The organism is Pseudomonas sp., assembly GCF_030683065.1.
Taxonomy (GTDB): Bacteria; Pseudomonadota; Gammaproteobacteria; order Pseudomonadales; family Pseudomonadaceae; genus Aquipseudomonas.
Window position 1 is genome coordinate 1 of record NZ_JAUXMX010000047.1, and the last position, 115,343, is coordinate 115,343.

Annotated in this window: 98 protein-coding genes, 1 tRNA gene, 1 other RNA gene and 1 pseudogene (1 of these 101 running past the window's edge); 44 read left to right on the forward strand and 57 right to left on the reverse strand. The window is 59.3% G+C overall.

All coding sequences use genetic code 11. The features are described from left to right. On the forward strand, nt 1-314 hold a 314-nt coding region (locus Q8K09_RS15555), incomplete at its 5' end, for a hypothetical protein (protein WP_305255892.1). Nucleotides 315-453: 139 nt separating this feature from the next. Here the strand turns inward: Q8K09_RS15555 and pssA are convergent. The 4 genes from pssA to Q8K09_RS15575 all read right to left on the reverse strand — a co-directional run bounded on the left by pssA (nt 454) and on the right by Q8K09_RS15575 (nt 4,705). Continuing rightward, nucleotides 454-1,269: a CDP-diacylglycerol--serine O-phosphatidyltransferase gene (gene pssA, locus Q8K09_RS15560; RefSeq protein ID WP_305255893.1), complete on the reverse strand. Its 816-nt coding sequence runs from the start codon at nt 1,267-1,269 to the stop codon at nt 454-456. A 155-nt stretch (nt 1,270-1,424) separates the two neighbouring features. After that, on the reverse strand, nt 1,425-2,441 hold the full coding sequence (gene ilvC, locus Q8K09_RS15565) for a ketol-acid reductoisomerase (protein ID WP_305255894.1): 1,017 nt from the start codon (nt 2,439-2,441) through the stop codon (nt 1,425-1,427). 45 nt (nt 2,442-2,486) lie between these two features. Then, nucleotides 2,487-2,978 (reverse strand): acetolactate synthase small subunit, encoded by a 492-nt coding sequence (gene ilvN / locus Q8K09_RS15570; protein WP_305255895.1) that lies wholly within the window; start codon nt 2,976-2,978, stop codon nt 2,487-2,489. A 2-nt stretch (nt 2,979-2,980) separates the two neighbouring features. Further along, nucleotides 2,981-4,705, reverse strand: a complete 1,725-nt coding sequence (locus Q8K09_RS15575) for an acetolactate synthase 3 large subunit (protein WP_305255896.1) — start codon at nt 4,703-4,705, stop codon at nt 2,981-2,983. Nucleotides 4,706-5,292: 587 nt separating this feature from the next. Here Q8K09_RS15575 and Q8K09_RS15580 point away from each other — a divergent pair. Further along, nucleotides 5,293-5,727: a DUF4124 domain-containing protein gene (locus Q8K09_RS15580; protein WP_305255897.1), complete on the forward strand. Its 435-nt coding sequence runs from the start codon at nt 5,293-5,295 to the stop codon at nt 5,725-5,727. A gap of 39 nt (nt 5,728-5,766) precedes the next feature. Here Q8K09_RS15580 and Q8K09_RS15585 read toward each other — a convergent pair whose 3' ends face one another. From Q8K09_RS15585 to mrcB, 3 genes are read right to left on the reverse strand one after another with little or no spacing between them, the layout of a single operon-like run. Next, nucleotides 5,767-6,096 carry a YqcC family protein gene (locus Q8K09_RS15585; RefSeq protein ID WP_305255898.1) on the reverse strand — a complete coding sequence of 110 codons (330 nt, stop codon included), beginning with the start codon at nt 6,094-6,096 and terminating at the stop codon, nt 5,767-5,769. Beyond that, complete coding sequence (locus tag Q8K09_RS15590; RefSeq protein WP_305255899.1) at nt 6,096-6,809, reverse strand: tetratricopeptide repeat protein; 714 nt, start codon at nt 6,807-6,809, stop codon at nt 6,096-6,098. The genes Q8K09_RS15585 and Q8K09_RS15590 overlap by 1 nt, the downstream gene beginning before the upstream one ends. Nucleotides 6,810-6,824: 15 nt before the next feature. Further along, nucleotides 6,825-9,143: a penicillin-binding protein 1B gene (mrcB, locus tag Q8K09_RS15595; RefSeq protein WP_305255900.1), complete on the reverse strand. Its 2,319-nt coding sequence runs from the start codon at nt 9,141-9,143 to the stop codon at nt 6,825-6,827. Between the two features lie 116 nt (nt 9,144-9,259). Between mrcB and Q8K09_RS15600 the strand changes: the two genes are divergently transcribed. The 4 genes from Q8K09_RS15600 to Q8K09_RS15615 all read left to right on the forward strand — a co-directional run bounded on the left by Q8K09_RS15600 (nt 9,260) and on the right by Q8K09_RS15615 (nt 13,333). Then, nucleotides 9,260-10,822, forward strand: coding sequence for a bifunctional aminoglycoside phosphotransferase/ATP-binding protein (locus Q8K09_RS15600; RefSeq protein ID WP_305255901.1), 1,563 nt, complete (start codon nt 9,260-9,262; stop codon nt 10,820-10,822). 252 nt (nt 10,823-11,074) lie between these two features. Next, nucleotides 11,075-11,419, forward strand: coding sequence for a pentapeptide repeat-containing protein (locus tag Q8K09_RS15605; protein ID WP_305255902.1), 345 nt, complete (start codon nt 11,075-11,077; stop codon nt 11,417-11,419). A 737-nt stretch (nt 11,420-12,156) separates the two neighbouring features. Next, nucleotides 12,157-12,429, forward strand: coding sequence for a TfoX/Sxy family protein (locus Q8K09_RS15610; RefSeq protein WP_305255903.1), 273 nt, complete (start codon nt 12,157-12,159; stop codon nt 12,427-12,429). A 106-nt stretch (nt 12,430-12,535) separates the two neighbouring features. Continuing rightward, nucleotides 12,536-13,333 carry a Crp/Fnr family transcriptional regulator gene (locus Q8K09_RS15615; RefSeq protein ID WP_305255904.1) on the forward strand — a complete coding sequence of 266 codons (798 nt, stop codon included), beginning with the start codon at nt 12,536-12,538 and terminating at the stop codon, nt 13,331-13,333. A gap of 368 nt (nt 13,334-13,701) precedes the next feature. Here Q8K09_RS15615 and Q8K09_RS15620 read toward each other — a convergent pair whose 3' ends face one another. The 5 genes from Q8K09_RS15620 to Q8K09_RS15640 form a co-directional block, all read right to left on the reverse strand. Then, entirely contained in the window at nt 13,702-15,846 is a 2,145-nt protein-coding gene (locus Q8K09_RS15620) for an exonuclease domain-containing protein (protein WP_305255905.1), read from the reverse strand. Nucleotides 15,847-15,849: 3 nt separating this feature from the next. Further along, nucleotides 15,850-16,221 (reverse strand): response regulator transcription factor, encoded by a 372-nt coding sequence (locus Q8K09_RS15625; protein WP_305255906.1) that lies wholly within the window; start codon nt 16,219-16,221, stop codon nt 15,850-15,852. Continuing rightward, nucleotides 16,218-18,992, reverse strand: a complete 2,775-nt coding sequence (locus Q8K09_RS15630; protein ID WP_305255907.1) for a sensor histidine kinase — start codon at nt 18,990-18,992, stop codon at nt 16,218-16,220. The genes Q8K09_RS15625 and Q8K09_RS15630 overlap by 4 nt, the downstream gene beginning before the upstream one ends. A 13-nt stretch (nt 18,993-19,005) precedes the next feature. Continuing rightward, entirely contained in the window at nt 19,006-19,206 is a 201-nt protein-coding gene (locus tag Q8K09_RS15635) for a hypothetical protein (RefSeq protein ID WP_305255908.1), read from the reverse strand. Nucleotides 19,207-19,329: 123 nt separating this feature from the next. Next, entirely contained in the window at nt 19,330-20,211 is an 882-nt protein-coding gene (locus Q8K09_RS15640) for a ChaN family lipoprotein (protein WP_305255909.1), read from the reverse strand. Nucleotides 20,212-20,779: 568 nt separating this feature from the next. Between Q8K09_RS15640 and Q8K09_RS15645 the strand changes: the two genes are divergently transcribed. After that, on the forward strand, nt 20,780-20,938 hold the full coding sequence (locus Q8K09_RS15645) for a hypothetical protein (protein WP_305255910.1): 159 nt from the start codon (nt 20,780-20,782) through the stop codon (nt 20,936-20,938). Nucleotides 20,939-21,040: 102 nt separating this feature from the next. Beyond that, on the forward strand, nt 21,041-21,358 hold the full coding sequence (locus tag Q8K09_RS15650; RefSeq protein ID WP_305255911.1) for a Rieske 2Fe-2S domain-containing protein: 318 nt from the start codon (nt 21,041-21,043) through the stop codon (nt 21,356-21,358). Nucleotides 21,359-21,550: 192 nt separating this feature from the next. Here Q8K09_RS15650 and sfsA read toward each other — a convergent pair whose 3' ends face one another. Next, the gene (gene sfsA / locus Q8K09_RS15655) at nt 21,551-22,258 is read right to left on the reverse strand and encodes a DNA/RNA nuclease SfsA (RefSeq protein ID WP_305255912.1); all 708 of its coding nucleotides are present in this window, start codon (nt 22,256-22,258) and stop codon (nt 21,551-21,553) included. Further along, complete coding sequence (locus Q8K09_RS15660) at nt 22,248-23,429, reverse strand: pyridoxal phosphate-dependent aminotransferase (RefSeq protein ID WP_305255913.1); 1,182 nt, start codon at nt 23,427-23,429, stop codon at nt 22,248-22,250. The genes sfsA and Q8K09_RS15660 overlap by 11 nt, the downstream gene beginning before the upstream one ends. A 196-nt stretch (nt 23,430-23,625) precedes the next feature. On the opposite strand from Q8K09_RS15660, the gene dksA reads away from it, so the two are divergent. The 3 genes from dksA to Q8K09_RS15675 all read left to right on the forward strand — a co-directional run bounded on the left by dksA (nt 23,626) and on the right by Q8K09_RS15675 (nt 25,754). Beyond that, nucleotides 23,626-24,069 carry an RNA polymerase-binding protein DksA gene (dksA, locus tag Q8K09_RS15665; RefSeq protein WP_305255914.1) on the forward strand — a complete coding sequence of 148 codons (444 nt, stop codon included), beginning with the start codon at nt 23,626-23,628 and terminating at the stop codon, nt 24,067-24,069. 129 nt (nt 24,070-24,198) lie between these two features. Then, on the forward strand, nt 24,199-25,086 hold the full coding sequence (gene gluQRS / locus Q8K09_RS15670) for a tRNA glutamyl-Q(34) synthetase GluQRS (protein ID WP_305255915.1): 888 nt from the start codon (nt 24,199-24,201) through the stop codon (nt 25,084-25,086). Between the two features lie 137 nt (nt 25,087-25,223). Beyond that, entirely contained in the window at nt 25,224-25,754 is a 531-nt protein-coding gene (locus Q8K09_RS15675) for a hypothetical protein (protein ID WP_305255916.1), read from the forward strand. A gap of 27 nt (nt 25,755-25,781) precedes the next feature. Here the strand turns inward: Q8K09_RS15675 and Q8K09_RS15680 are convergent, their stop codons facing one another. The 10 genes from Q8K09_RS15680 to Q8K09_RS15725 all read right to left on the reverse strand — a co-directional run bounded on the left by Q8K09_RS15680 (nt 25,782) and on the right by Q8K09_RS15725 (nt 38,273). After that, on the reverse strand, nt 25,782-27,296 hold the full coding sequence (locus tag Q8K09_RS15680) for a GGDEF domain-containing protein (protein ID WP_305255917.1): 1,515 nt from the start codon (nt 27,294-27,296) through the stop codon (nt 25,782-25,784). Between the two features lie 12 nt (nt 27,297-27,308). Further along, a complete protein-coding gene (locus tag Q8K09_RS15685; RefSeq protein ID WP_305255918.1) occupies nt 27,309-28,064 on the reverse strand; it encodes a transporter substrate-binding domain-containing protein in 756 nt (251 codons plus the stop codon). 486 nt (nt 28,065-28,550) lie between these two features. Next, nucleotides 28,551-29,720, reverse strand: coding sequence for an iron-containing alcohol dehydrogenase (locus Q8K09_RS15690; protein ID WP_305255919.1), 1,170 nt, complete (start codon nt 29,718-29,720; stop codon nt 28,551-28,553). 8 nt (nt 29,721-29,728) lie between these two features. After that, nucleotides 29,729-31,117: an aldehyde dehydrogenase family protein gene (locus Q8K09_RS15695; protein WP_305255920.1), complete on the reverse strand. Its 1,389-nt coding sequence runs from the start codon at nt 31,115-31,117 to the stop codon at nt 29,729-29,731. A 51-nt stretch (nt 31,118-31,168) separates the two neighbouring features. Beyond that, nucleotides 31,169-32,542: a glutamine synthetase family protein gene (locus Q8K09_RS15700; protein WP_305255921.1), complete on the reverse strand. Its 1,374-nt coding sequence runs from the start codon at nt 32,540-32,542 to the stop codon at nt 31,169-31,171. Nucleotides 32,543-33,010: 468 nt separating this feature from the next. Continuing rightward, nucleotides 33,011-33,541 carry a cytochrome b gene (locus tag Q8K09_RS15705; protein ID WP_305255922.1) on the reverse strand — a complete coding sequence of 177 codons (531 nt, stop codon included), beginning with the start codon at nt 33,539-33,541 and terminating at the stop codon, nt 33,011-33,013. A gap of 333 nt (nt 33,542-33,874) precedes the next feature. Continuing rightward, entirely contained in the window at nt 33,875-34,927 is a 1,053-nt protein-coding gene (locus Q8K09_RS15710) for a twin-arginine translocation signal domain-containing protein (protein WP_305255923.1), read from the reverse strand. Between the two features lie 339 nt (nt 34,928-35,266). Beyond that, nucleotides 35,267-36,592 carry a TRAP transporter large permease subunit gene (locus Q8K09_RS15715; protein ID WP_305255924.1) on the reverse strand — a complete coding sequence of 442 codons (1,326 nt, stop codon included), beginning with the start codon at nt 36,590-36,592 and terminating at the stop codon, nt 35,267-35,269. Then, nucleotides 36,592-37,098 (reverse strand): TRAP transporter small permease subunit, encoded by a 507-nt coding sequence (locus Q8K09_RS15720; RefSeq protein WP_305255925.1) that lies wholly within the window; start codon nt 37,096-37,098, stop codon nt 36,592-36,594. Before Q8K09_RS15720 ends, Q8K09_RS15715 begins: the two co-directional genes overlap by 1 nt. 284 nt (nt 37,099-37,382) lie before the next feature. Further along, complete coding sequence (locus Q8K09_RS15725) at nt 37,383-38,273, reverse strand: triacylglycerol lipase (RefSeq protein ID WP_305255926.1); 891 nt, start codon at nt 38,271-38,273, stop codon at nt 37,383-37,385. A 299-nt stretch (nt 38,274-38,572) separates the two neighbouring features. Here Q8K09_RS15725 and ureE point away from each other — a divergent pair, with 299 nt between their 5' ends. The 5 genes from ureE (at nt 38,573) to Q8K09_RS15750 (ending at nt 42,748) form a co-directional block, all read left to right on the forward strand. Beyond that, nucleotides 38,573-39,073, forward strand: a complete 501-nt coding sequence (gene ureE / locus Q8K09_RS15730) for an urease accessory protein UreE (protein ID WP_305255927.1) — start codon at nt 38,573-38,575, stop codon at nt 39,071-39,073. Nucleotides 39,074-39,166: 93 nt separating this feature from the next. Continuing rightward, a complete protein-coding gene (locus Q8K09_RS15735; RefSeq protein ID WP_305255928.1) occupies nt 39,167-39,841 on the forward strand; it encodes an urease accessory protein UreF in 675 nt (224 codons plus the stop codon). A gap of 92 nt (nt 39,842-39,933) precedes the next feature. Next, nucleotides 39,934-40,548: an urease accessory protein UreG gene (gene ureG, locus Q8K09_RS15740; RefSeq protein WP_305255929.1), complete on the forward strand. Its 615-nt coding sequence runs from the start codon at nt 39,934-39,936 to the stop codon at nt 40,546-40,548. A gap of 57 nt (nt 40,549-40,605) precedes the next feature. Further along, nucleotides 40,606-41,178, forward strand: a complete 573-nt coding sequence (locus tag Q8K09_RS15745; protein WP_305255930.1) for a HupE/UreJ family protein — start codon at nt 40,606-40,608, stop codon at nt 41,176-41,178. 1,003 nt (nt 41,179-42,181) lie between these two features. After that, the gene (locus tag Q8K09_RS15750; protein WP_305255931.1) at nt 42,182-42,748 is read left to right on the forward strand and encodes a TIGR00730 family Rossman fold protein; all 567 of its coding nucleotides are present in this window, start codon (nt 42,182-42,184) and stop codon (nt 42,746-42,748) included. 26 nt (nt 42,749-42,774) lie between these two features. Here the strand turns inward: Q8K09_RS15750 and Q8K09_RS15755 are convergent, their stop codons facing one another. After that, the gene (locus Q8K09_RS15755; protein ID WP_305255932.1) at nt 42,775-43,047 is read right to left on the reverse strand and encodes a hypothetical protein; all 273 of its coding nucleotides are present in this window, start codon (nt 43,045-43,047) and stop codon (nt 42,775-42,777) included. Between the two features lie 246 nt (nt 43,048-43,293). Between Q8K09_RS15755 and Q8K09_RS15760 the strand changes: the two genes are divergently transcribed. The 19 genes from Q8K09_RS15760 (at nt 43,294) to Q8K09_RS15850 (ending at nt 66,368) form a co-directional block, all read left to right on the forward strand. Continuing rightward, entirely contained in the window at nt 43,294-43,470 is a 177-nt protein-coding gene (locus Q8K09_RS15760; protein ID WP_003244646.1) for a hypothetical protein, read from the forward strand. A gap of 123 nt (nt 43,471-43,593) precedes the next feature. Beyond that, on the forward strand, nt 43,594-46,548 hold the full coding sequence (locus tag Q8K09_RS15765) for a sensor histidine kinase (protein ID WP_305255933.1): 2,955 nt from the start codon (nt 43,594-43,596) through the stop codon (nt 46,546-46,548). A 34-nt stretch (nt 46,549-46,582) separates the two neighbouring features. Continuing rightward, nucleotides 46,583-48,004: a sigma-54 dependent transcriptional regulator gene (locus tag Q8K09_RS15770; protein WP_305255934.1), complete on the forward strand. Its 1,422-nt coding sequence runs from the start codon at nt 46,583-46,585 to the stop codon at nt 48,002-48,004. A gap of 822 nt (nt 48,005-48,826) precedes the next feature. Continuing rightward, entirely contained in the window at nt 48,827-50,236 is a 1,410-nt protein-coding gene (locus tag Q8K09_RS15775; protein ID WP_305255935.1) for a polynucleotide adenylyltransferase PcnB, read from the forward strand. Beyond that, nucleotides 50,236-50,727 carry a 2-amino-4-hydroxy-6-hydroxymethyldihydropteridine diphosphokinase gene (gene folK / locus Q8K09_RS15780; RefSeq protein ID WP_305255936.1) on the forward strand — a complete coding sequence of 164 codons (492 nt, stop codon included), beginning with the start codon at nt 50,236-50,238 and terminating at the stop codon, nt 50,725-50,727. Before Q8K09_RS15775 ends, folK begins: the two co-directional genes overlap by 1 nt. A gap of 348 nt (nt 50,728-51,075) precedes the next feature. Continuing rightward, the gene (gene panB / locus Q8K09_RS15785; RefSeq protein ID WP_305255937.1) at nt 51,076-51,876 is read left to right on the forward strand and encodes a 3-methyl-2-oxobutanoate hydroxymethyltransferase; all 801 of its coding nucleotides are present in this window, start codon (nt 51,076-51,078) and stop codon (nt 51,874-51,876) included. Then, nucleotides 51,873-52,733 carry a pantoate--beta-alanine ligase gene (gene panC / locus Q8K09_RS15790; protein ID WP_305255938.1) on the forward strand — a complete coding sequence of 287 codons (861 nt, stop codon included), beginning with the start codon at nt 51,873-51,875 and terminating at the stop codon, nt 52,731-52,733. The genes panB and panC overlap by 4 nt, the downstream gene beginning before the upstream one ends. 383 nt (nt 52,734-53,116) lie before the next feature. Beyond that, on the forward strand, nt 53,117-54,781 hold the full coding sequence (gene pgi, locus Q8K09_RS15795; protein ID WP_305255939.1) for a glucose-6-phosphate isomerase: 1,665 nt from the start codon (nt 53,117-53,119) through the stop codon (nt 54,779-54,781). A gap of 310 nt (nt 54,782-55,091) precedes the next feature. Then, nucleotides 55,092-56,273, forward strand: coding sequence for an acetyl-CoA C-acetyltransferase (locus Q8K09_RS15800; RefSeq protein WP_305255940.1), 1,182 nt, complete (start codon nt 55,092-55,094; stop codon nt 56,271-56,273). 201 nt (nt 56,274-56,474) lie between these two features. Next, entirely contained in the window at nt 56,475-57,491 is a 1,017-nt protein-coding gene (locus Q8K09_RS15805) for a class I SAM-dependent rRNA methyltransferase (RefSeq protein WP_305255941.1), read from the forward strand. 89 nt (nt 57,492-57,580) lie between these two features. Further along, a complete protein-coding gene (locus Q8K09_RS15810) occupies nt 57,581-60,475 on the forward strand; it encodes a DUF748 domain-containing protein (RefSeq protein WP_305255942.1) in 2,895 nt (964 codons plus the stop codon). Between the two features lie 10 nt (nt 60,476-60,485). Further along, nucleotides 60,486-60,782 carry a DUF2845 domain-containing protein gene (locus Q8K09_RS15815; protein WP_305255943.1) on the forward strand — a complete coding sequence of 99 codons (297 nt, stop codon included), beginning with the start codon at nt 60,486-60,488 and terminating at the stop codon, nt 60,780-60,782. Between the two features lie 57 nt (nt 60,783-60,839). After that, nucleotides 60,840-61,136, forward strand: a complete 297-nt coding sequence (locus tag Q8K09_RS15820) for a DUF2845 domain-containing protein (protein ID WP_305255944.1) — start codon at nt 60,840-60,842, stop codon at nt 61,134-61,136. Between the two features lie 455 nt (nt 61,137-61,591). Continuing rightward, nucleotides 61,592-62,101, forward strand: a complete 510-nt coding sequence (locus Q8K09_RS15825) for a hypothetical protein (RefSeq protein WP_305255945.1) — start codon at nt 61,592-61,594, stop codon at nt 62,099-62,101. 1 nt (nt 62,102) lies between these two features. Continuing rightward, nucleotides 62,103-62,678, forward strand: coding sequence for an adhesin (locus Q8K09_RS15830; protein WP_305255946.1), 576 nt, complete (start codon nt 62,103-62,105; stop codon nt 62,676-62,678). Between the two features lie 45 nt (nt 62,679-62,723). Further along, the gene (locus Q8K09_RS15835; protein WP_305255947.1) at nt 62,724-63,539 is read left to right on the forward strand and encodes a hypothetical protein; all 816 of its coding nucleotides are present in this window, start codon (nt 62,724-62,726) and stop codon (nt 63,537-63,539) included. 67 nt (nt 63,540-63,606) lie between these two features. Then, the gene (locus Q8K09_RS15840) at nt 63,607-64,302 is read left to right on the forward strand and encodes a C39 family peptidase (protein ID WP_305255948.1); all 696 of its coding nucleotides are present in this window, start codon (nt 63,607-63,609) and stop codon (nt 64,300-64,302) included. A gap of 38 nt (nt 64,303-64,340) precedes the next feature. Beyond that, on the forward strand, nt 64,341-65,069 hold the full coding sequence (locus tag Q8K09_RS15845; protein ID WP_305255949.1) for a hypothetical protein: 729 nt from the start codon (nt 64,341-64,343) through the stop codon (nt 65,067-65,069). A 60-nt stretch (nt 65,070-65,129) separates the two neighbouring features. After that, nucleotides 65,130-66,368 (forward strand): hypothetical protein, encoded by a 1,239-nt coding sequence (locus Q8K09_RS15850; protein ID WP_305255990.1) that lies wholly within the window; start codon nt 65,130-65,132, stop codon nt 66,366-66,368. A gap of 275 nt (nt 66,369-66,643) precedes the next feature. Here the strand turns inward: Q8K09_RS15850 and Q8K09_RS15855 are convergent. From Q8K09_RS15855 to rlmE, 15 genes and pseudogenes are all read right to left on the reverse strand, one after another. Beyond that, nucleotides 66,644-67,972 (reverse strand): annotated as a pseudogene (locus Q8K09_RS15855) (sigma 54-interacting transcriptional regulator); the annotation flags it as partial. Between the two features lie 473 nt (nt 67,973-68,445). Continuing rightward, entirely contained in the window at nt 68,446-70,551 is a 2,106-nt protein-coding gene (gene pnp / locus Q8K09_RS15860; RefSeq protein ID WP_305255951.1) for a polyribonucleotide nucleotidyltransferase, read from the reverse strand. 173 nt (nt 70,552-70,724) lie between these two features. Further along, nucleotides 70,725-70,994 carry a 30S ribosomal protein S15 gene (gene rpsO, locus Q8K09_RS15865; protein ID WP_305255952.1) on the reverse strand — a complete coding sequence of 90 codons (270 nt, stop codon included), beginning with the start codon at nt 70,992-70,994 and terminating at the stop codon, nt 70,725-70,727. Nucleotides 70,995-71,143: 149 nt separating this feature from the next. Further along, nucleotides 71,144-72,061: a tRNA pseudouridine(55) synthase TruB gene (gene truB, locus Q8K09_RS15870; protein ID WP_305255953.1), complete on the reverse strand. Its 918-nt coding sequence runs from the start codon at nt 72,059-72,061 to the stop codon at nt 71,144-71,146. Between the two features lie 4 nt (nt 72,062-72,065). Beyond that, nucleotides 72,066-72,473 carry a 30S ribosome-binding factor RbfA gene (rbfA, locus tag Q8K09_RS15875; RefSeq protein WP_305255954.1) on the reverse strand — a complete coding sequence of 136 codons (408 nt, stop codon included), beginning with the start codon at nt 72,471-72,473 and terminating at the stop codon, nt 72,066-72,068. A 110-nt stretch (nt 72,474-72,583) separates the two neighbouring features. After that, nucleotides 72,584-75,061, reverse strand: coding sequence for a translation initiation factor IF-2 (gene infB, locus Q8K09_RS15880; protein WP_305255955.1), 2,478 nt, complete (start codon nt 75,059-75,061; stop codon nt 72,584-72,586). A 26-nt stretch (nt 75,062-75,087) separates the two neighbouring features. Then, on the reverse strand, nt 75,088-76,569 hold the full coding sequence (gene nusA, locus Q8K09_RS15885) for a transcription termination factor NusA (RefSeq protein ID WP_305255956.1): 1,482 nt from the start codon (nt 76,567-76,569) through the stop codon (nt 75,088-75,090). A 47-nt stretch (nt 76,570-76,616) separates the two neighbouring features. After that, nucleotides 76,617-77,075 carry a ribosome maturation factor RimP gene (rimP, locus tag Q8K09_RS15890; protein WP_305255957.1) on the reverse strand — a complete coding sequence of 153 codons (459 nt, stop codon included), beginning with the start codon at nt 77,073-77,075 and terminating at the stop codon, nt 76,617-76,619. A gap of 301 nt (nt 77,076-77,376) precedes the next feature. After that, nucleotides 77,377-77,462: transfer RNA gene (locus Q8K09_RS15895), tRNA-Leu, on the reverse strand. A 24-nt stretch (nt 77,463-77,486) separates the two neighbouring features. Then, nucleotides 77,487-77,867: a preprotein translocase subunit SecG gene (secG, locus tag Q8K09_RS15900; RefSeq protein ID WP_305255958.1), complete on the reverse strand. Its 381-nt coding sequence runs from the start codon at nt 77,865-77,867 to the stop codon at nt 77,487-77,489. A 4-nt stretch (nt 77,868-77,871) separates the two neighbouring features. Beyond that, complete coding sequence (tpiA, locus tag Q8K09_RS15905) at nt 77,872-78,627, reverse strand: triose-phosphate isomerase (RefSeq protein WP_305255959.1); 756 nt, start codon at nt 78,625-78,627, stop codon at nt 77,872-77,874. A 64-nt stretch (nt 78,628-78,691) separates the two neighbouring features. After that, the gene (gene glmM, locus Q8K09_RS15910) at nt 78,692-80,029 is read right to left on the reverse strand and encodes a phosphoglucosamine mutase (protein WP_305255960.1); all 1,338 of its coding nucleotides are present in this window, start codon (nt 80,027-80,029) and stop codon (nt 78,692-78,694) included. A 20-nt stretch (nt 80,030-80,049) separates the two neighbouring features. Next, nucleotides 80,050-80,901, reverse strand: coding sequence for a dihydropteroate synthase (gene folP / locus Q8K09_RS15915; RefSeq protein ID WP_305255961.1), 852 nt, complete (start codon nt 80,899-80,901; stop codon nt 80,050-80,052). Nucleotides 80,902-80,909: 8 nt separating this feature from the next. Next, a complete protein-coding gene (ftsH, locus tag Q8K09_RS15920; RefSeq protein WP_305255962.1) occupies nt 80,910-82,823 on the reverse strand; it encodes an ATP-dependent zinc metalloprotease FtsH in 1,914 nt (637 codons plus the stop codon). 196 nt (nt 82,824-83,019) lie between these two features. Continuing rightward, on the reverse strand, nt 83,020-83,643 hold the full coding sequence (rlmE, locus tag Q8K09_RS15925) for a 23S rRNA (uridine(2552)-2'-O)-methyltransferase RlmE (RefSeq protein ID WP_305255963.1): 624 nt from the start codon (nt 83,641-83,643) through the stop codon (nt 83,020-83,022). Nucleotides 83,644-83,746: 103 nt separating this feature from the next. Between rlmE and yhbY the strand changes: the two genes are divergently transcribed. Continuing rightward, entirely contained in the window at nt 83,747-84,058 is a 312-nt protein-coding gene (gene yhbY / locus Q8K09_RS15930) for a ribosome assembly RNA-binding protein YhbY (protein ID WP_305255964.1), read from the forward strand. 44 nt (nt 84,059-84,102) lie between these two features. Here yhbY and Q8K09_RS15935 read toward each other — a convergent pair whose 3' ends face one another. The 8 genes from Q8K09_RS15935 to grpE form a co-directional block, all read right to left on the reverse strand. Next, the gene (locus Q8K09_RS15935; RefSeq protein WP_305255965.1) at nt 84,103-84,537 is read right to left on the reverse strand and encodes a DUF4149 domain-containing protein; all 435 of its coding nucleotides are present in this window, start codon (nt 84,535-84,537) and stop codon (nt 84,103-84,105) included. Next, entirely contained in the window at nt 84,515-84,991 is a 477-nt protein-coding gene (greA, locus tag Q8K09_RS15940; protein WP_305255966.1) for a transcription elongation factor GreA, read from the reverse strand. The genes Q8K09_RS15935 and greA overlap by 23 nt, the downstream gene beginning before the upstream one ends. Continuing rightward, nucleotides 84,988-88,209, reverse strand: a complete 3,222-nt coding sequence (gene carB / locus Q8K09_RS15945; RefSeq protein WP_305255967.1) for a carbamoyl-phosphate synthase large subunit — start codon at nt 88,207-88,209, stop codon at nt 84,988-84,990. Before carB ends, greA begins: the two co-directional genes overlap by 4 nt. A 171-nt stretch (nt 88,210-88,380) precedes the next feature. Continuing rightward, a complete protein-coding gene (gene carA, locus Q8K09_RS15950; RefSeq protein WP_305255968.1) occupies nt 88,381-89,529 on the reverse strand; it encodes a glutamine-hydrolyzing carbamoyl-phosphate synthase small subunit in 1,149 nt (382 codons plus the stop codon). 210 nt (nt 89,530-89,739) lie between these two features. Next, a complete protein-coding gene (gene dapB, locus Q8K09_RS15955; RefSeq protein WP_305255969.1) occupies nt 89,740-90,543 on the reverse strand; it encodes a 4-hydroxy-tetrahydrodipicolinate reductase in 804 nt (267 codons plus the stop codon). Nucleotides 90,544-90,631: 88 nt separating this feature from the next. After that, a complete protein-coding gene (dnaJ, locus tag Q8K09_RS15960) occupies nt 90,632-91,759 on the reverse strand; it encodes a molecular chaperone DnaJ (RefSeq protein ID WP_305255970.1) in 1,128 nt (375 codons plus the stop codon). Between the two features lie 122 nt (nt 91,760-91,881). Continuing rightward, nucleotides 91,882-93,795, reverse strand: a complete 1,914-nt coding sequence (gene dnaK / locus Q8K09_RS15965; RefSeq protein WP_305255971.1) for a molecular chaperone DnaK — start codon at nt 93,793-93,795, stop codon at nt 91,882-91,884. 100 nt (nt 93,796-93,895) lie between these two features. Further along, a complete protein-coding gene (gene grpE / locus Q8K09_RS15970; protein ID WP_305255972.1) occupies nt 93,896-94,465 on the reverse strand; it encodes a nucleotide exchange factor GrpE in 570 nt (189 codons plus the stop codon). 153 nt (nt 94,466-94,618) lie between these two features. Here grpE and recN point away from each other — a divergent pair, with 153 nt between their 5' ends. Then, entirely contained in the window at nt 94,619-96,292 is a 1,674-nt protein-coding gene (gene recN, locus Q8K09_RS15975; protein ID WP_305255973.1) for a DNA repair protein RecN, read from the forward strand. A gap of 581 nt (nt 96,293-96,873) precedes the next feature. On the opposite strand, the gene fur is transcribed toward recN, so the two are convergent. Beyond that, the gene (gene fur / locus Q8K09_RS15980; protein ID WP_305255974.1) at nt 96,874-97,278 is read right to left on the reverse strand and encodes a ferric iron uptake transcriptional regulator; all 405 of its coding nucleotides are present in this window, start codon (nt 97,276-97,278) and stop codon (nt 96,874-96,876) included. A 97-nt stretch (nt 97,279-97,375) separates the two neighbouring features. Between fur and Q8K09_RS15985 the strand changes: the two genes are divergently transcribed. Beyond that, a complete protein-coding gene (locus Q8K09_RS15985) occupies nt 97,376-97,897 on the forward strand; it encodes an outer membrane protein assembly factor BamE (protein WP_305255975.1) in 522 nt (173 codons plus the stop codon). A 241-nt stretch (nt 97,898-98,138) separates the two neighbouring features. Here the strand turns inward: Q8K09_RS15985 and Q8K09_RS15990 are convergent, their stop codons facing one another. From Q8K09_RS15990 to Q8K09_RS16000, 3 genes are read right to left on the reverse strand one after another with little or no spacing between them, the layout of a single operon-like run. Then, entirely contained in the window at nt 98,139-98,459 is a 321-nt protein-coding gene (locus Q8K09_RS15990) for an RnfH family protein (RefSeq protein ID WP_305255976.1), read from the reverse strand. After that, nucleotides 98,452-98,886, reverse strand: a complete 435-nt coding sequence (locus tag Q8K09_RS15995) for a type II toxin-antitoxin system RatA family toxin (RefSeq protein WP_305255977.1) — start codon at nt 98,884-98,886, stop codon at nt 98,452-98,454. Before Q8K09_RS15995 ends, Q8K09_RS15990 begins: the two co-directional genes overlap by 8 nt. 34 nt (nt 98,887-98,920) lie before the next feature. After that, nucleotides 98,921-100,324 (reverse strand): sodium-dependent transporter, encoded by a 1,404-nt coding sequence (locus Q8K09_RS16000; RefSeq protein WP_305255978.1) that lies wholly within the window; start codon nt 100,322-100,324, stop codon nt 98,921-98,923. A 109-nt stretch (nt 100,325-100,433) separates the two neighbouring features. Between Q8K09_RS16000 and smpB the strand changes: the two genes are divergently transcribed. Then, nucleotides 100,434-100,916, forward strand: a complete 483-nt coding sequence (gene smpB / locus Q8K09_RS16005; RefSeq protein ID WP_305255991.1) for an SsrA-binding protein SmpB — start codon at nt 100,434-100,436, stop codon at nt 100,914-100,916. A gap of 60 nt (nt 100,917-100,976) precedes the next feature. Here smpB and Q8K09_RS16010 read toward each other — a convergent pair whose 3' ends face one another. Beyond that, entirely contained in the window at nt 100,977-101,759 is a 783-nt protein-coding gene (locus Q8K09_RS16010; RefSeq protein ID WP_305255979.1) for an FCD domain-containing protein, read from the reverse strand. A gap of 314 nt (nt 101,760-102,073) precedes the next feature. On the opposite strand from Q8K09_RS16010, the gene Q8K09_RS16015 reads away from it, so the two are divergent. The 4 genes from Q8K09_RS16015 to Q8K09_RS16030 all read left to right on the forward strand — a co-directional run bounded on the left by Q8K09_RS16015 (nt 102,074) and on the right by Q8K09_RS16030 (nt 108,458). Next, entirely contained in the window at nt 102,074-103,768 is a 1,695-nt protein-coding gene (locus Q8K09_RS16015; protein ID WP_305255980.1) for an L-lactate permease, read from the forward strand. A 109-nt stretch (nt 103,769-103,877) separates the two neighbouring features. After that, nucleotides 103,878-105,023 carry an FMN-dependent L-lactate dehydrogenase LldD gene (gene lldD / locus Q8K09_RS16020; protein ID WP_305255981.1) on the forward strand — a complete coding sequence of 382 codons (1,146 nt, stop codon included), beginning with the start codon at nt 103,878-103,880 and terminating at the stop codon, nt 105,021-105,023. Nucleotides 105,024-105,102: 79 nt separating this feature from the next. Beyond that, nucleotides 105,103-107,910: an FAD-binding and (Fe-S)-binding domain-containing protein gene (locus Q8K09_RS16025; RefSeq protein ID WP_305255982.1), complete on the forward strand. Its 2,808-nt coding sequence runs from the start codon at nt 105,103-105,105 to the stop codon at nt 107,908-107,910. A gap of 302 nt (nt 107,911-108,212) precedes the next feature. Then, nucleotides 108,213-108,458, forward strand: coding sequence for a hypothetical protein (locus Q8K09_RS16030; RefSeq protein WP_305255983.1), 246 nt, complete (start codon nt 108,213-108,215; stop codon nt 108,456-108,458). A 4-nt stretch (nt 108,459-108,462) separates the two neighbouring features. On the opposite strand, the gene Q8K09_RS16035 is transcribed toward Q8K09_RS16030, so the two are convergent. Then, the gene (locus tag Q8K09_RS16035; protein WP_305255984.1) at nt 108,463-111,378 is read right to left on the reverse strand and encodes an ATP-binding protein; all 2,916 of its coding nucleotides are present in this window, start codon (nt 111,376-111,378) and stop codon (nt 108,463-108,465) included. A gap of 150 nt (nt 111,379-111,528) precedes the next feature. On the opposite strand from Q8K09_RS16035, the gene ssrA reads away from it, so the two are divergent. Continuing rightward, nucleotides 111,529-111,916: a transfer-messenger RNA gene (gene ssrA / locus Q8K09_RS16040) on the forward strand. Between the two features lie 539 nt (nt 111,917-112,455). On the opposite strand, the gene Q8K09_RS16045 is transcribed toward ssrA, so the two are convergent. The 3 genes from Q8K09_RS16045 to Q8K09_RS16055 all read right to left on the reverse strand — a co-directional run. Beyond that, nucleotides 112,456-112,722 carry a helix-turn-helix transcriptional regulator gene (locus tag Q8K09_RS16045; protein ID WP_305255985.1) on the reverse strand — a complete coding sequence of 89 codons (267 nt, stop codon included), beginning with the start codon at nt 112,720-112,722 and terminating at the stop codon, nt 112,456-112,458. Further along, nucleotides 112,722-114,047 (reverse strand): type II toxin-antitoxin system HipA family toxin, encoded by a 1,326-nt coding sequence (locus tag Q8K09_RS16050; protein ID WP_305255986.1) that lies wholly within the window; start codon nt 114,045-114,047, stop codon nt 112,722-112,724. The genes Q8K09_RS16045 and Q8K09_RS16050 overlap by 1 nt, the downstream gene beginning before the upstream one ends. Before the next feature lie 902 nt (nt 114,048-114,949). Further along, nucleotides 114,950-115,343, reverse strand: the 3' portion of a protein-coding gene (locus Q8K09_RS16055; RefSeq protein WP_305255987.1) for a Fic family protein. 362 nt of this gene lie beyond the right edge of the window; only the last 394 of its 756 coding nucleotides appear in the window; the start codon falls outside the window, past its right edge; the stop codon is at nt 114,950-114,952.

Below are 115,343 nucleotides of genomic sequence, written 5' to 3' on the forward strand. Positions count from 1 at the left end.
TCTACTCAACCGCTTGCGCTTCCGATCTGCTTCAAGCATCTCGTCAGCGGGAGGCGAATAATACAGCGTTTAAAACCGCTGTCAACCACCTCATTACCGCTTTCGATCTTCTCGATCAAATCACTAACAAGGCATCTATAACCGCCTCGCTAGCCCGCCGCATCCTACACAGCTTTCGCCGTACCGGAACCCCTCTTTTTAAGCTAACTTCTTGTTTTACAAGAGGTTTACCGAGAGGCCTGCGCCAGAAGAGGTGGGATTATAGGCCCAGCAGAATCTACGTCAAGGCTTTATTCGGCTTTTATGACCATTAGTGCTTTATCGGCAAAAATAACCTCGCCACAGACCTCAACAGCCACCCCTCACACTAATCCAGCAAGAGATTGATCGCGCAGATACAACAAGGCCGTCGATACAGCAGCATCGACGGCCTTGTTACAGCAAGACGACCCACTACTCAGCAGCCTTACGACGACGCAACTGCAGCAAGTACTGAACAGGGCCAGAGGCGGCATAGGCCAGGAATATGATCAATAGAATACGAGGAGGATCACTGAACACCACAGCAAAGACCAACACTACCGCCAGAATGGCCACAAAAGGCACCCGCCCTTTCAAATCCAAATCCTTGAAGCTGTGGTATTTGATATTACTGACCATCAACATCCCGGCAGCTGCCACCAATATGGCGACGACGAAGGCCATGTTCGACCCCTTGATACCGAAATCACTGAACGCCCAAACGGTACCGGCTACTACACCCGCGGCAGCAGGACTGGGTAAGCCAATGAAGTAGCGCTTGTCGGCGCTGCCGATTTGAGTATTGAAGCGAGCCAGACGCAGCGCCGCACCTGCGACATAGATAAAGGCAACCATCCAGCCGACCTTACCCATACTCCCCAGCGCCCACTCAAAGGCCAGCAACGCTGGAGCGACACCAAAGGCAACCATGTCGGATAACGAGTCATATTCAGCGCCGAATGCGCTTTGTGTATTAGTCAGTCGCGCCACTCGGCCATCGAGGCTATCCAGCACCATGGCCACGAACACGGCAGCCGCCGCCACATAGAAATTCCCGTTCATCGCATTGATGATGGCGTAGAAGCCCGCAAACAGGTTAGCGGTGGTAAACAGATTGGGGAGAAGGTAGATGCCGCGATGACGAACCTTACGACCTTCGGCGTCATGCCCCTCCTCGACATGCTCATCGATAGGCAGCAAGCTTTCAGCGTCTGGGGTCAACGGGGACTCTTCTGGACGTTCATTCATGAACAACACCTTGCAACTGATTTGGAGAATTTCGACAGTCGTTGCCAACCAAGGCTAGCTGTCAGCTTTGACTCAACGCTCAGGCTTTATAACAGAAGCCTGCCTCAGAATGAAAAAACGCGGCCGTAGCCGCGTTTTTCTCAGATAGAAAACCCTTAATTCTTGGTCTTGTCGACGATCTGATTAGCAGTAATCCACGGCATCATGGAGCGAAGCTTCTCACCTACGACTTCGATACCGTGAGCCGCGTTGTTGCGACGATAAGCAGTCATCGACGGATAGTTAGCCGCGCCTTCCTGAATAAACATCTTGGCATATTCGCCGTCTTGAATGCGCTTCAGAGCGTTACGCATGGCTTGACGGGACTCTGCGTTGATCACTTCAGGGCCAGTCACGTACTCGCCGTACTCTGCGTTGTTGGAGATAGAGTAGTTCATGTTGGCGATACCGCCTTCGTACATGAGGTCCACGATCAACTTCAGCTCGTGCAGGCACTCGAAGTAGGCCATTTCTGGCGCATAGCCAGCATCGACCAGGGTCTCGAAACCAGCTTTGACCAACTCAACACAACCGCCACAGAGAACAGCCTGCTCGCCGAACAGGTCGGTTTCAGTCTCGTCTTTGAAGGTGGTTTCGATGATGCCAGTACGGCCGCCGCCAACGCCAGAAGCGTAGGACATAGCAACATTCTTGGCATTACCGGACGCATCCTGATAGATCGCGATCAAATCAGGAATACCACCGCCTTTGACGAACTCGGAACGTACAGTGTGGCCCGGTGCTTTGGGGGCAATCATGATCACGTCGAGATCGGCACGCGGAACAACCTGGTTGTAATGGATCGCGAAGCCATGGGAGAAGGCCAGGGTGGCGCCTTGCTTGATGTTCGGCTCGATTTCGTTCTTGTATAACTGGGACTGAAACTCGTCTGGAGTGAGAATCATCACCAGATCTGCAGCCGCTACGGCAGAGGCAACGTCAGTCACCTTCAGGCCATGAGCTTCGGCCTTAGCCACGGTAGCGGAACCTTTACGCAGGCCAACAGTGACGTCAACACCGGAATCTTTCAGGTTGCACGCTTGGGCATGGCCCTGGGAACCGTAACCGATGATGGCGACTTTTTTGCCCTGGATGATCGAGAGGTCACAGTCTTTGTCGTAATACACTTTCATGGAAATTCTCCTATTACCTGGCCTGCACGGCCGTTCGCTAAATGGTTATATGCTGAGTACTTTGTCGCCACGGGCAATGCCCGTGACGCCGCTGCGTACGGTTTCCAAAATCGAGGCTGCGCCTACTGCCTGAATAAAGCTGTCCAGCTTGTCGCTCGTGCCGGCCAGCTGAATGGTGTAGACGCTGGTATTCACGTCAACAATCTGCCCGCGAAAAATATCAGTGGTCCGTTTGACCTCGGCACGCTGAGCGCCGGTGGCCTTAACCTTGACCAGCATCAACTCGCGCTCAATGTGCGCGCTCTCCGACAGGTCGACCAACTTGACCACTTCGATAAGCTTGTTGAGGTTCTTGGTGATCTGTTCGATCACATGATCGTGGCCGACGGTGGTCAACGTTAGACGCGACAGGGTCGGGTCTTCGGTTGGCGCAACAGTCAGGCTTTCGATGTTGTAGTTGCGTTGCGAGAACAGACCGACAACACGGGACAATGCGCCTGGTTCGTTTTCCAGTAGCAGGGAAATAATGTGTCGCATGATTAGGTACGCTCCGTCTTGCTCAGCCACATATCGCGCATCGAACCGTCTTTGATGTGCATCGGATAGACGTGTTCACTGGTGTCAACCTGAATGTCGAGGAATACCAGACGATCCTTCAGCGCGAACGCCTCTTCCATCTTTGGCTTCAAGTCTTTCAGATCGGTGATCCGCATACCGACATGGCCATAGGCTTCTACCAGCTTTACGAAGTCAGGTAATGAGTCCATGTACGAGTGCGAGTGGCGGCTGCCATAGTTCATATCCTGCCACTGACGCACCATGCCGAGCGCGCCATTGTTCAGGTTGACAATTTTCACCGGCAAATCGTACTGCAGGCAGGTCGACAGCTCCTGGATGTTCATCTGGATACTGCCTTCGCCGGTCACGCAGGCTACATCATCATCTGGAAAACTGAGTTTGACGCCCATTGCCGCAGGAAAACCAAAGCCCATCGTGCCCAGACCGCCTGAATTGATCCAGCGATTGGGCTTATTGAAACGATAGTACTGGGCTGCGAACATCTGATGCTGACCCACATCGGAGGTAACGAAGGCGTCGCCTCGAGTCACTTCACTGAGGGTTTCGATAACCGTCTGTGGCTTGATGATCGTGCCGTCACCCTTGTCGTAAGGGAACATGCCGCGGCTGCCGCGCCACTCTTCGATTTGCTTCCACCAACTAGAGAGCGCCTCTTTGCTGGGGGTCTCACCGATTTCCTTGAGAATCGCCACCATCTCGGTCAGTACGCTTTCCACAGGACCGACAATCGGTATATCCGCCTTGATGGTCTTGGAGATCGACGCAGGATCGATGTCAATATGAATGATCTTGGCGTTCGGGCAGAACTTGCTTGCACCGTTGATGACCCGATCATCAAACCGCGCGCCAACAGCGAAAATCACATCAGCGTGATGCATCGCCAGGTTAGCCGTGTAACTGCCGTGCATGCCCAGCATGCCGAGGAACTGGCGATCGCTACCTGGATAACAGCCTAACCCCATCAGGGTATTGGTCACCGGCAGATTGAGCATTTGCGCCAGCTCGGTCAGTGGCGATGATGCGCCACCCATGATCACGCCGCCGCCCGCATATAGAATCGGCCGCTTGGCGCTCAGTAGCAATTCCGCTGCCTTGCGAATTTGACCCGAATGACCGCGCAGCGCCGGGCTGTAGGACCGCAGCTTGACCTTCTTCGGGTAGACGTATTCGAATTTTTCCGCCGGGTTGGTCATGTCCTTGGGGATGTCCACGACCACAGGACCGGGCCGACCGGATTGCGCCAGATAGAACGCCTTTTTCAAGACTTCCGGAATTTCGGACGCATGTTTGATCATAAAGCTGTGCTTCACGATCGGCCGGGAAATACCGATCATGTCGGTTTCCTGGAAGGCATCGGTGCCGACCATGTTGCTCGGCACCTGGCCGGACAACACGACCATTGGAATCGAGTCCATGTAAGCCGTGGCAATGCCGGTAATGGCATTGGTCGCGCCTGGCCCGGAGGTCACCAGCACCACGCCGGCCTTACCGGTGGCACGGGCATAACCATCAGCCATGTGAGTTGCCGCCTGCTCGTGGCGAACCAGGATGTGATTGACCTCCGGCTCCTGGAACAGGGCATCGTAGATATGCAGCAGGGCACCACCAGGGTAGCCGTAAATGTTTTTAACGCCTTCGTCACGCAAGAAGCGGACGACCATTTCAGCGCCGGATAAAAGCTCCACGTTATTCACCTCTAAAACGCCAGAAAACCGCCCACTGTGAGACGGCCTAAGATAGGTTTACTGCCAAGCAGAGCATGAGCGACGGTGGTCGCCGACTACGTCAGCTACTACTGAGCAAGTATTGGGAATGCCCCAAAGTGTTGCGGGGTCTTCCCACCCAGCGCGAGGTAACGCGTTGCGGGTGAAACAGGTCGGCACGGGTATGCGCCTCATGTCTGCTGAGCTAAAGCCTGCTTGCGGCGGACTCCACTACAGCGAACGTCGAATTGTTCTGATTCGAGGAGGGCAAGTCAAGTAATCCGTGCCGGATTCTGCAATCAGTGGCTTATCTTTACTGATTACCCAGCGGCGGCAGCGTTTGGTTATGCACCGAAAAAGTTCCGATCAGTAGGCCTGGCCTGCGTTTAACAAGCGCCGCGAGACTACTGCTACGCGCACAACAAGGCGCGGCGCTTCAATCTGGGCGTGTACGATAGTAAGCAAATAGTTGTCGGAGGCCCCAAGTCCTGTGACACAGCGCAGGATGAAGATGCGACCGATTTGGTTATAGTAGCAACCACGTATCGCAGCTCTAAAAAGGAAACAGCATGCGCCGTATGATTCTCACCAGCAGCTTGCTGCTCGCCCTGAGCGCAAGCGCCATGGCCGGCCAAGTTTACAAATGGGTCGACGCACAAGGAGGCACCCATTTCAGTGGGCAGCCGCCACAAGGCCAGCAAGCCACCACTATCAATACCGCGACCCCGCCACCGAAGGCTGCCGAGACTGAGGCAGCAGCACCTTTCGAGAGCGCTGCCGACCCGCAGCAAGCCGCTATCGATGAAAAAGTGAAGCGTGAAGTGGCGATCCAGGAAGCTGAACGCAAGAAATACTGCCAATCCATGCGAACCAATCTCGCACAACTGGAAAACAACCCGCGCGTACGCGTGGAAGTTGACGGTGAAGTGCGCAGACTGAGCGAAGAACAGCGCCAGCAGCGGATCAGCGAAGCCAAGCAGGCAATTGTCAAAAACTGCACGTAGCTCGCGCGACGCTAACAGGCCGTCGAACCGGATGCGACCTCAGGCCGCACCGGAAATTAGCTGATCGAAGTCACCAAGCAACTTCACTAGCCCCTGCGCCTGCTTACGACGACCACCATAGACCTGCTCAGCCATTGGCTGAATGCCACACGCCTCTGGCAGCGAGGCATCGCTCTCGAGCAGGTGTTTCATGCGCGGCAAGAATATCCACTGCAGCCATTGCTCAAAAGCCAGCGTGTCAACGCAAAAAGGTTGCTCACTGGCCAGCGCATTGTCGCTTGGCGCCTGCTCATCCCACCAGCCTTGCAGGCGCAACTCACGCTCAATCAGCAACAGATGTTGAGCGATCACAGGTATACGAGCGTCCATTACAAACTGACCCGCGCCTGCTCGCGCGCCTGCGCCGCACCAGCTGGATCACCCTGCTGCTCACGCGCCTGGGCAATCAGGTTCCATAAACTGGCTTGCAGAGCCGGGCGGCCACTGGCGTAGCTAAGGCCGCGACGCGCGAACTGCTCAGCCTGCGCCGCATCGCCTTGAGCCAGGCGCACTTCCGCGAGGCGATAGAGTACTTGCGGCTCGCGCGGAGCAATGCGCTGGGCGCGCTCCAAACTAGACGCCGCGCTGTTCAGGTCGCCACTGCCCTGCTGTTGCTGGGCGGCAGTCAGCAGTGCCAGCACAGGGCCATCCAGCTGCTCATCGGCGGCCAAACCACCAGACCCCGGCATACCGCTCGGCATCGAAGACGGCACGTTATAGCTGCCCGCACTCGAGGGCTCACTGAACACGGGGGCCGAGCTAAAAGGCTCGCTGCTGACTGCACCGCTTATCGGTGAGCTTGGCGCTGGAAATGTCTGTATAGGCGTCGAACTGCCACCCGCTCCGGGTACCATCACTACAACCCCGGAATCCTGAGGCTGGCTCTGCGGCGGCTGAACAGTCGAACCACTCCCCGTACCAGCTTGCTGCTGGCCATAGACCGACGAACTGGAATCAACAACAGGGATAGAGCCGCGCGGCACACTGGCACAACCGCCAAGCATTACCGAGGCGGTTAAAGCTGGAATCAACCACTTAATCACTTCACACCCTCTCACTTAATCCAACCAACCACGTACCCAATCCATCACCGAATCGACCGGCGCCTGAATACCACAAGCCTGACCGGGTACTGGCTCACTGCCGCGAATATACGGCATCTGCACGACATTCGCGCAGCTCGGATCGGAACCCTGACCAGTAGCAGCATCCACCCAAGCTTGAACAACGTTATCCGGTAGTGGCATATCCAGCGGCAGCGGATCGGCCTTGATCATGAAGTCCGTCCAGACCTGCAAAGCACCGGTTGCGCCAGTCAACGGTGTAGGACCATTGTCATCGCGACCGAGCCAGACCACTGCCAGCAGATCCTGACTGAAGCCTGCGAACCAACTGTCACGTGAGTCATTACTGGTGCCTGTCTTGCCGGCCAGTGCCAGAGAGCTGGGCAGACGACTATAAACCGAGCGGCCTGTGCCATCGCGCATGGTGCGCTGCATGGCATTTTGCAGCAGGTATATCGCACCGGCATCGAAACGCTGCTGGATCTGGTAGGGATAGCGCTTGAGCGGCTCACCCTCGGCCGCCAGTACACTGCGAATACCGCGCAACGGCGTATTGAAACCACCATTGGCGATAGTCTGATACATATCCGCTACTTCCATGGGAGTCAGCGCGCCAGCCCCCAGCAACATCGACGGATAAGCCGGCCATTTACGCGAAACGCCAAGACGTTCAAGTGTTTTGAGTACATTCGGCACACCCAGCTCCAACCCCAATTTGGCGCTCGACAGGTTGTAGGAATTGACCAGGCCCTGGTACAGATAAACCGTGCCGTGGGCCTTGCGATCATAGTTTTGCGGGCTCCATACCTGACCATCCTGTCCCTTGATCGAAAAAGGCTGATCTTCCAGCAAGCTGGTAAGCGTGTACTGGCTCGGACGCTCCAGGGCGGCCAGATAGATCGCTGGCTTGATCAGGGAGCCGATCGGCCTTACCGCATCCAGGGCACGATTGAAGCCGGCATAGCGCGGCTGACGACTACCGATCAGCACCTGTACTTCGCCGGTTTCCGGGTTGGTCACGACCATTCCGGCCTCAACCTGATCCACACCTTTGCGGCCAGACAAGCGTTTGAGGGAGTCAGCCAAGGCACTCTCAGCCTTGAGTTGGAGAATCGGGTCGAAGCTGGTGAAGATGCGCAGGCCTTCTTCGGTCAAATCCTCTTCGCGGTAATCCTCGCGTAACTGGCGCTTGACCAGATCGAGGAATGCCGGGAACGAGCTATCGGCCATGCTGCCGCGCTGGGTCACGCCGAGCGGCTTCTGCTTCGCCGCAGCGACCACCTCAAGGGTGGCTACGCCCTGCTCTGCTAGAACATCGAGAACAAGGTTGCGCCGTTCCAAGGCTCGCTCAGGATTACGTCGCGGATTGTAGTAGGTAGGCCCCTTGACCATTCCGACCAGCAGAGCCACTTGTTCGAGTTTCAACTCGGACAACGGCTGGCTGAAAAAATACTGACTGGCTAAGCCGAACCCATGCACCGCTCGCTGGCCGTCCTGACCGAGGAAAACCTCATTGAGGTAGGCCTCAAGGATATCCTGCTTGTCGTAATGCAACTCGAGCAGCACAGCCATCATGGCCTCGGTGGCCTTGCGAATCAGGCTGCGCTCATTGGTCAAAAAGAAATTCTTTACCAACTGCTGGGTCAGGGTACTGCCACCCTGAACCACCTGTCCGGCAGTCGCATTGACCCAGACAGCGCGAGCGATCGACTTGGGCGACACACCGAAGTGATTGAAGAACTCACGATCCTCGATCGCCACCAAGGTCTCAACCAGATAGGGCGGCACTTGATCAAGCTTGATCAGCAAGCGGTCTTCCTGATGCGCTGGGTACAAGCCACCAATTAGCATCGGCTCCAGGCGAGCTACCGCCAGGCTAGAGCCATTGGCCTGACTCAGGCCAGCGACGTAATCGCCGGAAAAACGCACGCGCACACGCTGCGACGGCTCACGGCTTTCATAGAACTGGAAGCCGCGGGTGTGCAGCTCGAGGTTATTGCCGGCTACCGACACGGCACCCGGACCATCGCCTGCACTTTCACGGCGATAACCGAGGGCATCCAGCTCTTTAAGGAAGTCATCCTTGGCCAGTTTCTGGCCGACGAACAACTCCAGCGGCCTGGCATAAACCTTGGCGGGCACAGTCCAGCGCTTGCCGGAGAATTTCTCCTGCACTACGGCATCGAAATAAACCGCAAAGCCGGCGAGCACCACCAAACCGACCAAGCCGAGCTTGATAGCCCAGCCCAGCCAAGGGCGCATGCCGCGCGAGCGACGCTTTGAACGAGAACGAGGAGATCGGGTACGAGTCATGGCGCGGCATTATACGCACTTTAACCAAGACAAGCAGGAGCAGCCCGGCGGTTTGCATAGCGGCTCTCAGCGGCCATAATGGCCAACTCTATTTGTTTGAAAGCCAAGGATCGCCCGTGAGCCAAGCCCTGATTGCCGCACTGCAGAACCCGGCCATTTATCCCCACCCGGTAGAGGCTTTCCAGGTCATCGAGACGCATATCTCCTGGGTAGTGCTGACCGGCCCCTACGCCTACAAGATCAAGAAACCGGTGAACTTCGGCTTTCTCGACTTCAGCGAGTTAGCCGCTCGCGAACACTTTTGCCAGGAAGAGTTGCGCCTCAACCAGCGCCTCACTCAAGGCCTGTACCTGGAAGTCTTGCCGATCAGCGGTAGCGTAGAGGCACCGCAACTTAGCGGCCATGGCCCAGCCATTGAGTACGCCCTGAAAATGCGCCAGTTCCCCCAGGATCAATTGCTTGCCGAAGTGCAGGCACGCGGAGAGCTGAACGAAGCGCATATAGATGCCTTGGCCAAACAGATCGCCCAGTTTCATCTAGACGCGCCTCTGGTACCCCAAGCCCATGAACTGGGCTCGCCGCAAGCGGTCATGGCGCCAGTCAGGCAGAATTTCGAACAAATCAGTGCACTGCTTTCGGACAAGGCCGACCTGCAACAACTCGATGCACTGCAAGCCTGGGCAGAAAGCAGTTTCGAACGCCTCGAGCCGCTGATGACCCGGCGTAAAGCAGAAGGTTTCATTCGCGAATGCCATGGCGATATCCATCTCGGCAATGTCACGCTGCTCGACGGCCAAGTCGTGCTGTTCGACTGCATTGAATTCAACGAGCCGTTTCGCCTGATCGACATTGCCTCGGACGCAGCCTTCCTCGCCATGGATCTCGAAGACCGCGGCCTCAAACCGTTCTCCCGACGCTTTATCAGCGCCTGGCTGGAGCACACCGGCGACTACGCCGCGCTGGAACTGCTGAATTTCTACAAAGCCTACCGCGCGATGGTGCGTGGCAAGGTCAGTCTGTTCCGCCTCGGTCAGGAGACAGATGCCGTCCAGCGCGCCGTGATCCTGCGCCAGTACCGCCGCTATGCCGCCCTGGCGGAAAGTTACAGCGCCATTCCGTCGCGTTTGCTGGCCATCACCCATGGGGTTTCCGCCGTTGGCAAGAGCCACGTCGCCATGCGTCTGGTTGAAGCCCTAGGAGCCATTCGCCTGCGTTCGGATGTAGAGCGCAAGCGCCTGTTCGGCGAACAGAAAGGCACCGATAAAGACCAATTGAGCGCCGGCATATACAACCAGGATTCCAGTGCGGCCACCTATCAACGCCTGCACCAACTGGCCGATGCCGCACTGCACGCCGGTTTTCCGGTGGTGATTGATGCGACCTACCTCAAGCAGGCGCAACGCCAGGCAGCCTGCCAGATTGCCGAGGAAACCGGCGTCCCCTTCCTGATTCTCGACTGCAGCGCACCTGATGCAGTGATCGCCAGCAGGCTGGCACTGCGTCAGGAAACGGCCCTGGACCCGTCCGACGCCACCATGGACGTAATCAACGCCCAGCAAGCCAGTCGCGAAGCACTTTCCCAAGCCGAGCTCATCCTTAGCCAGCGCGTCGACACGCATGAGAGTGCCAGCCTGGATAGCCTGATTGCGCGGATTCGCCAGCACCTGCCAGGGCTCTAGGAGGCTGTCCGAGAACAGCGACCGTAGCGAGGGAAAGACCGGCTTGAGGCAGTTTTTGTGCTCTTTTGAGGCGAATAGTCGCTCTATTTAACGAAAAAGAGCACGAAAAATGACCAATCCGGCTTTTCCGCAGTAGGTCAGTCTGTTCTCGGACAGCCTCATAGGCCCAGCACAAGGCAAATAAAGCCGCGACGGGCAAAGCGCGCCGCGGCCCCCTATACTGCCAAAAAACCCACAACGGACGTCCTGCTCATGAGCCAACCCTGCCAACTCGATAGCCCGCTCTATCAGCTGCTACATAATGAGAACATCCGTGGCTTCAACGCCCAGAAACCCAAGGATGGAGAGATAGACCTGCGCAATGGCGACTTTCGCGGCCTTGACTTGCGGGCGATCGACGCCGAGCGCATCAATTTCAGCGGCGCATATTTTCGTGGCACGGATTTGCGCGGACTTGACCTGCGCCAAGCACTACTTGAAGGCGCCAGCCTGGCCCATGCGCAGATCTCCGGAACCTACTTCCCCGCTGAATTGAGTGCCGACGAAATACTCATGTCGGTCAACTTCGGTACGCGCCTGCGCTACCGTACGCGGTAAGTCTGAGCGAAACTGCCCAACTGTTCAGCGCCTGTGCGGGCACCCACGGCAGTTTCTGCTCACATTGACCTCAGCTTCTACTCAGCCGACTGACCGCAGCCCTAACGAAAACTGGCCGCAAACATAGCCTGCGATAATGGCAAGGCGAAAATGTCCTTGCCCCAACACTTTTTACCGAGCTCCAGCCTACGCCCTGCATACAGCCATGCAGCCATGCAGCCAACAGGCATCTCCTGCTCGCCGTAACCGCCGAAGCACATCCGCGGCCCAATGCCCGTCTCGATTTAATCGGTGCCACCCAGGCCTTGCATTGGCTCGTCCGCCAGGCGCCTTTCATAGAAGTCTTGCGCCTGCTCAAGGTTTGGCGACTGGCGTTAGGGTTTGATACGGATAGACAGCCCTCGGGTGGACTGAAGAGCATTTTCACTGGGCATCCTTGATGGTTATAGATCACCTGAACGCACCAGTATCGACACCAGCCACCGTGATCTTCAGTCACCCCCTCACCGACGGTCGCCATCGGGACACACTGGTATTGCCCGCAGCTAACGGCTACCCGCGCACGTGGGCTGGCAGCGCCAGCAGTACCTGATCTGGGCACTAATTGGGGCCTGCACTGCACGGGTGCCGGAGCGATAGCAAACAGCCACGTTTTATTCACTGGCCGCTACACTCAATGACAGGTATCGCGCTATGAGCGCTCTATCAACGATTCACAGACAGCGCAAGGAGGCTCAATGAATGACGAATTGCAACACTTGAAGAACCTTGGCAAAACATCAGCTCAGTGGTTACATGCCGTCGGCATTCACAGCGCTAATGACCTGCGCCGGCTGGGCGCTGTCGATGCCTATCGCGCCGTGCGTGCGCGTGGCTTTCGCGCCTCAAAGGTATTGCTCTACGCCATTGAGGGCGCCCTGCTTGATGTGCACTGGAGCGAACTACCGCCAGCCCACAAAGCCGAGTTGAATGGCCAGCTCGACGCGTGTCCTGCGCACAACAAGCGCTAGCTCACAACCTGTACACGCCAGGATGTACCTGATGCTTGGCAACGCTTATTGTCTCGTTTATATACGTACGCTTTAGCCAGACCAGCCAGCTCAAGGAACTGCACACATGTATCTACTCGGGGAGCAACCAGCTTACGCCGACCAGCTGATCAACCGACTACAAAGCATCCCCGCTCAATTACTGGAAGGCCTGGCACCTTGCGGAGATACCTTACAACTAACGCGAGTCGAAGATCTGGCTCAAGAGCTGCCGGCAAACCAGTTGTTCATCATCGAGAATGGCTTGCTGCACGCCTTGGTTGACGAACGCCCGCTGTTCTATTTGCAAGAGGGTGACTTGGTTGGACTGCGCCAGGGCATCGACCTGCCCAGCTGCCGTTATAGCAGCGAGGAGCCACTCAGCCTGACCCCTTACTCGCGCAGTGAGGTGTTCAAACACATCTATGTCAGCGAGCCGCGCCAAGAGCTGTTCATTCAGTACCTGATCGGCCATACCGCTCTGCTCTCCGACGCGTTGGCGCGCCTCAAGCAACCGGAAATCCGTCCCGCGACCGGTTTTCAGCACTTCGCCGCAGGTGAAGAACTGATCCACCAAGGCGACGCGGCTGATCATGTATTCATCATCATCGAAGGCCATGCGACGGCCTATGTCGACGGGCACAAGGTCGGAGACGTACAAAAAGACGAGATCTTCGGTGCCATGGCCGTATTCACCCGCGAGAAACGCAGCGCCACCGTACTGGCCAGCGAACCGTGCACGGTGATGGTAATTCCCAAGGAGCAATTCCTCAGCCTGATGCAGAGCAATCCGCGTATCGCCCACAGCCTGATTGAGAGCATGGCGCGCAGGATCGACCTGCTTAACAAGGAAGTGACCCAACTGCGCCTGCCAGCAACCGCCTGACGGAGCCTCGTGCGCCACTCTCGCAAACCCGGCCATCTGCCGGGTTTGCTGTTTTCAGCTCACCGTGGCGACGCACTGCAATTATTTTTGCCAAGATGATTGACATGCAAATGATAATCGATATTATTAGCAACAGCCGGTCGCGAGATCGGCGGGTAAGCTTAAGAGACCTTCAGTCGGCCTCTTCAGATTATCTCCTCATCAGGCTAATCACGGTTTTGACCCGGCTCTTGCCGGGTCTTTTTTTGTCTGGCAAAAAGTGCTCGCGCTGTTTCGCCGCGGCATGGCAGAAAGACACGTCATGCCAACGACCCTTAGGCCGCACGCAGCCAACGTGGCCCGACCAACGTGGTACGAGCCTACCTGCGTTAGTACTCGAGCTTGGCGTAGAGCGTCTTGCGTGACGCCTCGCGTGCCTGCTTGAGCGTGTGAATCCCCCGCTCGGCGAGTAAGGGAATCAGCTTAAGGAACACCTCACCCGTAACCATCGCATCGCCCAGTGCGGTATGCCGGCCAACTACGTGCACCCCGAGGCGAGCGGCGATCTGCTCCAGTCGATGATCGTCAGCCGCGTGCCCCGGATGCACCAGAGCCGACAACAGCAGGGTATCGAGTACAGGCTGGATGAAGCGGATGCCGGTCTGCGCCTCCTTGAGTTGCAGGAAGCGCATGTCGAAGGCGGCATTGTGAGCGACTAGCACCGTATCTTCGGCAAAGCGCTGAAACAACGGCAGCACCTCGCCGATGCTCGGCTGCCCCGCCAGCATTTGTCGTGATAGGCCATGCACCTGCTGTGATTCGCGCGGGATTGGCCGGTGCGGGTCAATCAGTTGCTCGAAGCATTCCTGCATCAGCAGCCTACTGTTAACGATGCGCGCTGCACCAATCGAGATGATTTCGTCACCCTCAGAAGGCGACAGCCCGGTCGTCTCGGTGTCGAACACGGTATAGGCCAAATCGCTCAACAGCCGCTCATCGAGCTCCGGGGTTTGCCCCGGCTGGCTGAACAGATCGAAGTCGTAATACACCGGCCGCCCCTGAACCCTGGAAGGGAGCGGCGCCTGTGTTTGCGGCTGGCTGACCGGCAACTGCAGATACAGACGATTGTCGCCGACAAGCGCACTGGCCTGGCACCAGAGTTCGCCGCCATGCCGCTCCAGCACCTCCTTGAGCGTGGATGCAGCGGCATCCTCTTCGGCCAGCGGACTGCATGGGCGCTGCTCCCACTCATGCAACTGCTGCGAGTCGAGTGCTGCCCCGCTCCAACACAGGGCCAAGCGCACAAAACGGCCTTCGACGGCCAACTCGAATTGCACCTCACGAATACCCAGTGTGGCCACCATGGCGCCCATCAGTTGGGTCAATGCCTGCACCAGGGAATAGCTGTCCAAACTCAACCAAAGCGACTCATTGCCGCCCTCATAGCGGGCGACAACCCCAAGCGTGGCGGCAAAGTTACGCTGCAAGGCAAGCAGCAGGTCGGTCGCCAGCATGTCTTCCAGCGGCCACTGCGGGTGCAGCAGATCGGCATGCTGGCTCAGCGTCTGCTCAAGGTGCCGGGAAAGTCGCTGCGCTTCGTCACTGATAACCTGGCCAAAGCGTTGACGGCGTTCGGCATCCATCTCCGGGTATTGCTGCACGGTCTCCGCGGCCGCACGGATATTGCCCAAGGCCGCCCGAGTACCTTCGGTCAGTTGCTGCAACAGTGCATCGCGACGGCTGTTGAGTTCGACCGAGCGGGTGATGTCATCGAGGATCAGGACGAATCCGATCAGTTCACCATGCTGATCCAGCACCGGTGCCATCTGCGCCCGCAGCAGATGAGTACCTCGTGCCGTGACGAAATGCGCTATCGGGCTGGTACTTTCCTGCTGCAGACGCTGCCTGACCCGCTCCAGGGCATGCACGATCAGGCGCTGATCGAGAATGCCGAAGATCGAGCGGCCCAAGCCCACCGGCGCACCGGCCGGACCAGCAGCATCCGGTTCGAGTAACAGGCTGGCACTGCTGTTATAGAGCAGAATGCGCCCCTCGCGATTACACACCAGCACGCTTTGTTCGAGTTCCGACATCAGCGCGGCCAGGCGATTCTTTTCCTGCTCGAGACGCGCATTGGCTTCCTCAACGCGCACTGCGACCTCACGCTGCAGTGCGCAATGCGCCTCGGCAAAGGCATTCAGGGCCGCGCCCAGCCGACGCATGTCGCGGCTACCCGTGAGGGCCACACGGTGCGCGGGATTGACCCGGCGAATGATGTCGATCTCCTCGCTCAGGCGGATCACCACCTCTGGGTAGGCCGCCAGCCACAGGCGCAGGAGCACGCCGAACGGGAGCAGCAGAAACCCGGAAAGCACCACCAGCAGCGCACCACGCCCGGCCATCAAGGCGAGCACGGCGGCACGCTCCTCGCGGCTCAAGTCAGCCCATAACAGGCTACCTGCGAGCGCCAGCAAACTGCCAAGCAACAGGCTGAGGATGACCAGCCAGAAGGCGAAACGCAGACGTGGACTCATGGGCTATTCAACCGCCAATTGCGCGCCGATCTGTGCCAGCAATGCCTGGGTCGAGAACGGCTTGGTGATGTAGGCGTTGGCGCCCAGGGCCAGGCCCTTACTGATCTCGACCTCGCGGCCCTTGGCCGTCAGCATGACGACACGTATATGCTGCCACTGCGGATTCTCGCGAATCTTCTGGCACACGTCGAAACCGCTCAGGCGTGGCATCATCACATCGAGCAGCACCAGGTCTGGCGGCTTGCGCTGGATGGCCTCCAGAGCCTCCTGACCGTCGTGCGCGACCATCACCTGGTAGCCGGCCTGTTCAAGCAAAAATTCCAGTGAGATGACGATATTCGGTTCGTCGTCGGCGATTAATACGGTTTTACTCATACTCCATACTCCGTTTCGCGGCCTGCGTCTGACGCGGCCGCATTCGCCTGCCCCAAGGGCAGGGTAAAGGAAAAGGTTGCACCCTGTCCGCGCACACTCTGGACCCACAGGCGGCCACCGAAGTGCTCGATGATCTGCCGGCTGATTGGCAGTCCCAGGCCCGTGCCTTGCGGCTTCTCGGTGAGGTTGTCGCCAGCCTGGCGAAACTTCTCGAAGATGGTCTGCTGATCGGCTGGGTCGATCCCGCAGCCGTTATCACGTACATCCACCTGCAATGCTTCGGGCAGCACCTGCACGGCGATGCCGATGCGCCCCGCCTCGCGGTCGCAGAACTTCACCGCGTTAGAGATCAGGTTGAGCAGTACCTGCAGCAGGCGATCGCGGTCGGCCAGTACCGGCGGAATCTGCGCCGGCAGGTCGAGGCGCAGTTCCACACCCTGTTCCTGCAACAGCTGACTGGTGGTGGCCAGGGCATCCTCGATCACCTCTTGCAGGTCGAGTGCGGCCGCGTGCCATTCGGCACGTCCCGACTCGAGTTTGGCCAGGTCCAGCACTTGGTTGATCATCCGCGTCAGGCGCTCACTCTCCTTGACGATGATGCCGACGAAACGCGCGCGCTGCGCAGGGTCCAGCTCGGGATTGTCGTGGAGAATCTCGGAGAAGGCGCGGATTGAGGTCAGCGGTGTGCGCAGTTCATGGGTCACCGTAGAGATGAAGTCATCCTTCAACAGGTCGAGCTCCTGCAGCCGCGCATTGGCCGCGCGCAGTTCGCCGGTGGCCGCCTCCAGTTCCTGTGACTGCTGCTCCAGGCGGCGACTGTAGGCAATCACCTGTGAGGCTTCGTCCAGAATGCCGAGTACCTCATCCATGCCGAGCGGCTCCTCCTGCACCACCGAGGCCAGCATCACCCGCGCCGAGGCGTTGCCAATCGCGCCCGCCAGTTGCTGCTCGGCGAAGTGCACCAGGGCAGCATCCGCCACCAGCTCGCTACTCGATGCCAGGCCTTGCTGCTGGGCGTAGCCGGCGAATGCCTCGGCGGCCCGTACCGGCCCGAGGAAGCGCCCGACCAGCGCGATCACCTCCGTTACCGAGGCACTGCCGCGCCACAAGCTGGAGCTACGCCCAGCGACCTTGAAGGCATCGACGAACAGCAGCGCCTGGGCATGCTCGCGACTGCTCTGCCGACTGAACAGCGACACGCCGACATAGGCGCCGAGGTTGGCCAACATACTCCAGAACAGCGAATGGCCGATCTCGTCCAGCCCCGCCAGACCGAACAGCGCCAGCGGCTTGAGCCAGGCGATGGCGAACGGCCCCTGCTCAATGAAACTCAGCGGCAACCAGCCGGACTTGGCGAACGCCGGCAACAGCAGGGTATACAGCCACAACAGAAAGCCCAGCGACAGGCCAGCCAGAGCACCGGCGCGAGTGCCCTGCTTCCAGTACATGCCGCCGAGCAGCGCCGGGGCGAACTGCGCCACTGCGGCGAACGACACCAGGCCGATCGAGACCAGCGCATAGGCCTCACCTGCCGCGCGGTAATACACATAGCCGAGCAGCATCAACAGCAGAATGGCGCCACGGCGAATGCCCAGCAGCAGCCCCGACAGATCCGTGCGCTGCGCCAGACCGAGGGCCTTCCAGCGCAGCAGCAGCGGCATCGCCAGGTCGTTGCAGATCATCGTCGAGAGCGCAATGGTTTCGACGATGACCATGCCGGTGGCGGCTGACAGCCCGCCGATGAACACCAGCAGCGCCAACGCCTGTTGCTGATGGGCCATGGGCAGGGTGAGAACGAAGGTGTCGGCATCCACTGTGCCGGCAGGGAAATGCATCAGGCCGGCGAAGGTGATCGGCAGGACGAAAATATTGATCGCCAGCAGGTACAGCGGAAACAACCAGATGGCCTTGGCCAGGTGGTTCTCGTTGACGTTCTCGACCACGCTGATCTGGAACTGACGCGGCAGAAACAGAATTGACAGCATCGACAGAAAGATCAGCGAAGCCCAGGAGCCATAAGTCCCGGCCGGGCCGCCAAGGGTCAACAACTGGTCAATATCGGGCAAGCGCGCGGCCTGCTCGAATACGTCGGCGAAGCCATGGTAAAGACCGAAGGTGACATAAAGGCCGACCGCCAGAAAAGCCAGCAGCTTGACCAGCGACTCGAAGGCGATGGCCGCCACCATGCCTTCGTGGCGCTCGGTAGTGTCGAGGTGGCGGGTGCCAAACAGGATGGTGAAGATCGCCAGCAACAGCGCCACATAGAGCGCGGTGTCCTGCAGCGGACCGAGCGCCTCGCCCTGGTTTGGCATCTGGATCGCCGGGTACTGCCAGAGGATCAAAAAGCTGCTCGACACCGCCTTGAGCTGCAGGGCGATATAGGGAATCACGCCGACCACGGCAATCAGCGTAACCAGGCCGCCGAGCAGCGCACTTTTACCGTAGCGCGCGGCGATGAAGTCGGCGATCGAGGTGATCCGATTGGCCTTGCTGATGCGGATCATCTTGCGCAGCACCAGCCAGAACAGTGCCGCCATCAGGGTTGGCCCGAGGTAGATCGGCAGAAAGCCAACCCCACTGGCCGCGGCACGGCCAACGCTGCCGTAAAAGGTCCAGGAGGTGGCGTACACCGCCAGCGACAGGGCATAGATATAAGGATTGGCGATGATCGAGCGGCCGGCATCGGCCCGTTTATCACCCCAGTAGGCGATCGCGAAGAGGATGCCCAAGTAGGCACAGGAGGTCAGCAGGATCAGGCCACCGAGCGGCATGGGCAGCGCCTCCTCATCGGTTCGAGCACTCGACGACCAAGATCATCGCCACGATCAGCAGCGCCCAGATCCCGAACAGATAGGCAAACAGCAGCGGAATACCAAACACCTCGCCGCCGCTGTCGAAAAGCGCCAGCAAGGGATAGCTGAACAGCAAGCAGCCCAGCATGAACACAGCCACCAGCCGCTGTGCCCGCAGTGTGCGATTGGCCATAGCCCGAACCTCCTCGGCTAAGTGTGGCCGATTATTCGCTCGGCGCACTGCGCGACCATGGTAGGGGGCCAGGCAAGGATGGGTTTTAACGCACCGCGACTAAATAAGCAGGAAGACCACCTGCTAGCCGGCGAAATCGGCGCAGTAATCGCGCGCCGGCAACGCCGGGGTATACCAGACAAAATCAGCGGTAGCGGCGCTGACCGATTGTCCCACGCTGGCCAGAATCAGTACCCGAGAGACGGCTTGATCGCCCAGATCCGCCAAGTGCAGTGGCACCCCAAGATCACGCCGCACATGAAAGGTGCCCGCGAACAGCAGGCTTGGCTGTGGCGCAGCCAGCAAGGCCGTGGCCATGCGCCGGTCACGCTGCTGCTGCACGGCAAGCATGGCCGGCATCTGGCTCTTCGGCAGCTTGCCGCAGTGCGAGGTGAAAATTTGCGCCAGCAAGGGCTCCTGCACTGCTGGCGCCGTGGACAGTGCACCAATCAAGGTCGGGCGCTCGCGATAAATCCGCCGTATTTGCGTTTGATCCAGATTGGCGGCGAGCAGCGGGTAAGGCTGGGCAAGCGCGTGCTGCACAATCGGCCCATACAGCGTCCAGTCCCAACCTGTTTGCCAGACCAGTGCCGCAGGCAGATCGGCGACCGGCTGCCCGGTGGCCAAGCGGGCACGCACCGCATCGACATTATTCTGCTGATCGGGCGTTAGCATTTCCAGCAGCAGGCTGCCCTGCGGGCGTTGCGCCTCCAGTGCCTGCAGCAACCAGAGCTGCAGAGCGTGATGATCGGGGTTGTCATGCGCCTCGCCGACCAAGACCCGTGGCACTGGGGCCAGTTGCTCGATCAATTGCTGCGGACTCAGGCGCTGCCCCGTACGCAAGTCGACGATCTGCCCCAGATCGGCGTGCTCACGCCCCTCGGGACTTTGCCAGTCAGGCAGCGGCGCCAGGGAGGCCTGGCAAGCAGACAGCAGAGTGACAGCGAACACAAGCAGCAGGCGCATAAGGTAATCCTTGGTGTTTTAGGGCTAAGCAAAGAGTAGCAGCGAAGACACGCCGGGAACCTGCCCGAGAATAGCCATTGCCTGCACAGTGTAGGTTGGTGCAGAAAAACGAAGCCCAACACAATCAGTCTGTTGGGGCTCGCGGCGCTCAGCCTGAGCGGCATACACCTGCATTCTCGGGCACTGGGTGAGTAGCACGCAGCAACTACGGTGGCGAGTTGGCCTGGACCCCGGTGGCTGCCAAGGAGCGCATCGACGAAACAATCCGGGACCGCGGGTAACAGACACTCCACATAAAAGCTCACGCCGGGACGGGACGCTCTCCTACAAGCGCGCAGCAATCCCTGTAGGAGCATGGCCTCGGCGCGAAGGGCCGGCAGGCCCAGCAAATACTCGCGGACAAGTCCCCTCCTACGGCAATGCTGTTCACTTAAGCGGCCATCTCTGGGCGCCTGTCGTAGCCATGCACCCACCCGTAGCCCGGATGCAATCCGGGAGCGATTATCAAGCGCCAGACTTCCCCCGGATTTCATCAGGGCTACAAAAAAATGCTGTTCACTTGGCTTAAGTGAACAGCCTTGCGGTAAATGCCGGGCTGTTCAACCTCACCGACAAGCAGTACTCGCAGTGGGGCGATGTGCGCGGCCTTAGCGCCAGCAACGTCGGCCTCGACCGCTATACCCAGCCGGGCCGCTACGCAGCGGTGAATATGGCCTGGGAAATCTGATCGCTGCCGAACAAAAGGCAAACCGAGTTCCACTTGGCGCAGGGATGCGCCTTCCACTTCCAGCGCAGACCGGGATAATGCCCGCCTGAGCTGGAGATGCCGATGAACCGTTTATGTGCCCCCAACGAGCTGGCCGAAGGTCAGAGCCGGGGCTTCGTGATTGACGATGAAAAACTGTTTGCCGTGCGCAAGGACGGCCAGGTGTTCGTCTACCGCAACCGCTGCCCGCACAAGGGCATCAGCCTGGAATGGCTGCCGGATCAATTCCTCGACACCAGCGCCAGCCTGATCCAGTGCGCCACCCACGGCGCGCTGTTTCTCATCGATTCGGGCGAATGCGTCGCCGGGCCCTGCGCCGGACAGTCGCTGCACGCGCTAACCTGCGTGGAAAATCACGAAGGAATCTGGGTCGAGGCGTAACCTGGAAAGGCCCCGATTGCCGCGTCCTACGCTATAACCTCGGACGCCGGTGCGCACGGCGCACCCTACGGTGACTGCCCGCAAAGTCGAAGCCCGCAAACAACCCTGGAGAGATCGACACCGCGTAGGGTGTGCGGGGCCGCGTAGGCCGCGCGCACCGATAATCCCCACCCAAACCCCGGCGCAGCAAATCTACAACTGCACCTCAAGCCGGTGCGTCAGGCGCACTTCCTGCGGGGTGACCTGCGCGCCATAGGCCAACACCTCGACACCGGCGCTCACCGCCTCGCGCAAAGCCGCCGCATAGACCGGGTCGATCTCCTCGGCGGGGCGCACCGCGTCGATCTCGGTCAGGTTGACGCAATACAGCTGCACCGCCCGCACGCCATCGCGCGCCAGCGTTGCCAGTTCGCGCAGGTGTTTGGCACCGCGCTCAGTGCGTGCATCGGGAAACGCCGCGACCCGGCTGTCGGCAAAGCCCAGGGTCACGCTCTTGACCTCGACAAAGGCCGCGCCACTCGGGTAATCCAGACGAAAATCGATACGGCTGCGCTCCTGGCCATAGGCCACTTCACGCTTCAAGGCGCTGAAGCCGGTCAGCTCGCTGATCAACCCGGCACGCAGCGCCTCTTCGACCAGGCCGTTGGCGCGTCCGGTGTTGATCACCGCTAGGCGGCCCTGTGGGGTTTCGCCGATTTCCCAGGTACCCGGCAACTTGCGCTTGGGATCATTGGTGCGACTGAACCAGACCCGCGCGCCCTCACTCATGCAATTGAGCATCGAACCGGTGTTGGGGCAATGAATGGTCAGCAGTTCGCCGCTGGCGGTTTCGATATCGGCGAGAAACCGTTTATAGCGGCGCAGCAGGCGCCCCTGCTCCAGCGCGGGTTCATAGCGCATCGGGGCGCCAGCTTTTCAGGCCACGGGCAATCCGCTCGACGGCCTGCTGCAGACGCGGCAAATCCTGGGTATAGGCGAAACGCACATGCTGGCTGGCCAGGTAACGACCGAAATCCAGGCCCGGGGTGAAGGCCACATGCTCGGTCTCCAGAAAGTGCTGGCAGAAGGCGAACGCATCGCCGCCAAAGGCGCTGATGTCGGCATATAAATAAAAGGCGCCTTCGGGCTCCACGGCAATCTTGAAGCCCAGCTCGCGCAACGCCGGCAGCAGGAAGTCACGACGGCGAGCGAATTCATGCCGGCGCTGCTCGAGAATCTCCAGGGTCGGCGCCTCGAAACAGGCCAGCGCGGCATGCTGGGCCATGCTCGGCGCGCTGATGTAAAGGTTCTGCGCCAGTTTTTCCAGATCGGCCACCGCCGCCGGCGGTGCCACCAGCCAGCCGAGCCGCCAGCCGGTCATGCCGAAATACTTGGAGAAACTGTTGAGCACGAAGGCATCGTCATCCACTTCCAGCACGCTGCTGGCATCCACGCCGTAGGTCAGGCCGTGATAGATCTCGTCGACCACCAGGTGCCCGCCGCGCTCTTTCAAGGCGCAGGACAACCCGCCCAGTTCCTCACGAGATAACAGCGTGCCGGTCGGATTGGCCGGCGAGGCGACCAGCGCACCGACGCTATTCTGGTCCCAATAGCGTGCGACCAGATCCGCCGTCAGTTGATAACGCACCTCCGGCCCCACCGGCACCAACTGTGCGGCGCCTTCGACCAGACGCAGGAAATGCCGGTTGCACGGATAGCCCGGATCGGCCAGCAGCCAGTGCTTGCCAGGGTCAACCAATAAACTGGTGGCCAATAACAGCGCACCGGAACCACCTGGGGTTATTAAAATCCGCTCAGGGTCTATGCTCAGGCCATAACGCTGGGCGTAGAAGCCGGCAATCGCTTCACGCAGGGCCGGTATCCCACGCGCCGCGGTGTAACGGGTGTGCCCGGCAGCCAAGGCAGCCTGGCCGGCAGCAACAATGGGGGCGGCAGTGGTGAAGTCAGGCTCGCCGATCTCCAAATGAATGACGTCGTGGCCGGCGGCCTGCAACTGGTTGGCGCGGGCCAGCAAAGCCATGACATGAAAGGGTTCGATAGCGCGGCTGCGCGCACTGTAGGACGGGGTCATGGACCTGCCTTGGATAGAGGTTGAGGCGCGGATTCTACCCAAGCCTTGAGCGAAACGGCAGCAACCATGACAACCGGGAGTGGCGCGGCTTCGGTTGTTCTGGTAAGTTCGCCCGCTTGCAGCCGCAGGGCCGGGATTTTCCCGGCATGGACAGCATCCTGCGCAGTGGACTAGATAGAGTGAGGGGCGGTCATCCATGCCTACAAAAGCGAAAGCAAAAAGCAGCCAACTGATTCGTGGCTTCGAACCCTATAAAGAAACCAAGGGCGAAGAATACATGGGTGAGCCGATGCGCGCCCACTTCACCGGCATCCTCAACAAGTGGAAGCTGGAGTTGATGCAGGAGGTCGATCGGACCGTGCATCACATGCAGGACGACGCAGCCAACTTCCCGGACCCGGCGGATCGCGCCAGCCAGGAAGAAGAGTTCAGCCTGGAACTGCGTGCTCGTGATCGTGAGCGCAAGTTGATCAAAAAGATCGACGAAACCCTGCAACTGATCGACGACAACGATTATGGCTGGTGCGACTCCTGTGGCGTCGAGATCGGCATCCGCCGACTGGAAGCCCGCCCCACCGCCACCTTGTGCATCGATTGCAAGACCTTGGCGGAAATCAAGGAAAAACAGATCGGTTCCTGATCTGACCCACGGGGCGCTTCGGCGCCCCGTGTTGTTTCTGCTACTGCGCGATCCTGGTCGTCCCCTGTGGCAACCCGCACGGACTGCGATTGTTCTCATCCTCGCGCACAAGCCGCTATATTCCTCCGTATGAACGCTCCCGCTTATATCGGTCGCTTCGCCCCCACCCCCAGTGGTTACCTGCACTTCGGCTCATTGGTCGCGGCGCTGGCATCCTATCTCGACGCGCGCGCGGTCGGCGGGCACTGGCTGCTGCGCATGGAAGACCTCGACCCGCCGCGTGAAGTCGCCGGTGCCCAGGACGCCATCCTCAGCACCCTGGAAAGTTACGGCCTTGAATGGGACGGCGAACTGCTGCGCCAGAGCGACCGCCATGCCGAGTACGCCGCCCTGGTCGAGCGTTTGCTGCAGCAGGGCCAGGCCTATGCCTGCACCTGCTCGCGCAAGCAACTGGAGGGCTTCCACGGGATCTACCCCGGCACCTGTCGCGATGCCGGGCATCCCACTCGGGACGCCGCGATCCGCCTGCGCGTGCCAGACGCAAGCTACGGCTTTATCGACCGCGTACAGGGCGACTACCGCCAGCACCTGGGCCGCGAAGTAGGCGACTTCGTTATTCGCCGGCGTGACGGCTTCTATGCCTACCAACTGGCGGTGGTGCTCGACGATGCCTGGCAAGGCATCACCGACGTGGTGCGCGGCGCCGACCTGCTCGACTCAACCCCGCGCCAGCTGTACCTGCAGGAACTGCTCGGCCTGGCGCATCCACGCTATCTGCACGTGCCACTGATCATCCAGCCGGATGGCCACAAACTGGGCAAGAGTTACCGCTCGCCAGCGCTGCCAAGCGACCAGGCCGCCCCGCTGCTGGTTCGCGCGCTACGCGCCCTGGGTCAAGCGCTGCCCGGCGAACTGGAGCAGGCCCGCCCGCCCGAACTGCTGGCCTGGGCAGTCAGCCACTGGGACGCCGGGCGCATCCCGAATAGCCGCACCCTGGCGGAGGCGCAACTGCTCTGATGCCGTGAGCGTGACCGATTGGGCTAGGCGCCCGCGCCGCTCCTGAGTCCTGCTTGAGCATGACGTTGCGCGCGCCGCGACGCCGCATTTACCTTATCCTTGCCCCCACTATTGAACTGCCCTACAGGACCGTACCGATGAAAGCCCAGCTCGAAGAATTGATCGGCAAAATAAGCTCGGGCTGCATGCTCGCCGAAGACGTCGCGCGCATCGCCGACGAGGCAGCCCAAGCCTACGCCGACCCGCAAGCCTTCCTCGCGGCCAACCCGGATATCATCTACGACGACAGCTTCCCGATCCCGCTCGGTGAGTGGGTGGTGCTCGGCAGCCTGCCGGATACGGTGCTGTTCCAGGCCGACAGCTACGAGCAGTTGTTCCAGCAGATCGTCGACTCCTTCGGCCCGCAAGTCAGCTTCGTGCTCAAGCCCAAGCAGCTTGCCAAGACCGAAGCGCTCAAAGCGCTCAACCGTATCCAGGTGCAACTCGGCAGCCTGTCGCCGGAAACCGGCGGCTATGTCCTGGTGAACTTGAGCGAAGCGCTGGATGATGAACTGCAAGCCGTGCTGGTCTACCGCAACGACCTCGAGCGCGTGCTGGCACTGGCGGTGGAAATCGGCATCTATGCCGCACCGGCCTATGAGGCCATGAAGGCTGCGCAGGCCGAGTAGGCCGAGTAGGCTGCGCCGCGAATACCATCAAGTTGCTACGACAGCATCCTCGGCGATCTCGACCCGATTGCGGCCCAGTTGTTTGGCTTGGTAAAGGGCAAGATCAGCCTGATGAATCATGCTCGCCGGGGTGTGCTGGCTGACTCGATCTGTGTGGATCAGACCAAGGCTGACGGTGAAGGATACCGGTTCACCCGTATCGCTGAGGATGATCAATTCGGCGACGGTCTGGCGCAAGCGTTCGGCAAGCAACCGGCTCTGCTCCAGGCCCATTTCCGGGAAGACCAGCGCGAACTCCTCACCACCATAGCGGGCGGCGATATCGCCGGGTCGCTGACTGAAGCGGCGTAGCACGCCCGCCAGTTGGCGCAAGCACTCGTCTCCGAGCAAGTGGCCGTAGCGGTCGTTGACCACCTTGAAGTGATCAATATCGATGAGAATCAGCGCCAGGTCGTGACCGTGGCGGCTGGTTCGAGCATGTTCGGCGGCGAGCATGGCGTCGAAGTGGCGGCGATTGCTCAGGCCGGTCAGACCGTCCTGCTGGGACAACTGCAGCAGCTCCTGGTTAACGCGCTGGAGCTGGCGGGTCGTATCGCTGTACTGGCTCACGCTCTGACAGATAGTGTCCAGTTCATGGAACAGGGTGCGCCGCGGCAGCTGAACCGGTTGCCCGGTATTGAGCTGTTCCAGCGCCCGGGTGCAGCGCAGGATCGGCCGCAGCAGGAGACGCTGAAAGGCGTACAGCATGCCGAGGGTAATAGTGCCGAGTAGCCCCATGGACACCAGGCCATAGAGGCGGATCTGATCCGCTTTCCTCTCGACGGCCACGGCAATCTGCTGGGTCTTCAGCGCCGTATCGCTATTGAAGCTGGCGGCCAGTTGTTTCTGCTGCTCGATGGCCTGCTGGTAGGTCTGGCCGATCTGAACTTCCAGCGCCTGTAACTGTAAGAAGCGGGTCTGCAGCTCGCTGAAGACCCTCGCAGGGTCGGCAGAAAGAAGAGCCTGTAACTCGTTCGCCTCGCGGGCCAATGCCTGCCAGTCCGTGCCAATCAAACCGAGTCGAGTGCAGGAGGCGGCGAAGCGGGCAGCATCACCGGACATTGCATCATCGCGTTGCAGGGTGCCAGCCAGGGCCTGCAACTCGGACAGAAAGAAACGCTGCCTATCGCGCAGCCGCGCCAAGGCCTGAATATCAAGGAAGATCCGTGAAACCTGGGCCACCTGCACACTGCCCGGCGCGAAGGCGAAGCTGTCGAGCAGCACTTGGGCCTGCAAACGACTGTTGCGCGCCACCTGGCTGTCGGTACTCCAGTAGAGCGTCTGGATGAAACCATATAACTGCTCGGTGCGCTGGGTGTTGTAACGCCAACGGGTCAGGTCGGGCAAATACTCATCGCGCACCTGATTGGCCTTATCGACGATGCCACCAAGCAGGGGCAGCGACACCCAGACAGAAAGGCTGAACAGCAGCAGCAAGCCACCCAGAGCCAGTCGGACAGTGGTGGCCAGGCGGGGGCGAAAGTGCGGGGGTGGCGAAGTCATGCGCGATGGTTGTCAGTAGATGCTGAAGGGGAAGTAGTTACGATTGATCCGATCGTAGACGCCATTCAGGCGAATTTCCTCCAGCGCCTGATTGACCCGGCCCAGCAAGGGGTCGTTCTTGCGCACGGCGATATGCGCCTTGCTATTCAGGGTATCGCCGAGCAGGGGCCGGCCAATGAAGTCATAACCTGCGGCCTTCGGCTGCTGCAAGAAACTCAGCAGGTTTATGGTGTCGGACAACACAAGGTCGGTTTGACCCTCCAGCAGCAGGGCGAAGGCCTTCTCCTGATCGTCGACCAGCAGCACCGGGCTCTGGGGATAGCGTTGCTTGGCGAAGTCAGCCTGGATGGTGCCGCGGATAATCGCCATGCGCAGGCCCGCCAGCGCGGCGGGCGAACTATCGGCGGCGATGCCGGTCTTGCCGGCGAATACCGAGTGCGACTGATAGTAGTAGTCGCTGAAGGCGACTCGCTGCTCACGCTCGGCGGTACGCGCCATGCTGGCGACGATCATGTCCACCTGATCTGACTCCAGACTGGGGATCAGTTGCTCCCAGACAATCGCCTGAACCTCGCAGTCGAGTTGCATGTGCCGACACAGGGCCTGAGCGATCTCGACATCGAAGCCGGCCAGGCTACCGTTGTCATCGTGGTAGCTGAACGGCGCATAGTTGCCCTCGGTGGCGATACGCAGGGTTTCGGCATGTGCGCCCTGAGCCAGTAATAGGCTGAGCACCAGCAGGGAAGTAAGGGTCTTACCTGAGCCCATCGTCGCGGTCCTTGAAGAGTTTATTGCTATTCAGACAACCCCACGACGTCGACTCACCTCGCCGCAGAGGGGCGTCAGTGGCAGACGCTCGGCCGCGCACTGTCTGAATTCAGCGCCAAAGTGCCACCATACAACAGGCCGAGACCAAAGGCATAGAGCACACGCGGGCTCACGGCATCCGGCCCGCACCGTGCGCTTCAGGGGTCCAGCCATCCCCGCCCACCAATACGATGCCAGTAAACCCCTCGTTTGCCACACAGACCTGAACAGCTACGTCGGCGCCACCAGCAACGCGAATGCGCTGGCGCCGCACCTGCACGTCGCTATTTTCCTGTTTGGCCCCGAGAAGCGGCGCTGGCAGCAAAGCAACGACGAACAACCATTGGCCCTCGCTGCAGCGCTGATCTCTATGCTGACTCACCGAAAAAAGAGACAGCTTTATTAACGCCTCTATCGACGAGGCCAGTCGGTAGCGGCTGGCGAACCCTACAACTCCCCGCGCAACGCCTTCTCGAACAAGCGGCTGTACTCGCTCGCGCTAAAACCAATCGGGTTGGTCCCCGCTGACGGGTCGACTTCGGCCATTTGCCCGACCTGCTCGATGCGGCTGTCGTCGATGCCGATTTCGCTCAGGCTGTGGGGGATGCCGACTTCGTTACGCAGGTGTAGCACCCAGTCGAGTACGCCGGTGAATCCCGGCTTGGCCAGGTTGAGGTAGCGCGCGAGACGTTCCATTTGTGGCTCGATGCTGGCGCGGTTGGCCTGCAACACGTAGGGCATCAGTACCGCATTGAGCAGGCCGTGGTGGGCGTCGTACAGCGCGCCGAGGGGATGGGCCAGCGCGTGCATGGCGCCGAGGCCGCGCTGGAAGGCGGTGGCACCCATGCTCGAGGCCACCAGCATCTGCAGGCGCGCCTCGACATCGCTGCCCTTGCTTACCGCCCGCGGCAGGTAATGCTGGACCAAACGCATACCTTCCAGGGCGATGCCTTCGGCCATGGGGTGGAACAGCGGCGAGCAGTAGGCTTCGAGGCTATGCGACAGGGCGTCCATGCCGGTGGCGGCGGTGATTTTCGGCGGCAGACCGATGCTCAGTTGCGGGTCGAGGATGACCAGGGCCGGGAGCATCCGCGGGTGGAATATGATGCGTTTGATGTGCTCGGCGTCGTCGGTGATCACCGAGGCACGGCCGACTTCCGAGCCGGTGCCGGCGGTGGTCGGCACCGCCACCACCGGCGCCATGCCGGCGACGTCGACGCGGTTGCAGTTGTCGCCCACATCCTCGAAGTCCCACAGCGGGCGACTCTGACCGACCATCAGGGCGATAGCCTTGCCGGCGTCCAGCGCCGAACCGCCGCCGAAGGCGATCACCCCGTCGTGGCCTCCGGCCTTGAAAGCGGCCACGCCATCCATCACGTTGTGCCCGGTGGGGTTGCTTTTGATCGCCGAAAAAAGCCCGGCCTTGAGGCCATCGTCGCGGCACTGCAGCAGGGCGTGGTCGATCAGCGACAGGGCCGCCAGGCCGGGGTCGGTGACCAGCAGCGGCGCGCGCATACCCAAGGCACGGCAGGCGGCCGGCAGTTCGGTGATGCGCCCGGCGCCAACGCGAATCGAGGTCGGGTAGTTCCAGTTCATGCGGTATTGATTCAGGTCCATGGCGCACCTCACAGCTGGGTCTTGAAGTGGAAGGATTTAGGCCGGGTCAGGTGTTCGTAGCCGATGCTCGACAGGCTGCAGCCGCGCCCGGAGTGCTTCACCCCAGTCCAGGCCAGGGCCGGGTCGAGGTAGTCGCAACGGTTGAGAAATACCGTGCCGGCGTCGATGCGGTCTGCCAAAGCCAGGGCGGCGTCGACGTCGCGGCTGAAGATGGCGGCGCTGAGGCCGAATTCGCTGTCGTTGATCAGCGCCAGCGCTTCCTCGTCGTCCTTGACCTTCTGGATGCCGACCACCGGGCCGAAGGATTCCTCAGTCATCACGCGCATGCCGTGGTAGACGCCGGTCAGCACCTGGGGCGCTAGGTAGGCGGAGCCGGGGCGATCAAGGGCGAAGCCGGCCGGATCGATATGGGCGACCGCGCCCTGGGCCACGGCCTCGTTGATCTGCCGGCGAACGAAATCCGCCGCCTCGCTGCGCACCAGCGGGCCGAGGGTGGTTTGCGGGTCGTCCGAGCGGCCCAGCTTGTAGCGTTTGACCAAGGCCACCGCCTGTTCGACGAAAGCCTCGAACAGCGACTCGTGCACGTAGATGCGCTCGATACCGCAACAGGATTGCCCGGAGTTAAAAAAAGCACCGTCTATGCTGGTGGCCACCGCATGACTGAGGTCGGCGTCGGCGCGCACGTAAGCCGGGTCCTTACCGCCCAGTTCCAGGCCGACGCTGATAAAGCGCCCCGCCGCTGCCCGCTCGACCATGGCGCCGCCCGGCACCGAGCCGGTGAAGGACACATGCTGGATCGCTGGCGCCTGGATCAGCAGCTCGGTGTCAGCGTGACTCAGGTGCAGGTACTGGAACACACCTTCGGGCAACCCTGCCTCGGCGAAGGCTTCGACCATGCGCTCGGCGCACAGCGGGGTCTGCGCCGAGTGCTTGAGCAGCACCGCGTTACCGGCCAGCAGCGCTGGCATCAGCGCGTTCACTGCAGTCAGGTAGGGATAGTTCCAGGGCGCGATGATCAGGGCCACGCCCAGTGGCTCGCGACGAATGAAGCGAGTGAAGCCGGCTTTTTCCGGCAAGCGGATGTCGGCCAGGGCACTCTCGGCGATATCCGCCATGTAGCTGGCGCGCTCGACGAAGCCGCGTATCTCACCGGCGGCGTAGCGGATCGGTCGGCCCATCATCCAGCACAGTTCCTCGGCCAGTTGATCTTCACGGGCGGCGAATGCAGCGATGGCCCGACGACCGATGGCCACGCGCTCGGCCAGCGGGGTGTGCTTCCAGGCTTGCTGCGCCCGTTCGGCCTTGGCCAGGGCGACCTTTATGTCACTGGCCGAAGCCAGCTCACGCTCGACATACAACGAGCCGTCGATGGGGGATATGCATTGCAGCTTGCTCATTGCTCACTCCGCAGGATGTTATTCCGATCGGCCTGTAGGAACGTGCATGACTCAGATGATTTCAAAGTAGCGATCCAGCTCCCAATCGCTGACATGCCGACGGTATTCACGCTCCTCCCATTCGCGGCTGGCAGCAAAATGCTCGACGAACGGATCGCCGAACAATTCGCGCGCAGCCGCCGAGGCTTTCAGGCGCTGCGCCGCATCCCACAGGGTGCGTGGCAAGGCCAGCTCCGGCGCGTGCTTCTGCGCATAGGCGTTGCCAGACACCGGCTCGCTCGGCTGCCACTGCTGCATCACCCCGTACAGGCCAGAACCGATGGCCACGGCGAGGGTCAGGTAAGGATTGCCGTCCGCCGCGCCAAGGCGGTATTCCTGTCGCTGCGACTTGTCGCTGCCGGGGATCACGCGCAGCGCCGCGGTACGGTTTTCTACGCCCCAGGTGGCGTCGGTCGGCGCCCAGAAGCCAGGAATCAGGCGCCGGTAGCTGTTCAGGGTCGGCGCCACCATGCACAGGAACTCGGGCATCAGACGCTGCTGGCCGGCGAGGAACTGGCGCTGGATCAGGCTCATGTTGTGCGCCTGACTCGGGTCATGGAAGGCCGATTTTCCAGTCGTCCGGTCGCGCAGGGAGACGTGAATATGCCCGCTCTGCCCCGGGTACTTGCCCGACCACTTGGCCATGAAGGTAGCCATGAGACCGTTGCGCTGGGCCAGCACCTTCATGAAGGTCTTGAACAGCGCGCCCTTGTCCCCCGCGGCTTCGGCATGGTCATAGGCGATGGCAGCCTCGATCACGCCGGGACCGGTCTCGGTGTGCAGACCTTCGATGGGGAAGTCCATCCGCTCGGCCAGTTCGAGAATCTCGTGGTACAGCTCGGCATGCACCGAGTTGCGGATGGTCGAGTAGCCGAACCAGTCCGGGGTAAACGGCTTGAGGTTGCGATAGCCCTTTTCCCGCGCCGACTCCGGGGTTTCATCGAACATGAAGAATTCGTATTCCAGCGCCGCGAAGGGATCGAAGCCCATTGCCTGGCAGCGCTCGATCACCCGGCGCAGGGTGGCGCGCGGACACACCTGCTCGGCCCGCTGGTCGAACTCGCAGATAAACAGCAGCATGCCGTTCTCGAAGGGAATATCGCGGCAAGTGTGCGGCAACACGCGCACCGGCGCGTCCGGGTAGCCGGTGTGCCAGCCGGTGTAGCTGGCGTTATCGTAGAGCTGATCCTTGACGTCCCAGCCGAGCACCACGTCGCAGAAGGCGAAGCCGCTGTCGAGGGCGCAGAGGAACTTGCTGCGGCTCAGGTATTTGCCGCGCATCACCCCGTCGTTGTCGAACACCCCGACCTTGACGTGACTGAGGCCGCGCTCTTCGACGATGCGTCTGGCGTCCTCGCTGGTTTTTACATCCCGCGGATTGAGCATAAACACCCCTGTCTCTTGTTGTTATTTCGACTTCCGGTGTCGTAGCTCCAGGCGACCACGAATACTGCTGCATGCAGACAGCCAAACCACCCACATGCCGAGCCACACCCTTGCCTGGCTGAACGCCCGGTGAAAGCTCATTGAGTGTGGTACAGGATTGGCAACTTGGCGGGCGGGTCAGGCAAAAAACTACGGCCCGGCGCGCCTGCAAAACACGGTTATGTAGGGGTTAAGTGTTGCGAGGAGATAAGCGCCGGCGCGTTGCCTGAGGCGCAACGCGACAAAGCCCAATGAGACGTTGCATCTGCTTGTTGGGCTTGGCTGCGCTCAACCTACGCACCCGCGCCAACCTAGCTGCACCCTCCTCGCCCGCCCTACGCTGCGAACGGATCACGGTTTTTTTGCAGCAGGCGGAAGTTTTTCACAGCAGTTCAGCGTAAGCGCCTCTTCACCGCCGACCCGACTCGGTTAGCCAAGCATGCGCGGCAGGATGTCCTGTCCTTGGCGGCGATGGGCGAAGGTCATCAGTACATGCCCGGCGATCAGCAGTAACAACAACCAGCCGCCCCAACCATGGAAGAGGTTGGCCGGCAGCATCAGCCACTCGATCTTCTCGCCGGCAAAGCCCGGCATCAGCTGCAAGCCGAACACACTGAGTTCACGGCCCGAACCATATTGGCGCAACAGGGCGAACAGCGGCACACAGAACATCAACCCATAGAGCACGATATGCCCCAGGCTGGCAGCCAGCCCAAGGGATGCCGGCCGCCGCTTGCGGCTGTGCAGCGCCCAGCCCACGCGCAACAGGATCAACAACATCAACACCACACCTGCGGCCTTGTGCGTGCCCCACATAAATTCATCAAGGGCAGACTCCTCAAGCAGCACCCGCACCACAGTGGTCAAAAACTGCCAGCCCAAGATAAGCGCCATAGACCAATGCAAGGCGCGGCTAATAAACCCATAGCGCTGGGCGTTGTCGGAATAATTACGTGCCATAGTTCAGATCTCGAAACGAATACATGAAAGAAGTTTAGCGGGCGCAAGTCTAAAGCTTAAAAGGAATCGATAACAACAAAGCGTATTGCGGGGCACAGTTGCTTGCCAGCAGCGCACATGCCGAGCGCTGCACAACCCAACGCAGCGTCCGCGATGTTCGGATTTGACCGGTATTTCACTGCTGGCACGGTATTACCGGGCGGCGTTGCGCTTTAGTCGCGGCACCAGCGCCGCTAAAGCGCCTCCCACGGTCAATTCAGAGGCGCTGGCAAGCCCCCGCCTCCACGCGCTAAGCATGTCGACAACAGGCAACTCAGACATAGCCCGCTGGCACTAGCCGCGATACGGCGCACCCGCCTTGGCCATCAGGGCGTTGTATTTCTTGAATATCTCCACTACACGGGCGCAGCGTGGGCTGGTCTTGGCGATTTCGTCCCAGAACTTCAGCGCTTCGGCTTCCACGGTGGCCCATTCTTCAGCCGGTATGGAAGTCAACTGCAGCTTGCCGCCTTCGACCCGCAACTGCGCCTCGCCGCCCCAGTACCAGTGCTGGCGGTAGTAGTTGGAGCTGTCCATGCACAATTTGAACAGGGTTTTCAGGTGCTCGGGCACAGCATCCCATTTGTCCGAATTGGCGAAGTAGGAGCCGCACCAGGCACCGGAGATGTTATTGGTGAGAAAGTATTTGGTCACGTTGGCCCAGCCAACGGTGTAGTCCTCGGTAATGCCAGACCAGGCAATGCCATCCAGCTCGCCGGTCTGCATCGCCACCTCGACGTCTTCCCAGGGCAGGGTCACCGGGATCACACCGAAACGGGTAAGAAACTTGCCGGCGGTGGGAAAAGTGAAGATGCGCTTGCCCTTAAGGTGTTCGAGCTTGGTGATCGGCTCCACGGTGGCGAAGTGGCAAGGGTCCCAGGCACCAGCACCGAGCCAGGTCACGCCTTTGACTTCGCCATAGGCCTCGGCCCAGATTTCATTGAGCCCGTACTGTTCGAACAGCACCGGAATATCCAGGCTGTAACGGGTGGCGAACGGGAAGTAGCCGCCGAATACCGAGATATCCACCGGTGCCGCGATGGAGTCGTCATCGCTCTGCACCGCATCGATAGTGCCGCGCTGCATGGCGCGGAACAGCTCGCCAGTGGGCACCAGTTGGTCGGCGTAGTAGAGCTGGATTTCCATCTGGCCGTTGGCTGCCTTATTAAAGGCATCAATCGACGGTTTGATCACATGCTCGCCGAGGGCCGGGCCGGCATAGGTTTGCAGGCGCCAGGTGATTTTCTTCGGTTCCTGGGCATAGATATGCGCCGAACCCAAGGCAGTGGCACCCACCGCACCAGTGGTCACTGCCGCGGTCTTGAGGAAGCTGCGTCTCGTAGTCATGCTGGTATCTCCAATAGTGTCGATTCAGATGTCATACATCCGCATAGCACCACTGCGACCACTAGGAGCCTGTCGGGATTGACCGTTCGTAGCGAGGGACAGTCCGGTTTGATTCAGTTTTGTTGCTCTTTCGAGGCGAATAGCTCGCTATTTAACGAAAAAGAGCAGCAAACATGACCAAGCCCGGCTTTGCGCAGTAGAACAGTGTTGAGTCCGACAGACTCCTCGGGGCGGTGCAGCGTTTTCAGGTGGGCAACTCGCTCCCCATGGGTGGCTGTACAGTTCTGCTTCGCCTTAACACGCCAATCGTTAGTTACTGCCGTTCCTGAATTCTTGGTTTCAGCGTGCGTAGTGCCACTGCGGTAACCACAGCGCCAGTTGCGGAAACACCATCACCAGCACCAGAGCTAGAACCATCACCAGCACGAAGGGCGTGACCGAAACGTAGATGTCGCGCAGCGACACCTCCGGCGGCGCCATGGCGCGCATCAGGAACAGGTTGTAGCCGAAGGGCGGGGTCATGTAGGCGATCTGGCAAGTAATGGTGTAGAGCACGCCGTACCAGATCAGGTCAAAACCGAGGGCGCCGACCAGCGGAATATAGAGGGGGGCGACGATTACCAGCATGGCGGTGTCGTCGAGGAACATGCCCATGACGATGAACGACAGCTGCATCATGATGAGGATCTGCCAGGGCCCCAGGTCCAGTCGGTCGACGAAGAAGGTCTCGATGGCCTTGACCGCGCCGAGGCCGTCGAACACCGCACCGAAGCACAGCGCGGCGAGAATGATCCACATAAACATGCAGGTGATACCCAGCGTCTTGCGCAGGGTTTCCTCCATCACCTTGGCAGTCAGCCGGCGCTTGAACAGGGCCGCCACGGTAGCCGCCGCCGCGCCCACCGCCGAACTTTCCACCAGACTGGTAACGCCCATCAGGAACAGGCCGGTCATGGAGAAGAAAATGAACAGCGGCGCAATGCCCGCCTGGAGCAGGGCCAGCTTCTCGCGCCAGCTGATCTGCAGGCGCTCCTCCTCGGGCAGCGCCGGCCCGAGCGCGGGGTTCAGGCGGCAGCGAATGACGATATAAAGCACAAACAGAGTGGCCATCATCAGCCCTGGGAAGACCCCGGCCAGCCACAACTGGCCCACCGGCTGGCGGGCAATCATGCCGTACAGCACCAGCACCACGCTGGGCGGGATGAGGATACCCAGCGAACTGCCGGCCTGGATCACCCCGGTGACCATGATTTTGTCGTAACCACGGCGCAGCAACTCGGGCAGGGCGATGCTGGCACCAATCGCCATGCCGGCGACGCTCAGGCCGTTCATCGCCGAGACCGCCACCATCAGACCAATGGTGCCGATGGCCAGGCCGCCATGCAGCGGCCCCATCCAGACATGGAACATGCGGTAGAGGTCTTCGGCCAGCCCGGATTCGGAGAGCATATACCCCATGTAGACGAACATCGGCAGGGTCAGCAGCGGGTACCACTTCATCAACTTCATCGCAGCGTTGAACGCCACTTCCGAACCGCCATCGCCCCACAGCAGTAAAGAGGCAATCACCGCGACAAAACCGATGGCACCGAACACCCGCTTGCCGGTGAGCAGCAGCAACATCATGGTGGAGAACATCAGCAGCGCGATGAGTTCGTAACTCATTACAGCGCCTCCCCGCGGGCGCTGGCGAGGTCCTTGAAGAAGATTGCGATCGCCTGTAGCAGCATCAACGCCACGCCGATGGTCATGACAATCTTGATCGGCGCCATACGCGGCGACCAGGCTGAATAGCTGGTTTCGCCATATTCGAGGGCATACAGCGTAGAAGAAACGCCGCCGTAAAGGAGAAAGACCAGGTAGAAAATCAGGAAGCCGATAGTGATCACATCCATGATCGCGGCCGTGCGCGGCGACCAGCGGCTATAGAACAAATCCATGCGCACATGGGCATCGAGTTGCATGGAGTAGCCGCCGCCCAACAGAAAGTAGGCAACCATCAGAAACTGCGCCACTTCCAGGGTCCAGATCGCCGGAGTGGCAAAGGTCTTGCTGACCGAGGAATACAGCAGCACCGCCAGCATGACAAAGATCAGGTACATGGCGAAGCGGCCGATGACTCGATTCATCGTGTCTACCGTTCGTACAAATATCCGTATGACCTTAGGCATGCGAATCCCTGCGAATTAGTCGTTATCTGGTCAGACTAGTCGAAGATTCAATAAAGCCAACCTGCACGTATTCGCGCGGCCTACTGGCTTTTTCGCGGCTATGACTCGGCATGCCAGGCGCCACTATTGCGTGTGGGAGCGGTCTCGACCGCGAATGGCGACGCTACCCTCAGCTACCGGGTCGCCTGGGTTCTCGGCCAGTAACCAGGCGTCCCCGCTCCTCCTACAAGCTCGTGGCATGCCGCAAAAAAGTGCTCAAGCTCTGGATTCGCCGTGCGCCGCCCCTACAACCCGGCGTCGCGGAGGCGCCGGGCATGCTCGACGAATAGGCCCACCGGGTCGGCGCCCTTGCCGACCAGGCCGAAGGTCTGGTTGACGATGTCGAAGTGGTCAAGCGGAAAGTCATCGCCGATCACCGTACCCAGGTGCGAGCTGTAGCGCCCGACCATGCCGTCGCAATGCCCGGCTTCGCGCTTAAAGGTGCGGGCGAACAAGCGGCAGGCCCGGTTCGGCCCATCGAAACGGTTGCCACCACGATCAGTGATGCCAGGTTGCAAGGTGCCGGACCAAGAGTAATAGCGCACACCATTGATCTCGGCGGCACCCTCGCCGCCCCAGGTATCCGGCAGGCCTTGGGGGAATTGCCGATTGAAGGCGGCGACGCCCGCAGTGGTCAGCGACTGCTGGGCGGCGGCGACATCAACCGGTAGGCGTGGGCCTTTATAACCGGTCTCCATCCAGGCCATGCACACTGCCACGCCGCGCATCAAGGCAGCCAGCAGCCTCTCACGCCAACTGCCGTGGGGCGCCTTGCGCTGGAGAAAGTCGGCCAGCTCCGAGCCGTGATTGGGGCCGGCTACCGAGGTCACCGACGCGATCCATTGCGGCTTTAACGCCGCGGCATAACGCGCGCTCAGCGCTCCCTGGCTATGGCCGATCAGATGAACCTTGGCGGCACCGGTTTCCTTGAGTATCTGAGCGATGCGTTCGAGCAATTGCTCGCCGCGCACCTCGCTGGAATGCACCGATGACACCAGTACAGGGAATACCTTGGCGCCCTGGCGACGTAACGCCGAGACGATCCCAAACCAATAGGAATAACCGAGCAAGCGGATGAACCCGAGCAAGCCTGGCACCAACACCAGGGGGTAACGTGGCGCAGCGGTATTCGACATAACTAAGCATCCCTGTTCGAAACATATGAATCGGTGCCGCCAGTACGGTCGTCATGCGCGCAACGTGCGGCCAACCATACGCTAAAGTCGGCGAAAGCATCGATGTCACGGCGCCAGCGGGTATAGCACGCGAGACGCACCAAAAAAGAGCGCTGTTTTTTTGCTGCGCACCAAAAAAAACTACCCTGCGCGCCAATTGTGGCCGTCACAGGCCTTGCAGGCCCCGGCCCGCCTGCGCGAATGCAGCTTGGCAAGCCCCTTGCTCTATCACCCTCATAATCCTGCCGGAAACTGCCCCCATGCTGGTGATCCACCAACGCATCGCTACCCAGGAGCACTGGGACGCGGAACTTGAATTGACTTTCGAGGCTCGCAGCAAAAGCCGCCTGCGCTGCTTCAGCCGTAGCGGTGAAGACGTCGGCCTGTTCCTCGAACGCGGCCAACCGCCCTTACATGACGGTGAATACCTGAGGGCGCAAGACGGTCGCATCGTGCGCGTCTGCGCCCGCGCCGAACAGCTGCTGCACGTCACCTGCGCCAACCCTTTCGAGCTGATGCGCGCGGCCTATCACCTGGGCAACCGCCATGTCGCCCTGCAACTGGGCGACGGCTGGTTACGCCTGCCTGACGACTACGTGCTCAAAGCCATGCTCGAACAACTCGGCGCCGAGGTCACGCTGATCGAGGCACCTTACCAACCCGAACAGGGCGCTTACGGCGGCGGCCATCACCATTCCCACGCAGGCGATGCCGAATTCAGCTACGCGCCGCGCCTGCATCAGTTTGGGGCGCGCAAGTGAACAAGGCTGGGGCGCAGAAACTGGCCAGCGTGCAGTTGTCGAACCGCCTGCCGGCAACAACTCGGGCAACGTGCTTGTGCTTGGTGCGCCCCGGTGAATAAGGCCTGGGCACTACTCAGGCTCGCCAGCCCGCAATTACCCATTGGCGGCTACAGCTACTCGCAAGGGCTGGAAATGGCGGTCGAACAAGGCGTGGTCGCATGCCCGGACAGCGCCAAACGCTGGATCGCCGACCAACTGCTGCTCAATTTGACGCGCTTCGAAGCGCCGTTGCTGCTGGCCCACTGCACGGCGGCAGCCAGTGGCGACTGGACAACCCTGCAGAACCTGGCGGCACAGCACCGCGCCAGCCGCGAAACCCGCGAACTGCATCAGGAAAGCCGACAGATGGGCTACTCCCTGAAGCAACTGCTGAGCGACCTGCCTGAGCTGGACGAAGAGGCCCACGCACTGTTCGCCACACTCAGTGAGCCGGGTCTGGCCGTCGCTTGGGCGCTGGCTGCCCGGGCCTGGCACATCAGCCCACAGGATGCCCTCGCCGCCTGGCTGTGGGGCTGGCTGGAAAACCAACTGGCGGTGCTGATGAAAACCTTACCCCTCGGCCAGCAAGCCGCGCAACGCCTGACCACGCAACTGATGCCTTTGCTCGACCTGGCTCAGCAGCAAGCAAGCGCACGACCACCCGAACACTGGGGCAGTGCCGCCTTTGGCCTGACCTTGGCGAGCATGGCGCACGAGCGCCAATACAGCCGCCTGTTCAGGTCGTAGCGCCATGCCCCCTGGATCGGCCCTGCGCCTACTCATTATTTCGACGGCCGGATCACTTCCGGCGCGAGCCCTGCAACAGAGGAAACCCATAAATGAATAGCCACCCCCTGCGCATCGGTATCGGCGGCCCGGTCGGTTCCGGCAAGACCGCCCTGACCCTGGCCCTGTGCCTGGCCCTGCGCGAGCGTTACAACCTCGCGGTGGTAACCAACGACATCTATACCCAGGAAGACGCCCAGTTTCTGGTGCGCAACCAGGCTCTGGAACCGGAGCGAATCATCGGCGTGGAAACCGGCGGCTGCCCGCACACGGCAATCCGCGAGGACGCCTCGATCAACCTGGAGGCGGTCGACCAACTCAACCGGCGCTTTCCCGGTCTCGACCTGATCATCATTGAATCCGGCGGCGACAACCTGTCGGCCACCTTCAGCCCGGAATTGTCCGACCTGACCATCTATGTGATCGATGTGTCCGCTGGCGACAAGCTGCCGCGTAAAGGCGGGCCAGGCATCTGCAAATCCGACCTGCTGGTGATCAACAAGATCGACCTGGCTCCCTTGGTCGGCGCTTCGCTGGAAGTTATGGAGCGCGACACCTTGAAGATGCGCGGCGACAAGCCCTTTGTGTTCAGCAACCAGAAGATCGGCCAGGGGCTGGAGCAGATCATCGCCTTTATCGAACGCCACGGCATGCTCAACGTTGCGTAGGCGTCCCGCGCCTTAAAACAGACGCCCAAGTCTCACGACCAATCAAGGAGAACCATCATGACCCTGCGCAAATCACTGTTTGCCCTCGCCTTGTTCCTCAGCCCGGCCATGGCCTTCGCCCACGCCGGCCATGACCACTCCGGCCTGATGGCTGGCCTGGCCCACCCGGTATTCGGCCTCGACCATTTACTGGCGATGTTCGCGGTAGGCCTCTGGGCCGCGCAACAGACTGGCACGGCACGCTGGGCGCTGCCATTGACCTTCGTCACCAGCATGCTGCTCGGCGGCCTCTTCGGCTTCAGTGGCCTGCAGATACCGCTGATGGAAACCGGCATCGCCGGCTCGGTTCTGGCCTTTGGTTTGCTGGTTGCGGTCGCCGTGCGCCTACCAATGCTGGTTTCGCTGAGCCTGACCGCAGTGTTCGCCTTGACCCATGGCGTGGCCCACGGGCTGGAACTGCCAGAGTTGGCCAGCCCTTGGGGCTACGCAGCCGGCTTCGTCATCGCCACCGCCGCTCTGCACGCCAGCGGTTACCTCATGGTGCGTTTGCTACCGCAAGCCGCCACGCCTTTAGTACGCATGGCGGGCGCTGCCTCGGCAGTCACCGGCGCGTGGCTGCTAGCCGGCTGAGCCGCACCGCTAGATGCAACATCGGACGCTGGAGTGCCGGCCTCCGCGGATTACATCCGGGAGACGGTTCTCAGATGCACCGCAGGATGCGGACCATGCTTGTTGCCAGCACGCTCTATCGCGCCCCTGCAACTGCTCGGGCGCTCGACGCAAACAGCGCACTGGATCAGCAGTTGGTTCTGCAATTGAGCAAAAAACCAGCAACTGTGGCTGCGCCTAGTGCCGTGTGGCCTGGGTGCAAGCGCACTCAGCTTATCCACAGATCGCTCCACAGCTGCACTGGATAACTATCTCCAGGATGCCTGTGGCGCCGAACAACCGCTTGAAATAACGGGATTAATCCTTGACCTGAAGCGCATCCACATGTGGCTTTCAGAGACCCGGGCGAATTGATCAAAAACCGATCAAGTCGCGCAAAGCCACGGGCTGCAAGGCCTTCAGCCAGGCATACAGAGTTACCCACAGGCCTACCCACAGTAGCCGTGGACAACTTCCTGACTTTATCCCCAATCTTTGGATAACTACCCCAAGCGCTTGTTTTATCAACAGAACACAGCTGCTTAAAAAACGTACAAGCAACCTAAACAGCCGCACAACTAGGCCTGTAGAAGCCTACACCCACCTTATCCACAGTTCGTTCCACAGTCTTTGTGGGCAACTTGATTAATGCCCACGCGCTTGCCAAGCACGCACCTGAAGCTATCGTCATCATTGATGCAATCAACCAGTCCGCACGGCGCCTGGGGTGTAGCCTGAGCGCCAGGCAGAGGAGAAAACCATGCATTTAAATGACTTGTTACGCAGCCTGCTCGTCGCTTATGCCGCTGGCGCCAGCGGCTGCAGTGCCGAATGAATAGCCTGTAGGTCAGTGCTCAAATGTCGCATACAGGTAGTAGGTAGGCGCGTGCAGCGCTAGCTTGAGACAGTCTAAAAACTCGCCCGCTGTCACGTTGTGCCCGATATGCTCACCGGCTTTGAGCCACCGCATTGTCGGGGAGTGAGCATGACCTTACGTTCAATTTGCGTGTTCTGCGGCGCCAGCTCCGGTGCCCAGTCGATTTATAGTCAGGCAGCAAAAGACCTCGGGCGCCATCTTGCCGAGCAAGGTCTGCGCTTGATCTACGGTGGCGGTGCAGTGGGCCTGATGGGCGTAGTTGCAGACGCGGCCATGGCCGCTGGGGGCGAAGTAATCGGCATCATCCCGCAGAACCTAGAGCGTGCCGAAATTGGCCATCCAGGTCTTACGCGCCTGGAAGTGGTTGACGGCATGCATGCGCGCAAAGCCCGGATGGCCGAACTCAGCGACGCCTTTATCGCGCTACCCGGCGGAATCGGCACCTTGGAAGAACTGTTCGAGGTGTGGACGTGGGGGCAACTCGGCTATCACAACAAACCCCTCGGCCTGCTTGATATAAATGGTTTTTACAGCAAGCTCGGCGAGTTCCTCGACCACTTGGTCAGCGAACGCTTTGTACGCCCCCCGCACCGCGCCATGCTGCAACGTGGCGAGTCGCCGAGCGAATTATTGGAGCTGCTGCGCCAATGGCAACCGAGCGCCACGCCCAAATGAGTGGCATGCCTGGCTAAAAGAGCCTGTCAGGACGCCGAATGCAGCTGGACTTCGACAACCCCATCGTCACGCGCAGGCTGCTGCACGCCTGTCAGCTTGCTGATTAGCGACCACTGCTGATCGAGTTCCTTGCTAACGGCTTCCAGCCTGACGATCATCCGCGAGCCGGCGCCACGCACACTGGGGTCGGTGCTGCGCATAAGATCGAATGACAACGAAGTGATCGCGGCGGTCAGGTGAGTGAGACTGCGCGAATGGAGGGCGAGAAGCTCGCTGAGTTGCTGTTCTTTGGGCGACATAGTGGCCTTTCCTTGGCGGGCATAAGCAGTGTTTATGAAGGACAACGAGAATTCTCGCAAGCGCCAGCCACTGTAATTGACACGATAGTAGCCGAGCAGTTCATCAATACCAGCCGCTTACAGCCACCCGGTCAGCGTGATCATTTGCCTGAATGCCAGAGCAATCTTGCCCGGGCAAGCAGTGCCGACCTACGCAGGCCGGCGCGCATCCGTTACCATCGCGCCACTCATGAAAAGAGATGCGGCATGTATATCTATCGATTGGTTCTGATCCTGGTAGTGGGCATCTACCTGTTTTCCCCGGCGATCATGGACTGGTGGATCGACCCCAACGGTGCATGGTACCGGCCCTATTTGCTCTGGCTGATCCTGATCGTGGTGACCTTTATCCTGCAGAGTCAGCGTGATGCTGACGAACTCTGATACGCACCGGCGAAGCCTGGGATCGGTTGCTGCTTTGACGCGGCAACTCGGCCACGCATCTCGCGACAAAACACCAACAGCCCCCACTGTCCGTCCCTTACCTTTATTCGCAGAGTCAACGTAATGCTGATGAGCTTTAGCCTGAGCCAGCTGATCCTGATCAGCGCCGCTTACCTGCTGGTGCTGTTTGGTGTCGCCTGGGTCAGCGAACACGGCCTGATACCGCGCTGGATCATTCGCCACCCGCTGACCTACACCCTGTCACTCGGCGTCTATGCCAGCGCCTGGGCCTTCTACGGCACGGTGGGCCTGGCCTATCAGTACGGCTACGGCTTTCTGGCCAGCTACCTGGGGGTTTCCGGGGCCTTTCTGCTGGCGCCGGTGCTGCTCTACCCAATCCTGCGCATCACCCGCACCTACCAGCTATCGTCGCTCGCCGACCTGTTCGCCTTCCGCTTTCGCAGTACCTGGGCCGGCGCCCTGACCACCCTATTCATGCTGATCGGCGTGCTGCCCTTGCTCGCCCTGCAGATCCAGGCGGTGGCCGACTCCATTGGCATCCTCACCCGCGAGCCGGTACGCGGACAGGTCGCACTGGCCTACTGCGGACTGATCATCCTGTTCACCATCCTGTTCGGCGCTCGGCATATCGCCACCCGCGAGAAACACGAAGGCCTGGTATTCGCCATCGCCTTCGAGTCGGTGGTCAAGCTGACCGCCGTCGGCATTATCGGCATCTATGCGTTGTATGGCGTGTTCGATGGCCCGCAGGACCTGGAGCGCTGGCTGGTGCAGAACCAAGCCGCCCTGGCCAGCCTGCATACGCCGCTGCAGGAAGGCCCCTGGCGCACCTTGCTGCTGGTGTTCTTCGCTTCGGCCATCGTCATGCCGCACATGTACCACATGACCTTTACCGAAAATCTCAACCCGCGCGCCATGGTCAGCGCCAGCTGGGGCCTACCGCTGTTCCTGCTGTTGATGAGCCTGGCGGTGCCCTTGATTCTCTGGGCGGGCCTCAAGCTGGGCGTCACCACCAACCCGGAGTACTTCACCCTCGGCCTGGGCATCGCGGTCAACAGCCAGACCCTGGCCCTGATCGCCTATGTCGGCGGCCTGTCGGCTTCCAGCGGTTTGATCATTGTCACCACCCTGGCGTTGTCCGGCATGGTCCTCAACCATGTGGTGCTGCCGCTCTATCAGCCGCCCACCGAAGGCAATATCTATCGCTGGCTAAAGTGGACCCGGCGCGCGCTGATCGCGGCCATCATCATGGCTGGTTACGGTTTTTATGTGTTGCTCGGCGCCGAGCAGGACCTGGCCAACCTGGGTATCGTCGCCTTCGTCGCCACCCTGCAGTTTCTCCCTGGCGTGCTCTCGGTACTGTACTGGCCCACGGCCAACCGCCGCGGCTATATTGCCGGTTTGCTAGCAGGCATCAGCGTCTGGACAGTGGGCATGCTGCTGCCGATGCTCGGCAATCTGCAGGGGATCTACATCCCCTCGCTCAACCTGGTCTATGTATTGGACGACAGCAGCTGGCACCTGGCGGCCATCGCCTCGCTGGCCGCCAACGTACTGACCTTCACCCTGGTCTCGCTGTTCACCGAAGCCAGCCCGGAGGAGAAAAGCGCTGCCGAAGCCTGCGCCGTGGATAACGTACGGCGCCCGCAGCGACGCGAGCTGCTGGTCGTATCGCCCCAGGATTTCGCCACTCAGCTGGCCAAGCCGCTCGGCGCCAAAACCGCCCAGCGCGAAGTCGAGCAAGCCCTGCGCGATCTGCACCTGCCCTTTGATGAAAGCCGGCCCTATGCCCTGCGTCGCCTGCGCGACCGCATCGAGGCCAACCTCTCGGGTCTGATGGGGCCGAGCGTGGCCCAAGACATCGTCGAGACCTTTCTGCCCTATAAATCAGGCAGCGAAACCTTCGTCTCCGAAGATATCCACTTCATCGAGAACCGCCTGGAGGATTACCACTCGCGCCTGACCGGCCTGGCCGCGGAACTCGACGCACTGCGCCGCTACCACCGCCAAACGCTGCAGGAGCTGCCAATGGGCGTCTGCTCGCTGGCCAAAGATCAGGAGATCCTGATGTGGAACAAGGCCATGGAGGAGCTCACCGAGATCCCCGCGCACCGCATCGTCGGCTCGCGCCTATCGGCGCTCGCCGAACCCTGGCGTGGGCTGCTGCAGCACTTCATCGAACTGCCCGACCAGCACTTGCACAAACAACGCCTGGGCCTGGACGGCCAGACCCGTTGGCTCAACCTGCACAAGGCGGCCATCGACGAACCGCTGACACCGGGCAACAGCGGCCTGGTGCTGCTGGTCGAAGACCTCACTGAAACCCAGTATCTGGAAGACAAACTGGTGCACTCCGAGCGACTGGCCAGTATTGGCCGCCTGGCTGCCGGAGTGGCCCACGAAATCGGCAACCCGATTACCGGCATCGCCTGCCTGGCGCAGAACCTGCGCGAGGAGCGCGAAGGCGACGGCGAGCTGACCGAGATCAGCGAGCAGATTCTCGAGCAGACCAAACGTGTCTCGCGCATCCTCCAGTCGCTGATGAGCTTCGCTCATTCGGGCGGCCACCAACAAGCTGACGAACCGGTGTGCCTGGCACAAGTGGCGAAGGAGGCTATTGGTCTGCTGTCACTCAATCGACGCAGCGTCGAGGTGGAATTCTTCAACCTGTGCGATGCCGATCACTGGGTTGACGGCGACCCACAACGCCTCGCCCAGGTACTGATCAACCTGCTGTCCAACGCCCGGGATGCCTCGCCACCTGGCGCCGCGATCCGGGTCAGAACTGAAGCCTCCGAGCACACCGTCGACCTGATTGTGGAGGATGAAGGCAGCGGTATTCCCAAGGCGATCATCGACCGCTTGTTCGAACCCTTCTTCACCACCAAAGACCCAGGCAAAGGCACCGGGCTTGGCCTCGCGCTGGTCTATTCCATCGTGGAAGAGCATTATGGACAAATAATAATCGACAGCCCGGTTGACCCCGAAAACCAGCGTGGCACCCGTATCAGGGTGACCCTGCCGCGGCATGTCGGCGCGACGTCCATAGCGAATTAAACCAGCGACCTGAGACCGTCGAGAGACCGAATTAATGCCCCATATTTTGATCGTTGAAGACGAAACCATTATCCGCTCTGCCCTGCGCCGCCTGCTCGAGCGCAACCAGTACCAGGTCAGCGAGGCCGGCTCGGTCCAGGAAGCGCAGGAACGCTTCAGCATTCCCAACTTCGACCTGATAGTCAGCGACCTGCGCCTGCCCGGCGCGCCAGGCACTGAGTTGATCAAGCTCGCCGAAGGCAAGCCAGTGCTGATCATGACCAGCTACGCCAGCCTGCGCTCCGCCGTCGACTCGATGAAGATGGGGGCTGTCGATTACATCGCCAAACCCTTTGATCACGACGAGATGCTGCAGGCCGTATCGCGCATCCTGCGTGATCGCCAGGCAGCCAAGCAGGTGCCGAGTACGCCCGCCGGCGCGACTGCCGGACGTAACAGCGAAAAAGTCGTCGACAACAGCAATGGCGAGATCGGCATCATCGGCTCCTGTCCGGCCATGCTGGAGATGTACAGCAAGATCCGCAAGGTCGCACCAACCGACTCCAACGTACTGATCCAGGGTGAGTCCGGCACCGGTAAAGAACTGGTTGCACGCGCCCTGCACAACCTGTCCAAGCGCGCCAAGGCGCCACTGATTTCAGTGAACTGCGCAGCCATCCCGGAAAGTTTGATCGAGTCTGAATTGTTCGGCCACGAGAAAGGCGCTTTCACCGGCGCCAGCGCCGGCCGTGCCGGCCTGGTCGAAGCGGCCGATGGCGGCACCTTGTTCCTCGACGAGATCGGCGAGCTGCCGCTAGAAGCCCAGGCCCGCCTGCTGCGCGTACTGCAGGAAGGCGAAATTCGTCGGGTTGGCTCGGTGCAGTCGCAGAAAGTTGACGTACGTCTGATCGCTGCAACCCACCGCGACCTCAAGAGTTTGGCCAAGGTCGGTCAGTTCCGTGAAGACCTCTACTACCGCCTGCATGTCATCGCTCTGAAACTGCCGCCGCTGCGTGAACGCGGCAGTGATGTCAGTGAAATCGCCCGCTCCTTTCTCCTGCGCCAATGCACGCGCATGGGCCGCAACGACCTGCATTTTGCACCGGATGCCGAGCAGGCAATCAGTCAATACCCCTGGCCGGGTAACGTTCGCGAATTGGAGAATGCGATCGAGCGTGCGGTTATCCTCTGCGAGAGCACGAGCATTACGGCCGAGCTGCTGGGCATCGACTTCGAGCCGGACGAACTGGATGACGACAACTTCCTCGGTTTGCCGACACAGACCAGCGGCAGTAGTCACGAACCAACCGAGGACCTGTCGCTAGAGGACTATTTCCAGCATTTTGTTCTCGAACACCAGGATCACATGACCGAAACCGAACTGGCCCGCAAACTCGGCATTAGCCGCAAATGCCTGTGGGAACGTCGCCAGCGCCTGGGCATTCCACGGCGCAAGACCGGCGCGACCACCGACTAGCAGACCAGACAAGAAACGCATGCCGCCGCAACAGGCGATGCTGTTCTCTATAAAGAAAACGCCGCTTACCCCGAAATGGGAAGCGGCGTTTTTCTTGATCTTTGCGCACCGCCACAAGATGCGGTGAGACAGATCGCTGAGCGCAAGGTTCCCCTCATTGTTACCGCCTCAATACCGCGTAACAAAGTCCGGGGCTTATGGTAACGAGCACATGGCGAGCTCCGTTCTCGTAACGACCCGTAAAAACCTAAGCTATTGTTTTAAAAGGAATTGATAAAGATGGCACGGCTCATGCTTTATCTACCGCACAACAACAATAACAAGCACTGCACCCGATAATAAAAACAAGACGTAACGACTCCAGCACAATAAAAACAACACGGCGGAGGCGCAGCTAACTGATCATTTTGGAACGCAATTGCTTTTGGGCTTGCCCCGCAACCGGACAGAGAACAACAAAACTGCCTCAAGGCAGATCCCGTACTGGTTGGGTCACGCAATGACCATGGCAGCGTCAGCATTCAAAGTAATCCGTTTGCTATTGACTCCTGGCTTGGGAGTTTTTCAGACAGTCTTTGACTTAATAGAACGGGCAACTCAACAAAAACAACAAGCCCGCCATAATAATAAAAATACAGCACGTACCTGCTTGAGGGGGAGCTTCGGCTCCCCCAGTAGCATCCAGGAACCATGGTTCTGCCAGTACGCCCTGCACCATCTCCCCGACTCACCTACACCATCTCCCGACACAATGCTAGAATCCGCGCCATTCCAGTGGCCAGCGATTATCCTGGCCTGTCATTTCGTCAAACAGTGCATCCCATGCTGAAAAAGCTGTTCAAGTCTCTACGCTCGCCCCTGCGCCGTGGCAAACCCTCGCACAGCACTCCTGAAGTGCTGAACAGTAGCCAGCACCCGATCAACCGCGGGGAAATAAGCCGCTACGCCATCAGCGTGGTCGAGCGCCTGCAGCAAGCCGGCTACCAGGCCTACCTGGTCGGGGGTTGCGTGCGCGACCTGTTGCTCGACATCGAACCCAAGGATTTCGACGTGGCCACCAGCGCCACCCCGGAACAAGTGCGTGCCGAGTTCCGCAATGCCCGAGTGATCGGCCGACGCTTCAAGCTGGTGCATGTGCACTTCGGCCGCGAAATCATTGAGGTCGCTACCTTTCGCGCCAATCACCCGGAAGGCGACGACGAGGAAGACAATCACCTGTCCTCGCGCAACGAGAGCGGGCGCATTCTGCGCGACAACGTCTATGGCAGCCTGGAGAACGACGCCCAGCGCCGCGACTTCACCATCAATGCGCTGTACTACGATCCGGCCACCGAGCGCATTCTGGATTACGCCAATGGCGTGCACGACATTCGCAACCACCTGATCCGCCTGATTGGTGACCCGACCCAGCGCTACCAGGAAGACCCGGTACGCATGCTGCGGGCTGTGCGTTTCGCTGCCAAGCTGGACTTTGATATCGAAAAGCACAGTGCCGCACCTATTTATAAACTGGCGCCGATGCTGCGTGACATTCCCTCCGCGCGCCTGTTCGACGAAGTACTCAAGTTGTTCCTCGCCGGTTACGCGGTTTACACCTATGAGCTGCTGGTCGATTACGGCCTGTTCGGTCAACTCTTTCCGGCCAGCGCCGCCGCACTCAAGCACAACTCCGACTACACCGACACCTTGATTCGCAACGCCCTGGCCAGCACCGATCTGCGTATCCAGCAAGGCAAGACGGTAACCCCGGCGTTCCTCTTCGCGGCCCTGCTCTGGCCGGCGCTGCCAGCACGCGTGATCAAGCTGCAAGATCGCGGCGTGCCTGCCATTCCTGCGATGCAGGAAGCGGCCCAGGAACTGATCAACGAACAGTGCCAGCTGATTGCCGTACCCAAGCGCTTTACCATGCCGATCCGCGAGATCTGGGACATGCAGGAACGCCTGCCACGACGCACCGGCAAGCGCTCCGATCTGCTGCTGGAAAACCCACGTTTTCGCGCCGGTTACGACTTCCTCTTGTTGCGCGAAAGCGCTGGCGAGGAGACTGGCGGACTGGGCGAATGGTGGACGGATTATCAGGACGCCAGCGACAGTGAACGACGCGCCATGATTCGCGACCTCAGCAGCCAGGACGACAGCAGTGGCGCACCGCGCAAGCGGCGTCGCAGCGGCAGCAAGCGCAAACGCGCACCCGGCGCCGATGGTGCGCCCAAGCCAGCTGCCAGCGAATAATGCAGCGGGTGTATCTCGGCCTCGGCAGCAACCTTGCCGAGCCGCTCGCGCAACTGCGTGGCGCTCTTGCAGCGCTGGCCGCGCTGCCGCACTCGCAACTAACCGGCACCTCCGGCTTTTATAGCAGCGACCCGCTCGGCCCGGCCGACCAGCCGCGCTATGTAAACGCTGTGGCAGCGCTGGATACCGCACTGGAGCCGCTGCAACTGCTCGACGCCCTGCAAGCCATCGAGCTGAACCAGGGCCGTGAGCGCAAAGCCGAACGCTGGGGCCCGCGCACCCTCGATCTGGATATCCTGCTATTCGGCGACCTGATACTCGACGAGCCACGTCTGCACGTGCCGCATTACCACATGCATGCCCGGGCTTTTGTGCTCTACCCGCTGGCAGAGCTTAATCCAGAGCTGCGCCTACCCGACGGTCGAACCCTGCAGGACTTGCTCATCGCCTGCCCCTTCGAAGGCCTGGAGCGCCTGCCTGACGGTCCGTAGGATAGGTTAGTCGGCAAGACCGCATTTTCTGCGCGGCGTAACCCATCATTGCGGCTATCTGCTGACGCCCTGTTGAGTTACGCGGCGCCTCGAATCTGTGATTGGCTCGGGAGTGCAGCCGCCGCTAACCCATCCTACGACCCGCACCAGCACTCCAGCCTCGACCCTACGAGAGCGCATTGGCGGTAACGCCAGTAACAGACCGGTAACACCTGCAATTGACTTCGCGTCGCCCCATCAGGACTATAGGCGTCCCGTTGCCCCGCACCGGTGCAAACCGAGGCCAATGCAGGCCATTTTGAAGCAGCGAATGACTGCTTGCCGAACGCCTGAGTGAGGACGATTGTTATGCCTGACGTTACCGTGACCACCCTGCAAAGCCTCAAGCAGAGCGGCGAGAAAATCGCCATGTTGACCTGCTACGACGCTACCTTCGCCCAGACTGTCTGCCAGGCGGGCATCGAGGTGCTGCTGGTCGGCGACTCCCTCGGCATGGTGCTGCAAGGTCACGACAGCACCTTGCCGGTCAATGTCACCGACATGGCCTACCACACCGCGTGCGTGAAGCGCGGTAACCAGGGGGCCCTGATCCTCGTTGACCTGCCATTTATGGCTTACGCCACCATTGAGCAGACGCTGCAAAACTGCGCAGTGCTGATGCAGGCCGGCGCACACATGGTCAAGCTTGAGGGCGCTGCCTGGCTGGCCGAGCCAATCCGCCTGTTGGCCGAGCGCGGCGTGCCGGTCTGTGCCCACCTGGGCCTGACGCCACAAGCGGTGAATATCCTCGGTGGTTATAAAGTCCAGGGGCGCCACGAAGCCCAGGCACGGCAGATGCGCGCCGATGCCATGGCCCTGGAGCAAGCCGGCGCGGCCATGCTGCTGCTTGAATGCGTACCCAGTGACCTCGCCACGGAGATCAGTCAGGCGGTGAAGATCCCAGTCATCGGCATCGGCGCCGGCAGCGGCACCGACGGCCAAGTGCTGGTCCTGCACGACATGCTGGGCCTGTCCCTGAGTGGCCGCACGCCCAAGTTCGTAAAGAACTTCATGGCTGGGCAAAGCAGCATCCAGAACGCGCTCAGCGCCTACGTCAAGGCGGTAAAGGACGGTAGTTTCCCGGCAATCGAACACGGATTTTCTGCATGATCACGGTTAAGACCACTTTGGAGCTACGCGCAGCCGTCGCCCAGGCTCGCGCCGAGGGCAAGCAGATCGGTTTTGTTCCAACCATGGGCAACTTGCACGCCGGGCATGTTGCCTTGGTTGAGAAAGCCGCTCAGCGCGCCGATTTCGTGGTCGCCAGCATTTTCGTCAACCCGCTGCAGTTCGGCCCCGGCGAAGACCTGAGCAACTACCCGCGCACCTTGGCCGCCGACCAGGAAAAACTCCTCAGTGCCGGCTGCCACCTGCTGTTCAATCCGGACGTGGACGAGATGTATCCCGACGGCATGGCCAGTCAGACCCGGGTCAGCGTTCAGGGTGTTTCCGAAGGCCTGTGCGGCGCCAGCCGCCCCGGCCATTTCGACGGCGTCGCCACCGTGGTGACCAAGCTGTTCAACCTGGTGCAACCCGACCTGGCCGTTTTCGGGCAAAAGGACTTCCAGCAACTGGCCGTGATTCGCACGCTGGTGCACGACCTGAACATGCCGATCCAGATTATCGGCGAGCCGACCATCCGCGCCGAAGATGGCCTCGCGTTATCCTCGCGTAACGGCTACCTCGACGCCGCGCAACGCGCCGTCGCCCCAGCCCTGTACTGCAGCCTGCAACAGATCGCCCGTGCACTTGACGCGGGTGAGCGCGACTTCAGCAAGCTGATCGAGACGGCACATCAGCAACAATTAGCCGCCGGCTTGCGCCCGGACTATCTGGAAATCCGCGAGGCGAGCAGCCTGCGCCCGGCAACCTCCACGGATCACCAGCTGGTGATTCTGGCAGCGGCATTTCTTGGCGGCACTCGCCTGATCGACAACCTGATGCTCGACCTCAACGCCACAGTTTGATCGACGGCCTTGGCTCGGTGTCATCAGCGGATCTGATGACACCGACGCGGGCCTGATCATGAGCGCCGACTGGCCGGTGCCTGGCCGCCGCACAATGCGATTGCGCTAGCGTTTGCCTCCTCTGGGCTCACGCCGGTTACACTGATGCGAGCTTTTTGACTTTTTGGCCTGACCCTTCGTCTACCTGCAACACGCACGTGGGGTAGCGCCTTTTCGTTGGTGGTGCATCCATTGCGTGCTGCACGGCGATGAACCGCAGGTGGGGCCGCCCAGGGCCAAATTGCCGCTTGCGCACGCATGCAATACCCAACGGATACACGGCCTATTCGCTACCCTGGCGCCGACTCACCCAAGACTGCTCACGCACAAGGAAGCCACACCACATGGCGTACTACCAGCACCCACTTGATGTCACCGCCCTGCCCACCTGGAAGGCCCTCCAGGAACACCGCGCCAGCTTGCAGAGTTTCAGCATGCGCGAGGCCTTCAACAGGGACGCTCAGCGTTTCGATCACCTTTCTTTGAGCAGCTGCGGCCTGTTCCTCGACTACTCGAAGAACCTGATCACCCTGGAAACCCGCGAGCTGCTGGTCCGCCTGGCCAAGGAGTGCGGACTGGAGCAGGCCATTCGGGCACAGTTCGACGGTGAGCCGATCAACGCCTCGGAAGCACGTCCGGCCCTGCACACCGCATTGCGCCGACCGATCGGCGACACGGTCATGGTCAACGGTAGCGACGTGATGCCCGAGGTACAGCGCGTGCTGCACCAAATGACGGAGCTGGTCGGGCGGGTGCATGACGGGCTGTGGCGTGGCTACAGTGAGAAACCGATCACCGACGTGGTGAATATTGGTATCGGCGGCTCCTTCCTCGGCCCACAACTGGTCTCCGAAGCCCTGCTGCCCTTCGCCCAACGCGGCGTTCGCTGCCATTACCTGGCCAACATCGATGGCAGCTCGTTCCACGAGTTAGCCGCCAAGTTGCGCGCCGAGACGACCCTGTTCATCGTCTCATCGAAATCCTTCAGCACCCTGGAAACCCTGAAGAACGCCCAGGCGGCGCGCAGCTGGTACCTGGCCCAGGGCGGCTCCGAGGCCGAGCTTTATCGGCACTTTATTGCCGTGTCCAGCAACACCCAGGCAGCCGTGGCCTTCGGCATCCACGAAGAGAACGTGTTCCCGATGTGGGACTGGGTCGGCGGGCGTTATTCGCTGTGGTCAGCCATCGGCCTGCCGATCGCCATGTCGATCGGCATGTCCAACTTCAAGGAACTGCTGTCCGGTGCCTATAGCATGGACGAGCATTTCCAGAGTGCCCCCTTCGAACAGAACATGCCGGTGCTGCTGGCTCTACTGGGAATCTGGTACGGCAACTTCTGGGGCGCGCAGAGCCAGGCGATCCTGCCGTACGATCACTACCTGCGCAATATCACCAAACACCTGCAGCAACTGGACATGGAGTCCAACGGCAAGAGCGTGCTGCAGGACGGCCAACCCGTGGCCTGTGCCACCGGCCCGGTCATCTGGGGCGGGGTCGGTTGCAACGGCCAGCATGCCTACCACCAACTGCTGCACCAGGGCACCCAACTGATTCCGGCGGACTTCATCGTCCCAGTGGTCAGCTACAACCCGGTTGCCGATCACCATCAATGGCTCTACGCCAACTGCCTGTCACAGAGCCAGGCACTGATGCTCGGCAAGACGCGCGAAGAAGCCGAGACCGAACTGCGCAGCCAGGGCCTGAGCGAAGCTGAAGTACAGCGCCTGGCACCGCACAAGGTGATCCCTGGTAACCGGCCGAGCAATACCCTGGTACTCGAACGCATCAGCCCGCGCCGCTTAGGCTCACTGGTGGCAATGTACGAGCACAAGGTGTTTGCCCAGAGTGCCCTCTGGGGCATCAATGCCTTCGATCAGTGGGGCGTGGAGCTGGGCAAGGACTTGGGCAAGAGCGTCTATTCGCGCCTGGTTGGCAGTGACACCAAGCCAGCCGAGGATGCATCGACCCAGGGCCTGATTGAGTTCTTCCGCGGCCGCCATCGCGGCTGATTAGCGGCGGAAGCATCACCCATCGACAACCCGGCCCTGGCCGGCTTGCGGCTGGCTGCACTGCTCTTCAACCCAGGGCGGTGCAGGAACTATTCTTATAGCCATGTGCGCATTAGCCCGCACCCAGACTACTTGCGAACAGCAAGGGCCAATGCACCCAGCGTGATGCGGCCACGGCCTGCCTCGGCCTGCCGTCGGCGTGATGCGGCCTCTGACCGGCGGGTTCGCACGCTGGTCCACAACCAAGCCCCTGTGCAACCATAGCGCCCTTGCCACAACTCACCGCCCCACTTTCTTGAGGAACTCCATCATGCAAGAAGTCGTCATCGTCGCCGCCACCCGTACCGCCGTCGGCAGCTTCCAGGGTGCGCTGGCGAGTATTCCGGCCCCTGAATTGGGCGCTGCGGTGATCCGTCGCCTGCTGGAACAAACCGGCCTGGACGGCGCCGAGGTCGACGAAGTGATCCTCGGCCAGGTGCTGACCGCAGGTAGCGGGCAGAACCCGGCACGCCAGGCGGCAATCCTCGCGGGGCTGCCCCATGCGGTACCGGCACTGACCCTGAACAAAGTCTGCGGCTCGGGCCTCAAAGCCCTGCACTTGGGCGCCCAGGCGATTCGCTGCGGCGATGCCGAGGTGATCATCGCCGGCGGCATGGAGAACATGAGCCTGGCGCCTTATGTGATGCCCGGCGCCCGCACCGGCCTGCGCATGGGCCACGCCAAGCTGGTCGATAGCATGATCACCGACGGCCTGTGGGACGCCTTCAACGACTACCACATGGGCATCACCGCCGAAAACCTGGTGGACAAGTACGCCATCACCCGCGAGGAACAGGACGCCTTCGCCGCCGCCTCGCAGCAGAAAGCCTGCGCCGCCATCGAGGCCGGTCGTTTCAAGGATGAAATCACCCCGATCCTGATTCCCCAGCGCAAGGGCGAGCCGCTGGCCTTTGCCACCGACGAACAACCGCGTGCCGGCACCAGCGCCGAGTCGCTAGGCAAGCTGAAACCAGCGTTCAAGAAAGACGGCAGCGTCACCGCTGGTAATGCCTCCAGCCTCAACGACGGCGCTGCCGCGGTGCTGTTGATGAGTGCAGCAAAAGCCCAGGCCCTCGGCCTGCCGGTTTTGGCACGCATCGCCAGTTACGCCAATGCCGGCGTCGACCCAGCGATCATGGGCATTGGCCCAGTCTCTGCCACCCAGCGCTGCCTGGCAAAGGCCGGCTGGAGTATCGAGCAACTGGACCTGATCGAAGCTAACGAAGCCTTCGCCGCCCAGGCCCTGGCCGTCGGCAAGGAACTGCAGTGGGATGCCAGCAAGGTCAACGTCAACGGTGGCGCCATCGCCATCGGCCACCCGATTGGTGGTTCAGGCTGCCGGATTCTGGTGACCCTGCTGCACGAGATGATCAAACGTGATGCCAAGAAAGGCCTGGCTACCCTGTGCATCGGCGGTGGTCAGGGCGTGGCCCTGGCAATTGAGCGCGGATAAACAACTTCACGCAGGTTGGGCGGGGACACGCTGACTGAGCTCAACAAAGCCCAGCCTACGCGTCACCGGCCGACCACAACCTCGGGCTTACGGCGTTAGTAACAGCCTACCCCGCGCTCTTCGCGTTGCCCTGCAAGCTGATCCAAACACCGGGCTTTTTCTTGATAAACTGCGCGCCTTTCCTTTCCCGAGTTGTCGCGCATGCCCTCTCTCGACTTGGCGCTGCGCGCCGCACTGAATAACCGCCAGGACCTGCTAGCAGAGCTGCAGCAACAGGGCAGCGACTGTTACCGGCTATTCCATGGCAGCCAGGAAGGCGCCGGCGGTCTGACCATCGACCGCTACGGGCCGCAGTTATTGGTGCAAAGCTTTCATCAGAGCCTCAGCCGCGATGAGCTGCTGCAACTGGCCGAACAATCCAGCCAGGCCCTCGATACGCCGCTGCTACTGGTCTACAACGATCGCTCCCAAGGCAACTCGCGGATCGATCGCACTGATCCGGTCTATCTGCCCCAGCCCGAAGCGCTGGAGGATCAGATTGGCCATGAATGGGGCCTCAACTATCGCGTGCGCGCTCGCCATGCCGGCCAAGACCCGCTGCTGTTTCTCGACCTGCGCAACGCTCGCGGCTGGATCAAGGCGCACAGCGCCGGCAAGTCTGTGCTCAACCTGTTCGCTTACACCTGCGGCGTCGGCCTCAGCGCGGCCGCCGGCGGCGCCAGCGAAGTGATCAACCTGGACTTTGCCGAAGGCAACCTGGCAGTCGGCCGTGAAAACGCCGCACTGAATCCCCAACTGGCACCCATGCAGTTCATCCAGTCCGATTATTTTCCGGCGATTCGCCAATTGGCAGGCCTGCCGATCAGCCCACGCCGCGGGCATAAGCTGCCCGACTATCCGCGCCTGCAGCCGCGCCAGTTTGACCGGGTATTGCTCGACCCGCCCGCCTGGGCCAAAAGCGCCTTTGGCACCGTCGACCTGCTGCGCGACTACCAGAGCCTGCTCAAACCAGCGATTCTTGCCACCGCCAATGACGGTGTACTGATCTGCTGCAACAACCTGGCAAAGGTCGCCCTGAGCGACTGGCGTGAACAGGTGCTGCGCTGCGCCGAAAAACTGGGGCGTCCGGTACGTGACTGCCAGACTCTGGCGCCAGCCCCGGACTTCCCCTCACTGGACGGCCAGCCGCCGCTGAAAACCCTGATCCTGCAGTTCTAACGCACAGAAAACACGCCACACTCGTCATCTGGAACTGTATGCACATGCCATACTCCAAGGCATTTATGGTCGGGATAGATGACGTTTTTATGCTTAAAGGACTAAAGCGCGCTGCTGGCGCACTGCTGATTGCCGTTGCCCTCTACAGCCTGCTCGGCTTTTTGATTGTGCCGGGCATCGGCCTGCGTATCGCCAACCAGCAACTCGCCCAATACGGCAACGTGCCCGCCACGCTGGAGCGCTTGCAACTCAACCCCTTTAGCCTGGAAGCCGAGCTCTGGGGCTTGCGTATCGGCGAGCCTGGCCAGGAACACGTAGCCTTCGAGCGCCTCTATGCCAACCTGCAACTCGACAGCCTGTGGCGGGGCGTTCTGCACCTGAGCGCGGTCGAGCTGGTTAAACCGCATGCCCGGCTGCTGTTCGCCAAGGACGGTACGCTCAACCTGGCCCAGCTGTTCAAGCTGCCCGCCAGCGCCGAGCCGGCCGCCGAGCAGCCGCCCGGCGAGCCTTTCCCATTGCGCATCGCCCATATCAAGCTGACCGGCGGTAACCTGCACTTTCAGGATCTGCGCCCCAGCGAACCCATCGAGCTTACCTACGACGACCTCAGCGTCGAGTTACACAACCTAAGCACCCTGCGCGACGACAATGCCGCGATGACCCTGGTTGCCACCGGCCCCCAAGGTGGCCAGATCGACTGGAGCGGGCAGCTCAGCCTGGTGCCGATCAGCTCCAGCGGCAGTTTGAAAATCAGCGATGGCAAGATGAAAGCCTTCTGGCCCTACGTGCGCGATGCCCTGCCCTTGGTGCTTGAAGACGGCGTGATCGACTTGGCCACCGACTACAGCCTCAGCCTGGCCAGCAATACACAACTGCTGCTGAGCAACACCCAGATCAAGATTGCACCCTTTGCCATCAAGGCACCGGATGGCCGGCCGCTGGTCAGACTGGCCAACCTGGAAGTTAGCGAGACCAGCCTGGACCTGCTCAAGCAACAGGTGGTGATCGGCAAGATCCGCAGCCAGCAACTGGAAACCTGGGTCGCCCGCGAGGCCGATGGCCAGCTGGACTGGCAGCAACTGTTCGCCACCGCACCGCAGAACAACAAGGACCAGGCCACAGCCTCGGCGCCGGGCAAACCCTGGCAAGTGCTGCTGCGTGACGTGCAACTGCGCGACTATCGGGTGCACTTGGCCGACCGCGTGCCGGAGCAGGATGTCGCCCTCGAACTGGGGCCACTCAACCTCGACTTGCAGGATTTCGACAGCCTGGGCACCTCGCCTTTCACCCTGAAGCTCGACACCGGCCTGGGCACACAGGGCACGCTGCAGGCAGAGGGGCGCGTGCAACTGAACCCGACCACGGCCCGCCTGAAAATCGCCAGCCGCGCGATAGACTTGCGTGTGGCTCAGGCCTATCTCAGCCCTCTGGTGCGCATCGAACTGCGCAGTGGCCTGTTCGACAGCGAGCTGGACGTGGCCCTGGAGACCACCGAGCCACTGGCCTTCAGCATCACGGGCAAGGCCCAGGTCAACCAACTGCACACCCTCGACACCCTCAAAGAGCGCGATTTCGTACGCTGGCAGCAGCTCGACCTGCTCGGCATCAGCTACCGTCACGGCGACAGCCTGAATATCGACAAGGTGCAGCTGAACCAGCCCTATGCACGCTTTATCATCAACGAAGACCTGACCACCAACGTCAGCGACCTGCTGATCACTCAGGCCGGCGACCCGGCAACCCGCGAGTCGAGTGCCACACCTGCGCCCGCCAGCCCGCCGCTAGGCATCCATATCGGCGAAGTGAGCTTCACCGACGGTTCGGCCAATTTCGCCGACTTCAGCCTGACACCGAACTTCGCCACGGCCATCCAGCAGCTCAACGGCCGTATCGGCACCCTCGACAGCCGCGCGCAGAAACCGGCCAGTGTGGATGTCACTGGCAAAATCGACCGCTACGCGCCGGTCAGCGTCAAGGGCAGCCTGAACCCCTTCGACCCAATGGATAGCCTGGATATCATCACCCAGTTCAAACAGGTCGAACTGACCACCCTGACGCCCTACTCCGGCAAGTTCGCCGGCTATCGAATCCGCAAAGGCCGGCTCAACCTGGACCTGCATTACCGCATCAGCCAGGGCAGGCTGAACGCCGAAAACAGCGTAGTGGTCGAACAACTGCAGCTCGGTGAAAAAGTCGACAGCCCCAGCGCAGTCGACTTGCCAATTCGCCTGGCAGTCGCCCTACTCAAGGACACCGAAGGCAAGATCGGCCTGAGCCTGCCCGTGCAGGGCGACCTCAATAGCCCCGAGTTCAGCGTGATGCCAATTGTCTGGCAAACCCTGCGCAACCTGGTGCTGCGCGCAGCCCAAGCGCCGTTCAAGTTTATCGGCGGACTGGTCAGTGGCGGCGCCGAGATGGACCTGAGTACGGTGCCATTCAACCCCGGCAGCAAGGATCTCGACAGCAGCGCCCAAGCCGCCCTGGACCTGCTCGCCAGCGCCCTCAAGGAGCGCCCGGCGCTGCGCCTGGAAGTCGAAGGCATGAGTGCGCAGAGCAGTGACGGCCCGCCACTGGCCGAGCAGCGCCTGCAGCGCGAGTACCAGAATACCTACTACAAGATTCTCCAGCGCCGTGGCGATGCGGTCCCCACCGCGCCCGGCGCGCTTGAGATTACAGACGACGAACGAGGAGCAATGCTCGAAGGCATCTACCGCGCCCGCCTGAAACAGCAGCCACCTGCCGAATGGAAAGAACTGGACAAGGAGCAGCGCGCCATCAATCTGCGTGACGCCATGCTGCAGCACTGGGGCAAGAGCCAGTTATTGCAACGCCAACTGGCTCAGGCGCGCGCCGCCAGCATCAAAGATTACCTGGTTGACCGCGGCGGCCTGGCTGGCGAGCGGGTTTACTTGCTGGATGTCGGCCCCGGCCAGGCGCTAGCAGACAACAGGGTAGCCACCCTACTGCACCTCGATAGCGAATAAGGCCCAAGCGATGATAACCATCAGACACCTCTGCCTGACACTGTTCCTCGGCTACGGCTGCGCAGTCCAGGCAGAAACCCTGCGTTGCGGCAGTCAGTTGGTGAGTGTCGGCGACCGCAGCTTCGAGGTGGAGCAGAAATGCGGAGAACCAGCATTTCGTGACTTGGTCGGTTACACCCTCGGGCCCTACCAGCGGCGCGAGATGAAAATCGAGGAATGGGTCTACAGCCCCAGCAACGGCATGCTGACCATTCTGACCTTCGAGGGCAACCGCCTGACACGCATCGAAAGACGCCGCGGGCACTGACAAGCGCCCGGCAGCACGGTAGCCTGAGTCACCTCCTTTGGCCAACCGGTTAACCTTGTGAAAGCGCTTATCAGCACCCTGCTCGTATTACTGGCTGGCAGTATTGAAGCCGCGACTTTACGCTGCGGCAGCGCTCTGATCAGTACTGACGATAGCACCAGCGAAGTCATCGCCAAATGCGGTGAACCGCGCAGTCGCGACTTCCTCGGCTACCGCGAAATACGCGACAGCTATGGTTTTTACAACGAAGTGCCCCTCGAAGAATGGACCTACGGCCCACGCAGCGGCATGTACCACTTCCTGCGTTTCGAAGGTAACCGGCTACGCAGCATCGACAGTAAGCGCGGCAACTGAACACGAGCAAGCATGACCTGCCGCGCTTGCTCGGCTGACTCACGCGCCCACTACTGGCTAGCGTCTTCCTGAGCCATGTGGCCTGGCAACCAGCAATGCGTTTTTTGGCCCGGACCGCCAGCAAGTTGGCCCCTCGCATGCAACTGTGCCGGAAGTGCGGTGGAGAAGGCGATACGTGCGGCACGTATCGCATACAACTCCCGCCTCAGGGTTCTGGCGAGATACGCGCCTCGCGACGAGCAACCCATGACTTGGCCCCAATCCTGGTGACTCGAACATTCGTACAGTCCAAATATTTTTATAGTGTTACGAATGTGCAACAGCCAATCAATACACGTACTGCCAAGCCATATAAGGCCCGCACCTATATTTGCGCTGCATAGCTGGCAGCTAGTTGTATCAGGACACTTACACTTAATAACCGCCCCGTACGCTAATTAAAAAGCAAGCCATTGATGTTATTGCCTTTTCATCACTTGGCACGACTACTGCTATTTATTAGCCAGCTGAAACTTTACGGGGAATATATTGTGAAACTATCAACTTCGGCTTTCTCATGGATGGTGATCCTGATCGTTGTTGCACCCCTGACTGTGAGTGCAGCGGAGCGTGGTGACATCATCATTTCTCGTGATGTTCAGCCTCGCTCTGCAACGCGCCAACCCATGATGCCTGACCCCAACCCACGGGTAAGTAATCCTGGCGCTGTTGTCAAATACAGCACAACCAATGAATTGAGCGATGCTGACTTTGCCAGCATGTCGACTGGCATGGCATTGCCCGAGCGCATAGTGCATAACCATTTAAACGGCAACTCATCACTCATGGGGGCGCCTACTCACCAATCCGTACCGGGGATTAACGCTTCACACGGCGGAGGTGGTGCCGCGGGCGGTGTTGCTGGGCAGGTCAACCGCGGTATTCAGCAAGGGTTGCGCCCCCTACAGATCATAGGAGGGCGTTGACATGCGCCAGATGATCATCGCCCTGTTGCTTGTCAGCCCTACGCTGGTGGCTGAACAGACGCTGCAGGTCATGGATGCCCAGATTGAGGACAGCGGGCAACGCTTCAACGGCAATTTCAGCCTTAACCAAGCCGCAGGCCTCAGTCATCAACAGGTCAACAGCCGTGTTATCAGCACTGGCGACAGCGCCAACGCCACATCGACCATCAGGCAAACGCTTGAAATTGTGCCCGGCAGCACTACGGGTGCACAGATGAACTCCCGAATTGAAGGGGCTTCTTTCAGCCAAGGCAATGGCGTGATCGGGATCAATCAGAGTGCGGGTATCGGTAATCAGCATATTAACGCTTTTCGCATAACGCTCGGCGCTGTGCCAGAAAGCCTGGACGATAGCGTTCTCTCACAGAACGTAACTCGTCCGTCCATCTCCGGGATAGCTGTACCCAAGAATGGCGAACGCAGTGTTGCAATAAGCGACGATGCATTCGCTGGTAGTCGTGGTGTGGTGCAACTGAACCAGAGTGCCGGGATTGGCAATACAACTGCCAATAACCTGAGCATAAGGGTTGTGGAATGACCCTGTAGCAAAAAGCCCAACACCCATGCGTAAGGAGAAATACCCATGAAATGCAAAATGATTATCAGCCCTCTGGCGTTTGCACTGACTGCCGTAATTGCTTCTACTGCAGCCTATGCAGGCGGTGGTAATAATGGCGGCCATCACGGCGGTCATAATACTACCGGTGCATCCGCCATCGTCAATGACACCCAACTGAACTACGGCAACGATGTTGATAATGATGCCACCAAGAACACTGCCACTATTGACGGTTCTCTCAATGGCGCGTCGGGTAATGTGGGGGCCAACGTCGCGGCCGGTGACAATAACCAGCAGGCAAATGCTGCTGCCATTGCGACTGCTGATGCCTACTTCGTCTTTGGTTTAGGTCAAGGCTTGGAAGCCAATGCCAGCATCGGCGTAACTCAACAAGCCTACGACAATAACGTGGTCAACTATGGCACCCAGAACAACGCCAGTCTGGTTGACTCTGGCAATGACGTGCAGGGCAGCGTTGGCATTAACGTAGCCGCGGGTAACTTCAACCAGCAGAAAAACGACATGGCGCTCGCATCGTCGGAAAAGGCCTTCACTGCCGAAGCGTCGGTTGATGTAATGCAGGAGTCTTCGGGCAACTATACCAACAACAACACCGGCGATGTCTATGAGGTCAATGATGGCCTGCAGGTTGTCTCCAGCGGCTTTGGCTGGTGGCCACCACAGAAGCCGCAAACCCCAGTGGTCAACAATGCCAGCTTGAGCAACTCGCTCAATAATGCTTCTGGCAATGTGGGCGTGAACATCGCTGCCGGTGCCGGCAACCAGCAAAGCAATACGCTTGCAATTGCTGCAGGTTGCAACGCTTGCATCGCACAATGATGTAAGGCCAATGACCAACAGAGTTCTGGCTTAGCCTGAACTCTGTTGTCTTGAAAAAGGAGGTCATATGCTCCGAGCACTGTTACCTCTCACGGGCGTGTTATTTTTCACGTCCGCTTCATTTACTGCCACTGCAGCTGAAATACGATTTGCCGCGCTGCCTAATGGCGCTATCGCTTACAAGTTAGTCGTGAGTATGCGTGAGCGACGCTTCGCCAATCTGGTCGAGCAGAAAACCGACTTTAGTTGTGGCGCAGCAGCCTTGGCTACAGTGCTCAATGCCGCGTATGGCTGGAATCTTGAAGAAGAAGACATTATCAAAGGCATGCTGGAGCAGGCCGATGCAGACGTGGTTCGCACACAGGGCTTTTCAATGCTCGACATGAAGCGCTATGCGGAAAATCTCGGTTTGCGCGCACGTGGCTACCGCATCGATCCCAACAAGCTGGAAAGCCTTAAAGTTCCCAGCATCGTATTACTGGATGTCCGTGGTTATAAACACTTCGTGGTATTACAGCGCACCTACAAGGGCTATGTGTATATCGGTGACCCGGTGTTAGGGCACAAGAAGATGAGCCTTGAGGAATTCAGCCAAGGCTGGAATGGCATCATCTTTGCGCTAATCGGCCCTGGTTACAACCGCGCCAACGCCCTGCTCTCGCCACCGGAGCCACTGACGGCCAAAAGTCGTATCGACAGTTTTAGCCCGGTCAAAGATGCCGAATTGATGGAGTTCGGCTTCATTCAGAGCGATTTCTTCTAGCTTGCCCAAACGCGGTATAGCTTCTGGGAGACACGGTTATGAACACAAGAACATGGTTAGCAGCAGGCTTGCTGGTCGCCAGCCTTCCGCTGCACGCCGCCAACCCATTTCAACCCATTGAGTTGAGCGACCCAGAACTGGATCAGTTGCGGGGACGCTATGTACTGCCTGATCGCATCATCAGTTTCGGCGTAGTAATGACGTCGTCATGGCAAGACTCTACAGGCCAGATAATAGGTGCGCAGGTTGCCCTGAATATCAGTGGCGCTCAATCACAACCAACCTTGTACATCACCCGCATTGACCAGGCAGGCAGTGGCAACGCGCTCACCGCAGGCAATGGTCAGATCATTGGCGGCGCTGGACTGGGCAGTGTCCAGGGCATTGTGCAGAGTGTTCGTACAGCAGGTGATTACAACACCGGGCTGAATGATCTCAGCGTGCAAATCAGCAAGGGTAACGAGCAGCCTGTACCCATCAGCGGGGAAGCCTGGAATGGCAGCCAGGGCTTCAGCAATGGCGCAGGCACTGTAAAGATAACCGCACTCAATGGTGGTCTGAATATCGCAGTGCAAGCCAGTAATGGCCAAGGGCATAGCAGCCAACAAATCGGTGGCGGCGTATCCCAGCACGCCAACATAGGCGGCTCACTGAACAGTGTGCGCAACGTGGCCGCTCTTAGCGTTGCCCTGCGTGACAACCCGCGAGCCGTCAACATGACCAGTTGCCTCGAACAACTGAGAGCCCTACGCCCAAGTGGATACTGAACTAGGCTGGAAGTGGGAACTTAAGCAAGGAAGTTATTCATGCGAGCATTTTTTTGTCATATGCCATTAACGTTGGCGATCGCTATTGCATCATCGGCAACCCATGCCGCCGAGGAACCTCAGGTTCAAGCGCTGATCCAAGAGCTTCAGGTACTGAAGGAGCGCTATGCGGCGCAACAAAATGCATTGGTAATTCTTGAACAGCGCCTGCGTCAAGTTGAGAGCAGAAGCCCGATGCCGATGCGTGCAGCAGCAGGCCAACAGGCTGCGGGCGCGCAAACAGCTGCCACTGGAGCAACTGCAAGCAGCGGATACGGAACAGCGCTCAAAGACAGCTCCGAGCCTCCCGCCAGTGTCGAGAACATCTACCAAGAGGCCAGTGGCTTTTTCGGCAGTGGTACGTTCAGTATCGAACCCGGACTGACTTACAGCCACTATGATTCACGCCAGTTGTTTCTTAACGGCTTTCTGGCTCTTGACGCAATATTCCTCGGCAATCTCGGCGTAGACCAGATCAATGCTGACACCTTCACGTTCGATCTGACCGGCCGCTATAACTGGGCACGACGCTGGCAACTCGACGTTAATACGCCCTGGATATACCGTGAAACTACTTATCAGTCTGCAGGTGCTGGTGGTTCCACTGCGGCTATCAGCGAACAAACCGTTACAGGCAACCCACGCCTTGGTGACGTAAGTCTCGGCGTATCCTACAAGTTCCTCGATGAAGCCCCTGGCCGGCCGGATGCAGTGCTCAGCCTGCGTGTCAAAGCGCCTACTGGGGTTGAACCCTACGGCATTAAACTCGATACCGTACCAGGTAATAACAACCTCAACGTGCCGGAGGATCTGCCAACAGGCAATGGCGTCTGGTCCATCACACCAGGGATTGCGCTGGTCAAGACGATGGATCCAGCGGTGGTCTTTGGTAGTTTTTCGTATACCTACAACATGGAGGAAAGTTTCAGCGATATCAGCCCGGAACGAGGGGTGAAGGTGCCGGGTAAGGTGGCGCTGGGGAACTGGTTCCAGCTCGGCTTAGGTGTAGCATTCGCTTTGAACGAACGGGCGAGTTTATCCATGTCTTTTTCCGAATTGATCAGCCAGAAAAGCAAAGTCAAACCTGATGGTCAAGGCTGGCAAACAATATCGGGCAGCGATGCCAATGCAGCCTATTTCAACATTGGTATGACATTCGCACCAAGCAATAATCTGACCATCGTGCCAAACCTTTCGATTGGCTTGACACCTGATGCGCCGGACTTTTCCTTCAGCATCAAGTTCCCTTATTATTTTTAGTCCGCGAAACCATTCAACGGCTAATTAAGCATCAACAGGCAACCTTGTAAGTGCCTGCTCATTGCTGCAGATTTGCTGCAGCAATGAGCAGACAGTACGTATCGCATAAAATGCACGGCACGCTACTGGCCGCATAACTAATTACGCCGCACTCGCGCTTAGGCGTGATACTTGGCGTTGTCTTGATTTCCCTGCGCGCCAATCAATACATGACCAAGATCAGGAGCATCCTGCAACCCTGTGGTAAAACCATTAACTCTTTTATCACTTGGCAGAATCTGATGCTTGTGCAAGAGCCGGTAGAATGTCGGGCGGGAAACGCCCAGGGAGCGAGCCGCATGGCTCATATTCTTTGAATAGCGGGTTAATACGTCATTGAGTGCCTGTCGTTCTGCCATAAAAAGATAATCACTCAAGGTGCTGGTACGAAACTGAGCATGTTCCTCGGACGTCAATCCGATATCGATTGGCTCAATTTGACGCCCTTCGGCCAATACCTGACCACGCCTGACCCGATTAGCCAACTCCCTCACGTTACCCGGCCACGAATGGTCCATCATTGCGTTAATAGCAGCCTCACTGAAACGTCGCGGGCGCTTACCAATTTCACTCGCATAGAGCGTTGAAAAATGATCCGCGAATAGCGGAATATCCAGCTTACGCTCGCGCAGAGGTGTGGTGTGCACTTGTAATACATTCAATCGGTAATACAAATCCTCACGAAAACGTCCTTGGCGAATAGCCTCTTCGAGATCAACGTGGGTAGCCGCCAATACTCTCACATCGACAGATATCGGCTTACTCGAGCCGACACGCTCTATATTCATTTCCTGAATGAACCGCAGCAGATTAGCCTGCATCTCCAAGGGCAAATCACCTATCTCATCGAGAAACAGGGTGCCACCGTGCGCAGACTCTATGCGGCCGATCTTGCGTTGATGGGCGCCGGTGAACGCACCCTTCTCATGACCAAACAGTTCCGACTGAATAAGATGTTCCGAAATAGCCCCGCAATTAATCGCGACGAAAGCCCCTGCGGCGCGGCGTGACTGACGGTGCAAGGTTCTCGCCACAAGCTCCTTGCCAGTTCCGCTCTGACCGCAAATCAAAACCGGCGAGTCGGTTGGCGCCAGCTTGGCCAGCAACTTACGCAACGTCTTGATACTCGGACTGTTGCCAACCAACAGATCATTATCCTGCGCTGCCACGCCACCTGGCGCCACGTGGCGCAAGTGCGCCATCCCAAAAGCCCGGCCTAATGAAAAGCGCATGCGCGAGACATCAATTGGCAAACTATGGAAATCAAAAAACCACTCGCCGACAAAATCACGGACGCCCTGACTGCTCAGAAGCTCGGGACCGAGAACCGCTATCCACTCCGCGCTGCTCTGACGTATGAGCTGGATCAACGCGGGCAGGCATTGCAAATGCTGAGCACTAAACCTCACCACGCCAACGTCATACAGTTGATCTCGAGCGCCCTCCATACTCGATGTTTTTGCCTCCCAACCCTCTGCTCTCAGACGAGGTAACAACGCTAGACACTCTGCGCATGGATCGACTATCAAAAGACGCCTCTGAGAGCACCTTAATGCATCCAACATAACGACTCCTTGGCTCAACCTGAGCAGTTCCATCGCGAGCGGCACCCGCGCCCGGTCACAACACTGCGTCCTGTTTTCTCGATCAGTAAATGAACATAGCAATACACTTCAGCTTAGCTAACCCGCCGTGGCATGCCGGTGCACGCGAGGAACGGTAGTGAGTTCACGCCTGAACTGGCCACGCAGCGAAGCAATCGATCACCACTTTTTAAATCTGATAACCAGATGATTCTTGACTGCTACAAGTGACAAACAGGTTGATACAGATCAAACAGACTCCCGGAGTTGGCTTGTGAACGACGGGCGGGAGCAAAAATGACGATCGCTGAATACTCCGCGCTGAACAGTGCGCCGGCGCTGCAAATTGCGACAGGACACTTCGCCTCTTCGATTGACCACAATTCTGCAGGCACAAAAAAAGAGAGGGCCCCATCAGGGACCCTCTCTTTCATAAACGTGAAGCGTGTTAGCGATTAAACGCCCGAAGCTTCAGCCGCGGCCACGTCTTTGATCGACAACTTGATACGGCCGCGGTTGTCCACGTCCAGTACCAATACCTTCACTTCCTGACCTTCCTTGAGAATGTCAGTCACCTTCTCGACGCGCTGATCGCTGAGCATCGAGATGTGCACCAGACCATCCTTGCCCGGCAGGATGTTGACGAAGGCGCCGAAGTCGACGATGCGCTCAACCTTGCCGATGTAGATCTTGCCGATCTCGGCTTCCGCAGTAATACCGAGAACACGCTGACGCGCAGCCTCTGCCGCTTCCTTGGTTTCGCCAAAGATCTTGATGGTGCCATCGTCTTCGATGTCGATCGAGGCCTTGGTCTCCTCGCAGATGGCACGGATGGTCGCGCCACCCTTGCCGATCACGTCGCGGATCTTGTCGGTGTCGATTTTCATCGCGATCATGGTCGGCGCATTAGCCGACAGTTCGTTACGCGACGTGGCGAGGATCTGGTTCATCTGACCAAGAATGTTCAGGCGCGCTTCCAGGGCTTGGCCCAGGGCGATTTCCATGATTTCTTCGGTGATGCCCTTGATCTTGATGTCCATCTGCAGCGCGGTCACACCCTTGGCGGTACCGGCTACCTTGAAGTCCATGTCGCCCAGGTGATCTTCGTCGCCAAGGATGTCGGTCAGAATAGCGAACTTCTCGCCGTCCTTGACCAGGCCCATGGCGATACCGGCAACTGGCGCCTTCATCGGCACACCGGCATCCATTAGCGCAAGGGAAGCACCGCAAACCGAAGCCATGGAGCTGGAGCCGTTGGACTCAGTAATCTCCGAAACCACACGAATGGTGTACGGGAACTCGTCAGCGCTCGGCAGCATCGCCGAGATGCTGCGACGGGCCAAACGACCATGACCGATTTCGCGGCGGCCAGTAAAACCTACGCGACCACACTCACCGACCGAGTACGGCGGGAAGTTGTAGTGCAGCATGAAGGGGTCTTTGCGCTCGCCTTCGAGGGTGTCGAGCAGCTGGGCGTCACGGGCGGTACCAAGGGTAGCAACCACCAGGGCCTGGGTTTCGCCACGGGTGAACAGTGCCGAACCATGGGTCTTCGCCAGCACGCCAACTTCGATGTTCAGCGGACGTACGGTGCGGGTGTCACGACCGTCGATACGCGGCTGACCGTTGACGATGTTCTCGCGCACGGTGCGGTATTCGACTTCACCGAAAGCCTCTTTGACTTCGGCAGCAGTCGGCTGACCTTCTTCACCAGACAGTTTGGCGACGACCTGCTCACGCAACTCGCCCAGACGCGCATAACGCTCGTGCTTGACGGTGATGGCGTACGCCTTGGAGATCTCGGCACCGAAATCGCCGCGAATACTCGCCAACAGTGCGGTATTTTCCGGCTTTGGCTGCCAGTCCCAGGTTGGTTTGGCGGCTTCGGCAGCCAATTCCTTGATGGCCTGGATGGCACACTGGAAACCTTCCTGGGCGAACAACACAGCGCCCAGCATCTGGTCTTCGGTCAGTTCTTTGGCTTCCGACTCGACCATCAGTACGGCGTCTGTAGTACCCGCTACAACCATGTCCAGGCTGGAGGCTTTCTGCTGCTCATAGGTCGGGTTCAACAGGTAGCCGGATTCCGGGTGGAAGGCTACGCGTGCGGCACCGATAGGGCCATCGAACGGGATGCCGGAGATCGCCAGAGCAGCCGAGGTACCGATCATCGCTGCGATGTCCGGATCGGTCTTCTTGCTGGTGGAAACCACGGTGCAGAGCACCTGTACTTCGTTCTGGAAACCTTCCGGGAATAGCGGACGGATCGGTCGATCGATCAGGCGCGAGGTCAGGGTCTCTTTCTCGGACGGACGACCTTCACGCTTGAAGAAGCCGCCGGGGATCTTGCCAGCAGCGTAGGTTTTTTCCTGGTAGTGCACAGCCAGGGGAAAGAAGCCCTTGCTTGGGTCGGCAGTCTTGGCACCGACAACGGTCACTAATACGGCGACGTCGTCATCAACGGTGACCAGCACTGCGCCGGTGGCTTGACGGGCGATACGGCCAGTCTCGAGGGTAAAGGTCGATTGACCGAATTGAAACTTCTTGATTACCGGGTTCACGGTGTTTTCCTTCTCTTTTTTGCCTTTGGGGAAAGCGGTTTCTTGCAAAATTCGTGGGCAGTAGCGGGAGTCGAACCCGACACGGTCCAAACGCGTATGGCTGAAACGCAAAAGCTGGAAGCAGGGATACACCCCACTTCCAGCTTCGGCAGTCAGCTACGCATAAGCATTGCTTAGCGACGCAGACCCAGGCGACCGATCAGGGCGCTGTAACGACTAACGTCCTTGCCCTTCAGGTAATCCAGCAGCTTACGACGCTGGTTAACCATGCGGATCAGGCCACGACGCGAGTGGTGGTCTTTACCGTTGATCTTGAAGTGACCTTGGAGCTTGTTGATGTTGGCGGACAACAGTGCAACTTGCACTTCCGGGCTACCGGTGTCGCCTTCAGCTTGCTTGTAGTCATTTACGATCTGGGCTTTATCTTCAACGCTGAGTGCCATGTGGGCTTCCTCTCAGTTAGGCAACTGCCGAAACAGTCGCAATAGGCCGGGAATCGCTTCCCGTGTTTTTAAGTGAGGTATGACCGTGCCTATTAACAGCCACCCTCGATACACGCAGGCAGGGATCTAAGCCCCTGTCCACGCTACGGTCATACAGACCGAATCAAACGACGCGGCGCAATACGCCCGTCTTCACTCACTTCACCGATACCGATAAAGCGACCGTTGTGATCCTGCACCCGCACCATGCCGAATTTCGGCGCTTCTGGTGCGCGCACTGGTTGACCTTGCAGCCAGTAAAACGAGCTGTGCTCGGAAAACTGCAGCAGCGGCCAATGCAGCAGGCCACTGTCTACTGCCAGCAGAAACTGATCGACCGCTTCATGACCACCCTCGGCATGGGCCTGCTCCAGCGCTTCCAAACTAACAGTTTGAGCCAATGTGAACGGCCCTGCTTTAGTCCTTCGCAACTCTGCAACATGGGCACCGCAACCTAGCAAGTGGCCAATATCCTCAACCAGCGTGCGTATATAGGTGCCTTTTGTACAATCGACTGCAAGGCGCGCCTGCTCAGCCTCACAGCTCAGTAATTCCAAGCGGGCAATAGTAACAGAACGCGGCTCGCGCTCCACTACCTCACCAGCACGGGCGAGCTTGTACAGCGGCTGGCCATCGCGCTTGAGCGCCGAGTACATAGGCGGTATCTGGCTGATTTCACCGCGAAATGCCGGTAATACAGCGTCAATATCATCACGACCAACGGTCACGGGGCGGCGTTCCAGCACCTCGCCTTCAGCATCCGCAGTGGTGGTGGTGACCCCCAACTGCATCAAGGTTTCATAACCTTTGTCCGCGTCCAGCAAGTACTGTGAAAACTTGGTTGCCTCACCAAAACACAGCGGCAGTACGCCGGTAGCCAGGGGATCGAGACTGCCGGTGTGCCCGGCTTTCTCGGCGTTGAGCAACCAACGCACTTTCTGCAGTGCTGCGTTGGAGCTGTAACCGCGCGGCTTATCCAGCAGGATAATGCCATCAACCGGACGACGAATGCGTTTCACCTGGGCCACGGGCTTACTCCTTGGCTTCGGTATTATCGGTGGCATGACCGCTGTCTTCACTGACGGCACGCTCGATCAATGCCGACAACTGCGCACCACGAATAACGCTTTCATCATAATGAAAACGCAGATTTGGCACGCTCCGCAGCTTCATCGCCTTGCCCAACTGCATGCGCAGGAAACCGCTGGCATCGTTGAGCACCTTGATACTTTGCACCACAGGATCAACACCCTCCTGCGGCTCGCCACCCATGACGGTGACAAAAACCTTGGCGTGACTCGCATCACGACTGACTTCCACCGCGGTAATGGTCACCAGACCACCTAAACGCGGGTCTTTGATTTCCAGGCGAATCAGCTGCGCCAGTTCACGCTGCATCTGGTCGCCGATACGCTGGGCACGGCTATATTCTTTGGCCATTTCTACTACCTTCCACTCGCCACGACGCCCTAAAAAACGCCGGACCTAAAAGCGGCAAACGCCCGGCCGAGCAAAAGCAGGGCCGGGCGTTGCATGTTGCAACTCGCGCCTTACAGGCTGCGAGCCACTTGGACCTTCTCGAACACTTCGATCTTGTCGCCGACCTTGACGTCGTTGTAGCTCTTCACGCCGATACCGCATTCCATGCCGGCACGCACCTCGGACATATCGTCCTTGAAGCGGCGCAGGGACTCCAGTTCGCCTTCGAAGATCACCACGTCTTCGCGCAGTACGCGAATCGGACGGTTACGGTGCACGATACCCTCGACCACCATGCAACCGGCGACCGCGCCAAACTTAGGCGAACGGAACACGTCGCGCACTTCAGCGATACCCAGGATGTTCTCGCGAACATCGCTGCCGAGCATGCCGGTAAGGGCTTTCTTGACGTCTTCGATGATGTCGTAGATCACGTTGTAGTAACGCATATCCAGACCTTCCTGCTCGACAATCTTGCGCGCACCAGCATCAGCACGCACGTTGAAGCCAAACAGGACAGCGTTGGAAGCGAGGGCCAGGTTGGCATCGGATTCGGTAATACCACCGACGCCGCCGCCGACCACGCGCACTTGCACTTCATCGTTGCCCAGACCGCCGAGCGATCCTTGCAACGCTTCCAGCGAGCCGCGGACGTCAGATTTGAGGACGATATTGAGCGTCTTCTTCTCTTCCTGCCCCATGTTCTCGAAGATGTTTTCCAGCTTGCCGGCGTGAGCACGGGCCAGCTTGACTTCGCGGAACTTGCCCTGACGGAACATGGCCACTTCACGCGCCTTCTTCTCATCAGTCAGCACGCTCATCTCGTCGCCCGCTTCCGGGGTGCCGTCCAAGCCAAGAATCTCGACCGGAATCGATGGACCAGCCTCCTTGATTGGCTTGCCGTTCTCATCAAGCATCGCACGGATACGGCCGTAGTTAGAGCCGACCAGAACCATGTCGCCCTGACGCAACGTGCCGTCCTGAACCAGAACAGTGGCAACCGGGCCACGACCCTTGTCCAGACGCGACTCAACCACGACACCACGACCTGGAGCCGACGGGGTGGCCTTCAACTCGAGAACTTCGGCTTGCAGCAACACCGCTTCCAGCAAATCGTCGACGCCAGTGCCGACTTTCGCCGAGACCAAAACGAACGGCGTTTCACCGCCCCACTCTTCGGACGTAACACCGTGAACCGACAACTCGCTACGGATGCGATCAAGATCGGCACCTGGCTTATCGATTTTGTTCACTGCAACGACCAACGGAACCCCGGCGGCCTTGGCATGCTGAACAGCTTCAATCGTTTGCGGCATGACACCGTCATCTGCCGCCACGACCAGAATCACGATATCAGTCGCCTTGGCACCACGAGCACGCATGGCGGTAAACGCCGCGTGGCCCGGGGTATCGAGGAAGGTAACCATGCCACGGTCAGTTTCGACGTGGTAGGCACCGATATGCTGAGTGATGCCGCCGGCTTCGCCTGCAGCCACTTTGGCGCGACGAATGTAGTCGAGCAACGAAGTTTTACCGTGGTCAACGTGGCCCATTACGGTCACAACCGGCGCACGGGAGAAGGTCTCACCCTCAAACTTCAAGGACTCAGCCAACTGATCTTCCAGGGCATTGTCGCTGACCAGCTTGACCTTGTGGCCTAGCTCTTCGGCGATCAACTGGGCAGTTTCCTGATCCAGTACCTGGTTGATGGTCACCGGAGTGCCCATCTTGAACATGAACTTGATGACCTCAGCCGCTTTAACCGACATCTGCTGAGCCAACTCGCCAACAGTGATGGTTTCGCCAATGGCAACATCACGGATGACCGGACCGGTCGGGCTCTGGAAGCCATGCTGATTGCGCTTCTTGAGCTTGGACTTGCCACGCCCACCACGACGATGACTGTCGCTTTCTTCATCAATGCTACGCGGCGCCACACGTGGAGCTGGAGCCTTTTCCTTGACTGCAGGACGATGCTGGGTGGTCTTGCGATCACCACGACGATCGGCATCTTCATTGCGCGGCTTGTCGGGACGGCGAGGTTCGTCTTTCTTACGTTCCTCAACCGCTGCAACAACTACCGGCAGCTCGACTGGGGCAGCTACTGCAACCGCCTCGCTCTTAACGCCAGTGACCGACGGCTGTGCATGCTCAGCTGCGCGGCGTTTGGCTTCTTCTTCAGCCTTCACCCGCGCCGCGTCAGCGACCACACGCTGTTCAGCCAGCTCACGCTGCGTCTCAGCATCGATCTCTTCAGGGCTGCGCTTGACGAAGGTTTTCTTCTTGCGCACCTCAACACTGATGGTTTTACTACCAGCCACGCGAAGAGTGCTCGTAGTTTTGCGCTGCAAGGTGATCTTGCGCGGCTCTTCTACTTTCTTCGCACCGTGGCTGCTTTTGAGATGGGCAAGCAAAGCCTGCTTCTCGTTATCGGTAACAACTTGCTCGGCACTGCTGTGCGGCAAACCTGCCTCACGCATCTGCTGCAGCAGGCGCTCTACCGGTGTGTCGACCACTTGGGCCAGTTCTTTCACCGTGACTTGCGTCATGCACTTCTCTCCTCAGGCCGTAAAACTTACTCGAACCAATGGGCTCGGGCGGCCATGATCAGCTTGCCGGCACGCTCTGCGTCGATGCCGTCGATGTCGAGCAGGTCGTCAATTGACTGCTCGGCCAGGTCTTCGCGGGTAACCACACCGCGTACTGCCAGCTCCTGCGCCAAACCTTTGTCCATACCCTCAAGAGAGAGCAGGTCTTCGGCCGGGTGGGCGTCTGCCAGTTTTTCTTCTGTGGCGATGGCTTTGGTCAACAGGCGATCTTTTGCCCGCTCCCGCAGCTCGCTGACGATTTCTTCATCGAAACCGTCGATGCTAAGCATCTCTTCCATCGGCACATAAGCGATTTCTTCCAGGCTGGTAAAGCCTTCTTCGACCAGCACCTGTGCCAGTTCTTCATCGACTTCCAGCTCATCGATGAAGTGCTGCAGGATGTCGCCGGTTTCTGCTTTTTGCTTCGCCTGGATGTCCGCTTCGGTCATCACGTTTAGCGTCCAACCAGTCAGTTGACTGGCCAAACGAACGTTCTGACCACCACGGCCAATAGCCTGCGCCAGGTTGTCTTCGCCAACAGCGATGTCCATGGCATGGGCATCCTCATCGACTATGATTGCGGCAACTTCTGCTGGCGACATGGCGTTGATCACGAACTGCGCAGGATTATCATCCCACAGCACGATATCTACCCGTTCGCCGGCCAACTCACCGGATACAGCTTGTACGCGCGACCCACGCATGCCAATACAGGCACCTTGAGGATCGATACGCTTGTCTTTGGAACGCACGGCCAGTTTGGCCCGCGAACCAGGATCACGCGCCGCAGCCATGACTTCGATCAGCTCTTCAGCGATCTCCGGCACTTCGATGCGGAACAATTCGATCAACATCTCTGGCGCAGTGCGCGAAAGAATCAGCTGCGGACCGCGATTTTCGGTACGAATTTCCTTGAGCAGGGCACGAACCCGTGCGCCTACGCGGAAAGTTTCCCGCGAGATGATGTCTTCGCGCGCCAGCAAAGCTTCGGCATTGTTACCCAGATCGATGATCACGTTGTCGCGAGTCACCTTCTTCACAGTGCCGGAGATGATTTCACCCAGACGCTCACGGTAGGCTTCAACTACCTGCGCACGCTCGGCCTCGCGGACCTTCTGCACAATGACTTGCTTGGCAGTTTGTGCAGCAATGCGACCGAACTCGATAGAATCGATCTTTTCTTCGAGCACTTCACCGACATTCGCATTGGCCTCAATGGCACGCGGCATATCAACGGTAACTTGATGCGCAGGATCATCGAAATCAGCTTCTTCGACCACGGTCCAGCAACGGAAAGTTTCGTAGTTGCCCGTTTGGCGATTGATCGCCACTCGCAACTCGACTTCGTCCTCGAAACGCTTTTTGGTGGCCGTAGCCAGCGCCAGCTCCAACGCTTCGAATATTACGTTAGCCGGTACGCCCTTTTCGTTGGACACCGACTCAACAACCAGCAGTACTTCTTTGCTCATCGTACGCCTCGCCTTTCGCAATCCATTGGATCCGCGGGATCCGCGTCTCAATCAAACCTGGGGATAATATTAGCCTTGTCGATCAAGTCGATCGGCAACAGGAACTCGTGGTCATCCACCTGCACCACCACATCCTGATCTTCCACGCCACGAAGGAGGCCTTGAAAATTGCGGCGACCCTCGAAAGGTGAACGCAGCTTGATTTTCACCTGATCACCAGCATGACTGGCGAACTGCTCCAACGTGAACAGCGGCCGATCCATGCCGGGCGAAGACACCTCAAGGGTGTATTCCGCGCTTATCGGATCCTCGACATCGAGAACACCACTGATCTGCCTGCTGACCTTCTCGCAATCTTCGACGAGAACGCCATTGGCGTGATCGATATAAATTCGCAGCAAAGAATGCCGCCCTTGCGACAGGAACTCGATACCCCAGCATTCATAGCCGAGTGCCTCGACTACCGGGGCCACCAAGGCCTGCAACTGTTCTAGCTTGCTCGACACCTGAGCCCCTCGCGCATGCTTTGAAAATGAAAAATGGGCGAAACGCCCATCCCTTTAACTGGCCTCTAAAGACCAGCAAACCTGTTACCCAGCTAGCAAAAAGCCCCTGAGAAGGGGCTCCGCTAGTGCTGGTTGCGGGGTCTGGTTTAACCAATGACCTTCGGACCATAAGCCCGACGAGCTACCAGACCGCCCCACCCCGCGTCAAACCTGGGGCCGAAGTATACGACCGAACCCTGGCAAGGGTCAACCACACCTTCAGAAACAAGAAAGCCCGCACACTGCGGGCTTGCCTGTAAATTGGTACCGAGGAGGGGACTCGAACCCCTACAGCCTATGGCCACTACCACCTCAAGGTAGCGTGTCTACCAATTCCACCACCTCGGCAAAAAACGTGCTGCGTACTGCTTGTTACTGCTCTGGAGCCTGAGGCACATCAACCGCATCAACTGCCGGCTTAAGCTCTTCGAGCACTGGTACATCTTCAACAGCCGGCTTGGCCTGCTGAACTTCCATCATAGCCGGATCAGGCAATCCCACCTGAGCCATACCATCAGATCTTTCTTTAGCAAAGAACGCTAAGCCCAAGCTAGTTAAGAAAAAAGCGGTGGCCAGTATAGCAGTAACGCGACTTAGAAAGGTAGAGGAACCTTGGCTACCGAAAACAGTAGCTGAAGCACCAGCACCAAAAGACGCACCTGCATCCGCACCCTTGCCCTGCTGCAACAAAACCAGCGCAACCACGCCGATCGCACCCAGCAGATGAAAAACTACTACGACTGTTTCCAGCATGTTTTCAGCTTCCTGCGGCGCGACAGATCGCACCGAACTCATCCGCATTCAGAGAGGCCCCACCAACAAGCCCCCCATCGATATCAGGCATGCCGAACAACTCGACAGCATTGGCAGCCTTTACACTGCCGCCATATAAAACTCTTACTGCGCACGCCACTTCGACATTCTGCTCAGCTAACTGCGCACGAATGGCAGCATGTACCTCTTGCGCCTGCTCGGGCGACGCCGTCAACCCAGAACCGATAGCCCAAACCGGCTCATAAGCAACAACCGCACGCACAAATACGTCTATACCCAGCGCCTCAATGACACTAGCCAACTGCGCGCCAACCACCGCAAGCGTCTTACCCGCCTCACGCTGCTCAAGGGTCTCCCCAACACACAGCAGCGGTATCAAGCCACAAGACTGAACAGCAGCAAACTTGCGCACCACCTCGGCATCAGTCTCACCAAGCAACAAACGTCGCTCCGAATGACCAACCAACACCAGAGAACAACCTGCGTCTTGCAGCTGACTGGCAGCAACCTCACCTGTCAGAGCACCTTGCATCGGGTCGACCGCACAATCTTGCGCACCGACCTCAACATTGGCACCTCGCAGACCATCCAGCACCTGGACGATATGCAAGCAGGAAGGAAAGACCGCAACATCAACATCAGCAGACAACACCTGCTCACGCAGACCGTTGATCAGCTCTGCGACGCTGGCGCGGGTACCGTGCATTTTCCAGTTACCAGCTACCAAAGGGCGACGCATGCTTTACCTCATCGATCAAAGAGGGCGCAGATGTTACCCAACGGCACCGGGACTGGCAAGCGAATCAAACACAGACTTCAGCAACAACCTTAGCCAATTCATCGGCATAGCCGCGCACCTGGGCTTCGTCATCGCCCTCGACCATCACCCGCACCAACGGCTCGGTACCGGACTTGCGCAGCAGAACCCGGCCCCGCCCAGCCATTTTCTCGGTAACCCGCGCACTCGCTTCCTGCACAGCAGGGTGCTCAAGCGGATCGACACCACCCGCAAAACGCACATTGATCAACACCTGCGGACACTTACGCAAGCCCTGCCGCGCCTCAGCCAGACTCTGATCACGACGCCTCAACGCCAGCAACACCTGCAATGCTGCGATGATCGCATCACCGGTAGTCGTGTGCTGAAAACACACCAGGTGCCCCGAATTCTCACCGCCCATCTGCCAGTTACGCGCCAGCAACTCAGCCACCACGTAACGATCACCAACCTTGGCACGAACAAAGGGTATGCCCAAATCAGCCAGCGCCAGCTCCAGACCGAGATTACTCATCAACGTACCAACCACGCCACCCTGCAGCTTGCCGCGCTCCTGCAAGTCACGGGCGATAATGAACAACAGCTCATCACCATCAACCAAGGCACCCGTGTGATCAACCATCAGCACACGATCCGCATCGCCATCGAAGGCGATGCCCAGATCAGCCTGCTGCGCAACCACCGCAGCCTGCAACGACTCAACGTGAGTTGAGCCGCAATTAGCATTGATATTCAAACCATTGGGCTCAGCAGAGAGCACCGACACCTCAGCGCCCAGCTCGCGAAATACGCTAGGGGCAACCTTATAGGCCGCACCATTAGCGCAATCGAGGACAATCTTCAGCCCGGAAAAATCTGTACTGGTTGGTACGCTGCTCTTACAAAATTCAATATAGCGACCCGCCGCATCATTGATTCGCGACACCTTACCCAGCTGCCCGGACTCGACCACGGTCATCGGCGCGTCGAGTAACTCCTCGATCATCAGTTCAATATCGTCAGGCAGCTTGGAGCCCTGCCCCGAGAAAAACTTGATGCCATTATCGTGGTGCGGATTATGCGATGCACTGATGACGATACCTGCCTCGGCATGAAAGGTGCGCGTCAGGTAAGCAATAGCGGGCGTTGGCATCGGCCCGAGCAACATCACATCGGCACCTGCTGCAGACAAGCCAGCCTCGAGCGCCGACTCGAACATATAGCCAGAGATTCGCGTGTCCTTGCCGATCAGAATTTTGCACTTACCCTGCTTGCGAAAAGCCATTCCTGCGGCCCAGCCGAGCTTGAGCATGAAGTCCGGAGTAATCGGGAACTCACCCACACGACCTCGGATACCGTCGGTACCAAAATATTTTCTAGCCATCGCTACAATTCCTTGATTACTTATTCAGCCGCTTCGACTGCAGCCAGCATGCGCACCACATCAACCGTCTCAGGCACGTCATGTACACGCAGGATGTGCGCCCCTTTAGTGATTGCCAGGGCCGCCAGGGCAAGACTGCCATATAGACGCTCATCAACCTCGCGCCCCAGCGCCCGCCCAATCATGCTCTTGCGCGAAACACCAACCAGCAGCGGTCGACCCAGCTCGTGCAGCGATTCAAGATGCTTGAACAGCCTCAGATTATGCTCCTGAGTTTTGGCGAAGCCAAAGCCCGGATCGAGAATAAGCCGTTCGAGCGCAATCCCTGCTGCAACACATACGGCCATGCGCTCGTCTAGAAAGTCGCGCACCTCGACCAGCACATCTGGATATTGGGGATTTTGCTGCATAGTCGTAGGCTCACCGCGCATGTGCATCAGACACACGGGTAAACCGCTATCTGCGGCGGCAGCCAGCGCACCGTCACGCTGCAGCGAACGCACATCATTGATCAGGCCCACCCCGAGACGCGCAGCCTCACGCATCACGGCAGGCGTCGAAGTATCAACCGAAACGATCACATCCAGCTCGGCAGCAATTGCCTCGATAATCGGCGCAACGCGCTCCAGCTCTTCAGCCGGCGATACCGCCCGCGCCCCAGGACGCGTGGACTCCCCGCCGACATCAATCAGGCTGGCACCCGCATCAACCATCGCTCCGGCATGCCGCAAGGCTGCGTCGCGCCGACCAAAACGACCGCCATCGGAGAAGGAATCGGGGGTGACATTCAAGATACCCATCACTTGCGGATGGGCTAAATCAAGAAACCGGCTGCCACATGGCAGCCGGTTCGAGTAGTGCATTACAGACATCGCGATCCTTAAAGGTCGGCTGCAGGACCACCGATCGGTTTCTCGGAGTTTCCCGCTTCGTCGGGGCTGGCAACTGGCGGACTGGCTTTACCGCCACCCGTCCAGTCGCGCGGCTCACGCGGCTCACGACCATTCATGATCTCTTCGATCTGCTCGGCATCGATAGTTTCGTACTTCATCAAGGCCTGAGCCATCGCATCGAGCTTGTCACGGTTGTCTTCCAGCAGGCGCTTAGCCGTGCCGTAGCACTGATCGATGATGCTGCGCACCTCCTGATCAATCACCCTGGCCGTATCCGCCGACACGTTGGTCTGCTGGCTGCCCATGCTGCGACCGAGGAAGACTTCGCCCTCTTCTTCCGCATACATCAGCGGGCCGAGCTTCTCAGACAAGCCCCACTTGGTCACCATGTTGCGCGCCAATTGCGTGGCACGCATGATGTCGTTCGAGGCACCGGTGGTTACGCCATCAAAGCCCAGAGTCATCTCTTCGGCAATACGGCCGCCGAACAACGAACAGATCTGGCTGGTCAACGCGCGCTTGCTAAGGCTGTAGCGATCTTCTTCCGGCAGGAACATGGTCACACCCAAGGCACGACCGCGCGGAATGATCGAGACCTTGTAGACCGGATCGTGCTCGGGCACCAGGCGACCCACAATCGCATGACCCGCTTCATGGAATGCCGTATTGAGCTTTTCCTTGTCAGACATGACCATGGATTTGCGCTCGGCGCCCATCATGATCTTGTCCTTGGCCAGCTCGAACTCCTTCATCTCGACCAAACGCTTACCGGCACGCGCAGCAAACAACGAGGCCTCGTTTACCAGGTTGGCAAGGTCCGCGCCGGAGAAACCTGGCGTACCGCGCGCAATAACTTCCGGCGCGACATCTTCGCCCATCGGCACTTTGCGCATGTGTACTTTGAGGATCTGTTCGCGGCCACGGATGTCCGGCAGACCCACTACCACCTGGCGGTCAAACCGACCAGGACGCAGCAGCGCCGGATCGAGCACGTCAGGACGGTTAGTTGCCGCGATGACGATGACACCATCGTTCATCTCGAAGCCGTCCATCTCAACCAGCAATTGGTTGAGCGTCTGCTCGCGCTCGTCGTGACCACCACCCATACCAGCGCCACGATGGCGACCAACCGCGTCGATCTCATCGATAAAGATGATGCACGGCGCATGCTTCTTGGCCTGCTCGAACATATCGCGCACCCGGGAAGCACCGACACCGACAAACATCTCGACGAAATCCGAACCGGAAATAGTGAAAAACGGAACCTTCGCTTCACCCGCAACGGCCTTGGCCAGCAGCGTCTTACCGGTACCCGGCGAGCCAACCATCAGCACGCCGCGCGGAATACGCCCACCGAGACGCTGAAACTTGCCTGGATCACGCAAGAATTCGACCAACTCGCCGACTTCTTCCTTAGCCTCGTCGCAACCGGCGACGTCAGCAAAGGTAGTCTTGACCTGATCTTCCGAGAGCAGGCGCGCCTTGCTCTTGCCGAAGCTCATAGGCCCACCCTTGCCGCCAGCACCGCCCTGCATCTGGCGCATGAAGAACATGAACACCGCGATGATTACCAGAATCGGAAAACTGGCCACCAGCAACTGAGTCCAGATGCTCTGCTGCTCCGGCTGCTTGCCGACTATCTGCACGTTGTTGTCGATCAAGTCCTTGATCAGACCGTTATCCTGGATTGCCGGGCGCACGGTCTCGAAGGACGAACCATCGCCGCGCACACCACTGATGATGAAGCCATCAACAGTGACCCGCTGAACCGTGCCGCTTTGAACCTGCTGGATAAACTCCGAGTAATTGAGCTTGTTGGACTCGCTCGGGCTAGAGAAATTGTTCATCACCGTCACCAAGACAGCGGCGATGATCAGCCACAGGATCAGATTCTTTGCCATGTCGTTCAATTAGCTACCCTCTGAAGCAGGCCCCGTGCCGAAGCGCACTTCGCATGACGACCAGTTATGTACCGGCCTAACTTACTACACAACACCCACACCTGGCAGGCGCTGTCTGTAACCCTTTATTTAGCGCCCATAAGTCGCGGCACCCATATCACATAGGACTGACACGCCAGCCCTTGGTTGCATGCAGTTAACCACCGCGAAAGCTGCGGCCAAGCATGTATTGCTCCCGCGAGCGATCACGCGAAGACAACGGCTTGCGCATCTGCACTTTTTCGAACATTTCGCGCACCTGCTTGTGGTACAGATCGAAACCCTCGCCATGAAAAATCTTGATTAGGAAATCGCCGCCCGGACGCAGCACGCGCCCAGCCAGATCCAGCGCCAGCTCGCACAGGTACATGGCACGCGCCTGATCAGACGTCCTTACACCACTCATATTGGGGGCCATATCGGAAATCACAAGGTCCACCGGATTACCGCCAATCGCCTCGAGAATCTGCGCGAACACCGCATCGTCGGTAAAGTCGCCCTGAATGAAGGTGACATCTGGAATGCTATCCATCTCCAGGATGTCGGACGCGATCAAGGTGCCCTTGTCACCAATCAACCGACTGGTGACCTGCGACCAGCCGCCTGGCGCAGCGCCAAGGTCGACCACGGTCATGCCCGGGCGTAGGATGCGATCCTTTTCCTGGACTTCCAGCAGTTTGTAGCTGGCGCGCGAGCGATAGCCTTCCTTTTGCGCCATTTTGACGTAAGGGTCATCGAAATGCTCTTTCAGCCAACGCAGGCTGGTCTTGGAACGGGCCACGCAATACCTCGAATTGTGCAGAGCATGAATATCTGGGCGGCGACGAAGGCGCTCGGGTAAACTGATCGCCGTTTTTTACCAGATTAAATGCAGGAATCAGATTATGCCGCTCACTCAAGAGCAGAAGAAACAATTCAAATCTATCGGCCACCACCTGAAACCCGTATTGATCGTGGCTGACAATGGTTTGACCGAAGGCGTACTGGCCGAACTGGAGCGCGCCCTGAGCGACCATGAGCTGATTAAAATACAGCTACGCATCGTTGAACGCGAAAGTCGCCTTGCGGCCATTAACGCGCTGTGCAAAGCCGGTCGTGCCGACTTGGTGCAGGTCATCGGCAAGATGGCGTTGATTTACCGCAAGAACCCCAAGGTCAATAAAAACCTGTCTAACGTCCACCGCCATCACGGCTGACAGCTTCAAGCTGCACGCTTCTTGCCTGACTTGAAGCTTGCAGCTTAACGCTTGCTGTTGCCCGGCACCGGCTGCAGCACGAGTAGCAGCCCGCAAAACGCCATCACCAAGTAGCTGAACATCAGCCAAAGCCCGCCGCCAAACCCAAAATGGCGCACCGCAAAGTAACTTGCCGCCATCACCAGCACGGTCAATAGCAGCTGGCCACGCATATCGCGCCACAGACTGGCCAAACGCTCAGCACGTACCAGCACCAACATTTGCAGCACCGCGCAAACCCCTGCCAGTCCTACCAACAGGGGGCGAACGACGCTGGCAATTTCCTCGACCAGCAATGGCGCCAAACCCAGCTTGGCTATCGCCGGCAACAGCAGAAAATGCAGCAGCCAGAGGCCGCCAACCCAGAACGTCTGAGCCAGCAGCCAGCTTATCGCTCCAGCATTTAGCGTGCTGGACCTAGATATGGCGAACCTCGACAATCTCGTACTCGACGATGCCGCTCGGGGTCTTGACCACCACTACATCGCCTTCTTCCTTACCGACCAGCGCACGGGCGATAGGCGAGCCTACCGACAGCTTGCCGAGCCTGATATCGGCCTCGTCTTCGCCAACGATCTGGTATGTCACGTTCTCGTCGGTTTCAACATTGGCGATTTCCACCGTGGTACCGAAAATCACCTTACCGGTGTGCTCGATAGTGGTCACATCAATGACCACCGCGCTCTGCAGGCGGCCCTCAATATCACGCACGCGCGCCTCGACCATGCCCTGCTGCTCGCGAGCAGCATGGTATTCGGCGTTTTCCTTGAGGTCACCCAGCTCACGGGCGGTGCCGATGTCCTGGCTCAGCTTGGGCCGCACCACCTTGGTCAGGTGTGCGAGTTCTTCTTCCAGAGCGCGTGCGCCCTGAACGGTCATAGGGTATTTAGTCATGCCTTAATTCCCGCATGGAGATCCTGCAAGCGGCGCACTGTCTTCTCGGGACCAAACTTGAGCGCCTCACAAATCGCCTCGCCAGCCGCCAACGTCGTGGTGCAGCAGATGCGATGCTGTAGCGCATTGCGCCGAATGGAATAGGAGTCAGCAATCGACTGACGCCCCTCGGTGGTATTGATAATCAAGGTGACCTCGTCATTCTTGATCATGTCGACTACGTGAGGACGACCCTCGGTAACCTTGTTCACGCGCCGTACCGGCAAGCCGGCCGCCTCGATCACCTTGGCGGTGCCAGAAGTGGCCACCACATCAAAGCCCAGCTCGACCAGGCTGCGCGCCAACTCAGCCACCAGAGGCTTGTCGTCATCGCGCACACTGATAAAAGCACAGCCGCTATTGGGCAGGATTTCACTGGCGCCCAACTGGGCCTTGGCAAACGCCTCGCCGAAGGTGTCGCCGACGCCCATCACTTCACCGGTCGACTTCATTTCCGGACCAAGGATCGGGTCGACGCCAGGGAACTTGGCGAAGGGGAACACCGCCTCCTTGACGCTGTAGAAGTTCGGAATTATTTCCTCGGTAAAGCCGACTTCGGCCAGGGTCTTGCCAGCCATCACCCGGGCACCGAGCATGGCCAGGGAAATACCGATGCACTTGGAGACGAATGGCACGGTACGCGAGGCGCGCGGATTGACTTCAATGACGAAGATATCCTCGCCCTGCACGGCCATCTGTACGTTCATCAGGCCAATTACACCGAGTTCCAGGGCCATTTTCTTGACCTGGTCGCGGATCTCGTCCTGGATATGCGCCGGCAGCGAATAGGGTGGCAACGAGCACGCCGAGTCGCCGGAGTGCACGCCAGCCTGCTCGATATGCTGCATGATCGCGCCAATCACCACGGTCTCGCCGTCGCAGATGGCATCGATATCAACTTCGATGGCGCAATTAAGGAAGTGGTCGAGCAGCACCGGGCTGTCGTTAGACACTTTCACCGCTTCGCGCATGTAGCGCTTGAGCTCTTCTTCCTGATAGACGATTTCCATCGCCCGACCGCCCAGTACATAAGACGGACGCACCACCAGCGGATAACCGATGACCTTGGAAGCCGCCAGGGCTTGCTCTTCGCTGCGCGCAGTGGCATTGGCCGGCTGACGCAAGCCCAGGCGCTGAACCATCTGCTGGAAGCGCTCGCGGTCTTCGGCGCGATCGATCGCCTCAGGACTGGTACCGATAATCGGCACACCAGCTTCTTCCAGGGCGCGACAGATTTTCAGCGGGGTCTGGCCACCGTACTGCACGATCACGCCCTTGGGCTGTTCGACGCGGACGATTTCCAGTACGTCTTCCAGGGTAACCGGCTCGAAATACAGACGGTCGGAGGTGTCGTAGTCGGTGGAGACAGTTTCCGGGTTGCAATTGACCATGATGGTCTCGTAACCGTCTTCACGCAGTGCCAGAGCGGCATGCACGCAGCAGTAGTCGAATTCGATACCCTGACCGATACGATTCGGCCCGCCACCCAGAATCATGATCTTGTCACGGGTCGACGGCGCAGCCTCGCACTCTTCCTCATAGGTCGAGTACATGTAGGCGGTGTCGCTGGCAAACTCGGCAGCGCAGGTGTCGACGCGCTTGTACACCGGCAACACTTTGAGCTTGTGGCGATGACTGCGCAGGCTCTTCTCTGACACACCGAGCAGCTTGGCCAGACGGATATCGGAGAAGCCTTTGCGCTTGAGCTTGTACATCAGGTCACGGTCAATGCTGGCCAGACCCATGGTCTTGATCTTTTCCTCGTCCTTGACCAGGTCCTCGATCTGCACCAGGAACCATTCGTCGATACGGGTCAGCTCGAACACTTCGGCAACTGTCTTGCCCGCACGGAAGGCGTCCGCCAGGTACCAAATACGATCGGCACCGGGCACGATCAACTCGCGCCGAAGAGTGCTTTCTGCATCCGGATCATTCATATCAAGCATCGGATCGAAGCCAGAAACACCAACTTCAAGACCACGCAACGCTTTCTGCATGGACTCCTGGAAGGTACGGCCGATGGCCATGACCTCACCGACGGATTTCATCTGCGTGGTCAGGCGGGCGTCGGCCTTGGGGAATTTCTCGAAGGCGAAACGCGGGATCTTGGTCACGACATAGTCGATGGCCGGCTCGAACGATGCCGGAGTGCGGCCACCGGTGATGTCGTTAGACAGCTCATCAAGGGTGTAACCCACAGCCAGCTTGGCGGCAATTCTGGCGATCGGGAAGCCGGTAGCCTTGGAGGCCAGCGCCGAGGAACGCGACACGCGCGGGTTCATCTCGATGACCACCATACGGCCAGTATTCGGGCAGATACCGAACTGCACGTTAGAGCCGCCGGTTTCTACACCGATTTCGCGCAGCACTGCCAGCGAGGCGTTACGCAGGATCTGGTATTCCTTGTCGGTCAGCGTTTGCGCTGGCGCCACGGTGATCGAGTCGCCGGTATGCACGCCCATCGGGTCGAAGTTTTCGATGGCGCAGACGATGATGCAGTTGTCGTTCTTATCGCGAACCACCTCCATCTCGTACTCTTTCCAGCCGATCAGCGATTCGTCGATCAACAACTCGCTGGTCGGCGACAGATCGATGCCACGGGCGCAGATCTCCTCGAACTCTTCACGGTTGTAAGCAATACCGCCGCCGGTGCCGCCCATGGTGAAGGACGGACGAATAATGCAGGGGAAGCCGACTTTATCGAGAACGACGTAGGCTTCTTCCATGTTGTGGGCGATGCCGGAAACCGGACAAGCCAGACCGATGTCTTTCATCGCCTTGTCGAAGCGCGAGCGGTCTTCGGCCTTGTCGATGGTGTCGGCGTTAGCACCGATCATCTCCACACCAAACTTTTCCAGAACGCCGTGCTTTTCCAGGTCCAGGGCGCAGTTAAGCGCGGTCTGTCCACCCATGGTCGGCAGCAGGGCGTCCGGGCGTTCCTTCTCGATGATCTTGGCCACGGTCGACCACTTGATCGGCTCGATATAGGTGGCATCGGCCATGTCCGGGTCGGTCATGATGGTGGCGGGGTTGGAGTTCACCAGGATGACGCGGTAACCCTCCTCGCGCAGAGCCTTGCAGGCCTGGGCACCGGAATAGTCGAACTCGCAGGCCTGGCCGATTACGATCGGGCCAGCACCGAGGATCAGGATGCTTTTAATGTCTGTACGTTTTGGCATGGTATCTACTCGAATCCTTGGGGCAGCCGGCGAGACATCTTGAGGCTACTGCACCGCTAAAGCTGCACTGCGCGGCACTCACCGTCTCACCGTACTGCAATCTACTGTCTCGTCGTTGCATTCCGGGCGCCTTGCCCAGGCGCCGCTCGCTACACACTCCAGACGACTCGTCTATTTGCGCTTGGCCATCGCTTCAATGAAGCGGTCGAACAGTGGCGCCACATCGGCTGGACCAGGGCTCGCCTCGGGGTGACCCTGGAAGCTGAACGCATTTTTGTCGGTGCGCTCGATGCCTTGCAGGGAGCCGTCGAACAGCGACTTGTGGATCGCCCGAAGGTTGCTTGGCAGACTGGCTTCATCCACGGCGAAACCGTGGTTCTGGCTGGTGATCATCACCACACCGCTGTCCAGATCCTGCACCGGATGGTTGGCGCCGTGATGGCCGTGACCCATCTTCAGGGTCTTGGCGCCGGAGGCCAGAGCCAGCAGCTGGTGGCCAAGGCAGATGCCGAATACCGGAATTTCGGTTTCCAACACATCTTTGATCGCAGCAATGGCGTAATCGCATGGCTCCGGATCACCAGGACCGTTCGACAAGAACACGCCATCAGGATTCAGCGCCAACACGTCGGCAGCGGGCGTTTGCGCCGGCACCACTGTCACCCGGCAACCACGCTCAACCAGCATGCGCAAAATGTTCCACTTGACCCCGTAGTCATAGGCCACCACGTGGTACTTCAGCTCGCTAGCTGGAATTTCCAGATGGTTATCACCCTGCAGATTCCACACCGTAGAGCGCCACTCGTAGGGCTTGGCACAGCTGACCACCTTGGCCAGGTCCATGCCCTTGAGGCCTGGAAAGCTGCGCGCCAGCTCCAGGGCTTTCTCGTCGGTGGCGTCATCACCGACCAGAATGCAGCCATTCTGCGAACCTTTCTCACGCAGAATGCGGGTCAGGCGACGGGTATCGATGCCAGCGATGGCGACCGTACCGTTTTCTTTCAGGTACTCATCCAGCGGCTGCTTGCTGCGCCAGTTACTGGCGATAAGCGGCAGATCGCGAATGATCAAACCGGCAGCCCAGACCCGATCGGACTCGGCATCTTCCGGCGTGGTGCCGGTATTGCCGATGTGCGGATAGGTCAGGGTAACGATTTGCTGGGCATAGGAAGGATCGGTGAGGATTTCCTGATAGCCGGTCATGGCGGTGTTGAAAACCACCTCTCCAATAGTTTGGCCATCGGCACCGATGGCCTCGCCGCGAAAAATGCTGCCATCAGCAAGGGCCAGAATGGCAGGTTTAAGGGCTGGCTTACTCAAGAAAACCTCCGTAGATAAAAGCTTGAAGCAAACGCAGATTGTAAAAAAGCGGGATGACGTACCGACCGTCACCCCGCTTTTTTATATGATTCATTCTGCGCAACTTTTAGTGGACACACTAAAGCGGGAAGCCTACAGGAAAGTGCCTTTTTGGTCCACCGCCAAATGCGATTTACTCCTAGCCAGAATGAGAGTGTCCGACGAACCGCCTCAATTGAGCCCCAGCACATCCTGCATGTCGTACAACGCCGGCGCACGCCCTTGCAGCCATGAGGCCGAACGTACTGCGCCCTTGGCGAAGGTCATACGGCTTGAGGCTTTATGGGTGATCTCCACGCGCTCACCGTCGGCGGCAAACAGCACGGTGTGATCGCCGACCACATCGCCGGCCCTGACCGTAGCAAAGCCGATAGTTTCGCGAGCACGCGCACCGGTCTGACCTTCACGGCCGTAAACCGCAACTTTCTGCAGATCACGCCCCAGGGCATTGGCTACCACTTCACCCATACGCAAGGCCGTGCCCGACGGCGCATCGACCTTGTGCCGGTGATGGGCTTCGATGATTTCGATATCCACCTCGTCACCGAGCACCCGCGCCGCGGTATCCAGCAATTTCAGGCACAGGTTGACACCCACACTGAAGTTGGCAGCGAAGACAATGGGGATCTGCTGGCCAGCATCGGACAACAGCTGTTTTTCCTCGGCACTGAAGCCGGTGGTACCAATCACCATGGCCTTGCCAGCTTGCCGGCAGATCTCCAGATTCTTCAGGGTGACCGAGGGATGAGTGAAGTCGATCAACACATCGAACTGATCGAGCACCTCACTCAACCCGCCCGACAGCCTGACACCAATCTTGCCCAGCGCTGCCAACTCGCCAACATCGGCGCCGACCAGACTACTGTCGGCACGATCAATCGCCGCCGTCAGACTGACGCCCTCGGCCTGCTGCACGGCCTCGATCAGGGTTTTGCCCATGCGCCCAGCGGCGCCCATCACTGCTATTCGTTGCATGACACCAACTCCAAGCCATAAGCCTTGCGCCGCAAGCCGGAGCACAAGCCCTCTTGCAACTTGTCGACTCCGACTGGCGGCTGTTTATTCACACGTCGCCAAAGAAGCGCTTCACACCCTCAAACCAACCACTGGCCTTCGGCGAATGCCGGGTATCGCCTTGCAGGGTCTTGCGAAACTCTTCAAGCAGCTCGCGCTGACGCCGATCCAGGCTGACCGGGGTTTCTAGCGCCACCCGACACATCAGGTCGCCAGCACCGCCACCGCGCACCGGCGCCACGCCTTTACCGCGCAAACGGAACAGCTTGCCGGTCTGCGTGCCTTCCGGAATCTTCAGCTTGACCCGGCCATCCAGGGTCGGCACTTCGAGCTCGCCGCCCAACGCCGCATCGGCGAAGCTGATCGGCACCTCACAATACAAGTGCTTGCCGTCGCGCTGGAAGATCGCGTGCTCACGCACATTGACCACCACATACAGGTCGCCCGCAGGACCACCCATCGCGCCCGCCTCGCCTTCGCCGGACAGACGAATACGATCACCGGTATCGACACCAGGCGGCACCTTCACCGACAGGGTCTTGTGCTCCTCCACTCGACCATGACCATGACAAGATCCGCACGGGTCGGTAATCATCTTGCCGCTGCCATGGCAACGCGGACAGGTCTGCTGCACCGAGAAGAAGCCCTGCTGCATGCGCACCTGACCGATACCGCCGCAGGTGGTACAGGTCACAGGCGAGGTGCCTTTCTTCGCACCAGAGCCTTCGCAGATTTTACAATTGACCAGGGTCGGCACACGGATATTGACCGTAGTACCGCGCACAGCCTCTTCCAGATCAAGCTCCAGGGTGTAGCGCAAATCGCTGCCACGCTGGGCACCGCCACGCTGACCGCCGCGACCGCCCGCGCCGCCGAAGAAGTCGCTGAACACATCACCGAAAATATCGGAGAAGTTGGCTCCACCCGGACCACCGCCGCCGCCCATCTGCGGATCTACACCGGCATGGCCGTACTGGTCGTAGGCCGCACGCTTGCCGGCATCAGACAATACTTCGTAGGCCTCGTTGGCATCCTTGAACATATCTTCCGACGCTTTATCGTCGGGATTACGGTCCGGGTGGTGCTTCATCGCCAGGCGCCGGTAAGCCTTTTTCAGCTCCGCTTCGCTCGCGCCGCGCTCGACACCCAGCACTTCGTAATAGTCACGTTTAGCCATAAGTCTTCAACACCTTTAAATCGTCTACTCCAGACACGCCAACGCGGGAGCAAGCTCCCGCGTGGCGGATCGTGCCGAACGCAACTTGCGTCGCGCCTGGCCAGAGCGGTATAAGCTCGCGCTTATTTGTTTTCCTTGACCTCTTCGAACTCCGCGTCGACTACGTCGTCGCCAGCGCCCTGAGTATCATCAGCACCCTGGGCAGCACCAGGCTGCGGTTGCTCGGCATACATCTTTTGCGCCAGCGGAGTAGTAGCTTCGGACAGGGCATTGATCTTGGCTTCGATAGTCGCCTTGTCATCACCCTTGATCGCCGCTTCCAGCTCGCCCAAGGCTTTTTCGATTGCGGCTTTCTCGTCCGCAGTGACCTTGTCGCCCGCTTCGGTGATCATCTTGCGGGTGGCATGCACCAACTGATCGCCCTGGTTACGTGCGGTCGCCAGCTCTTCGAACTTGCGATCTTCCTCGGCATTGACCTCGGCATCGCGGACCATCTGCTGAATTTCTTCTTCAGACAGGCCGGAGTTGGCCTTGATCACGATCGACTGGGTCTTGCCAGTAGCCTTGTCTTTAGCGCCTACGTGCAAGATGCCGTTGGCATCGATATCGAAGGTTACTTCGATTTGCGGTACGCCACGCGGAGCCGGCGGAATCTCGGCCAGGTCAAACTTGCCCAGCGACTTGTTACCGCTGGCTTGCTTACGCTCGCCCTGCAGCACGTGAATGGTCACCGCGCCCTGATTGTCATCGGCAGTCGAGAACACCTGCGACTTCTTGGTCGGAATCGTGGTGTTTTTCTCGATCAGCGCAGTCATCACGCCGCCCATGGTTTCGATACCCAGGGTCAGCGGCGACACGTCGAGCAGCAGCACGTCTTTCACGTCACCCGACAATACGGCGCCCTGGATAGCAGCACCCATGGCTACAGCTTCGTCCGGGTTGACGTCCTTGCGCGCTTCCTTACCGAAGAAATCGGTAACCAGCTTCTGCACCAGCGGCATACGCGTCTGACCACCGACCAGAATCACGTCGTTGATCTTGGCCACGTCGATACCGGCGTCTTTCAGAGCAATGCGGCACGGCTCGATGGTGCGCTGCACCAGGTCTTCAACCAGCGACTCCAGCTTGGCGCGCGAGATCTTCACGTTCAAGTGCTTGGGGCCGGTGGCGTCTGCAGTGATGTACGGCAGATTGACATCGGTCTGCTGGCTCGAGGACAGCTCGATCTTGGCTTTTTCAGCGGCTTCTTTCAGGCGCTGCATGGCCAGCGGGTCACCCTTAAGGTTCATCCCGCTTTCTTTTTTGAATTCGTCAACGAGGTAGTCGATCAGACGAATGTCAAAGTCTTCACCGCCAAGGAAGGTGTCACCGTTGGTGGCCAACACTTCGAACTGGTGTTCGCCATCGACTTCGGCGATCTCGATCACCGAAACGTCGAACGTACCGCCACCCAGGTCATAAACGATCACGGTGTGATCGCCCCTGGACTTGTCCATGCCGTACGCCAGCGCAGCCGCGGTTGGCTCGTTGATGATGCGCTTGACGTCCAGACCGGCGATGCGACCGGCGTCTTTAGTCGCTTGACGCTGACTGTCGTTGAAGTAGGCCGGCACGGTGATGACCGCCTCGGTCACTGGCTCGCCGAGGTAGTCTTCGGCGGTCTTCTTCATCTTCTTGAGAATTTCAGCCGAGATTTGTGGCGGTGCCATTTTCTGGCCGTTCACTTCAACCCAGGCGTCACCGTTATCAGCCTTGACGATCTTGTACGGCACCATCTGGATGTCTTTCTGTACAACGTCTTCCTCGAAGCGACGACCGATCAAACGCTTCACCGCGTACAGGGTGTTGTGCGGATTGGTCACAGCCTGGCGCTTGGCCGACTGACCGACGAGGATCTCACCGTCGTTGGCATAAGCAACGATCGACGGCGTAGTGCGAGTGCCTTCGGCATTCTCGATAACCTTGACGTTGCCGTTTTCCAGAATGGAGACACACGAGTTGGTGGTCCCCAGGTCGATACCGATAATTCTGCCCATCATCATTCTCCCGAAATTTTGATATTTCTACCGCTGCGCCTTGTCAGCCGCGGTAGCACTAAAACGCTTGACTCATAAAGTGGGGGCTGATCGCCGAATTTCAAGCCTGCTCATCGATAGACGGCGGAACTTCGGCTGGCGCCTTGCTGACCACCACCATTGCCGGGCGCAGCAGCCGACCGTTGAGCAGATAGCCCTTCTGGAACACCTTGAGCACGCTGTTTGGCTCTACATGGGTGCTTTCCTGCATGGCCATGGCCTGGTGATGCTCAGGATTAAACGGCGCGCCATGCGGATCAATGACTTCCAGCTGATAGCGCTTCAAGGTGTCCTGGAACAACTTCAACGTCAGCTCCATACCCTCGCGCACCGCCTTGATTGCCTCGTCATTCGGGCTCGACAGCTCGAGACCGCGCTCAAGACTATCGACCACCGGCAGCAGGTCGTTGGCGAATTTTTCCAAAGCGAACTTGTGCGCCTTCTCAATATCCTGCTCGGCGCGACGACGCACGTTCTGCAGGTCAGCCGCCATGCGCAGAGCCTGATCCTGAGCGGCAGCCAGCTCTTCTTCCAACACCTGAATGCGAGCATCCAGCTGATCGTTCGAGTCCATTTCGGCACCAGGTGCAACTTCTGGCAGCTGGGTATCGCGAGTCTGTTCGTCAGCCATGCGTTTCTCCTCTAAAAATTCGACGCCAGCCTAAACTCGCGCCCTGCCGCCTATATGGGGACAAATTTCGCAGCTTCAAGTGCGGCACAAGGATTGCCAGCCACGAAATAAACACTGTATAAATATACACATCAAAGATCTGGAGGCCTCGCCATGCTGGTGCACCTGTCCGTACACAACTACGCCATCGTTGAACACCTCGACCTGGAGCTGGACAGCGGCATGAGCGTCATCAGCGGCGAAACCGGCGCCGGTAAATCGATCATGCTCGACGCCCTCGGCCTATGCCTCGGGGATCGCGCCGACAGCGGCGTGGTGCGCCCCGGTGCCGACAAGGCGGACATTCTGGCCAGCTTCGACCTGGGCGACATCCCGGAGGCGCGCACCTGGCTGGCTGAGCGCGACCTTGACCACGACGGCCCATGCATCATGCGTCGAGTGATCACTGCCGAAGGTCGCTCACGCGGCTACATCAATGGCTCACCCTGCCCCCAAGGCGACCTCAAGGCCCTCGGCGAGCTGCTGATCGATATCCACAGCCAGCACGAACACCAGTCCCTACTCAAGGCCGAAACCCACCGCCGCCTGCTCGACGAGTATGCCGGCAGCCAGGAATTGGCGCGCCAGGTGCAACTGGCCGCCCAGCGCTGGAAACAAACCCGCAGTGAGCTGCAGCGCCTGTCCAGCATCGGCGACGAGCAACGCTCACGCCACCAGCTGCTCAGCTATCAGCTTGAAGAACTGGACAGCCTGGCCCTGGGCGAAAACGAACTGCAACAACTGGAGCAGGAACACAAAAACCTGACCAACGCTGAAAGCCTGCTCAGCGCCTGCCGCCTGGTGATCGAGCAGTGCAGCGAGAACGACGCAGGTAACGTGCTCTCGGCATTGACCGCCAGCCTCACCCGCTTGGGCACTTTTCAGGGTCAACCGAGCGCCTTGAGCGAAGCGACCAACCTGCTGGCCAGCGCACAAATCCAGGTGGAAGAAGCCGTCGGTGAACTCAACCGCTTTCTCGATCACTTCGACGCCGATCCCGAGCGCCTGCGACAGATGGAGGAACGCATGGATGCGATCTATACCCTGGCCCGCAAGCACCGCATTCAGCCCAGCGAACTGATTGCCATGCAGCAGCAACTGTTCGAGGAGCTGGAAAGCCTCAATGCCGACGATCAAGCCGCCGAACGCCTGGACGATGAACTGGCCGCATTCGAACGCCACTACCAGGAAAAGGCCAGCGAACTCAGCATCATGCGCCACCGCGCAGCCAGCGAACTGGCCACTGCGGTAGAACTGGAAATGCAGAATCTGGGTATGCCGGGCGGCCGCTTCAACATCAAACTGAGCGTGAACAACAATAGCGAGCCACACCCCAACGGCCTCGAACAGCTGGAATTCCTGGTCAGCGCCAACCCCGGACAACCACTCAAGACCCTGGCCAAGGTCGCTTCCGGCGGCGAGCTGTCGCGCATCAGCCTGGCAATTCAGGTGATCACCGCACAAACCTCTCGCGTACCGACCCTGGTATTCGACGAAGTTGACGTCGGCATTGGCGGCCCGACTGCAGAGGTGGTCGGACAATTGCTACGCCGCCTTGGCGATCGCGGCCAGGTACTGACCGTCACTCACCTGCCTCAAGTGGCAGCCCAGGGCCATCAGCACCTGTTCGTGCACAAGGCGCGCGACAGCGATGCCACCCGCACAGCCGTGAGCAAGCTGGATAGAAACCAGCGCATCGAAGAAATCGCCCGAATGCTAGGTGGCGTCGACCTGACCGAAGAGTCACTGGCACACGCCCGACAGATGGTCAGCAGCGCCCAGGCATAGCGGATGGCGCTGTCCCAATATCGTGTTGCATGGGAGATTCAGGCCTAAGCCCTTTTCGCATAGCTGGCAACGGGTAGGGTGACGCGGGGCCGCCCAGGCCGTGCGCACCAACACAGGCAACGAACACGGGTGCGCACGGCGCACCCTACAGACCCAGGCCACTTCAAATGCTGTGGCGATAACTGAACGCCACACGCTATTGGTACATAGCCTAGCGGATGTCCGCAGCAATAAAGTCATGCCTGAGATAGACACTGAAGAGACGCTCAGCGCCTGCAGAAGCTCCCGCCGTCCAGACGACGGGGGATATCCCATCAAACTAAAAATAACTCACTGTTTTATATAGAAATTAAATCAGAACATGACCCTGCAGGAGCCAGCTTGCTGGCGATCTTTGCAGATCAAAGGCATCGCCGGACCGTAGCAAGGGCTAAGCGCCTCCAGGCGCTCACAGCCTCTGCGCAACAGCGCGTTGCCTGGACGCCCCCTACAGGCTCTGCTGTATGCAACACAGAACCGAGGCATAACAAACAATAAAGGCGACCTGTGGGTCGCCTTTATTGTTGCCTCGCTGTATGCGCCTACTTCTTTTTGCGCACGTAGAGCACCAGGTTGTGATCGACCATCTCAAAGCCATGCTCGAGCACGATTTCTTTCTGACGCCTCTCGATTTCAGGATCGAAGAATTCGATTACCTCACCCGAATCGACACAAACCATATGATCGTGATGGCCGCCATCAGCCAACTCGAACACGGCATGGCCGCCATCGAAGTTGTGACGAACCACCAGTCCTGCAGCCTCGAACTGGGTCAGCACGCGGTACACGGTGGCCAGGCCAACGTCCTCACCCGCTTCCATCAGGGCCTTGTAAACATCTTCTGCACTCATGTGACGTTGCTCGGCGGAATCGAGCATCTGCAGAATCTTGACCCGCGGCAGGGTCACTTTCAGGCCAGCTTTGCGTAGTTCGCTATTTTCAACCATGGTCTGCTTTCTCGCGGAAGCGGCTTCGCAGCTTCCTTTATTGCGGGTATGATCGGGGTTTACGTTGCCCAGCCAAGATAGTGGAAGTCACCCTCCGATGCAAAAAACCAAGCTCCTGCTGACCAGTCTCACCTTTGTGGGGCTCATCGCGCTCGCCGGTTGTTCTTTCCCCGGGGTTTATAAAATTGACGTCCAACAGGGCAATGTCGTTACACAAGACATGATAGATCAATTGCGCCCCGGAATGACCCGTAGCCAAGTGCGGTTTATCATGGGCAACCCGTTGCTCACAGACACCTTCCACGCCAATCGCTGGGATTACCTGTACAGCATTCAGCCTGGCGGCGGTAAACGCCTGCAAGAGCGTGTCAGCATAATCTTCAACGGCAATGACCAACTGGCCGGTCTGTCGGGCGATTTCATGCCGGGCGTCAGCCGTGACGAGGCTATTCTTGGTCAGGACGGAGCCAATGTGGTTACACCGCAAATGACTGCGCAACCGCAAGCCGAAGAGCCACCAGCACCAGGCTCCTTGCTTGAGCAGATCCAGCGTGAGGTCGACGACGTGCAGAGCGTACCGATACCAACCCCGGAACCGCTGGACAGCTCGCCGCAGTGATCCGACAGTCATAAAAAAAGCCCAGAAATTTCTGGGCTTTTTTATAACTATGTAGCCTTGGGGCTAACAGGCCAACACACAGGGCCTGCAGACGCCCGTTTGCTGGCGATCCAACTCAACGCGCAAAGCCCGCAGCGAGCTGGCGCCTACTGCGCGCCTTGCGTGCGGGCAAGAAAAACAGCTTCGACTCCATGCAGCATGTCATGCAGACAGCGTCTTTTTTATGCCCGCCAGCTTTGCGTCAAGCGCCTGCTTCATCGGCCTTGGCTTGGGCTACCCTGGCAGCACGCTGCTTGCGAACCTCTTTCGGATCGGCAATCAGAGGCCGATAGATTTCCACCCGCTCCCCATCCTCCAGCACTCGCTCTTGCGGTTTGGCAACGGCCTTGCCGAAAATCCCCAGCGGACTGTTGACCAGATCCAGATCAGGGAAATGCACCTGCATGCCCGACTGCTCGACCGCTTGGCGCATCGTCGTACCGTAAGGCAGGCTCAGGCGCAGCAACTTCTGCTTGTCCGCCAAGGCATAGACCACTTCAACTGCGATCATTTTGCTATCCATATAGCTGCTTCGCCCTTTGGCAGAAAGCATCCACCAGGGTGTTTGCCGCCTGATTGAACAGCGGCCCAAGTGTTACCCGCACCAACGGACCGGCATAGTCAAAGGTCAGATCCAGACTGATCTTGCAGGCTTTGTCGCCGAGCGCCTTGAACACCCACTGGCCATGCAGCTGACTGAACGGTCCTTCCTCCAGCACGAGCTCGATCGACTGCCCCCAAACCAGCACATTTCGGGTGGTGAATCGCTGGCTAACGCCCCCCTTGGCCACTGCCAGACTGGCACGCATGTGGGTTTGACTGACATCCAGAACCTCGCTGGCTGAACACCAGGGCAGGAACTCCGGATAACGCGCAACGTCATTGACCAACTCAAAAAGGACCGCCGCGGGGTAAGGCAGCAACGCCGAACGTTGAATATGGGTGCTCATAAGCCTGCAACTTCACTCAATAGGATCACTGTAGTCATTTCATCAACTCTGCCACAAACACAACCAATATCCCCAATGGCGCCACCACTCGCATCAACCAGTAGAGCAAACCGAACAACAGCGGACTCTTGATTGCCAGTTCCTCGCGCACGACCTCGCGCTTGAGTACCCAGCCAGCGAACAGCACAAAGGCCAGGCCGCCCGCCGGCAAGAGAATGCGACTGGTCAGGTAGTCGACGCTGTCGAAAAAGTTTCGGCCGCCCTCGGCGCCCCATTGAAACAGGTGAAAACCATCTTCAGCGAAGACAAAGAACTTGGCTTCGGCACCAAGATTGAAGGACAACACAGTGCCCATGCCCACCACCCAGCACAGCAACACCAGCACACTGGTGACCAGTGTCCGGCTGCGCTGGGTACGCTCGACCAGATAAGCAACTGCCGGCTCCAACATCGAGATCGACGACGTCCAGGCAGCGATAAGTACCAACACGAAGAACAACGTCCCCATGACCTGCCCGAACACAATATTGCCGAAGGCCACCGGCAGAGTGACGAACATCAGTCCAGGCCCGGCACCAGGCTCCAGGCCGGCGGCAAACACGATAGGGAATAGCGCCAACCCGGCAGTCAGGGCCACCAGGGTATCGAGAATCCCAACGGCCAGCACGGTGCTGCCAATCGAAGCGCGCTTGGGCATGTAAGCGCCGTACACCATGATTGCACCGACGCCAACGCTGAGGGTAAAAAAGGCATGACCCAGCGCAGCCAGCACGCCGTCGAGCAGCCTGTCCGGCTGAAAATCGAAGAGGAAGTGAAAACCCTGCATAAAGTGCCCAGTGGTCATGCTGTACCCCAGCAGCACCAGCAACAAGACAAACAGCAGCGGCATCATGACCCGCAGACTACGCTCCAGCCCAGCCACGACACCGCGCGCAATGACGAAACCGGTCAGCAGCATGAACAACGTGTGCCACAAGGTCAGGCGCCAGGGATCGGCCGTCAGCGCACCGAACGCCGCGCCAGCGCCGTCCGCACTGATACCCTCGAACTGACCGCCGCCCATGCCGATGATGTAGTCCAGCGACCAGCCGGCAATGACGCTGTAGAAGGACAGGATCAGCAACGCGGCAACCATGCCCATCAGCGCTGCCCACGACCACCTCGGTGAGGCGCCAGACTCCAGCGCCAGTGTTGCCAAGGCATTCACCGGACTCTGCCGGCCACGGCGGCCGATCAGGGTTTCCGCCAGCATGATCGGCAAGCCGACCAGAAAAATACACACCAGGTACATGATGACAAAGGCGCCGCCGCCATACATGCCCGTCATGTAGGGAAACTTCCAGATATTGCCGAGGCCCACTGCAGAACCGGTTGCCGCCAGGATAAATACCCAACGACTGGCCCAGGCGCCGTGGATCGAAACCTTGTCACTCACCATGATTACGCCCGAGATATGTGCAAAAGACGCGCATTGTCCGGGATTACCCCACCTCTCTCAAGATCAGGCTGTCGCCAGCAGGCCAACGACTGCCTATAATGCCGCCCCTATGGCTAAACAAAAGAAACACCCTCAAGGCACCATCGCCCAAAATAAAAAGGCGATGCACGATTATTTCGTCGAATCCAGATTCGAGGCGGGCTTGGTCCTGGCCGGCTGGGAAGTGAAAAGCCTGCGCGCCGGCAAGGCCCAGTTGGTCGACAGCTATGTATTGCTGAAGGACGATGAAGCGTGGCTGATGGGCTGCCACATCACCCCCCTGAAGACTGCCAGCACCCATGTAATTGCCGACCCGATCCGCACACGCAAGCTGCTGCTGAACAAACGCGAGCTGGAAAAACTGTTCGGCGCCGTGCAGCAAAAAGGCTACACCTGCGTGGCGATCTCGATTTACTGGAAGGCGCATTTGATCAAATGCGAGATTGCCCTGGCCAAGGGCAAGAAAGACTTCGACAAGCGTCACACTGAAAAAGAACGTGACGCCGACCGCGAAGTACAGCGCGCCATGCGCAGCAAGGGTAAAGACGACTAATGAGCGACCCGGCCCTCACGGGCCAGGCTGTTCCGGCATCCTGCGGGCGACTAACCCGCCCTAAGCCTTGACGCTTGCCGCTGGCCCGCGGCGTTGCGCCCTCTCTTCTCGACGCGCTTGCTGCTGCACTTCGGCGAGCACCTCCTGCACATAGTCGATATGCCGGTTGGACAACTGCCGTGCGTCTTCGGCGCGCCCCTCGATGATTGCTTCATAGAGCGCCCGATGCTGATCAATCAGCATGTCGCGGGTCTCGTCGCGCTGTGCGTACATGCCGCCGATATTGGTCACTACGTTGCGCTTGAGTAGATCGAACAACCCGCGAATGGTGTGCAGCAACACCGCGTTATGACTGGCTTCGGCGATGGCCAGGTGAAAATTCGCATCGGCCGCGCCTTCCTCCGCACGAGTCGCCTTGCCGCTGCGGCTGTAGCAGTCCTGCAGCGCAGCAAAGGCTTCACTCAGGCGCTGACGATCCCGCTCGGTGGCGCGCTGTGCGGCATAAAACGCGCAAGAACCTTCCAGGGTGTGGCGAAACTCCAGCAAGTCGCGCTGGGCTTCCGGGTTGCTTTCAAGCAGCGGTAACAACGGGTCACTGAAGGTCGAACCCAGCGACTCGGAAACGTAGTTGCCCCCACCCTGACGACTGACCAGCAGACCTTTGGCTGCCAGTTTCTGAATCGCCTCACGCAATGACGGACGCGACACGCCGAAGCGCTCGGCCAGCGCACGCTCGGCAGGCAGCCGCTCGCCGGCACGCAACGTACCTTCCAGAATCATGGTTTCCAGCTGAATGACGATGTCGTCCGACAAACGGCGCTGGCGCACCTGACCTACTTCCATAACCCGAACCTCACTGGTATTACCACCTGAAACACCTTCCTTGCGCACCTGTTGAGCAAGCCTATAGCGGCGCTTAAAGCCTTACAAGACAGGCATGCTCGACCAAAGTAGTAAGCCTGCTAATTGACAGTGGCAGGCATCCACTTCTACTCTGGCGGCGCAACATTGTAAATTGGTAATACCAATTTACCCGAACCTAAAACAATTCCAAAAAGCTCATGAGGTCTCCCATGCCGGTCAACGCCAAATCATTTGCTGCATCGCTGCATCCGCATACACCCATGCGCCTTGCGCGCCGCTAAGGAGAGACCACCATGTCATCTGGTCTTCTGGCTCTACTCGCCTTTTCACCGATCCTGCTGGCGGCCATTCTATTGGTCGGCCTGCGCTGGCCGGCCAAGCACGCCATGCCGCTGGTATTCCTGGTAACCGCCGCCATCGGCCTGTTCGCCTGGGAGATGAGTTTCAACCGCGTGCTCGCCTCGACGCTGCAAGGCCTGCTGATTACCCTGGGCCTGCTGTGGATCATCTTCGGCGCCATCCTGCTGCTTAACACCCTTAAGCACTCCGGCGGTATCACCGCGATCCGCGCCGGCTTCGCCACCATCAGCCCTGACCGTCGGATTCAGGCGATCATCATTGCCTGGCTGTTCGGCTGCTTTATCGAAGGTGCTTCGGGCTTCGGCACACCTGCGGCGATTGCCGCACCGCTGCTGGTAGCCATCGGCTTCCCAGCCATGGCCGCAGTCATGCTGGGCATGCTAGTACAAAGCACCCCGGTGTCTTTTGGCGCTGTAGGCACACCGATTATCGTTGGGGTCAATAGCGGTCTCGACTCGGCTACCATCGGTGCACAACTGGTTGAGCAAGGTTCCTCATGGGCGCAGTTCCTGCAGCTGATAACCAGTGAAGTAGCCATCATCCACGCCATCGTCGGCACCGTGATGCCGCTGATCATGGTGCTGATGCTGACGCGCTTCTTCGGTACCGAAAAAAGCTGGAAAGCTGGCTTCGAAGTGCTGCCATTTGCAATTTTTGCCGGCCTGGCCTTCACCATCCCCTACGCGCTCACCGGGGTATTCCTCGGCCCTGAGTTTCCGTCGCTGGCAGGCGGCCTGATCGGCCTGGCAATTGTCACCAGCGCAGCGCGCATGGGCTTTCTGCTGCCGAAAACCACCTGGGACTTCGCCCCGGCTGACAAGTGGCCGAGCGAATGGCTGGGCACCATCGAAATGAAGCTGGACCAGCTGACTGCCAAGCCAATGAGCTCCCTGCGCGCCTGGCTGCCCTATGTACTGGTGGGCGTCCTGCTGGTGATCAGCCGGGTCGTACCGGAAGTCGGAGCCGCCCTGAAAGCGGTGGTAGTCAACTTCCCCGACCTGCTTGGTGAAACCGGGATCAGCGCCAACTTCATGCCGCTGTACTTGCCAGGCGGGATTCTGGTGACGGTAGTGATCGCCACCTTCTTCTTCCACAAGATGAAGCTGCGCGACCTCGGTCTGGCAGTCAAGGAGTCCTCCGGGGTGCTGCTCAGCGCCGGTTTCGTCCTGCTGTTCACTGTGCCGATGGTGCGCATCCTGATCAACTCGGGCGTCAACGGGGCCGACCTATCGAGCATGCCGATTCTGATGGCGCGCTGGGTGGCTGACAGCGTCGGTGGCATCTACCCGCTGCTGGCACCGAGCATCGGCGCTCTGGGCGCCTTTATCGCCGGTTCCAACACCGTCAGCAACATGATGTTCAGCCAGTTCCAGTTCGGTGTAGCAACTAACCTGGGTATTTCCAGCGCACTGATCGTTGCGGTACAGGCCATTGGTGCCGCCGCAGGCAACATGGTCGCTATCCACAACGTGGTAGCCGCCTCTGCTACGGTTGGCCTGCTGGGTCGCGAAGGCAACATCCTGCGCAAAACCATATGGCCTACGCTGTACTACGTGCTGTTTACCGGCTTGATCGCCATGTTTGCGATCTACGTACTGGGCGTTAGCGACCCACTGGTTGCTGGCTGACAGACGCCAGCCATTCACGTTCCCGTACACCCAGACAAACCGGCCCCGCACTCATCGCGGGGCCGGTTGCTGGGCGAGAATAGCCCTCCCCTGGCAAAGGATGAACCCGATGATCATTTCCGCCTCTACCGACTACCGCGCAGCCGCACAACGCAAACTGCCGCCATTCCTGTTCCACTACCTCGACGGCGGCGCCTACGCCGAACACACCTTGCGACGCAATGTCGAGGACCTGGCCGATATCGCCCTGCGTCAGCGGGTTCTGCGCAACATGTCCGAATTGAGCCTGGAAACCCGCCTGTTCAACGAAACCCTGTCGATGCCCGTGGCGCTGGCACCGGTCGGCCTGACCGGCATGTACGCGCGGCGCGGCGAAGTGCAGGCAGCCAAGGCTGCAGCAGCCAAAGGCATTCCCTTCACCCTGTCCACCGTGTCGGTGTGCCCGATCGAAGAGGTGGCGCCGGCGATCGACCGGCCGATGTGGTTCCAGCTCTACGTACTCAAAGATCGCGGCTTCATGAAGAATGCGCTGGAGCGCGCCAAGGCTGCAGGCGTGACCACCTTGGTATTCACCGTGGACATGCCGGTACCGGGCGCCCGTTACCGCGATGCGCACTCCGGCATGAGCGGGCCGAACGCGCCATTCCGGCGCATGCTGCAAGCCATGACCCACCCAAGTTGGGCCTGGGACGTAGGCCTGCTGGGCAAGCCCCATGACCTGGGCAATATCTCCGCCTACCGCGGCAGTCCGACCGGACTGGCAGACTACATTGGCTGGCTCGGCGCCAACTTCGACCCGTCGATTTCCTGGAAAGACCTGGAATGGATCCGTGAGTTCTGGGACGGCCCAATGGTGATCAAAGGCATCCTTGACCCACAGGACGCCAAAGACGCAGTGAGTTTTGGCGCCGACGGCATCGTCGTCTCCAACCACGGCGGCCGCCAGCTTGATGGCGTATTGTCGAGTGCGCGGGCGCTGCCGGCCATCGCCGATGCGGTCAAGGGCGACCTGGCGATTCTCGCCGACTCGGGCATTCGTACCGGGCTGGATGTGGTGCGAATGATCGCCCTCGGCGCCGATACGGTACTGCTCGGACGCGCCTTCATCTACGCACTGGCCGTCGCTGGCGGCGCGGGCGTGAGCAACCTGCTCGACCTGATCGAAAAAGAGATGCGCGTGGCCATGATCCTGACCGGCGCCAAGTCGATCAGCGAGATCAGCGCCGACTCGCTGGTGCGTGAGCTGGGCCGCTGAGCAGGCCGCTCCACCGCCGTTGTAGGCGCCCCCCCTGGCGCCTACAGATAAAAGATAACCGACAATTTCCGGAGCCTGCATGAGCCTGCCCGCCACCTTCCTCGCCGCCGTCGAGCACCTGATTCCCAGCACGCGGCGCTTCGACGACCCACTGTCGACCCTGGCCTTCGGCACCGACGCCAGCTTTTACCGACTGATTCCGCAGTTGGTGATCCGGGTTGAGTCCGAGCTGGAGGTAGTGGACCTGCTCAAGCTGGCAGGCACTCATCAAGTTCCTGTGACCTTCCGTGCCGCCGGCACCAGCCTCTCCGGCCAGGCGATCAGCGACTCGGTCTTACTGGTTCTGGGGGACGCTTGGAACGGTCGGGAAATTCGTGATCAGGGCAAGCAGATCCGACTGCAACCTGGCGTTATCGGTGCCCAAGCCAACGCCGTGCTAGCGCCCTTCCAGCGCAAGATCGGCCCAGACCCGGCCTCGATCAATGCCTGCAAGATCGGCGGCATCGTCGCCAACAACTCCAGCGGCATGTGTTGCGGCACCGCGCACAATACCTACCACACCCTGGCCGGCATACGCCTGGTGTTGGCCGACGGCACGGTGCTGGATAGCGAAGACCCGCTGAGTGTGACGGCATTCGAAACCAGCCATGCCGCACTGCTTGAGCAGTTAGCCGAGCTGGGCCGGCAAACCCGCGCCAATAGCGCGCTGGCCGCCAGAATCCGCCACAAATACCGGCTGAAGAACACCACCGGTCTGTCACTCAATGCCCTGGTCGACTTCGACCAACCACTGGATATCCTCAGCCACCTGATGGTCGGTTCCGAAGGTACCCTGGGTTTTATCAGCGCAGTGACCTACGACACCGTGCCCGATCACCCGCACAAGGCCAGCGCCCTGCTGGTGTTCCCCGACGTGGCAAACTGCTGCCGCGCGGTCACCCTACTCAAACAACAGCCGGTGTCCGCCGTCGAACTGCTGGATCGGCGCAGCCTGCGCTCAGTCGAAAGCAAACCTGGCATGCCGGAATGGGTGAAGAGCCTGTCGAATGGCGCCTGCGCCCTGCTGATCGAGTCGCGTGCTGCCAGCCAGAGCCTGCTGCACGAGCAACTCGCACTGATCATGGCGTCAATCGCCGAGTTTGCCCTGGAAAAACAGGTCGACTTCAGTGAGGACCCGACGGTCTACAACCTGCTGTGGAAGATCCGCAAGGACACCTTCCCCGCCGTCGGTGCAGTGCGCCAGACCGGCACCACAGTCATCATCGAAGACGTCACCTTCCCCATCGAACAACTCGCCGAAGGGGTCAATCGCCTGCTCGCACTGTTCGACAAGCACCATTACGACGAAGCGATCATTTTCGGTCACGCCCTGGAAGGCAACCTGCACTTCGTCTTCACCCAGGGCTTTGACGACCCGCTGCAAGTCGCCCGCTACGCGGCATTCATGGATGACGTGACGCAACTGGTGGCCGTCGAGTTCGGCGGCTCGCTCAAGGCCGAGCACGGCACCGGGCGCAATATGGCGCCGTTCGTCGAACTGGAATGGGGCGCGGACGCCTACCAGCTGATGTGGCAACTCAAGCGCCTGCTTGACCCGCGGGGCATTCTCAACCCGGATGTGGTGCTCAGCGAAGACCCCGACATCCACCTGAAAAATCTCAAGCCGATGCCCGTCGCCGACGAGATCGTCGACAAGTGCATCGAATGCGGCTTCTGCGAGCCGGTTTGCCCGTCCAAGGGCCTGACCCTCAGCCCACGCCAGCGCATCGTCATCTGGCGCGACATCCAGGCGAAAAAACGTGCGGGCATCGATACCACCGCACTGGAGCGCGATTACCGCTATCAGGGCATCGACACCTGCGCCGCCACCGGCCTGTGCGCCCAACGCTGTCCGGTTGGGATCAATACCGGCGACCTGGTGCGCAAACTGCGCGCCCGCGATGCAAATAATCAACGCAGCGCCGACTGGCTGGCCAACAACTTCCGCCGTGCCATGCAAGGTGCCCGCGTCATGCTGCACGTGGCCAATGGTGCCCGCCTGCTCATGGGCGCCCCGCTGCTCGGCCGCACGTCTGCCGCCCTGAGCAAAGCCAGCCAGGGGCGCGTACCGCAGTGGACCGCCGCGATGCCGCAACCGGCCCACCGACTGCAACTGCCCGTTACCACTGACGATCAACGCCCACGCGTGGTGTACCTCGCCGCCTGTGTATCGCGCGCCATGGGCCCAGCCGCCAGCGATGCCGAGCAGATGTCACTGCTCGACAAAACCCGCGCGCTCCTGGAAAAAGGCGGCTTTCAGGTGGTGTTCCCGGACAACCTGGACACCCTCTGCTGCGGCCAGCCGTTCGCCTCCAAAGGTTATCCCCAGCAAGCCGACAGCAAGCGTCAGGAACTTATAGACGCGCTGCTCAAGGCCAGCCGCGGCGGCCTCGACCCGATCTACTGCGACACCAGCCCCTGCACCTTGCGCCTGCTGCAGGATGGACTCGACACCCGCCTGAAACTGCATGACCCGGTGAAATTCATTCGCGACCACCTCATCGACCGCCTGGACTTCCAGCCCCAGGACAAGCCCGTCGCCGTGCATGTCACCTGCAGCACCCAGCATCTGGGCGAAGCCCAGGGCTTGATCGATATCGTGCGGCGCTGCACCCGCGAGGTGGTGATTCCGGAAGGCATTCACTGCTGCGGTTTCGCCGGCGACAAGGGTTTCACCACCCCGGAACTCAACGCCCATTCGCTGCGCAGCCTGAAGGACGCCGTGCAAATCTGTGATGAAGGCATCAGCACCAGCCGCACCTGCGAAATCGGCCTGAGCCAGCACGGCGGTATCGACTACCACGGCCTGGTCTACCTGGTGGACAGAGTGACCCACGCCAAGCACTGACCATTGCGCCCCGCCTCGCGGGGCTTTTTATGGGCGATGTACCCGTTAGCGGGTGCCAGGGAATACATAGCCAGAGCGCGGAATCTGTCGGCGCCGGCTTACTGTGATTCGGCGCTCCGACGATGCTTTTGGCCCGGATCGCCAGCAAGGGCTAGGCGCCCCTCTGATTCCTACATGGGATTGCGGCAACAGCTAACGGGGAAGTAGCCTTTTTATGCCCGCGAGGAAAACGGATCAACGGTGCAAAACCACCGGCACAGGCTTTCTATACTGCAAGTCCAACCATTAGAAGGAACACAACCATGCGCCGCCTTGCTGTTTTCCTCACTTCTATCCTGCTCAGCACCTCACTGTGGGCCATGCACTGCCCGGCAGATATGGCAAAGATAGACGCCATGCTGCAAAGCAATCCTCCTAGCGACGCAACCGTACTGGCGCAGGTGCAAAAACTTCGCGCCGAAGGCGAAGAGCTGCACACTGCCGGCAATCACAGCGCGTCGGTGAAAGTCCTTGGCGAAGCCCTGCAACTGCTCGAAGCCAGCGAATAGCCCCTCAGTGGCCTTGCCCTAACAGCGCCAGGGCAAGGCGACGCACCTGAGCCAGATTGATCGGTTTGGCCAGGCAGGCTTGCGCACCGCGCTGCAGTGCATCGGCAAACACGGTTTCGTCAGCTGTAGCACTGATGACCAGCACTGGCACCGCGCGTAAGCGGGGATCACCGCGCATGGCATCCAACACCTGCAACCCATCGCCGTCGGGCAAATCCAGATCGAGCAACAGTAACGTCGGAGTGCAACCTTCAAGCTCGGCCAGCGCCCGCTGCACCGAGCCGACGCCACGCACCTCGGCAAACTCGCGCAAGGCTTCCTGGACTACTTTTACGGATGCCGGGTGATCCTCGACGCACAACACTTCGGCTTTAGGTTGCGCCTGCAACGCCTCCGGTAGCGGTGCAGTCGAGAATGCTGGCTCAGGTGCCGCAGCGCTGGGCAAATCGATCCAAAAGCGACTGCCACTGCCGAGGGTGCTGCGAAAACCTATTTCGCCGCCCATCAAACCAGCCAGCTCACGACACAGAACCAAGCCGATACCGGTGCCGGGAACACTCGAATTTTCTCGACCCAGGCGCTGGAATGGCTGGAACAACTGGGCCTGCTGTTCGACGGTCAACCCCGGGCCACTGTCCTCGACCCACAAACGTACGCAGTCCGAACGCACCTCATAGCCCAGGCTGATCAGCCCCTGCGGGCTGTTGTACTTGATCGCGTTAGACAGCAGATTGAGCATCACCTGACGCAAGCGGCGCATATCAGCCTGCACATACAAACCTGCATCGAGCTCGGCCAGCACCTGCAGTTGCAGGCGCCGCTGCTGCACCTCCGGGAGTACCAGTTCGGCGCAGCCATTGAGCAGCGCGCCGACTTCCACCGCCTGCAACTGCAGCTGCTGGCGACGGCTCTCGATGCTCGACAGATCGAGAATGTCATCGACCAGTGCCGTCAGGTGACGGCTGGCATTAACGATCTCGCGGGCATAGTCCGCTTCCTGCTGGGCCTCGGGCTTGCCTTGCGTCTCCAGCTCGATCAACTGACCAAACCCATAAATAGCGTTCAGCGGCGTGCGCAGTTCATGGCTCATGCTCGACAGAAAACGGCTCTTGGCCTGACTGGCAGACTGGGCTTGCAGGCTGGTTCGGCGCAACTCCTCTTGCACCTGCTTGAGTCGGGTAATGTCGACATGTGTACCCGCGATACGCAACGCATTGCCGTTGCTGTCGCGTTCAAGAACCTTGCCGCGGCTGAGTAGCCAGATATATTCGCCGCGGGCATCGGCATAGCGGTATTCCGCCTCGAACTGATCCTCACCACTGACCGCGAACAATTGCCGCAGATGGCGGATGCGCTCCAGGTCATCCGGATGCACCCGCCGATTGAACTCGCTCAGGCTCATGCTCTCGGCCCCCAGACCGAAGCGCTTGATAAAGTGATCACTGACCTTGATCGACATACTCGGCGCATTCACCTCCCACAGACTCTCCGTGGTGCTTTCCAGCACCAGCTGCAAAATGCGTTGCGCCTCATAGCGTCCGCCATCGCTGGCCTGCAACTGCTCGCCGGTCTGCTGCACGGCCTGGGCCATGCTCACCAACTCATCGATCTCGCTATGCGGCGCACTCGGATGGTAATCACCCTGACCGAGGCGGCGCATCATCTCGACGATACCGGCAATCGGCTGAGCCAACTGATCGCTCAAGCGTCGCGAACGCAACCACATCCAGGCAAAAAACAGCAGATAGAACAGCGCCAGGCCAGCGATCAACAAATAACCGATCTGCAAGTAACGCTCGGCCAGGCTGTTGGTCTCCCTGAAAATACTCTCTTCATCGACCACCAGCAGCAAGCGCCAGCCGGTTTGCGGAATCTCGCTCCACGCAACCAGCTGCTGGCGTCCACCGAGCATGACCTCCTGCACACCGTTCTGACCGGACGCCATAGCCTGCAATAGCGGCTGCATGTCTGCACGCGAGCCAAGATTGAAATCTTCAGGCTTGAGCACCTCACGGCGCACCGCCTCGGCGTAGGAATACTCGGTCAACTCGCGCAGGCTGAAGTCCTCCTCGCCAGCCTGGGGCAAGGCCATAATGTTGTGCTCACGGCTGACCAACATGGCATAGCCCTGCCAAGGCACATCCAGCTCACCGATCTCGCTGAGCATTTGGCCCACGGTGATATCCAGACCCACCACGCCCTCAAGGAAGTCACCGCGATAAACCGGCGCCACCGCTGACATCATCCAGCCCTGCCCGGCCGGGTCGAGATAGACATCGGTCCACACAACGTCGCGCGCCGGATTATGCCGCGCGTCGGCCAGGTAATAGAAGTTGTAATCCGGTATCACCATGTCATGGGGATACTGTTCGGGCGTCATGAAAAACGGATAAATCCGGTTATAGCTGTCCCAGCTGTTGAAATAGAGCGCACTGACCAACGGGTTGGCATCGCGGATCGAGCGCATCAGCGGATCAAGTTGTGACAGGCGCAGTGCCTTGACGTGATCCTGCTGCAACGGCGGCGTACTGTTGGCGTAGAACGAGGCGGCACGGCCATCGTCACTACGGCTGTAAAACACCCCATTGCTGGTTGAAGCATGCCGCTTGAACTCCAGCTCATCGGGCTGAAAGCCGCTGTTTTGCAACGCATGAGTTGCCGCATCGCGAAAAATCCGCACCTGCGCCTCGACCGCGCGCAGCCGACCGTCGATCACATGGCCCTCGCGCGTTACGGCCGTGGACAAGTCCTCAACGGCACTCTGCTGCAAATGACTAATTTGCGCATCGCGAATAGCCGCATTGCTTAGCAAATACACGGTGACCAACACCGTCTCCACCAGAATCAGCGGAATCAAGGCGCTCTGCACAAATGCGCGCCAGATCCACTGGCGCACGGGGTAACGCGATACTCGCGGCATAATTCAGGTCTCTTCCCAAAGACATTGCACCCACATCAAGTCACAATCATAGCCGCACATGACCTATAACGTCCGCCTGGCGATTGCCCGGTCGACGCTACGGAACCTTTCCCGTACACTAGGCGTCCAAGTTTCAAGCAACAAAGTTTTGGGGCCGATTAGGATTCGACGCCGGTAGCAAAACTCGAGGGGCATGCCGAGTTGGTAACAGAACTCGTAAATAAACTGTTGCAAACCTCCATAATTGCCAATGATGACAATTACGGTGCTCAACTAGCTGCGTAAGCAGCCTAGTCGCACTTCTGGTAGCTTCGGCTCCAGCAATCATTAGGGGATGTCTGTAAACCCGAAATGATTGTCATATAGAACAGAATCGCCGCGTAGTACGTTGTGGACGAAGTGGCTAAAAATTACACAACTCGCCCAAAGCACCCTGCCCGTCGGGCGGCCAAGGGTTAACTCAGTAGACACGGCTAAGCATGTAGAACCAACAGCGGAGAACTGGCGGACGGGGGTTCAAATCCCCCCGGCTCCACCAAATACACATCTAAGGGCGTCCACGGACGTCCTTTTTTGTGCCTGAAATCCAGCACATACGGGGCTTTCAGCTCTATCAGCATCCGCTGAGCATCCACACCTTTTGGCATTCAAAATGGTATTCCAAGCACTCAGGCGCTAATTTTTTGGAATACCGATGGGCGCAAAGCTACCACCCTCTCTGAACTCAAGATCAAAGCCTCATCTTGACCGGGCGCTCCAATATCCGAAACGCATTCACATCCGGTCTTTCGCAATTCCCTGGAACGCTTTGCCCTCCTCGATGTGGCGCAGATCAACAAGAACTGCGCCAGATTCGCAATCAAAAATGGCGCAGTTCTTAAAACTGCGCCAATGTTGAAGAACTCCGTCGACTGCACGAAGGTGTTCTCGCGCGCTACGGGCTCCGACCATCGGAGTTCATGTCCTGGAAATCGCACCATGGGTACTGATGCGCTCAAGGACTGCCTAACGGGCCCAGCCAGTAACGCTGCACAAGGTATCGTTTGGATTCGATCTCGACGAAAGGCTACGCAACCTTCAACGTGAGTTTCTTGGCACGATACCCACCTGCATACCGAACGGATTAAACACGCTATTCAAGGTCTGTACAGTTGGGTTGCTTTCGTCGTGCTCTAGCTGCCGCAAAGCTCGCAGGGACAGCTTACACATCTGCGCGAACCGCGCCTGTTGCAACCCCGTCACGTCCTTGCGTAATCGCCGCACGGCCTCGCCGATGGTGATTTCGCCGGAAGCCAGCTGGTCCTGTAGCTCGGTGAGAATTCGATTTCGTTCGAGAATATCCATTAGATGAGCCCCCAGCTTTTGAGCCGCTGCGGCAAATCTCGCAACGCGATGCGCGGATGATTCATTGTCGCCGCGGGCAACCCATCAGCACTCAGCAGGTCTGGCAAAGCCAGGAAAGCTTGCGCTGCGGCCCTGAGCCGCTGAAATAGCTCATCAGCCTCGACCCACTCAGCCGCTTCATTGCAGGCCGCTTGCCAGTCGACCTGCCCGGCCAGCTCAATCTGCTTTGGCCATTTTGTTGTACGCGTTACACCTTCATCATCCATGACCATAGGGGCCAGATCATAGATTGGGGCTAGGCTCACGCCTTGCTCAGCCCGAAGGATTGAGGTGTTTCGACCATGGTTGTCTGAGTTGCCAAGAATCTGATTCAGTAAATCACGCCGAATGTACTCGAATACCAAATCACCCACCTGTTCGGCCTGTCCAACGTTTTGCCATAACGCAACCAAGTTTCGCAGCACATCCGGATGCGACATATAGCTGCCTGCTTCGACTACGCCCGACAGTGAATACATCGACTCAACAGCGACACGATTAACCCCAGCAGGACCAACCTCACGATCAAAGCGATGCATCCACAGGCTGGGCTTCTTTCCTTCCTCCAACGCCAGCCCTTCGGCCGCAATGGTATCGAGCCCCAACTGCCTAACCGCTCGATAGAAGCAGTACTCGCTGCGGAGAATGTCCTGATCGGTCTGGCTGGCTTTGTTGCGGGCGAACTTCACAAACCAGTGCTGCACAGCATCTGCATCGGGCAATACCGCGTCAGGATGCAAGGCGCCATGACGGTCTTCAGTTAACAATAGCTTTGGCGCCTCACCGCCTGCTCCAGTAGCGCCACCAATGGCAGCGCCCTGCTCGTAGGCGTACTCAAGAAAGCGTGAGTCGCGGCTGACCACTTCGTCCCGCGTAAAACCCAACACAGGACTGCCTGCGATTGCGCCTGCCGACTCCTTGATGCGCAAATTTCCAATAGGCGCAGGCGTACAGCGCCCCAACAGAAACAAATCCAGGCTCATGCCCCCCGGTCGCTCACCACTCAAACGCTTCAGCAAAAAGCGTCTAGCCGCACCGGCAGGCAAGATATCGAAGAGAAAGGCCGGAGCCTGTTTACTCCGCCAAGCGTCCCAACCCAGAGGTAACGTGGCACTGACCGCGCCATTCAGACGCGTGCTAATCGAGTCGAGGGAGCCCACTAGATAGCCCTGCGCGTACCCATACGTACAAGGACCATCCAACCCTAGGTCAGGCTGCTCGAAACCAATCCCCATGGCGTCCTGCCATTCGCCACCCGCATAGAGTTGTAGAGTGAGCTTGTGCATAGCGATCACCGGTAATTTAATGCCTAAACCCTAGCCAAATCGCAAATAAAAGGCAATTAACTGCCGATAAATGCTCTGCAATAATCAAAAAAGGCACTTTAATACCCATATAGATCCGGTATTCAGCAGGCACTTGCCTAGACACCGCGCGGGTTCAACTTCCCGTGAAGGATTTGAACCCGCAATTTGGATTCGCTACGTGCGTCTTGACGAAAGGCTCAAGGTTTCTGTGCTCGGAGCCGTGACTGTAGGAATTCCAACAAATCACTGGCGACAGACAACTGGTCTGAAACCGTTGATTTGAGCAGGAGAAAGAGGCTTAGGATTCACCCCCGAATCCACAAAATTAGCGTTATAAATCATGCGCTTAGCTAACAGCTACAGTGCCTTTTTTGGGTCTTTTTGGCCGGCTTATGCCGCCGTCATGTCAACCTCCCGCCAGCCAGCCACGATTCTGGCTATCGCCTCAACACCAGACAAAACGTTTTCCGTCGCTATTTTGGTTTGCGATCGGGCACCAGAGCCCCCTGCTTACCCAGGGCATCCCACGCTTGACGGGGGCACATATGGGGGCATAAAACGCGCATCAGCTCGCTCGGAGAGGATGTGCCCCCAATGCCGCGGCTGATCGCCGTGGCGCTGGCGTGCTGGAGGCGGAACCGGACTGCCAAGCCTGCCCGGTAAATGGCAAAGCCCCGCGCGGGCAGCGAAAGCATGCTCACGCTGGCTGCCAGCCATTTATTTCTTGATCAAACCCTGTCCGTTACCACGCAAACCGGGGCTGCTTCGATGATCGCGCAGATCTCACCCCAGGTTTGAACTGTCTGGAATTTCCGGAGAGTTGCCTGCCGCTGCAGCGTCCCTGAGTCACCCGACCTCAGACACAGGCACGGCAACCTGAACTACCGCCGAACCTGCTTACCCAGCTCCGTCAGGTAATAACACTGCAGGCGACTGTTGGGTTTATCCGGCCGGGTCATGGCAATCAGCCCTGCATCCAGCGCCGGACGCAGATAGCGCTCGCGGAAAGATTTGCGGTCGGCCAAGCCCAGGGCAGTTTGCAGCGCCTCACGGCTGACCTCGCCAACCACATGCCTGAGCAGCTCAGCGACTTGGGGGGTGACTTGAGGTGCGACTTGGGGGGTGATGCTCAGAATCGCATCGCGCAGCATGGTCAACATAAACACAATAAACGGCGCGCTATCGGCTTGTTGGGTGCTGTCATTTATAGCGGCGTAATACTCGGCTTGGTGCGCGTGCACCAGACTTTCCGCCGGCACATGCGCGAACAGTGGC

What these genes read in the sequence shown, in the direction of transcription:
- pssA (WP_305255893.1), bottom strand. Translation starts at nt 1,269, where the DNA reads ATGAATGAACGTCCAGAAGAGTCCCCGTTGACCCCAGACGCTGAAAGC.
- ilvC (WP_305255894.1), bottom strand. Translation starts at nt 2,441, where the DNA reads ATGAAAGTGTATTACGACAAAGACTGTGACCTCTCGATCATCCAGGGC.
- ilvN (WP_305255895.1), bottom strand. Translation starts at nt 2,978, where the DNA reads ATGCGACACATTATTTCCCTGCTACTGGAAAACGAACCAGGCGCATTG.
- Q8K09_RS15580 (WP_305255897.1), top strand. Translation starts at nt 5,293, where the DNA reads ATGCGCCGTATGATTCTCACCAGCAGCTTGCTGCTCGCCCTGAGCGCA.
- Q8K09_RS15585 (WP_305255898.1), bottom strand. Translation starts at nt 6,096, where the DNA reads ATGGACGCTCGTATACCTGTGATCGCTCAACATCTGTTGCTGATTGAG.
- mrcB (WP_305255900.1), bottom strand. Translation starts at nt 9,143, where the DNA reads ATGACTCGTACCCGATCTCCTCGTTCTCGTTCAAAGCGTCGCTCGCGC.
- Q8K09_RS15605 (WP_305255902.1), top strand. Translation starts at nt 11,075, where the DNA reads ATGAGCCAACCCTGCCAACTCGATAGCCCGCTCTATCAGCTGCTACAT.
- Q8K09_RS15610 (WP_305255903.1), top strand. Translation starts at nt 12,157, where the DNA reads ATGAATGACGAATTGCAACACTTGAAGAACCTTGGCAAAACATCAGCT.
- Q8K09_RS15615 (WP_305255904.1), top strand. Translation starts at nt 12,536, where the DNA reads ATGTATCTACTCGGGGAGCAACCAGCTTACGCCGACCAGCTGATCAAC.
- Q8K09_RS15620 (WP_305255905.1), bottom strand. Translation starts at nt 15,846, where the DNA reads ATGAGTCCACGTCTGCGTTTCGCCTTCTGGCTGGTCATCCTCAGCCTG.
- Q8K09_RS15625 (WP_305255906.1), bottom strand. Translation starts at nt 16,221, where the DNA reads ATGAGTAAAACCGTATTAATCGCCGACGACGAACCGAATATCGTCATC.
- Q8K09_RS15630 (WP_305255907.1), bottom strand. Translation starts at nt 18,992, where the DNA reads ATGCCGCTCGGTGGCCTGATCCTGCTGACCTCCTGTGCCTACTTGGGC.
- Q8K09_RS15635 (WP_305255908.1), bottom strand. Translation starts at nt 19,206, where the DNA reads ATGGCCAATCGCACACTGCGGGCACAGCGGCTGGTGGCTGTGTTCATG.
- Q8K09_RS15640 (WP_305255909.1), bottom strand. Translation starts at nt 20,211, where the DNA reads ATGCGCCTGCTGCTTGTGTTCGCTGTCACTCTGCTGTCTGCTTGCCAG.
- Q8K09_RS15650 (WP_305255911.1), top strand. Translation starts at nt 21,041, where the DNA reads ATGAACCGTTTATGTGCCCCCAACGAGCTGGCCGAAGGTCAGAGCCGG.
- sfsA (WP_305255912.1), bottom strand. Translation starts at nt 22,258, where the DNA reads ATGCGCTATGAACCCGCGCTGGAGCAGGGGCGCCTGCTGCGCCGCTAT.
- Q8K09_RS15660 (WP_305255913.1), bottom strand. Translation starts at nt 23,429, where the DNA reads ATGACCCCGTCCTACAGTGCGCGCAGCCGCGCTATCGAACCCTTTCAT.
- dksA (WP_305255914.1), top strand. Translation starts at nt 23,626, where the DNA reads ATGCCTACAAAAGCGAAAGCAAAAAGCAGCCAACTGATTCGTGGCTTC.
- gluQRS (WP_305255915.1), top strand. Translation starts at nt 24,199, where the DNA reads ATGAACGCTCCCGCTTATATCGGTCGCTTCGCCCCCACCCCCAGTGGT.
- Q8K09_RS15675 (WP_305255916.1), top strand. Translation starts at nt 25,224, where the DNA reads ATGAAAGCCCAGCTCGAAGAATTGATCGGCAAAATAAGCTCGGGCTGC.
- Q8K09_RS15680 (WP_305255917.1), bottom strand. Translation starts at nt 27,296, where the DNA reads ATGACTTCGCCACCCCCGCACTTTCGCCCCCGCCTGGCCACCACTGTC.
- Q8K09_RS15685 (WP_305255918.1), bottom strand. Translation starts at nt 28,064, where the DNA reads ATGGGCTCAGGTAAGACCCTTACTTCCCTGCTGGTGCTCAGCCTATTA.
- Q8K09_RS15690 (WP_305255919.1), bottom strand. Translation starts at nt 29,720, where the DNA reads ATGGACCTGAATCAATACCGCATGAACTGGAACTACCCGACCTCGATT.
- Q8K09_RS15695 (WP_305255920.1), bottom strand. Translation starts at nt 31,117, where the DNA reads ATGAGCAAGCTGCAATGCATATCCCCCATCGACGGCTCGTTGTATGTC.
- Q8K09_RS15700 (WP_305255921.1), bottom strand. Translation starts at nt 32,542, where the DNA reads ATGCTCAATCCGCGGGATGTAAAAACCAGCGAGGACGCCAGACGCATC.
- Q8K09_RS15705 (WP_305255922.1), bottom strand. Translation starts at nt 33,541, where the DNA reads ATGGCACGTAATTATTCCGACAACGCCCAGCGCTATGGGTTTATTAGC.
- Q8K09_RS15710 (WP_305255923.1), bottom strand. Translation starts at nt 34,927, where the DNA reads ATGACTACGAGACGCAGCTTCCTCAAGACCGCGGCAGTGACCACTGGT.
- Q8K09_RS15715 (WP_305255924.1), bottom strand. Translation starts at nt 36,592, where the DNA reads ATGAGTTACGAACTCATCGCGCTGCTGATGTTCTCCACCATGATGTTG.
- Q8K09_RS15720 (WP_305255925.1), bottom strand. Translation starts at nt 37,098, where the DNA reads ATGCCTAAGGTCATACGGATATTTGTACGAACGGTAGACACGATGAAT.
- Q8K09_RS15725 (WP_305255926.1), bottom strand. Translation starts at nt 38,273, where the DNA reads ATGTCGAATACCGCTGCGCCACGTTACCCCCTGGTGTTGGTGCCAGGC.
- ureE (WP_305255927.1), top strand. Translation starts at nt 38,573, where the DNA reads ATGCTGGTGATCCACCAACGCATCGCTACCCAGGAGCACTGGGACGCG.
- ureG (WP_305255929.1), top strand. Translation starts at nt 39,934, where the DNA reads ATGAATAGCCACCCCCTGCGCATCGGTATCGGCGGCCCGGTCGGTTCC.
- Q8K09_RS15745 (WP_305255930.1), top strand. Translation starts at nt 40,606, where the DNA reads ATGACCCTGCGCAAATCACTGTTTGCCCTCGCCTTGTTCCTCAGCCCG.
- Q8K09_RS15750 (WP_305255931.1), top strand. Translation starts at nt 42,182, where the DNA reads ATGACCTTACGTTCAATTTGCGTGTTCTGCGGCGCCAGCTCCGGTGCC.
- Q8K09_RS15755 (WP_305255932.1), bottom strand. Translation starts at nt 43,047, where the DNA reads ATGTCGCCCAAAGAACAGCAACTCAGCGAGCTTCTCGCCCTCCATTCG.
- Q8K09_RS15760 (WP_003244646.1), top strand. Translation starts at nt 43,294, where the DNA reads ATGTATATCTATCGATTGGTTCTGATCCTGGTAGTGGGCATCTACCTG.
- Q8K09_RS15765 (WP_305255933.1), top strand. Translation starts at nt 43,594, where the DNA reads ATGCTGATGAGCTTTAGCCTGAGCCAGCTGATCCTGATCAGCGCCGCT.
- Q8K09_RS15770 (WP_305255934.1), top strand. Translation starts at nt 46,583, where the DNA reads ATGCCCCATATTTTGATCGTTGAAGACGAAACCATTATCCGCTCTGCC.
- Q8K09_RS15775 (WP_305255935.1), top strand. Translation starts at nt 48,827, where the DNA reads ATGCTGAAAAAGCTGTTCAAGTCTCTACGCTCGCCCCTGCGCCGTGGC.
- folK (WP_305255936.1), top strand. Translation starts at nt 50,236, where the DNA reads ATGCAGCGGGTGTATCTCGGCCTCGGCAGCAACCTTGCCGAGCCGCTC.
- panB (WP_305255937.1), top strand. Translation starts at nt 51,076, where the DNA reads ATGCCTGACGTTACCGTGACCACCCTGCAAAGCCTCAAGCAGAGCGGC.
- panC (WP_305255938.1), top strand. Translation starts at nt 51,873, where the DNA reads ATGATCACGGTTAAGACCACTTTGGAGCTACGCGCAGCCGTCGCCCAG.
- pgi (WP_305255939.1), top strand. Translation starts at nt 53,117, where the DNA reads ATGGCGTACTACCAGCACCCACTTGATGTCACCGCCCTGCCCACCTGG.
- Q8K09_RS15800 (WP_305255940.1), top strand. Translation starts at nt 55,092, where the DNA reads ATGCAAGAAGTCGTCATCGTCGCCGCCACCCGTACCGCCGTCGGCAGC.
- Q8K09_RS15805 (WP_305255941.1), top strand. Translation starts at nt 56,475, where the DNA reads ATGCCCTCTCTCGACTTGGCGCTGCGCGCCGCACTGAATAACCGCCAG.
- Q8K09_RS15810 (WP_305255942.1), top strand. Translation starts at nt 57,581, where the DNA reads ATGCTTAAAGGACTAAAGCGCGCTGCTGGCGCACTGCTGATTGCCGTT.
- Q8K09_RS15815 (WP_305255943.1), top strand. Translation starts at nt 60,486, where the DNA reads ATGATAACCATCAGACACCTCTGCCTGACACTGTTCCTCGGCTACGGC.
- Q8K09_RS15825 (WP_305255945.1), top strand. Translation starts at nt 61,592, where the DNA reads ATGTTATTGCCTTTTCATCACTTGGCACGACTACTGCTATTTATTAGC.
- Q8K09_RS15830 (WP_305255946.1), top strand. Translation starts at nt 62,103, where the DNA reads ATGCGCCAGATGATCATCGCCCTGTTGCTTGTCAGCCCTACGCTGGTG.
- Q8K09_RS15835 (WP_305255947.1), top strand. Translation starts at nt 62,724, where the DNA reads ATGAAATGCAAAATGATTATCAGCCCTCTGGCGTTTGCACTGACTGCC.
- Q8K09_RS15840 (WP_305255948.1), top strand. Translation starts at nt 63,607, where the DNA reads ATGCTCCGAGCACTGTTACCTCTCACGGGCGTGTTATTTTTCACGTCC.
- Q8K09_RS15845 (WP_305255949.1), top strand. Translation starts at nt 64,341, where the DNA reads ATGAACACAAGAACATGGTTAGCAGCAGGCTTGCTGGTCGCCAGCCTT.
- Q8K09_RS15850 (WP_305255990.1), top strand. Translation starts at nt 65,130, where the DNA reads ATGCCATTAACGTTGGCGATCGCTATTGCATCATCGGCAACCCATGCC.
- rpsO (WP_305255952.1), bottom strand. Translation starts at nt 70,994, where the DNA reads ATGGCACTCAGCGTTGAAGATAAAGCCCAGATCGTAAATGACTACAAG.
- rbfA (WP_305255954.1), bottom strand. Translation starts at nt 72,473, where the DNA reads ATGGCCAAAGAATATAGCCGTGCCCAGCGTATCGGCGACCAGATGCAG.
- infB (WP_305255955.1), bottom strand. Translation starts at nt 75,061, where the DNA reads ATGACGCAAGTCACGGTGAAAGAACTGGCCCAAGTGGTCGACACACCG.
- nusA (WP_305255956.1), bottom strand. Translation starts at nt 76,569, where the DNA reads ATGAGCAAAGAAGTACTGCTGGTTGTTGAGTCGGTGTCCAACGAAAAG.
- secG (WP_305255958.1), bottom strand. Translation starts at nt 77,867, where the DNA reads ATGCTGGAAACAGTCGTAGTAGTTTTTCATCTGCTGGGTGCGATCGGC.
- tpiA (WP_305255959.1), bottom strand. Translation starts at nt 78,627, where the DNA reads ATGCGTCGCCCTTTGGTAGCTGGTAACTGGAAAATGCACGGTACCCGC.
- glmM (WP_305255960.1), bottom strand. Translation starts at nt 80,029, where the DNA reads ATGGCTAGAAAATATTTTGGTACCGACGGTATCCGAGGTCGTGTGGGT.
- folP (WP_305255961.1), bottom strand. Translation starts at nt 80,901, where the DNA reads ATGTCTGTAATGCACTACTCGAACCGGCTGCCATGTGGCAGCCGGTTT.
- ftsH (WP_305255962.1), bottom strand. Translation starts at nt 82,823, where the DNA reads ATGGCAAAGAATCTGATCCTGTGGCTGATCATCGCCGCTGTCTTGGTG.
- yhbY (WP_305255964.1), top strand. Translation starts at nt 83,747, where the DNA reads ATGCCGCTCACTCAAGAGCAGAAGAAACAATTCAAATCTATCGGCCAC.
- greA (WP_305255966.1), bottom strand. Translation starts at nt 84,991, where the DNA reads ATGACTAAATACCCTATGACCGTTCAGGGCGCACGCGCTCTGGAAGAA.
- carB (WP_305255967.1), bottom strand. Translation starts at nt 88,209, where the DNA reads ATGCCAAAACGTACAGACATTAAAAGCATCCTGATCCTCGGTGCTGGC.
- dapB (WP_305255969.1), bottom strand. Translation starts at nt 90,543, where the DNA reads ATGCAACGAATAGCAGTGATGGGCGCCGCTGGGCGCATGGGCAAAACC.
- dnaJ (WP_305255970.1), bottom strand. Translation starts at nt 91,759, where the DNA reads ATGGCTAAACGTGACTATTACGAAGTGCTGGGTGTCGAGCGCGGCGCG.
- dnaK (WP_305255971.1), bottom strand. Translation starts at nt 93,795, where the DNA reads ATGGGCAGAATTATCGGTATCGACCTGGGGACCACCAACTCGTGTGTC.
- grpE (WP_305255972.1), bottom strand. Translation starts at nt 94,465, where the DNA reads ATGGCTGACGAACAGACTCGCGATACCCAGCTGCCAGAAGTTGCACCT.
- recN (WP_305255973.1), top strand. Translation starts at nt 94,619, where the DNA reads ATGCTGGTGCACCTGTCCGTACACAACTACGCCATCGTTGAACACCTC.
- fur (WP_305255974.1), bottom strand. Translation starts at nt 97,278, where the DNA reads ATGGTTGAAAATAGCGAACTACGCAAAGCTGGCCTGAAAGTGACCCTG.
- Q8K09_RS15985 (WP_305255975.1), top strand. Translation starts at nt 97,376, where the DNA reads ATGCAAAAAACCAAGCTCCTGCTGACCAGTCTCACCTTTGTGGGGCTC.
- Q8K09_RS15990 (WP_305255976.1), bottom strand. Translation starts at nt 98,459, where the DNA reads ATGGATAGCAAAATGATCGCAGTTGAAGTGGTCTATGCCTTGGCGGAC.
- Q8K09_RS15995 (WP_305255977.1), bottom strand. Translation starts at nt 98,886, where the DNA reads ATGAGCACCCATATTCAACGTTCGGCGTTGCTGCCTTACCCCGCGGCG.
- Q8K09_RS16000 (WP_305255978.1), bottom strand. Translation starts at nt 100,324, where the DNA reads ATGGTGAGTGACAAGGTTTCGATCCACGGCGCCTGGGCCAGTCGTTGG.
- smpB (WP_305255991.1), top strand. Translation starts at nt 100,434, where the DNA reads ATGGCTAAACAAAAGAAACACCCTCAAGGCACCATCGCCCAAAATAAA.
- Q8K09_RS16010 (WP_305255979.1), bottom strand. Translation starts at nt 101,759, where the DNA reads ATGGAAGTAGGTCAGGTGCGCCAGCGCCGTTTGTCGGACGACATCGTC.
- Q8K09_RS16015 (WP_305255980.1), top strand. Translation starts at nt 102,074, where the DNA reads ATGTCATCTGGTCTTCTGGCTCTACTCGCCTTTTCACCGATCCTGCTG.
- lldD (WP_305255981.1), top strand. Translation starts at nt 103,878, where the DNA reads ATGATCATTTCCGCCTCTACCGACTACCGCGCAGCCGCACAACGCAAA.
- Q8K09_RS16025 (WP_305255982.1), top strand. Translation starts at nt 105,103, where the DNA reads ATGAGCCTGCCCGCCACCTTCCTCGCCGCCGTCGAGCACCTGATTCCC.
- Q8K09_RS16030 (WP_305255983.1), top strand. Translation starts at nt 108,213, where the DNA reads ATGCGCCGCCTTGCTGTTTTCCTCACTTCTATCCTGCTCAGCACCTCA.
- Q8K09_RS16035 (WP_305255984.1), bottom strand. Translation starts at nt 111,378, where the DNA reads ATGCCGCGAGTATCGCGTTACCCCGTGCGCCAGTGGATCTGGCGCGCA.
- Q8K09_RS16045 (WP_305255985.1), bottom strand. Translation starts at nt 112,722, where the DNA reads ATGGATATTCTCGAACGAAATCGAATTCTCACCGAGCTACAGGACCAG.
- Q8K09_RS16050 (WP_305255986.1), bottom strand. Translation starts at nt 114,047, where the DNA reads ATGCACAAGCTCACTCTACAACTCTATGCGGGTGGCGAATGGCAGGAC.